Annotated in this window: 92 protein-coding genes and 1 pseudogene (2 of these 93 running past the window's edge); 63 read left to right on the top strand and 30 right to left on the bottom strand. The window is 63.8% G+C overall.

Features of this window, described 5'->3' with window-relative positions:
- Nucleotides 1–1,254, bottom strand: partial view of an N-acetylmuramoyl-L-alanine amidase gene (locus tag G3N59_RS04480; protein ID WP_205981343.1) — the 5' portion only. The gene continues 276 nt to the left of window position 1, outside the view; the window shows 1,254 of its 1,530 coding nt (coding positions 1–1,254); the start codon lies at nucleotides 1,252–1,254; its stop codon lies off the left edge, out of view.
- On the bottom strand, nucleotides 1,236–1,829 hold the full coding sequence (tsaE, locus tag G3N59_RS04475) for a tRNA (adenosine(37)-N6)-threonylcarbamoyltransferase complex ATPase subunit type 1 TsaE (RefSeq protein ID WP_205981342.1): 594 nt from the start codon (nucleotides 1,827–1,829) through the stop codon (nucleotides 1,236–1,238). Before tsaE ends, G3N59_RS04480 begins: the two co-directional genes overlap by 19 nt.
- Before the next feature lie 155 nt (nucleotides 1,830–1,984).
- On the opposite strand from tsaE, the pseudogene queG reads away from it, so the two are divergent.
- The 9 genes and pseudogenes from queG to G3N59_RS04425 all read left to right on the top strand — a co-directional run.
- Nucleotides 1,985–3,157 (top strand): annotated as a pseudogene (gene queG / locus G3N59_RS04470) (tRNA epoxyqueuosine(34) reductase QueG); the annotation flags it as partial.
- Between the two features lie 174 nt (nucleotides 3,158–3,331).
- A complete protein-coding gene (locus G3N59_RS04465) occupies nucleotides 3,332–3,817 on the top strand; it encodes a methylated-DNA--[protein]-cysteine S-methyltransferase (protein WP_346777851.1) in 486 nt (161 codons plus the stop codon).
- A 31-nt stretch (nucleotides 3,818–3,848) separates the two neighbouring features.
- Entirely contained in the window at nucleotides 3,849–4,898 is a 1,050-nt protein-coding gene (gene xerD / locus G3N59_RS04460; RefSeq protein WP_205981341.1) for a site-specific tyrosine recombinase XerD, read from the top strand.
- A 108-nt stretch (nucleotides 4,899–5,006) separates the two neighbouring features.
- Nucleotides 5,007–5,498: a Cys-tRNA(Pro) deacylase gene (gene ybaK, locus G3N59_RS04455; protein WP_205981340.1), complete on the top strand. Its 492-nt coding sequence runs from the start codon at nucleotides 5,007–5,009 to the stop codon at nucleotides 5,496–5,498.
- Nucleotides 5,499–5,662: 164 nt separating this feature from the next.
- Nucleotides 5,663–6,286, top strand: coding sequence for a glycerol-3-phosphate 1-O-acyltransferase PlsY (plsY, locus tag G3N59_RS04450; protein WP_205981339.1), 624 nt, complete (start codon nucleotides 5,663–5,665; stop codon nucleotides 6,284–6,286).
- Between the two features lie 300 nt (nucleotides 6,287–6,586).
- Nucleotides 6,587–8,386: a methyl-accepting chemotaxis protein gene (locus G3N59_RS04445; protein WP_205981338.1), complete on the top strand. Its 1,800-nt coding sequence runs from the start codon at nucleotides 6,587–6,589 to the stop codon at nucleotides 8,384–8,386.
- 454 nt (nucleotides 8,387–8,840) lie between these two features.
- Nucleotides 8,841–9,329 carry a DUF2442 domain-containing protein gene (locus G3N59_RS36895; RefSeq protein ID WP_241023180.1) on the top strand — a complete coding sequence of 163 codons (489 nt, stop codon included), beginning with the start codon at nucleotides 8,841–8,843 and terminating at the stop codon, nucleotides 9,327–9,329.
- Nucleotides 9,330–9,395: 66 nt separating this feature from the next.
- On the top strand, nucleotides 9,396–9,728 hold the full coding sequence (locus tag G3N59_RS04430; protein WP_205981335.1) for a helix-turn-helix domain-containing protein: 333 nt from the start codon (nucleotides 9,396–9,398) through the stop codon (nucleotides 9,726–9,728).
- Nucleotides 9,718–10,191, top strand: coding sequence for an SRPBCC family protein (locus G3N59_RS04425; protein ID WP_205981334.1), 474 nt, complete (start codon nucleotides 9,718–9,720; stop codon nucleotides 10,189–10,191). Before G3N59_RS04430 ends, G3N59_RS04425 begins: the two co-directional genes overlap by 11 nt.
- A 40-nt stretch (nucleotides 10,192–10,231) precedes the next feature.
- On the opposite strand, the gene G3N59_RS04420 is transcribed toward G3N59_RS04425, so the two are convergent.
- Entirely contained in the window at nucleotides 10,232–10,717 is a 486-nt protein-coding gene (locus G3N59_RS04420) for a YajQ family cyclic di-GMP-binding protein (protein ID WP_103702011.1), read from the bottom strand.
- 212 nt (nucleotides 10,718–10,929) lie between these two features.
- Here G3N59_RS04420 and murB point away from each other — a divergent pair, with 212 nt between their 5' ends.
- Nucleotides 10,930–11,985: a UDP-N-acetylmuramate dehydrogenase gene (gene murB / locus G3N59_RS04415; RefSeq protein WP_205981333.1), complete on the top strand. Its 1,056-nt coding sequence runs from the start codon at nucleotides 10,930–10,932 to the stop codon at nucleotides 11,983–11,985.
- An 80-nt stretch (nucleotides 11,986–12,065) separates the two neighbouring features.
- Here murB and G3N59_RS04410 read toward each other — a convergent pair whose 3' ends face one another.
- Nucleotides 12,066–12,893 carry an EAL domain-containing protein gene (locus tag G3N59_RS04410; protein ID WP_205981332.1) on the bottom strand — a complete coding sequence of 276 codons (828 nt, stop codon included), beginning with the start codon at nucleotides 12,891–12,893 and terminating at the stop codon, nucleotides 12,066–12,068.
- A gap of 392 nt (nucleotides 12,894–13,285) precedes the next feature.
- Here G3N59_RS04410 and hmgA point away from each other — a divergent pair, with 392 nt between their 5' ends.
- Nucleotides 13,286–14,587 carry a homogentisate 1,2-dioxygenase gene (hmgA, locus tag G3N59_RS04405; RefSeq protein ID WP_241023199.1) on the top strand — a complete coding sequence of 434 codons (1,302 nt, stop codon included), beginning with the start codon at nucleotides 13,286–13,288 and terminating at the stop codon, nucleotides 14,585–14,587.
- Nucleotides 14,584–15,891: a fumarylacetoacetase gene (fahA, locus tag G3N59_RS04400; protein WP_205981331.1), complete on the top strand. Its 1,308-nt coding sequence runs from the start codon at nucleotides 14,584–14,586 to the stop codon at nucleotides 15,889–15,891. The genes hmgA and fahA overlap by 4 nt, the downstream gene beginning before the upstream one ends.
- Before the next feature lie 69 nt (nucleotides 15,892–15,960).
- Here fahA and G3N59_RS04395 read toward each other — a convergent pair whose 3' ends face one another.
- From G3N59_RS04395 to G3N59_RS04385, 3 genes are all read right to left on the bottom strand, one after another.
- Nucleotides 15,961–17,112, bottom strand: coding sequence for an MFS transporter (locus tag G3N59_RS04395; protein ID WP_205981330.1), 1,152 nt, complete (start codon nucleotides 17,110–17,112; stop codon nucleotides 15,961–15,963).
- A 57-nt stretch (nucleotides 17,113–17,169) separates the two neighbouring features.
- A complete protein-coding gene (locus tag G3N59_RS04390) occupies nucleotides 17,170–18,354 on the bottom strand; it encodes an MFS transporter (RefSeq protein ID WP_205981329.1) in 1,185 nt (394 codons plus the stop codon).
- A gap of 263 nt (nucleotides 18,355–18,617) precedes the next feature.
- Nucleotides 18,618–19,457 carry a crotonase/enoyl-CoA hydratase family protein gene (locus tag G3N59_RS04385; RefSeq protein WP_205981328.1) on the bottom strand — a complete coding sequence of 280 codons (840 nt, stop codon included), beginning with the start codon at nucleotides 19,455–19,457 and terminating at the stop codon, nucleotides 18,618–18,620.
- 139 nt (nucleotides 19,458–19,596) lie between these two features.
- On the opposite strand from G3N59_RS04385, the gene G3N59_RS04380 reads away from it, so the two are divergent.
- Nucleotides 19,597–20,127 (top strand): hypothetical protein, encoded by a 531-nt coding sequence (locus G3N59_RS04380; protein ID WP_241023198.1) that lies wholly within the window; start codon nucleotides 19,597–19,599, stop codon nucleotides 20,125–20,127.
- 81 nt (nucleotides 20,128–20,208) lie between these two features.
- Here the strand turns inward: G3N59_RS04380 and G3N59_RS04375 are convergent, their stop codons facing one another.
- Nucleotides 20,209–21,243: a LysR family transcriptional regulator gene (locus G3N59_RS04375; RefSeq protein WP_205981326.1), complete on the bottom strand. Its 1,035-nt coding sequence runs from the start codon at nucleotides 21,241–21,243 to the stop codon at nucleotides 20,209–20,211.
- Between the two features lie 612 nt (nucleotides 21,244–21,855).
- On the opposite strand from G3N59_RS04375, the gene aspT (G3N59_RS04370) reads away from it, so the two are divergent.
- The 3 genes from aspT (G3N59_RS04370) to G3N59_RS04360 all read left to right on the top strand — a co-directional run bounded on the left by aspT (G3N59_RS04370) (nucleotide 21,856) and on the right by G3N59_RS04360 (nucleotide 27,136).
- Entirely contained in the window at nucleotides 21,856–23,538 is a 1,683-nt protein-coding gene (gene aspT, locus G3N59_RS04370) for an aspartate-alanine antiporter (RefSeq protein ID WP_205981325.1), read from the top strand.
- A gap of 72 nt (nucleotides 23,539–23,610) precedes the next feature.
- The gene (gene aspT, locus G3N59_RS04365; protein WP_205981324.1) at nucleotides 23,611–25,296 is read left to right on the top strand and encodes an aspartate-alanine antiporter; all 1,686 of its coding nucleotides are present in this window, start codon (nucleotides 23,611–23,613) and stop codon (nucleotides 25,294–25,296) included.
- A 175-nt stretch (nucleotides 25,297–25,471) separates the two neighbouring features.
- On the top strand, nucleotides 25,472–27,136 hold the full coding sequence (locus G3N59_RS04360) for a bifunctional aspartate transaminase/aspartate 4-decarboxylase (protein ID WP_205981323.1): 1,665 nt from the start codon (nucleotides 25,472–25,474) through the stop codon (nucleotides 27,134–27,136).
- A gap of 97 nt (nucleotides 27,137–27,233) precedes the next feature.
- Here G3N59_RS04360 and G3N59_RS04355 read toward each other — a convergent pair whose 3' ends face one another.
- The gene (locus G3N59_RS04355) at nucleotides 27,234–28,460 is read right to left on the bottom strand and encodes an MFS transporter (RefSeq protein WP_205981322.1); all 1,227 of its coding nucleotides are present in this window, start codon (nucleotides 28,458–28,460) and stop codon (nucleotides 27,234–27,236) included.
- 569 nt (nucleotides 28,461–29,029) lie between these two features.
- Here G3N59_RS04355 and xdhA point away from each other — a divergent pair.
- From xdhA to xdhC, 3 genes are read left to right on the top strand one after another with little or no spacing between them, the layout of a single operon-like run.
- Entirely contained in the window at nucleotides 29,030–30,583 is a 1,554-nt protein-coding gene (xdhA, locus tag G3N59_RS04350) for a xanthine dehydrogenase small subunit (RefSeq protein WP_205981321.1), read from the top strand.
- Nucleotides 30,584–30,620: 37 nt separating this feature from the next.
- Complete coding sequence (xdhB, locus tag G3N59_RS04345; RefSeq protein ID WP_205981320.1) at nucleotides 30,621–32,975, top strand: xanthine dehydrogenase molybdopterin binding subunit; 2,355 nt, start codon at nucleotides 30,621–30,623, stop codon at nucleotides 32,973–32,975.
- A 22-nt stretch (nucleotides 32,976–32,997) separates the two neighbouring features.
- The gene (xdhC, locus tag G3N59_RS04340; protein WP_205981319.1) at nucleotides 32,998–33,579 is read left to right on the top strand and encodes a xanthine dehydrogenase accessory protein XdhC; all 582 of its coding nucleotides are present in this window, start codon (nucleotides 32,998–33,000) and stop codon (nucleotides 33,577–33,579) included.
- Between the two features lie 86 nt (nucleotides 33,580–33,665).
- On the opposite strand, the gene G3N59_RS36890 is transcribed toward xdhC, so the two are convergent.
- A complete protein-coding gene (locus G3N59_RS36890) occupies nucleotides 33,666–34,337 on the bottom strand; it encodes a hypothetical protein (protein WP_241023179.1) in 672 nt (223 codons plus the stop codon).
- On the opposite strand from G3N59_RS36890, the gene G3N59_RS36885 reads away from it, so the two are divergent.
- Nucleotides 34,296–35,273 (top strand): Fic family protein, encoded by a 978-nt coding sequence (locus G3N59_RS36885; RefSeq protein WP_241023178.1) that lies wholly within the window; start codon nucleotides 34,296–34,298, stop codon nucleotides 35,271–35,273. The two genes, G3N59_RS36890 and G3N59_RS36885, sit on opposite strands and share 42 nt — an antisense overlap.
- Before the next feature lie 45 nt (nucleotides 35,274–35,318).
- Here G3N59_RS36885 and G3N59_RS04330 read toward each other — a convergent pair whose 3' ends face one another.
- The 3 genes from G3N59_RS04330 to G3N59_RS04320 form a co-directional block, all read right to left on the bottom strand.
- The gene (locus G3N59_RS04330; protein ID WP_205981317.1) at nucleotides 35,319–36,326 is read right to left on the bottom strand and encodes a LysR family transcriptional regulator; all 1,008 of its coding nucleotides are present in this window, start codon (nucleotides 36,324–36,326) and stop codon (nucleotides 35,319–35,321) included.
- Nucleotides 36,327–36,516: 190 nt separating this feature from the next.
- The gene (locus G3N59_RS04325; protein WP_205981316.1) at nucleotides 36,517–37,170 is read right to left on the bottom strand and encodes a 2-hydroxychromene-2-carboxylate isomerase; all 654 of its coding nucleotides are present in this window, start codon (nucleotides 37,168–37,170) and stop codon (nucleotides 36,517–36,519) included.
- Nucleotides 37,171–37,305: 135 nt separating this feature from the next.
- Nucleotides 37,306–38,760: a TAXI family TRAP transporter solute-binding subunit gene (locus tag G3N59_RS04320; RefSeq protein WP_205981315.1), complete on the bottom strand. Its 1,455-nt coding sequence runs from the start codon at nucleotides 38,758–38,760 to the stop codon at nucleotides 37,306–37,308.
- A 703-nt stretch (nucleotides 38,761–39,463) separates the two neighbouring features.
- Between G3N59_RS04320 and G3N59_RS04315 the strand changes: the two genes are divergently transcribed.
- Both G3N59_RS04315 and G3N59_RS04310 read left to right on the top strand, forming a co-directional pair.
- Nucleotides 39,464–39,817 (top strand): BON domain-containing protein, encoded by a 354-nt coding sequence (locus G3N59_RS04315; RefSeq protein ID WP_205981314.1) that lies wholly within the window; start codon nucleotides 39,464–39,466, stop codon nucleotides 39,815–39,817.
- Between the two features lie 213 nt (nucleotides 39,818–40,030).
- A complete protein-coding gene (locus tag G3N59_RS04310) occupies nucleotides 40,031–40,291 on the top strand; it encodes a hypothetical protein (protein ID WP_205981313.1) in 261 nt (86 codons plus the stop codon).
- A gap of 154 nt (nucleotides 40,292–40,445) precedes the next feature.
- Here the strand turns inward: G3N59_RS04310 and G3N59_RS04305 are convergent, their stop codons facing one another.
- Nucleotides 40,446–41,234, bottom strand: a complete 789-nt coding sequence (locus G3N59_RS04305) for a sulfite exporter TauE/SafE family protein (protein WP_205981312.1) — start codon at nucleotides 41,232–41,234, stop codon at nucleotides 40,446–40,448.
- Between the two features lie 291 nt (nucleotides 41,235–41,525).
- Between G3N59_RS04305 and rarD the strand changes: the two genes are divergently transcribed.
- Both rarD and G3N59_RS04295 read left to right on the top strand, forming a co-directional pair.
- A complete protein-coding gene (gene rarD / locus G3N59_RS04300; protein WP_205981311.1) occupies nucleotides 41,526–42,428 on the top strand; it encodes an EamA family transporter RarD in 903 nt (300 codons plus the stop codon).
- 140 nt (nucleotides 42,429–42,568) lie between these two features.
- Nucleotides 42,569–42,964: a DUF5594 family protein gene (locus G3N59_RS04295; RefSeq protein ID WP_205981310.1), complete on the top strand. Its 396-nt coding sequence runs from the start codon at nucleotides 42,569–42,571 to the stop codon at nucleotides 42,962–42,964.
- A gap of 4 nt (nucleotides 42,965–42,968) precedes the next feature.
- Here G3N59_RS04295 and G3N59_RS04290 read toward each other — a convergent pair whose 3' ends face one another.
- Genes G3N59_RS04290 through G3N59_RS04280 form a run of 3 tightly spaced genes read right to left on the bottom strand, consistent with a single transcriptional unit; the run spans nucleotide 42,969 to nucleotide 45,888 of the window.
- Nucleotides 42,969–43,814, bottom strand: a complete 846-nt coding sequence (locus G3N59_RS04290; RefSeq protein WP_205981309.1) for a sulfite exporter TauE/SafE family protein — start codon at nucleotides 43,812–43,814, stop codon at nucleotides 42,969–42,971.
- Between the two features lie 35 nt (nucleotides 43,815–43,849).
- A complete protein-coding gene (locus G3N59_RS04285) occupies nucleotides 43,850–45,475 on the bottom strand; it encodes a bifunctional protein tyrosine phosphatase family protein/NAD(P)/FAD-dependent oxidoreductase (protein WP_205981308.1) in 1,626 nt (541 codons plus the stop codon).
- A 59-nt stretch (nucleotides 45,476–45,534) separates the two neighbouring features.
- Entirely contained in the window at nucleotides 45,535–45,888 is a 354-nt protein-coding gene (locus G3N59_RS04280; RefSeq protein WP_205981307.1) for a metalloregulator ArsR/SmtB family transcription factor, read from the bottom strand.
- A 137-nt stretch (nucleotides 45,889–46,025) separates the two neighbouring features.
- Between G3N59_RS04280 and G3N59_RS04275 the strand changes: the two genes are divergently transcribed.
- The 3 genes from G3N59_RS04275 (at nucleotide 46,026) to G3N59_RS04265 (ending at nucleotide 48,221) form a co-directional block, all read left to right on the top strand.
- A complete protein-coding gene (locus tag G3N59_RS04275; protein ID WP_205981306.1) occupies nucleotides 46,026–46,916 on the top strand; it encodes an MBL fold metallo-hydrolase in 891 nt (296 codons plus the stop codon).
- A gap of 133 nt (nucleotides 46,917–47,049) precedes the next feature.
- The gene (locus tag G3N59_RS04270; protein ID WP_205981305.1) at nucleotides 47,050–48,018 is read left to right on the top strand and encodes a zinc-binding alcohol dehydrogenase family protein; all 969 of its coding nucleotides are present in this window, start codon (nucleotides 47,050–47,052) and stop codon (nucleotides 48,016–48,018) included.
- Nucleotides 48,019–48,044: 26 nt separating this feature from the next.
- Nucleotides 48,045–48,221, top strand: coding sequence for a DUF1427 family protein (locus G3N59_RS04265; protein WP_205981304.1), 177 nt, complete (start codon nucleotides 48,045–48,047; stop codon nucleotides 48,219–48,221).
- Nucleotides 48,222–48,228: 7 nt separating this feature from the next.
- On the opposite strand, the gene G3N59_RS04260 is transcribed toward G3N59_RS04265, so the two are convergent.
- The 3 genes from G3N59_RS04260 to G3N59_RS04250 form a co-directional block, all read right to left on the bottom strand.
- A complete protein-coding gene (locus tag G3N59_RS04260; RefSeq protein ID WP_205981303.1) occupies nucleotides 48,229–48,681 on the bottom strand; it encodes a host attachment protein in 453 nt (150 codons plus the stop codon).
- A gap of 241 nt (nucleotides 48,682–48,922) precedes the next feature.
- Nucleotides 48,923–49,057, bottom strand: coding sequence for an entericidin A/B family lipoprotein (locus G3N59_RS04255; RefSeq protein ID WP_027816744.1), 135 nt, complete (start codon nucleotides 49,055–49,057; stop codon nucleotides 48,923–48,925).
- A 146-nt stretch (nucleotides 49,058–49,203) separates the two neighbouring features.
- Nucleotides 49,204–50,319 (bottom strand): glycosyltransferase, encoded by a 1,116-nt coding sequence (locus G3N59_RS04250; protein WP_205981302.1) that lies wholly within the window; start codon nucleotides 50,317–50,319, stop codon nucleotides 49,204–49,206.
- A 253-nt stretch (nucleotides 50,320–50,572) separates the two neighbouring features.
- Between G3N59_RS04250 and G3N59_RS04245 the strand changes: the two genes are divergently transcribed.
- Nucleotides 50,573–51,601 carry a glycosyltransferase gene (locus tag G3N59_RS04245; protein ID WP_205981301.1) on the top strand — a complete coding sequence of 343 codons (1,029 nt, stop codon included), beginning with the start codon at nucleotides 50,573–50,575 and terminating at the stop codon, nucleotides 51,599–51,601.
- Between the two features lie 52 nt (nucleotides 51,602–51,653).
- Here the strand turns inward: G3N59_RS04245 and G3N59_RS04240 are convergent, their stop codons facing one another.
- On the bottom strand, nucleotides 51,654–52,859 hold the full coding sequence (locus G3N59_RS04240; RefSeq protein WP_205981300.1) for a calcium-binding protein: 1,206 nt from the start codon (nucleotides 52,857–52,859) through the stop codon (nucleotides 51,654–51,656).
- Between G3N59_RS04240 and G3N59_RS04235 the strand changes: the two genes are divergently transcribed.
- The 11 genes from G3N59_RS04235 to G3N59_RS04185 all read left to right on the top strand — a co-directional run bounded on the left by G3N59_RS04235 (nucleotide 52,840) and on the right by G3N59_RS04185 (nucleotide 66,907).
- A complete protein-coding gene (locus G3N59_RS04235) occupies nucleotides 52,840–53,022 on the top strand; it encodes a hypothetical protein (protein WP_205981299.1) in 183 nt (60 codons plus the stop codon). The genes G3N59_RS04240 and G3N59_RS04235 overlap by 20 nt on opposite strands.
- A 603-nt stretch (nucleotides 53,023–53,625) precedes the next feature.
- Complete coding sequence (locus G3N59_RS04230) at nucleotides 53,626–54,687, top strand: sugar transferase (RefSeq protein WP_346777850.1); 1,062 nt, start codon at nucleotides 53,626–53,628, stop codon at nucleotides 54,685–54,687.
- A gap of 160 nt (nucleotides 54,688–54,847) precedes the next feature.
- The gene (locus G3N59_RS04225; RefSeq protein WP_241023177.1) at nucleotides 54,848–56,065 is read left to right on the top strand and encodes a polysaccharide biosynthesis/export family protein; all 1,218 of its coding nucleotides are present in this window, start codon (nucleotides 54,848–54,850) and stop codon (nucleotides 56,063–56,065) included.
- 55 nt (nucleotides 56,066–56,120) lie between these two features.
- A complete protein-coding gene (locus tag G3N59_RS04220) occupies nucleotides 56,121–58,361 on the top strand; it encodes a GNVR domain-containing protein (RefSeq protein WP_205981296.1) in 2,241 nt (746 codons plus the stop codon).
- A 283-nt stretch (nucleotides 58,362–58,644) separates the two neighbouring features.
- Complete coding sequence (locus G3N59_RS04215; protein WP_205981295.1) at nucleotides 58,645–59,742, top strand: glycosyltransferase family 1 protein; 1,098 nt, start codon at nucleotides 58,645–58,647, stop codon at nucleotides 59,740–59,742.
- Nucleotides 59,730–60,947, top strand: a complete 1,218-nt coding sequence (locus G3N59_RS04210) for a glycosyltransferase family 4 protein (protein WP_205981294.1) — start codon at nucleotides 59,730–59,732, stop codon at nucleotides 60,945–60,947. Before G3N59_RS04215 ends, G3N59_RS04210 begins: the two co-directional genes overlap by 13 nt.
- A 105-nt stretch (nucleotides 60,948–61,052) precedes the next feature.
- On the top strand, nucleotides 61,053–62,447 hold the full coding sequence (locus tag G3N59_RS04205) for a hypothetical protein (protein WP_205981293.1): 1,395 nt from the start codon (nucleotides 61,053–61,055) through the stop codon (nucleotides 62,445–62,447).
- On the top strand, nucleotides 62,440–63,747 hold the full coding sequence (locus G3N59_RS04200; RefSeq protein WP_205981292.1) for an oligosaccharide flippase family protein: 1,308 nt from the start codon (nucleotides 62,440–62,442) through the stop codon (nucleotides 63,745–63,747). Before G3N59_RS04205 ends, G3N59_RS04200 begins: the two co-directional genes overlap by 8 nt.
- Before the next feature lie 236 nt (nucleotides 63,748–63,983).
- Nucleotides 63,984–64,931 carry a glycosyltransferase gene (locus G3N59_RS04195; RefSeq protein ID WP_241023176.1) on the top strand — a complete coding sequence of 316 codons (948 nt, stop codon included), beginning with the start codon at nucleotides 63,984–63,986 and terminating at the stop codon, nucleotides 64,929–64,931.
- A 78-nt stretch (nucleotides 64,932–65,009) separates the two neighbouring features.
- Nucleotides 65,010–65,795 (top strand): glycosyltransferase family 25 protein, encoded by a 786-nt coding sequence (locus G3N59_RS04190; RefSeq protein ID WP_205981290.1) that lies wholly within the window; start codon nucleotides 65,010–65,012, stop codon nucleotides 65,793–65,795.
- Nucleotides 65,796–65,809: 14 nt separating this feature from the next.
- Complete coding sequence (locus tag G3N59_RS04185) at nucleotides 65,810–66,907, top strand: glycosyltransferase family 1 protein (RefSeq protein WP_205981289.1); 1,098 nt, start codon at nucleotides 65,810–65,812, stop codon at nucleotides 66,905–66,907.
- Between the two features lie 87 nt (nucleotides 66,908–66,994).
- On the opposite strand, the gene G3N59_RS04180 is transcribed toward G3N59_RS04185, so the two are convergent.
- The 6 genes from G3N59_RS04180 to G3N59_RS04155 form a co-directional block, all read right to left on the bottom strand.
- Nucleotides 66,995–67,792 carry a cupin-like domain-containing protein gene (locus G3N59_RS04180; protein ID WP_205981288.1) on the bottom strand — a complete coding sequence of 266 codons (798 nt, stop codon included), beginning with the start codon at nucleotides 67,790–67,792 and terminating at the stop codon, nucleotides 66,995–66,997.
- A 210-nt stretch (nucleotides 67,793–68,002) separates the two neighbouring features.
- On the bottom strand, nucleotides 68,003–68,989 hold the full coding sequence (locus tag G3N59_RS04175; protein WP_205981286.1) for a cupin-like domain-containing protein: 987 nt from the start codon (nucleotides 68,987–68,989) through the stop codon (nucleotides 68,003–68,005).
- A 345-nt stretch (nucleotides 68,990–69,334) separates the two neighbouring features.
- Entirely contained in the window at nucleotides 69,335–70,495 is a 1,161-nt protein-coding gene (locus G3N59_RS04170; protein WP_205981285.1) for a GDSL-type esterase/lipase family protein, read from the bottom strand.
- A gap of 61 nt (nucleotides 70,496–70,556) precedes the next feature.
- Nucleotides 70,557–72,818, bottom strand: a complete 2,262-nt coding sequence (locus tag G3N59_RS04165) for a condensation domain-containing protein (protein ID WP_205981283.1) — start codon at nucleotides 72,816–72,818, stop codon at nucleotides 70,557–70,559.
- Between the two features lie 3 nt (nucleotides 72,819–72,821).
- Nucleotides 72,822–82,757, bottom strand: a complete 9,936-nt coding sequence (locus G3N59_RS04160; protein WP_205981281.1) for a non-ribosomal peptide synthetase/type I polyketide synthase — start codon at nucleotides 82,755–82,757, stop codon at nucleotides 72,822–72,824.
- 370 nt (nucleotides 82,758–83,127) lie between these two features.
- Nucleotides 83,128–83,865 carry a 4'-phosphopantetheinyl transferase superfamily protein gene (locus tag G3N59_RS04155; RefSeq protein ID WP_205981278.1) on the bottom strand — a complete coding sequence of 246 codons (738 nt, stop codon included), beginning with the start codon at nucleotides 83,863–83,865 and terminating at the stop codon, nucleotides 83,128–83,130.
- Nucleotides 83,866–84,655: 790 nt separating this feature from the next.
- Here G3N59_RS04155 and G3N59_RS04150 point away from each other — a divergent pair.
- The 4 genes from G3N59_RS04150 to groL all read left to right on the top strand — a co-directional run bounded on the left by G3N59_RS04150 (nucleotide 84,656) and on the right by groL (nucleotide 90,107).
- Nucleotides 84,656–85,594: a glycosyltransferase family 2 protein gene (locus G3N59_RS04150; RefSeq protein WP_205981277.1), complete on the top strand. Its 939-nt coding sequence runs from the start codon at nucleotides 84,656–84,658 to the stop codon at nucleotides 85,592–85,594.
- 311 nt (nucleotides 85,595–85,905) lie between these two features.
- Nucleotides 85,906–87,642 carry an HAD-IIIC family phosphatase gene (locus tag G3N59_RS04145; protein ID WP_205981276.1) on the top strand — a complete coding sequence of 579 codons (1,737 nt, stop codon included), beginning with the start codon at nucleotides 85,906–85,908 and terminating at the stop codon, nucleotides 87,640–87,642.
- A 489-nt stretch (nucleotides 87,643–88,131) separates the two neighbouring features.
- Nucleotides 88,132–88,422 carry a co-chaperone GroES gene (locus G3N59_RS04140; RefSeq protein WP_205981275.1) on the top strand — a complete coding sequence of 97 codons (291 nt, stop codon included), beginning with the start codon at nucleotides 88,132–88,134 and terminating at the stop codon, nucleotides 88,420–88,422.
- Nucleotides 88,423–88,466: 44 nt separating this feature from the next.
- Nucleotides 88,467–90,107 (top strand): chaperonin GroEL, encoded by a 1,641-nt coding sequence (groL, locus tag G3N59_RS04135; RefSeq protein ID WP_205981274.1) that lies wholly within the window; start codon nucleotides 88,467–88,469, stop codon nucleotides 90,105–90,107.
- Nucleotides 90,108–90,227: 120 nt separating this feature from the next.
- Here groL and G3N59_RS04130 read toward each other — a convergent pair whose 3' ends face one another.
- Together G3N59_RS04130 and G3N59_RS04125 are read right to left on the bottom strand one after the other, a co-directional pair.
- Nucleotides 90,228–91,181 carry a glycosyltransferase family 2 protein gene (locus tag G3N59_RS04130; RefSeq protein WP_205981273.1) on the bottom strand — a complete coding sequence of 318 codons (954 nt, stop codon included), beginning with the start codon at nucleotides 91,179–91,181 and terminating at the stop codon, nucleotides 90,228–90,230.
- Nucleotides 91,182–91,457: 276 nt separating this feature from the next.
- Entirely contained in the window at nucleotides 91,458–92,342 is an 885-nt protein-coding gene (locus tag G3N59_RS04125) for a hydroxymethylpyrimidine/phosphomethylpyrimidine kinase (RefSeq protein WP_205981272.1), read from the bottom strand.
- Between the two features lie 338 nt (nucleotides 92,343–92,680).
- On the opposite strand from G3N59_RS04125, the gene G3N59_RS04120 reads away from it, so the two are divergent.
- From G3N59_RS04120 to G3N59_RS04090, 7 genes are all read left to right on the top strand, one after another.
- Nucleotides 92,681–92,851: a rubredoxin gene (locus tag G3N59_RS04120; RefSeq protein WP_008342674.1), complete on the top strand. Its 171-nt coding sequence runs from the start codon at nucleotides 92,681–92,683 to the stop codon at nucleotides 92,849–92,851.
- A gap of 402 nt (nucleotides 92,852–93,253) precedes the next feature.
- On the top strand, nucleotides 93,254–94,786 hold the full coding sequence (locus tag G3N59_RS04115) for a hypothetical protein (RefSeq protein ID WP_241023175.1): 1,533 nt from the start codon (nucleotides 93,254–93,256) through the stop codon (nucleotides 94,784–94,786).
- A 194-nt stretch (nucleotides 94,787–94,980) separates the two neighbouring features.
- Nucleotides 94,981–95,559, top strand: a complete 579-nt coding sequence (locus G3N59_RS04110; protein WP_205981271.1) for a YqgE/AlgH family protein — start codon at nucleotides 94,981–94,983, stop codon at nucleotides 95,557–95,559.
- Between the two features lie 2 nt (nucleotides 95,560–95,561).
- Nucleotides 95,562–95,990 (top strand): Holliday junction resolvase RuvX, encoded by a 429-nt coding sequence (gene ruvX / locus G3N59_RS04105; RefSeq protein WP_205981490.1) that lies wholly within the window; start codon nucleotides 95,562–95,564, stop codon nucleotides 95,988–95,990.
- Nucleotides 95,991–96,083: 93 nt separating this feature from the next.
- Complete coding sequence (locus G3N59_RS04100) at nucleotides 96,084–97,115, top strand: aspartate carbamoyltransferase catalytic subunit (protein ID WP_205981270.1); 1,032 nt, start codon at nucleotides 96,084–96,086, stop codon at nucleotides 97,113–97,115.
- A 29-nt stretch (nucleotides 97,116–97,144) separates the two neighbouring features.
- Complete coding sequence (locus G3N59_RS04095; protein WP_205981269.1) at nucleotides 97,145–98,434, top strand: dihydroorotase; 1,290 nt, start codon at nucleotides 97,145–97,147, stop codon at nucleotides 98,432–98,434.
- A gap of 59 nt (nucleotides 98,435–98,493) precedes the next feature.
- Nucleotides 98,494–99,255, top strand: a complete 762-nt coding sequence (locus tag G3N59_RS04090; protein ID WP_205981268.1) for a lysophospholipid acyltransferase family protein — start codon at nucleotides 98,494–98,496, stop codon at nucleotides 99,253–99,255.
- Between the two features lie 27 nt (nucleotides 99,256–99,282).
- On the opposite strand, the gene G3N59_RS04085 is transcribed toward G3N59_RS04090, so the two are convergent.
- Complete coding sequence (locus G3N59_RS04085) at nucleotides 99,283–100,152, bottom strand: symmetrical bis(5'-nucleosyl)-tetraphosphatase (RefSeq protein ID WP_205981267.1); 870 nt, start codon at nucleotides 100,150–100,152, stop codon at nucleotides 99,283–99,285.
- A gap of 350 nt (nucleotides 100,153–100,502) precedes the next feature.
- Here G3N59_RS04085 and rfbB point away from each other — a divergent pair, with 350 nt between their 5' ends.
- From rfbB to G3N59_RS04020, 13 genes are all read left to right on the top strand, one after another.
- Nucleotides 100,503–101,564 (top strand): dTDP-glucose 4,6-dehydratase, encoded by a 1,062-nt coding sequence (rfbB, locus tag G3N59_RS04080; RefSeq protein ID WP_205981266.1) that lies wholly within the window; start codon nucleotides 100,503–100,505, stop codon nucleotides 101,562–101,564.
- Nucleotides 101,565–101,573: 9 nt separating this feature from the next.
- Nucleotides 101,574–102,455 carry a glucose-1-phosphate thymidylyltransferase RfbA gene (rfbA, locus tag G3N59_RS04075; protein ID WP_205981265.1) on the top strand — a complete coding sequence of 294 codons (882 nt, stop codon included), beginning with the start codon at nucleotides 101,574–101,576 and terminating at the stop codon, nucleotides 102,453–102,455.
- Nucleotides 102,452–103,003 carry a dTDP-4-dehydrorhamnose 3,5-epimerase gene (gene rfbC / locus G3N59_RS04070; protein WP_205981264.1) on the top strand — a complete coding sequence of 184 codons (552 nt, stop codon included), beginning with the start codon at nucleotides 102,452–102,454 and terminating at the stop codon, nucleotides 103,001–103,003. The genes rfbA and rfbC overlap by 4 nt, the downstream gene beginning before the upstream one ends.
- Entirely contained in the window at nucleotides 102,996–103,949 is a 954-nt protein-coding gene (gene rfbD, locus G3N59_RS04065; RefSeq protein ID WP_205981263.1) for a dTDP-4-dehydrorhamnose reductase, read from the top strand. Before rfbC ends, rfbD begins: the two co-directional genes overlap by 8 nt.
- Nucleotides 103,950–104,775: 826 nt before the next feature.
- The gene (locus tag G3N59_RS04060; RefSeq protein ID WP_205981262.1) at nucleotides 104,776–106,191 is read left to right on the top strand and encodes a mannose-1-phosphate guanylyltransferase/mannose-6-phosphate isomerase; all 1,416 of its coding nucleotides are present in this window, start codon (nucleotides 104,776–104,778) and stop codon (nucleotides 106,189–106,191) included.
- Nucleotides 106,191–107,012, top strand: a complete 822-nt coding sequence (locus tag G3N59_RS04055; RefSeq protein ID WP_205981261.1) for an ABC transporter permease — start codon at nucleotides 106,191–106,193, stop codon at nucleotides 107,010–107,012. Before G3N59_RS04060 ends, G3N59_RS04055 begins: the two co-directional genes overlap by 1 nt.
- A 4-nt stretch (nucleotides 107,013–107,016) precedes the next feature.
- Nucleotides 107,017–107,796 (top strand): ABC transporter ATP-binding protein, encoded by a 780-nt coding sequence (locus tag G3N59_RS04050; protein WP_205981489.1) that lies wholly within the window; start codon nucleotides 107,017–107,019, stop codon nucleotides 107,794–107,796.
- An 83-nt stretch (nucleotides 107,797–107,879) separates the two neighbouring features.
- Nucleotides 107,880–109,268, top strand: a complete 1,389-nt coding sequence (locus G3N59_RS04045) for a phenylacetate--CoA ligase family protein (RefSeq protein ID WP_205981260.1) — start codon at nucleotides 107,880–107,882, stop codon at nucleotides 109,266–109,268.
- Nucleotides 109,265–110,842 (top strand): polysaccharide deacetylase family protein, encoded by a 1,578-nt coding sequence (locus G3N59_RS04040; protein ID WP_205981259.1) that lies wholly within the window; start codon nucleotides 109,265–109,267, stop codon nucleotides 110,840–110,842. Before G3N59_RS04045 ends, G3N59_RS04040 begins: the two co-directional genes overlap by 4 nt.
- Nucleotides 110,839–111,954: a UDP-N-acetylglucosamine 2-epimerase (non-hydrolyzing) gene (wecB, locus tag G3N59_RS04035; protein WP_205981258.1), complete on the top strand. Its 1,116-nt coding sequence runs from the start codon at nucleotides 110,839–110,841 to the stop codon at nucleotides 111,952–111,954. The genes G3N59_RS04040 and wecB overlap by 4 nt, the downstream gene beginning before the upstream one ends.
- Complete coding sequence (locus tag G3N59_RS04030; protein WP_205981257.1) at nucleotides 111,951–113,171, top strand: glycosyltransferase; 1,221 nt, start codon at nucleotides 111,951–111,953, stop codon at nucleotides 113,169–113,171. The genes wecB and G3N59_RS04030 overlap by 4 nt, the downstream gene beginning before the upstream one ends.
- 54 nt (nucleotides 113,172–113,225) lie before the next feature.
- Nucleotides 113,226–114,980 carry a glycosyltransferase gene (locus tag G3N59_RS04025; protein ID WP_205981256.1) on the top strand — a complete coding sequence of 585 codons (1,755 nt, stop codon included), beginning with the start codon at nucleotides 113,226–113,228 and terminating at the stop codon, nucleotides 114,978–114,980.
- Nucleotides 114,964–115,343, top strand: partial view of a glycosyltransferase family 1 protein gene (locus G3N59_RS04020; RefSeq protein ID WP_205981255.1) — the beginning only. The gene runs 2,191 nt beyond the window's last position; 380 of the gene's 2,571 nt are visible here — the first part of the coding sequence; the start codon lies at nucleotides 114,964–114,966; its stop codon lies beyond the right edge, outside the window. The genes G3N59_RS04025 and G3N59_RS04020 overlap by 17 nt, the downstream gene beginning before the upstream one ends.

Below are 115,343 nucleotides of genomic sequence, written 5' to 3'. Positions count from 1 at the left end.
CTGCGCCGTGGTGGACATGTCGAAGAGGGCGCGATTCACGGCCGCATCGGACGTCTTCACGTTGATGCCGCCGATCTGGTCCGACGAGTTTTCCTTGTTCGCCATCCAGCGCGCGGCCGCGCTCGACGCGCCGTGCTCCGAGAGCGCGAACACCGACGAGCCACGCGCCGAAGGCGTAGTGAACGCATCGGCGTGAATCGACACGAACAGATCTGCGCCCACGCGGCGCGCCTTCTGCACGCGCACGTTCAGCGGCACGAAGAAGTCGGCGTCGCGCGTCATCATCGCGCGCATATTGGGCTGGGCGTCGATCTTCGCGCGCAGCTTCTTGGCGATATCGAGCGCCACGTGCTTTTCATACGTGCCGGCGCTGCCGATCGCGCCCGGGTCCTCGCCGCCGTGGCCGGGGTCGATCGCCACGGTCAAGAGACGCGTGGTGCCGCCCTTGTTCGACTTCGGCGTGGTGAAGCCGTAGTTGTCGTCGTCCTTGGCGTCGTCGTCGTTCTGGGCCACGACGGGCGGTTTGGGCGCGGGCTTCGGCTTCGCGATGACAGCGGGCGGCACCGGCGGCGTGGGCCGGGGCGCGGCGCTGCCGTCGTTCTGCGCGTAACGCTGGAAAAAGGCTTCGCTGTTGTCGTGCGCGGGCGGCGTGTTCGGACCGGCGAGCGTGGAGGGCGTCGAAGGCGCGCTGTCACGCAGCGCCTGATGCGCGTCGAGCTGCTGCTGCTTGCGCTCGGTCTGCGCGAGCAGATCCATGAGCGGATCGGGCGCGACCGCCGGATAGAGGTCGAACACCAGCCGGTACTTGTACGAGCCGACCGGCTGCAGCGTGAACACCTGCGGCTTCACCGAACCCTTGAGGTCGAACACCATGCGCACGACATGCGGCTGATATTGCCCGACGCGCACGGCCTGGATCTGCGGATCGTTCGGCGTGATCTTGGAGACGAGGTTCTTCAGCGCGTCGTCGAGATCGAGACCGGTCAGGTCGACCACGAGCCGGTCGGGATTTTGCAGCAGCGTTTGCGTGGTCGTGAGCGGCTGATCCGATTCGATGGTGACGCGCGTGTAATCGCGCGCGGGCCAGACCCGCACGCCCATCACCGAATTGGCCCACGCGAGGCGCGGAACGGCCAGGCCGAGCACCAGCGAGGACGCGCCCGCTTTCAGGATCTGCCGGCGCCGCCAGTTGTGCGTGGCGGTGGCGGCCGACTCGATCGAGCGGAACGGTTTGATTAACATCTTTCTAGACATGCCTTTCCTGATGCGCTGTATGCGTATGCGGTGAGCACGCGGCCTTCGCCAAGCGGGCCGGGTTCGAGCTGGAATACGAGGTCGGGCACGCCGAGCAGGCCACCCGCGCGTTGCGGCCATTCGACGAGACAGACCGCACCTTGCGCGAAATATTCGCGAAAGCCGGCGTCGGCCCATTCGGCCGGATCGCTGAATCGATACAGATCGAAGTGGTAAAGCTGGAGTTCCCCGCCGGCATCGTCGGGGCGCGCGACGGTGTAGGGCTCGACGAGCGTGTAGGTGGGGCTGCGCACGCGGCCGTTATGGCCGAGCGCGCGCAGCGCGGCGCGCACGAGCGAGGTTTTTCCCGCGCCGAGGTCGCCGAGCAACTGCACGTGCAGGCCGGAGAATGCAGGCGCGGCAGGCGCCGGCTGGCCGGCATCCTGCGTGCGCAGGGCGTCGAGCGCGTGCGCAAAGCGTGCGCCGAACGCATCGGTGGCGGCTTCGTCAGCGAGCTCGAAGCGGCGTTCGAGTTGAACGGGGGCAGCGGGCAAGCTCGCGTGGTCCTGGTCGGACTGATCGGGCGTGTCGGGCATTCTCGTAAAATGGCGTGATGAACCCCTTGCTTTCCCCCTCGAACGAGGCGCGCGCAGTGAACGCAGCAGCCACATCGAACGAATCGACAGAATCGAACGCGGCGTCGAACGTGATGCCAGGCATGGGCGCGGCGGCTCAGGAGCCGGCTGCTGTGCTCGACGAAGCGGCGCTGGCCGCACTCGCGACGCGTATCCGCGCATGGGGGCGCGAGCTGGGGTTCGGTGCGATCGGTATCAGCGACACCGACCTGTCTCATGCCGAGGCGGGCCTTGCCGCGTGGCTCGAAGCGGGCTGCCACGGCGAGATGGATTATATGGCCAAACATGGCATGAAACGCGCGAGGCCCGCCGAGCTTGTGGCCGGTACGCGACGCGTTATCACGGCCCGCATGGCCTATTTACCGGCTGCAACGCTCGATGCCGACGCCCTCGCGCAGGGATCGGGAAAGATGCCCGAAAGTGCTTCGCAAGACTGGCGCCATCGCGAGCACGCGCGCCTGGCCGACCCGCAGGCGGCGGTCGTGTCGATCTACGCGCGCGGCCGCGACTATCACAAGGTCATGCGCGCGCGCCTGCAGCAACTGGCCGAACGCATCGAAGCGGAAATCGGCGCGTTTGGGTTTCGTGTCTTCACGGATTCGGCGCCGGTGCTCGAAGTGGAACTCGCGCAGAAGGCCGGGATTGGCTGGCGCGGCAAGCACACGCTGCTGTTGCAGCGCGACGCGGGTTCGCTGTTCTTTCTCGGCGAGATTTATGTGGATGTGCCGCTGCCGCCCGACGCCGACGATCCCGAATCGGCCGCGCCCGAAACGCCGGGCTCGCACTGCGGCAGTTGCACGCGCTGCATCGCCGCATGCCCGACGGGCGCGATCACCGAGCCGTATCGCGTCGATGCGCGGCGCTGCATTTCCTATCTGACGATCGAACTCAAGGGCAGCATTCCGGTGGAGATGCGCGAGCTGATCGGCAATCGCGTTTATGGTTGCGACGATTGCCAGCTCGTGTGTCCGTGGAACAAGTTCGCGCAGGCGGCGCCCGTTGCCGATTTCGATGTGCGCCACGGGCTCGATCGCGCGAGTCTCGTCGAGTTGTTCGGCTGGAGCGCCGCGCAGTTCGACGAGCGCATGCAGGGCAGTGCGATCCGGCGCATCGGTTTCGAAAGCTGGTCGCGCAATATCGCGGTGGCGATGGGCAATGCGCTGCGCGCGGCGGGCGCGCACGATGCGCCGGCGTGGCGCGCGGCGATGGTCGCGGCGCTGCGGGCGCGCGAAAATGACGAATCGGCGATCGTGCGCGAACATGTGCAATGGGCGCTGGAAGCGGCCTGAAGCCGCTCGATCGGGCTTCAGGCAGGCGGTTCAAGGAGAGCGACGATGAAGGCATCGGCATCATATTCACTGTGGGACGACGCGCAAGACGCGGCGATGCGCGAAGCCGCGCAGGTTCCACCGGCAGCGCCCGCAGCGCCCGAACGCGCGCCCAGCCGCCAGGCGATCCGCAAGATCGCGCCGCGCGACTACCACGCGGTGATCGGCGCGCCGTTCGGCAAGGTGGGCATCGTCACGGGCGAGGACGGCGTGCGCGATATCGTCTATCTGCCGGGCGACACGCCGGATCTCGCGCCCACATCGGCACTGGCGGAACGCGCCGCCGCGCAGATCGAGCGCTATCTGCACGACGCGGCCGCGCCGTTCGATTTGCCGCTCGCGCCGCTCGGCACCGATTTCCAGCGCCGCGTGTGGGACGGCATCTGTTCGATCGGGCTCGGCACCGTGCTGACTTACGGCGAACTGGCCAAACGCGTCGGCACCATCAACGCGCGCGCGGTGGGGCAGGCGTGCGGTTCGAACTACTTTCCGATCGTGATTCCCTGCCATCGCGTGGTGGGGGCGAATGGCATCGGCGGCTTCTCGCATCATGGCGGCGACGGGTTTTTCCGCGATGTGAAGCGCTGGCTGCTCGCGCACGAAGGCGTCAAGATTCGCTGATGCGATGAACACGCCGCAAGCATTGAACGACATGAACGATCAGCACGACATTCACGAAGACGACGATCCCACGTCCGGCGAAGACTACGCCGACGATGCCGATGACGGTTTCATCGACGAAGACCCACTCCACGTGGAAGACGCGGACGAAGCCGAAGAAGGCGCACTCACGCCCGCTGCGGCGCAGTCGCTTGCTGCGAGCCAGCTCGCCATCGACACGTTCTGCGACGCCATGTGGCTCGAACACAATCTCTCGCGCAACACGCTCGACGCGTATCGCCGCGATCTGCGCCTGTTCGCCGACTGGCTCGCGCGGGCGCGCGAACACGGACTCGACGTCGTGCAGGAAGACGATCTGATCGCCTACAGCGCGCGCCGCAAGGACGATAAATCGACTTCCGCGAACCGGCGGCTGTCGGTGTTTCGGCGCTATTACGGCTGGGCGCTGCGCGAACAGCGTGTGAGCGCCGATCCGACCGTGCGTATCCGCTCGGCCAAACAGGCGCCGCGCTTTCCCACGACGCTCACCGAAGCGCAGGTCGAAGCGCTGCTCGGCGCGCCCGATGTGAGCACGCCGCTGGGGCTGCGCGATCGCACGATGCTCGAATTGATGTACGCGAGCGGCCTGCGCGTGACGGAGCTGGTCACGCTCAAGAGCGTCGAAGTGGGCCTGAACGAAGGCGTCGTGCGCGTGCTCGGCAAGGGCTCGAAGGAGCGGCTGATTCCGTTCGGCGAAGAGGCGTCCGCGTGGATTGAGCGTTATCTGCGCGAATCGCGCCCGGCGCTGCTGGGCGCACGCACGAGCGATGCGCTGTTCGTCACCGCGCGCGCCGAGGGCATGACGCGCCAGCAGTTCTGGCACATCATCAAGCGTCACGCGCTGCATGCGGGCGTGCACGCGCCGCTTTCACCGCACACGATGCGGCACGCGTTCGCCACGCACCTGCTCAATCACGGCGCGGATCTGCGCGTGGTGCAACTGCTGCTCGGCCATAGCGATATTTCGACCACGCAGATCTACACGCACGTCGCGCGCGAGCGTCTGCGTCTGCTGCATGCGAAGCATCATCCGCGCGGTTGAGGGCGTGCTCGATGCGGGCACCGAAGCGGCCGCCGAAGTGGCCGCCGAAGTCGACGCAGATGCGCGCGGCCGGCATACGCCGCGCCGTTGCGCATTAAAATGCGCGCCATGAGCAAATCGAAACACGTCTCCGAAACGCCCGCGACGCAGATGCTGCGCCGCGCGGGCGTCGCGTTCGGCGAGCATCCCTACGAGTACGTCGATCACGGCGGCACGGAAGAATCCGCGCGCCAGCTTGGCGTGGATGAGCATCGCGTCGTCAAGACGCTCGTGATGGAGGACGAACGCGCCAGGCCGCTGATCGTCCTCATGCACGGCGACCGCAAGGTGTCGACAAAGAATCTCGCGCGGCAGATCGGCGCGAAAAGCGTCGAGCCGTGCAAGCCGGAAGTGGCGAACCGCCATTCGGGCTATCTGGTGGGCGGCACGTCGCCGTTCGGCACGAAGAAGGCGATGCCGGTCTATGTCGAATCGACGATCCTCGAACTCGACCAGATCTGGCTCAACGGCGGCAAGCGCGGTTATCTCGTGAGCCTCGCGCCCGACGTGCTGACGACGCTGCTGGCCGCGAAACCCGTGCAGTGCGCATTGGCCGATTGACGCTGGCAGCGCGCGCTTCGACGCCAGGCTCGGTCCCTGGTTTCACCGGGTTTGCCCGGTATGGCCGGGATTGAGGGCGAAAGCTCGCGTCCGCTTAGGTAGAATGGGCGCCTTCGCGCGCGCTGCGCACCGTTTCGTTGTTTTCACTCCTTCGGGTTTCGTGCATGTACAACCTGTTAGTCGCCGTCGCCGCCTATCTGATCGGCTCGATTTCGTTTGCCGTGATCGTGAGCGCCGTCATGGGCCTCGACGATCCGCGTTCCTACGGCTCCGGCAATCCGGGCGCGACCAACGTGCTGCGCAGCGGCAACAAGAAGGCCGCGATCCTCACGCTGATCGGCGACGCCTTCAAGGGCTGGCTCGCCGTCTGGCTGGCACGGCACTTCGCGCCGCAATTCGGTCTCGATGAAACCGCCGTGGCGCTGGCCGCCATCGCCGTGTTTCTCGGCCATCTGTATCCGGTTTTCTTCCGCTTTCAGGGCGGCAAGGGCGTGGCAACGGCCGCAGGCGTGCTGCTCGCCGTGAACCCGGTGCTCGGCGCTCTGACGCTGCTGACCTGGCTGATCGTCGCGTTCTTCACGCGCTATTCGTCGCTGGCGGCGCTGGCCGCTGCAGTGTTCGCGCCGATTTTCGACGTCTTCATGTTCGGCGCGCATGTGATGGCGCTGGCGATTCTCGCCATGAGCGTGCTGCTGTTCTGGCGTCATCGCGCCAATATCGGCAAGCTGATGAACGGCACGGAAAGCCGTATCGGCGACAAGAAAAAGGCGGCGGCAGCGGCTAAATAAACGCCGCGCGGCATCGCGCCGGCAAGACCCGATTTTCCCCAGAACGGCCCGCCATTCGCGCGGGCCGTTTTGCATTGCTGCGCTCGATCGGCGCGCCATTTAATTGCCGCCAGATCAGCGACTTATCGGTCTCCGTGATTGCTTTCAGATGCCGGAATAATCGCGCGTTCATACCCCGATAAACCCTACTCAAGTCGCCTGCGCCGTGTGCCGTAATTGCGTCTGTCGTCCACTTTTGTGTCGTCCGTCTCTCTGTCCGGCAGTCTGATTCAAACTACTCCACACGGCGCTTTCCCCACCATGTTCTCCACCATTCGCGCGCGCATCGTCGCGCTATGCGTCGTTATCGTCGTCGTAGCGCTTGCGGCCAATACCGCGCTCGACTATTTCGTTGCGAACTCGCACAACAAGGATTCGATCGACGCGACGCTGACCGCCGTCGAGAACAGCCATGCGGAAGGCATCGGCGACTGGGTTGCCACGCATGCGCAGATGATCGAATCGCTGCAGGACGCCGTGCTGCAACCTGATCCGGTGCCGATGCTCAAGCAGATCGCCACGGCCGGCGGCTTTACCAACGTCTACGTCGGTTACGCCGATAAAACCGCGAAATTCTCGGATGCCACCGGCATTCCGCCCGATTACGACCCGACCGGCCGCCCCTGGTACAAGCAGGCCGTGGCGGCGGGCAAGGGCGTGGTGACGCCGCCTTATGTGGATGTCGGCACGGGCAAGCTGGTGGTGGCGTTCGCCACGCCCGTGATTCGCGACGGGCAGGTCAAGGGCGTGATTTCCGGCGACGTGGCGATGGACAGCGTGATCGCCAACGTGCGCTCGATCCATCCGACGCCCGCGAGCTTCGGCATGCTGGTGGACAGTAGCGGTGCGATCGTCGCGCACGACGACGCCAAGCTCACGCTCAAGCCCGTCACGGATGTCGCGCCGGATCTCTCGGGCGACAAACTCGCGGCGCTGTTCGCGGCGACCCGCCCGGTTCATATCGACGTGAACGGCGAAGCCAAGCTGATGCGCGCGCAGGCCATCGCGGGTACGGACTGGCGCGTGATCGTCGCGTTCGACCGCGCGGATGCGCTGGCGGGCATGCGCTCGCTGCTGACGGTGTCGCTGATCACGCTGGTGGTGATTTCGGTGATCGCGGCGCTGGTGGTGGGCGCGATGACGTCGGTGTCGTTCAAGCGCCTGTCCAGCGTGCGCGACGCGATGGACGCCATCAGCGCGGGCGAGGGCGATCTCACGCAGCGCCTGCCGGCCACCGGCAACGACGAAGTCGCGCAGATCGCGCGCTCGTTCAACGCCTTCATGGACAAGCTGCGCGACGTGATGCGCCATATCCGCGACGCCAGCCAGTCCGTGCGCACCGCGAGCGACGAAATCGCCGCGGGCAACGTCGATCTTTCGGGCCGCACCGAATCGGCGGCGGCCAGCCTCGAACAGACAGCGGCCTCGATGGAGGAAATCACGGCGACGGTCGCGCAATCGGCCAACGCCGCGCAGCAAGCCGATATCACGGCGAATTCGGCCTCGATGGTGGCTTCGCGCGGTGGCGCGGTGATCAGCGATGTGGTCGATACGATGGGCGCGATCGAGCACGCTTCGGTGAAGATCGCGGACATCATCGGCGTGATCGACGGGATCGCGTTCCAGACCAATATTCTGGCGCTCAACGCGGCGGTGGAAGCGGCGCGCGCGGGCGAGCAGGGGCGCGGTTTCGCGGTGGTCGCGGGCGAAGTGCGCAGCCTTGCGCAGCGCAGCGCGCAGGCGGCGCGCGAGATCAAGGCGCTGATCGAATCGACGGTGGCGAGCGTGAATTCGGGCTCGCAACTGGTGCGTCGCGCGGGCGAGACGATGGACGAGATCGTCGCGAATGTCTCGAACGTGACGACGATTATTTCGGAAGTGACGAATGCGGCCGGCGAACAGACGCGCGGTATTCAGGAAGTGAACCGCGCAGTGAGCCAACTCGACGAGATGGTGCAGCAGAATGCGGCGCTGGTCGAACAATCGACGGCTGCGGCGGCCGCGCTGCGCAGCCAGGCGATCAATCTCGCCGAGGCAGTGGGGCAGTTCAGGCTCGATTGATTCGGCTGGCGGGTTGCTGGGTCTAGCGAAACTGGAAAAACGGCGCTTCGGCGCCGTTTTTTTTCGCCTGCTGTCGGGCGCTGGATTACGCCATCTGGCCGAGGTTTCAGGCGATGGGCGAGCGCCTATGCTGGACGTCGATCGCGTTCGTCTTTGGCTTTGTTCCAGCGCAAGAAAGCGTTGTGGCCAGGCCGAAGTGCGGCGCTCCAGCAAGCTCACATTCGGTTATTTTCGGAAGCCCAATGCCGATCGTTCTTCGTGTTTTAGGCGCTCGCGTGCGAATCCATTCGAACGACCATGATCCTCCGCATATTCATGTCGAGACTTCGGACGGCGAGTGCGTGTTGAACCTCAATTGTCCGCACGGGCCGCCTGTGTTGCGTGATCGCACGCCGCTTACACAGCGCGTGGTCAGGCGTTTCTTGAAGGTGCTGGAGCCAGAGGTTGGGCAACTTTGCTGGCACTGGAAAAAAATCGAATTCAGGAGATCTCAAACATGGTCGTCTTCACCCGCGAAGAGTACGAAGCCGCCGGACGGGCGGGAGAAAAAGTTCCGGTCGCGGTTGCCGCGCACTACAACCGCTCGAATCGCAAACTCGAAATCTCGTACGCGCATGGTGTAGATATCGCGGTGCCCATCGTGCTGATTCAGGAGTTCCACTTCATGGCGAAGTGGCCAACGCCGTCGCAACTGGCGCTGATCGAAATCTGGGGCGCAGGATCGTCGATCTACTTTCCGCGGCTGGACGAAGCGGTGTGGGCGCCGGGGCTGCTTATCGGCGCGTATGGATCGAAGATCTGGATGGAGGAAGTGACGCGCGCCACCGCGCCGCTCCGGGCCCGAGCGAGGACGAAGATCATTCGCGCCAAGGGCCGCCAGACGGGGCGTTTGCGCCAGCGGTCCGCTGCGCCGCTGCTGATCGAGCTTGAACGCAGGGCCTAGAGGCGTTCCTGTTCGATGCGTCGTGTTCATCTTGACATGCAACCACAGGGTTGCATAATGAGCCCCATGAACGACGACGCCGTATTTCGCGCGCTCGCGGATGCGAGCCGCCGCGAGTTGCTGGACCGGCTGCACGAGAAAAACGGCCAGACGCTCACGCAGTTGTGCGACGGGCTGGCCATGTCGCGCCAGGCGGTGACCAAGCATCTGGGCGTACTCGAAGCGGCGAATCTGGTGGTGGCTCAACGCCACGGCCGCGAGAAGCTGCACTTCATCAATCCGGTGCCGATTGGCGAGATGGCCGCGCGCTGGATCGGCAAGTTCGAACGCAACCGCGTGGACGCGCTCGTCGATCTGCGACGCTCGCTCGAAGCGCAAGGAGACCGTCATGAGCCGTGATGTGCAGGCAAACGAATCGCTCTTCGTCTACGTCACCTACATCCGCACGACGCCCGCCGAACTCTGGACCGCGCTCACCGGCCGCGCGTTCACCGAGCGCTACTGGTACGGCATGCATCAGGAAAGCGACTTTCGCGCGGGTTCGCCGTGGCAGTTGCGTTTCGCCGATGGCCGCGTGGCGGATACGGGCGAAATCGTGGAAGCGGACCCGCCGCACCGGCTGGTGATTCGCTGGCGCAATGTGTTCAGGCCGGAACTGGCCGATGAGGGCGATTCCCTCTGCACGCTCGAGATCGAGGCGGTGGAGCAGGCGGTGAAGCTCACGGTCACGCATCGGGTGGCGCGCCCGGGCTCGAAGTTCATCGAAGCCGTGTCGGGCGGCTGGCCGCGTATCCTGTCGAATCTGAAGACACTGCTGGAAACGGGCGAGGTATTGATGCCGCTCGTCGCGACGGGCGCTTAAGTCCCGCCGCTATCGAACTACCGGGCGGCGCGCGACAAGATCAGTCGCGGAAGTTGTTGAAGTCGAGCGGCGTGTCGGTCACGTCCTTGCGCAGCATGGCGATCACGCTTTGCAGGTCGTCGCGCTTGGTGCCCGTCACGCGCACGGCGTCGCCCTGGATGCTCGCCTGGACCTTGATCTTGCTGTCTTTCACGAGGCGCACGATCTTCTTCGCGAGGTCGCCCGACACACCCTTCTTCACGGTGATGACCTGCTTGACCTTGTCGCCGCCGATCTTCTCGATCTTGCCGTAGTCGAGGAAGCGCACATCCACATTGCGCTTGGCCATTTTCGAAATCAGCACGTCCTTGACCTGACCGAGCTTGAAATCGTCGTCGGCGAACGCGGTCAGCTCGCGTTCTTTCTGCTCGACGCGCGCATCGGAACCCTTGAAGTCGAAGCGCGTGGAGATCTCCTTGTTGGATTGCTCGATCGCGTTCTTCACTTCGATCATGTTGGCTTCGCTGACGACGTCAAACGATGGCATTGCTTTCTCCCAAAGGTGCGAGCGCCGCGGAACCCGGCCGCCGTAGCGGTTACTGAGACGCGCCGCGCACTCGCTATAATCACGGACCGCGCCATTTTACCGGCGCGGCCGTGTTTGCCCAAGGCTGCACGGCGCGTGCCGCGTCCCGCCGTGGCACAACGGCGTTACTTTTCCTGTCTTTTTGCTGCTTTCTCTCCGTCCCGATTTTTCCGATGTCCGCCTCCTTCGCGTCTGCCGATCCGTCCCCCGTGTGGTTCACCGCCGGCTACCCGCTGCGCGCGCATAACACCTTCGGCTTCGACGTGCGCGCGCGTCTGGCCTGCCGCATCGAGCACGAAGCCGATCTGATGAAGGCGCTCGGCGACCCGCGCGCCGCCGGTCTGCCGACGCTCGTGCTGGGCGGCGGCAGCAACGTCGTGCTCACGCGCGACTTCGACGGTCTGGTGCTGATGATCGCGCTGGCGGGCAAGCGCGTCGTCCACGAAGACGATGATGCCTGGTACGTGGAAGCCGCTGCCGGCGAGAACTGGCACGATTTCGTCGCGTGGACGCTCGAAGCGGGCATGGGCGGTTTGGAAAACCTCGCGCTGATTCCGGGCACGGTGGGCGCCGCGCCGATCCAGAACATCGGCGCCTACGGGCTGGAAATGGCCGAGCGCTGCGCTCGCGTGCGCGCGATCGAACTGGAAACCGGCACGCCGTACGAATTCGATGCCGCCGATTGCGCCTTCGGTTATCGCGACAGTTTTTTCAAGCGCGAAGGGCGCGACCGCTTCGTGATCGTTTCGGTGACCTTCCGTTTGCCGAAGCAGTGGCGCGCCAACGCCGGTTACGCCGATCTCGCGCGTGAACTCGCGCAGCGCGGTCTCGATCAAGCGCGCCACGCACGCGACGTGTTCGATGCCGTCGTCGCCGTGCGCCGCGCCAAACTGCCCGATCCGCTGGTGCTGGGCAACGCGGGCAGCTTCTTCAAGAATCCGGTGATCGACGCCGAGCAGTTCGACGCGCTGGTGCTGCGCGAGCCGCAAGTCGTTTCCTACGCGCAGGCCGACGGCCGCGTGAAGCTCGCGGCGGGCTGGCTGATCGACCAGTGCGGCTGGAAGGGGCGCACGCTGGGCGCGGCGGCCGTGCATGAGCGTCAGGCGCTCGTGCTGGTGAATCGCGGCGGCGCGTGCGGCACCGATATCCTCGAACTCGCGAAAGCGATCCGCAACGACGTGCAGGCGCGTTTCGGCGTGGAGCTGGAGCAGGAACCGATCAGCCTTTAAGCGCTGTTTCACGCTCGAACAAAAAACGCCGCGCTGTCATGCGCGGCGTTTTTGCATTCAGACCCTGCGTTCAGGCGTTTTTACGCGGCGCTATTCTGCGCCGCAAACACGGGCCCTTGCACGAAACGCACGTCGTACTGCTGCAATTGTTCGAACTGCGACGAGTCCATCACGCGGTTGAAAATCAGCGGAATGCGCAGGCGCGCGGCGTAGCTCACCAGCGGCTTGACCATCGAATCGCGCAGCGCCGAACTCGCATCCATCTTCACGAAATCGAGCCGCGCCATGTCCGACACGGACAGGATCTGCCCGGCATTGGGCAGATTGCCCGCCACCTTGAATCCATAGCGCTGATAACTCTTCGTCAGATAGCCGACGAAGGTGCGATGCGCGACTGCCGCCGCCGGCAGCTCGATCACCACGCGCCCGGGATTGAGCCCGAACGACACCAGCACGTTCGAGAAATGGCGCCCATGATCGTATTTCACGCTCTTGAGCAGCCGCTCGTGCACGCGCAGAAACAGCAGGCCGTGCTGCTGCGAACCCAGAAAGTTGATCGTGTGCAGCGCGCGCACGCAGCGGTCGAGCGCGACCAGTTCCGGGTCGTCGAGCGTATCGGTGAACGGATCGAAGGGCGCGATCTTGCCGTTTTCGTCGCGCAACGTGACGGCCTGAAAGCCGAGTTCATCGCCGAAACGGGCCGCCGACGTGAGATCGGCCGTCAGCGACTGCACGCCGCCATGCACGCTGATGTCGTAGATCGGCTCGTAGGCGCTGAGCATTTCCACGCCGCGCCGCCGCGCGATGGCTTCGGCGTGATGCGCGCCGGTCCCCATCGCCAGATGCTCGCCGAGAAAAGGATGGCTGGCGGAGCGGGCAACAAGCTCGGGAATAGTCGGAGCGATCATGACGCGATGAAGAGGCGAGGCAAACGGAGTTGGAAAGGGAATACATGGAACAAGCGCGGCTACGGGGCCGCATGACTTGATGGTAGCAGCCCGCAGCGCCCTGGCATGCATTGATTGGTGATAACGATATCCACGCGCCAAGGCTTGCCAGGCTTGGCGCCGCCGCAAAAAAAGCCGCGCCCAGGGTTTACGTGCAATTTCACTAATCATAATCCGTTTTACTATTCGTAAATCGCGTGACGCAAGCGCCCGAGCAGAACGGCGCGCGTCGCGTAGCCGATCCGGTATAGAAACGTGGAGAGACAGTGATGAACGCACCGATGCCCGGCCAGGCGGGCGCTCAGGGCCTGCAGGGTCAAGAAGCGGGTGGTGAGCGCGGCGCAAGTGGTTACATGAGCGGCTTCGCCAACGAATTCGCCACCGAGGCGCTGCCCGGCGCCTTGCCCGCGGGCCAGAACTCGCCGCAGCGCTGCGCGTACGGCCTGTACGCCGAACAGTTGTCGGGCACGGCCTTCACCGCGCCGCGCTCGCATAACCGCAGAACGTGGCTGTACCGCATCCGCCCGGGCGCGGTGCATCAGCCGTTCACGCCGCTCGAATCGCAGACGAACGGGCAGGGCGCGCGTCTCGTCGCCGATTTCGGCGATGTGCCGCCCACACCGCCCAACCAGCTGCGCTGGGACGCGCTGTCCATGCCCGCCGCGCCGACCGATTTCATCGACGGCTGGGTGACGATGGCGGGCAACGGCTCGGCGGCCGCGATGAGCGGTTGCGCGATTCATCTGTACGCGGCCAACCGCTCGATGCAGGACCGCTTCTTCTACAACACCGACGGCGAACTGCTGATCGTGCCGCAGCAGGGGCGTCTGTCGATCGCCACGGAAATGGGCCGGCTCGACATCGAACCGTTCGAGATCGCCGTGATTCCGCGCGGCGTGCGCTTTACCGTCGATCTGCCCGATGGCGAAGCGCGCGGCTATATCTGCGAGAACTTCGGTGCGCTGCTGCGTCTGCCGGATCTGGGCGTGATCGGCTCGAATGGTTTGGCGAATCCGCGCGACTTCCTCACGCCGCACGCGGCCTACGAAGACCGCGAAGGCCAGTTCGAACTCGTCACCAAACTCAACGGCCAGCTGTGGCGCGCCGATATCGGCCATTCGCCGCTCGACGTGGTGGCCTGGCACGGCAACTACGCGCCGTACAAGTACGACCTGCGCCGCTACAACACGATCGGCTCGATCAGCTTCGATCATCCGGATCCGTCGATCTTCCTCGTGCTGCATTCGCCGACGGACACGCCGGGCGTCGATTCGATCGACTTCGTGATCTTCCCGCCGCGCTGGCTGGCCGCCGAGAACACCTTCCGTCCGCCCTGGTATCACCGCAACGTGGCGAGCGAATTCATGGGCCTCGTGCATGGCGTGTACGACGCCAAGGCCGAAGGCTTCGTGCCGGGCGGCGCGAGCCTGCACAACTGCATGTCGGGCCACGGCCCGGATGCCGACACCTTCGAGAAAGCCTCGAACGCCGACACCAGCAAACCGCACAAGGTCGGCGACACGATGGCCTTCATGTTCGAGACCCGCACGCTGATCCGCCCGACGCGCTACGCGCTCGAAACGAGCCAGTTGCAGGCGCATTACTACGAGTGCTGGCAAGGCCTCAAGAAACACTTCAATCCGGAGAAGGCATGAGCAATCCCATCAACCGCGAACTGCAGGCGACGCTGGACCCGCAGCGCAAGAGCTGGATCGACAGCGCGAACGACGCGGCCTGCGATTTCCCGATCCAGAACCTGCCGTTCGGCGTGTTCAGCACGGCGCAGCAAGCGCAGGCGCGCGTGGGCGTGGCGATCGGCGATCAGGTGGCCGATCTGGCGGCGCTGTTCGAAGCGGGGCTGCTGCGGGTGGGCGCGGAGTCGAACGTCTTCGCGCGGCCTGCGCTGAACGACTTCATCGCGCTGGGCCGCGATGCGTGGCGCAGTGTGCGCGTGCAGCTATCGGCGCTGCTGGCGAAAGAGACCTCGACGTTGCGCGACGATGCGGCGCTGCGTCAGCGTGTGTTCGTCAAGCTCGCCGATGCGAAGCTGCATATGCCGGTCGATATTCCGGGCTATACGGATTTTTATTCGTCGAAAGAGCATGCGACGAATGTTGGATCGATGTTTCGGGATCCGAAGAATGCGTTGCTGCCGAACTGGTCGGAAATGCCGATCGGCTATAACGGGCGGGCTTCGTCGGTGGTGGTGAGCGGCACGCCGGTGCGGCGTCCGAATGGCCAGTTGAAGCTGCCGGATCAGGAACGGCCGGTGTTTGGCGCGTGCCGCAAGCTGGACATCGAACTGGAGACGGGCTTTATTATCGGGCGCGGCAATGCGCTGGGCGAGCCGGTGGCGTGCGAGGATGCCGAGGCGCATATCTTCGGCATGGTGCTGCTCAATGACTGGAGCGCGCGCGATATCCAGCAGTGGGAATATGTGCCGCTGGGGCCGTTTAACGCGAAGGGCTTCGCGACGACGATCTCGCCGTGGATTGTGACGCTGGATGCGCTGGAGCCGTTCCGGGTGGCGCAGCCTGTGCAGGAGCCCAAGCCGCTCGAGTATCTGCGGCATGCGGGCGAGCATGCGTTCGATATCTCGCTGGAGGTGCTGTTGCGGCCTGAAGGCGCGTCGGAAGCGACGACGATTTCGCGCACCAACTTCCGGTATATGTACTGGTCGATGGCGCAGCAGCTTGCGCACCATACGGTTGCGGGCTGCAATATGCGCGTGGGCGATTTGCTGGGCTCGGGGACGATCTCGGGGCCGACGGCGGATTCGTTTGGGAGTCTGCTGGAGATTACCTGGAACGCTAAAAATCCGGTGGCGCTTAAAGATGGCGGCACGCGTGGCTTTATCGAGGATGGCGATGAGCTGACGCTTGCTGGATGGTGCCAGGGCGATGGGTATCGGGTAGGGTTTGGGACGTGTGTCGGGGTGGTGATGCCTGCGGTGAAGTAAGTTTTTGGGCTTTCCTGGGAGCACCGTTGGCATTTCCTTGAATTCGGGAAATGCCAGCACCCCACCACCCTAAGCCCGCTCAATCCCGCGAGCCCGCTCCCACCGCAACGCGCCAAGAAACACCAGCGCGCAAGCAAACAGCACCCAAAGCATGGAATCGCGCCCGACGTGCTCCATCAAGGCCCCCGTAACAATAGGCCCGCCAAAACTGGCAGCACTCCACGAAGCGCTCACTAAAGCGCTCGCAGAAACGAGCGCCACGCCTTCGAACCGCTCCCCGCAAGCCACAATCGCGAGCGTATAGATCGACCCGGCCGCGGCCCCCATCACAAACAGGAGCGGCCAGCGCAACCACGGCACATCGACGACAAAAGGCACCAGCGGCAACAGCACAGCGACGATCACGCCCATCAGCGCGTGCACGCGCTCGCGCCCCAGGCGATCGGCCAGCCAGCCGATAGGAAACTGCATCGTCGTATCGCCGAGCAGCACAACCGACGCAAACAGCACCGCCACCTCGCTATCGATCCCATGCCCGATAGCAAACAGCGGCAGCAAGGAAAGCGCGAGCGTATCGAACAGCGCGAAAAAACCGGTGACGATAATCAAAGCCGGCATCTTCGGCAGCACATGCCGCCAGCTTCCATGCTGCTCGTGGGATTCCGACGTGTGCGGAGAGGAGCGGATCGCCGCCAGCATCGGCAAGGCGATCAGAAAGATGGCGCCGCAAATCGCAAAGCGCCACGCCGTGTAGCCCGCGATCTGGCTCACCAGCACGGGCCCGGACATCTGGAAAAGCGTGAAGGTCGTCGCGTAGATGCCGACGACGCGGCCGCGATTGGAATCGTCGGCGAGTTCGTTGACCCACGCTTCGCCGATGGTGAAAAGCAGCATCAACGCCGCGCCGCAGATCATCCGCAGCGCGCCCCAGATCCAGAGATTGGCGCAACACTGCATCGACGCGGTGGCCACCGCAACCGCCAGCACCGACCCGACGATCACCTGCCGCGAGCCAATGCGCGCAGCAATCCAGGCCGTGAACGGCACGACCGCGAGGCCGCCGAGCGCCTGCGCGGCCGTCAACAGGCCGACGACGCCCGTGCCATAGCCGGCATCGGTGAGGGCAAGCGCAGTCAGCGGCAAGGTCGCGCCGGAGCCCAGGCCAACCACGGCCACGCTCAGGATCAGCGCGAGGAAATCGCGGGTGAGGACGGTTTTCATCGGGCGCAATCCTACACCGCCCCATTTACAACCGTAAGGAAAAAGCGCCCCGGCGGATCAGATCGCCGATGTCGGTCCGCTCACCGCCGTGCGGCGGCGCGCGCGCCGCTCGAGTTGCGCCGATACAAACGTCAGCCCCAACGCCGCAAGCGCCATCAGCAGGCCGACCCACGGCAGGGTGGTGAGCGCCGCGCCCGAGCCGATCGCCACGCCGCCAATCCACGCGCCGCCCGCATTGCCCAGGTTGAACGCGCCCTGATTGAGCGTCGACGCCAGGTTGGGCGCTTCGCTCGCCCGATTGACGATCAGCATCTGCAGCGGCGGCACGATCGCGAAGGCCAGAATGCCCCACACGAAGATGGTCGCGCTCGCCATGATCGGGTCGTGCATGGTCGCGGCGAACACCGCGAGCACCACGCCGATCATCGCGAGGAACACCAGCAGCGAGCGCATCAGTTTCCAGTCGGCCAGCTTGCCGCCGAGCGTGCTGCCCACCGTGAGGCCCAGGCCGAACAGCAGCAGCACGAAGGTCACTTCATGCGGCGAGAAACCGGAAACGTCTTCGAGAATCGGCGTGATGTAGGTGAACACCGAGAACAGGCTCGCCGATGCCAGCACGCTGATGCCCAGCACCATCAGCACCTGCGGGTTCTTGAGCACGCTGAATTCGTGCACGAGGCTCGCCTTCTGCATTTCGATGTGCTTCGGCAGGCAGATCTGCAGCGCCAGCGCGGCCAGCAGGCCGATGCCGGTCACCGCCCAGAAGGTCGTGCGCCAGCCGGCCAGTTGCCCGAGCGCGGTGCCCAGCGGCACGCCCAGCACGTTGGCGAGCGTGAGGCCGGTGAACATCAGCGCGATCGCCTGGGCGCGCCGGTTCGGCGCCACGAGTCCCGCCGCCACCACCGAGCCGATGCCGAAAAACGCGCCATGGCAGAACGCCGTGACGATGCGCGCGGCCATCAGGATCGAATAATTCGGCGCCAGCGCGCACAGCAGATTGCCGACGATAAAGATGCCGATCAGCCGCATCAGCGCCGCCTTGCGCGGCACGTTGGCGATCGCGATGGCGACGATGGGCGCGCCGATCGTCACACCCAGTGCGTAGGCCGAGACGAGCATGCCCGCGGCCGGAATCGACACGGACAGGTCGCGCGCGACGTCGGGCAGCAGGCCCATGATGACGAATTCGGTGGTACCGATACCAAACGCGGCAACGGCGAGGGCGAGCAGGGGCAGTGGCATGGCTGGCGTGATGGAGGTAAGGCGTGGGCCGTGGAATTGCGCGTGAACGCAGGCCTCGAATCGCCCGCGCAGACGTGCGCGGCACGAGTCAACCCGGGATTGTACTGAAATGCGCCGCGCCGCATGCGACACCCTTTTCTTGCGTTCTTCTTACGCAACACTGTCCGCCGGGCGCGTGTGCCGATGGTTGTGCCGGCGATTTCGTCGGGGTACGCGGGGGCGCTCGCCTCGCTTGCTCCTCTCGCTTCGTCGATCAGGCTTGATCAATCAAACGACTCGCCGTGACGGCCCGCACCGGCGGCGAAGCGCGCGGCCATTGCGAGACCTTCGTCCATCACCGCGCGATAGCCGCCGGCGCCTTCGCGGCGCAGCGCTTCGGCGAGGTCGTCGAGCGGGCTGTTTTCATACGCCGATTTGCGGTCGGCGAGCAGCGCGGCCTGCGGAAACGCCGCGAGTTGCGCGGCCAGTGTTTGTGCAACGTCGAGCGCGGTGCCGGGCGCGACCACGCGATTCGCCAGGCCCATCGACAAGGCTTCCTGCGCATCCACCGCGCGCCCCGTGAGAATCAGATCGAGCGCGCGCGAAAGGCCGATCAGTCGCGGCAGGCGCACCGTTGCGCCGTCGATCAGCGGCACGCCTACGCGGCGGCAGAACACGCCAAGCACGCTGTTCTGTTCGATGACGCGCAGATCGCAGAGCAGCGCGAGTTCCAGTCCTCCGGCGACGGCGTATCCTGAAATGGCAGCAATGACCGGCTTGTTCAGCAGCATGCGTGTCGGGCCGAGCGGGCCGTTGCCGCTGCCGTCGGCGTTCACGGTATTGCGACGCGTGTCGTCGTTCAGCGCGCCCAGATCGGCGCCCGCGCAGAAGGTGCCGCCCGCGCCGTAAAGCACCGCCGCGCGCCATTGCGGATTCGATTCGAAACGTGTGAACGCGGCCGCAAGCGCATCGGCGACGACGCGGTCGATCGCATTGCGCTGCGCCGGGCGATCGAGCACGATCGTCGCGACCTGCGCGCGCGCTTCGATGTGCACATGCGCGCCGAAGGTTTCGATACTCGTGTCGTCGCGATGCTGCGGGTGGGCTGCGTTGTCGGTGTCCATCGGCGTCTTCCCTGAAGGGCCCACACTGCGCGCATTCACGCCGCATAGGTCACACAATAGTCACGAATCCCTCGTAGCTTAGGTCGCTTTTCCTCCCTGCGAGAGGCGCACTAACTGCATGCCGAAGACGTCCATGTCCATGTCTGCCGAGATGCCTTCGATTCCTTCCCCGCCGCTGCAAGGCGGAAGCGGCCCGGTCTGGGTCGTGCCACTGCCTGCGCATCAGGCGTACGACCACGTGCGCCTCAAGCGCGTCTTCACGACCGATGGCACCCGCCACGAAGTGGTGGTGGTCGATCTCCACAAACTGCTGCTTTGCGCCGATCGCGACGATACCGATTACGTGCTCAAGCCCGTCGATGACTGGCATGTGGGCAAGGTGCGCGGCATCCGCGAGTTTCTCGATCCGGACAACGAACGCGTGCCGCAGATGCCCTACGTGACGATCACGAAGCGGCGCGGCATCGGCATTGCGGGCTGGCTGGGCCTCGCGCACGTGGGCGTGGTGGCGTTTCGCAACGGCCAGCATCGCGCGCGCTATCTCGCGTGGGCCGGTGCGATGTGGTTGCCGGTGGAAGTGCACGAGCGCGAGGCGCCGTTGCTGCGCGAGCTTTGCGGCGCGGCAGGCGAGGACGATGCGCAGCGCGACGCGGTGCAACAGGCCGTGTAGCAAAGATCTGGCAGCAGGCGGCGCACAGAAGCGAAGGGGCGCCCAGGCGCCCCTCGATGCGAGGTTGAATGTGCTGCTTCGCTACGCGCCGTTCATCGCGTGCCATGCAGAGCCCGCGCTGACGTTGCCGCTCATCGTGCGCAACGCGGCAACCTGAGGGGCGGGTTTCGCTGCGCTCGCCGACGCCGGATGCTCATCGCACGCCTGCGCGAAATGCTCGACGGTGTAATCGACGAAGCGCAAGGTCTTCGCGGGCAGATATTGCCGGCGCGGATAAACAATCGCCATATTCGCCTGCGCGTCTTCGATCTCGTACTCGGGGAGCAGACGCACCAGCGTGCCCGCCGCGATGTCGTCCGCCACGAGCGGTGCGGGCACGATCGCCACGCCCATGCCCGCAAGCGCGGCAAGCCGCACCATCAGCATGTTGTTGACCGCGTAGCCGGGCTGCAGCGTGACTTGCTGCGCCTGCTGCGTCTGTTGCAGCGGATCTGCGCGCCGCGCGAACAGCCAGCTGGCGCTGCGCTCTTCCGGCGGCAAGGTCACGGCAGCGTGCTGCTCCAGTTGTTCGGGTGTGCGCGGCTCGCCATGTTCCTCGATCCACACCGGCGACGCGCAAGGCACGAACGCGGTGCTGCCCAGCGCATGTTCGACGAACTCGCCGCCGCGTGTCGCCGACGCCGCGACGATGCCCACATCGAAGCCATCTTCGAGCAGTTCCGTCTGTTTCTCTGCGAGCGTGAGCCGCACATTCACACGCGGATAAAGCCTGCGAAACCCGTCGATCAGCGGTGTGAGCGTGGCGAACGAGAGCGAGCCCGCTGCCATCACGCGTAGGGTGCCGCTGGGTTCGCGCTCGGTATGCGCGAGCGAATCTTCGAGGTGATCGAGTTCTTCGAGCACGCTCTTGCAGCCTTCGAGATAACGCAGACCTGCTTCGGTGAGCGAAAGATTGCGCGTCGTGCGATTGATGAGGCGCGTGTGCAGATGCGCTTCGAGCATCGCGACCGAGCGGGTGACGAGCGCATTCGAGACATCGAGTTGCTGCGCGGCGCGGCGAAAGCTCTGCGACTCCGCAACCCTGACGAAGACGCGCATGGCGTGGATCTGATTCATCGAATTCGCCTCGTATGCTGGTGCATGTGCCGGTTGAATGGGCGTTACGCGGACATTCACGGCAAACGCCGGGTATCCAGAGTAACGCGGATTCCTTCTAAGCGAACAGCGATCGTGCACGAAAATAATATTGACAGTCGTTGAGAATTACAATATCTATCTCAAACGGTAGTGCTGTTTCTTTGCCTGTAAAAGATTGGCGGTAAAGCTGGCATGGGAATTGGATGAGGCGAGAAGCGACATTTTGCTGCACGTGCTAACTCGCCTTGATTCAAACGGAAAAAGCGCATTCAATCCGGCGCTCATGCCCGCGCAATAAGGCTTTGCGGCCGTCACTCGCTGCCCGCATTGTCTGTATTGCGCACTGTGGCGACAGCGTTTGCTTCAACCTGATATTTTCCGGACTTACATACGTTTGTTTTCAATGTAATGCCGCGAAGCATTGAAGAGCGGCATCACATTTTTAACATAAACGAAGACTAAAGGCGGTTCAGGCATTTATTGCATATGACGCAAATATGCGACGAGGCGCGTAAATAAAGGCCTGCATGCCCTATGCATGTTTTGTTAAGCGCTTTTGGTAAAACCAGAACGTAAATCGGCAGACCAGACATGATCGTCGAATTGCTGAAGTCGCAACCCGAGATTGCCCTGTTCGTCAGTCTTGCACTCGGTTATCTGATTGGCTCTATTCGTTTTGGGCCCATATCGTTGGGCGGTGTATGCGGCACCTTGATCGTCGCACTGGTGCTGGGTCAGACCGGCGCGCGCATCGCGCCCGACCTCAAGAACGTTGCGTTCGCGCTTTTCATCTTCGCGCTCGGTTTCACGGGCGGCCCGCAGTTCTTCGCGAACGTGGGGCGCGGCTGGCGCTATGGACTGCTGTCGATCGTCGAAATCGTCTCCGTCATGACGCTCGTAATGATTGCAGTCGTCCTGATGAAACTCGACGCGGGCACGGCGGCCGGTCTGCTGGCGGGCGCGGCCACGGAATCGGCGGTGATCGGCACGGCGTCGGAGGCCATCGCCAAACTGGGCCTGAGCGACACGCAGGTCAGCACGATGCAGGCGCACATCGTCACGGCCTATAGCGTGAGCTACCTCTTCGGCCTCATCACCATCGTGCTGTTCACGAGCCAGATCGCGCCCATCATCATGCGCGTGAATCTGCGCGATGAAGCCGCGCGCCTGTTTCGCAAGCTCGGCGGCGACGGCGTGCTCGACGACGGCCAGCGTCTCGCGCTGCCGCCGCTCGTGGGCCGCGCGTTCGATGTGGGGCAGGCCGCGGGCATGCAGGTGTCGGCGTTCGAGGCGCGCTTTGGCAACAACATCACGATCGAGCAGGTGCTGCGCGCGTCGCGCCAGATCGAGACGAACGCGCAGTTCGTGCTGCAGCCCGGCGATGTCGTGCTGATCGCGGGCCGGCGCGAAGCGATGGTCGATGCCTCGGCGCTGCTCGGCGGCGAAGTCTCCGGCGAAGGCTTTACGAAGCTGCTCGCGCATCGCGTGGACGTGATGCTCACGCGCCGCGACGCCAATGGCCTCACGCTCGCCCAGCTACGCGAACGCGCCGCGCCGGAAGACGCGCGCGGCATCTACGTGAGCGCAATCACGCGGCTCGATACGACGGTGCCCGCGCTGCCCGGCGCCGTCGTGCATCGCGGCGATGTGCTCACGCTCGTGGGCGCGCCCGCGGACGTGTCGCGCGGCGTCAAGCGCCTCGGCTACGTGATCCAGCAGACCCAGAAAACCGACTTCGTCTATCTGGGCCTGGGCGTGCTGGTCGGCATGATGATCGGGCGCTTCGGCGTGAATGTGGGCGGCGTGGCGCTGGTGCTCGGCACGGGCGGCGGCTGTCTGCTTTCGGGGCTGTTCTTCGGCTGGCTGCGCTCGCATTTTCCGGTGGTGGGCTCGCTGCCCTCGGCGGCCGCGCAGGTGCTCAAGGACTTCGGCCTCGCCACCTTCATCGCCGCCGTGGGGCTTTCCGCCGGCCCCGACGCCATCAAGCTCGTGCGCGAATACGGCCTTGCGCTGCCGCTCGCCGGCATCCTGATGGTGCTGATTCCGGGCCTCCTTTCTCTCTGGATCGGGCGGATGTTTCTCAAGCTCGAAGCGCCGATGCTGCTCGGCGCGATTGCAGGTCAGCAGTGCAGCACGCCGGCGATCAGTGCGCTCGTTGGCGTCACCGGCAATTCGACTCCGGTGATCGGCTACACGATCACTTACGCACTGTCGAATATCTTGTTGCCGCTTATGGGGCCCGTAGTGGTTGGGCTCGCAACGAAGTTCGGCTGATACGGCGCCAGTTCGCACTGCCGACTTTCCCTGGCGGCAGCAAGGCGTCACTCCTACCAATGCGAGGGCACGATGGAATGGCTACATGACATCTTTCACAAATCCCCGGAAATCGCCTTGTTTCTCTCGCTGGCCGTCGGTTACTGGGTCGGCCAGATCAACTTCGGCAAGTTTCAGCTAGGCGGCGTGGGCGGGTCGCTGCTCGCCGCGGTGGTGGTCAGTCAGGTGGGCGTGACGATCGATAACGGCGTGAAGTCGGTGATGTTCGCGGTGTTCATCTACGCCGTGGGCTACGACTCCGGGCCGGGCTTCTTCAACTCGCTCAATCGCAAGACGCTGCGCGAAATCGCCATGTCCGTGTTCATGGCGCTCGCCGGTCTCTTCACGGTGCTGGTGTGCGCGAAGCTGTTCCATCTGAACAAGGGGCTCGCGGCCGGTCTGGCGGCAGGCGGCATGACGCAGTCGGCGATTATCGGCACGGCGGGCGACGCGATCGCGCGTCTGGGTCTGCCGGCCGATCAGGTCAAGGCGATGCAGGCCGATGTCGCGATCGGCTATGCCGTGACCTATGTGTTCGGCTCGCTGGGCGCGATTATCGTCTGCGTGAACATCCTGCCGAAGTTCATGGGCCGCAGCCTCAAGGACGCCTCGCAGGACGCCGAGCGCGAAATGGCGGGCGGCGCGACCTCGAGCGGTCCTGGCCAGATCACCGCGCTGCCCGAACTGTTCGGCCGCGTGTTCCGCGTGGAGGCGGGCGCGGGCAAGAGCGTCAAGCAGCTCGAAGCGGCGGAGAGCGACCTCGTGGCGATCGAGAAGATCCGGCGCGCGGGCAAGGTGGTCGATTCGACGCCCGACTTCGTGCTGAGCCGCGACGATATCGTGCTGGTCGTGGGCCGTCGCGAGCAGATGGTCGAAGTGGGCGCGCTGATCGGGCCGGAGGTGCCGGATTCGGGCGGCATGAGCCTCGTGATGCAGACGCGTCAGCTCGTCTTCACGAAGAAGGGCATGAACCACACCACGATCGCCGAAGTCCGCAAGAACGTCGATCACGACATGCGCCACGGCGTCTACATCGAGAAGATCGAACGCGCGGGCCAGCCGGTGCCGGTGCTGCCGCAAACGCAGCTCGAACACGGCGACGTCATCACGGTCTACGGCACGGCCACCGACACCAAACGTGCCGTGCAGCAAGCCGGTTACGAGCTTGCCTACAGCAACAAGACCGACTTTATCTACATGGGCGTCGGCCTCGTGCTGGGCTTGCTGGTGGGCCTGATCGTGGTGAACGTGGCGGGCATTCCGCTCACGCTCGGCTCGGGCGGCGGCTGTCTGCTCGCGGGGCTGGTGTTCGGCTGGATGCGCGGCAAGCATCCGATGTATGGCGTGATGCCGCCGGCGGCTTCGCAACTGCTCAAGGACTTCGGTCTTGCCGCCTTCGTCGCGGTGGTGGGGCTGAATTCGGGCCTGCAGGCCGTGGTGACGGTCAAGCAAAGCGGTATCACGATCTTCCTGCTGGGCGTGGTCGTGACCATCGTGCCGCTGATCCTCACGATGCTGTTTGGCCGCTACGTGCTCAAGTACAACAACGCGGCGATTCTCGCGGGCGCGCTGTCCGGCTCGCGCAGTGCGAACCCGGCCTTCGGCGGCATTCTCGACAAGGCCGAGAGCGCCGTGCCGACGGTGCCGTTCGCCATCACCTACGCGATCGCCAACGTGCTGCTCACGCTGCTCGGGCCGCTCGTCGTGGGTCTTGCTTGAGATGAAGTCAAAGCGGGCCGCGCGCGAATACAAGGCGCGCAGGTCCGCCCGAATCTGTCGAAATGCGTGCACAGCGCGATGTGCGGTATCAAGCGGTAGCGAGCGATAGCGAGCGACATCGAAGCGCATCGCGCTGGAAGGGCGGCACGCTTAACGTCTTCCACTGGAGAGCACCATGGCAAAAGGTAAAGGCAACGGCAACGAATCGAAGGAAAAGGCTGGCATCGACGCTCTGAGCCCGTTCGAGCTCAAGGACGAACTGATCAAGGCCGCCGGCGGCGGCGCGACCGAGCGCCCCGCCAACCTCGCGATGCTCAACGCCGGCCGCGGCAATCCCAACTTCCTCGCGACGATTCCGCGCCACGGCTTCTGGCAACTGGGCCTGTTCGCGATGCGCGAATCGGAGCGCTCGTTCTCGTACATGCCCGAAGGCGTGGGCGGCTTCCCGCAGCGCGCGGGCATCGTCGAGCGCTTCGACCAGTTCCTGCACGAAAAGAAGGGCGAGCAGGGCATCGACTTCATCGGCGGCGCGGTGTCGTATGTGCGCGATCAGCTGGGTTTGTCGGCCGGCGATTTCCTCTACGAAATGTGCGAAGGCATCCTGGCCTGTAACTACCCGGTGCCGGACCGCATGCTCAAGCTCTCGGAAATCATCGTCGGGCAGTATCTGCGCCGCGAGATGATCGGCAAGCATCCGTTCGTGGGCGAGTTCGACGTGTTCGCGGTGGAAGGCGGCACGGCGGCCATGACGTACATCTTCAACACGATGCGCGAGAACTTCCTGATCAAGGCGGGCGACACCATCGCGCTAGGCATGCCGATCTTCACGCCCTACATCGAAATTCCCGAACTCAACGACTACCAGCTCAACGTCGTGCATCTGGATGCGACCGTCGAGAACAACTGGCAGTACTCGAAGAAGGAACTCGACAAGCTGCGCGATCCGAAGGTGAAGGCGTTCTTCCTCGTGAATCCGAGCAATCCGCCTTCGGTGAAGATCGACGACGAAAGCCTCGAATACATCGCCGAGATCATCAAGGAACGCCCGGACCTGATCCTGCTGACCGACGACGTCTACGGCACCTTCGCCGATAACTTCGTCTCGCTGTTCGCGCTGGCGCCGAAGAACACGATTCTCGTGTACTCCTATTCGAAGTACTTCGGCGCGACCGGCTGGCGTCTGGGTGCGATCGCCACGCATCGCGACAATGTGCTCGACGCCACGCTCGCGAAGCTGCCCAAGGAAGAGAAGAAGATCCTGCACAAGCGCTACGAGTCGATCACGACCGAGCCGGACAAGCTCAAGTTCATCGACCGTCTGGTGGCCGACAGCCGCACCGTCGCGCTCAATCACACGGCCGGTCTGTCGACGCCGCAGCAGGTGCAGATGGTGCTGTTCTCGCTGTTCTCGCTGATGGATACGCCGGACGCCTACAAGAACGCACTCAAGCGCCTGATCCGCAGCCGCAAGCGCGCGCTGTTCGAGGAAATGGGCATTGCCGTCGACGAAACCGATCCGAACCAGGTCGATTACTACACGATTCTCGATCTGGAGTATCTGGGCGAGAAGCGCTATGGCCGCGAGTTCGTCGACTGGCTGCTCAAGCAGGTCCAGCCGAACGAACTGCTGTTCCGTCTGGCGGCGGAAGCGCGCGTCGTGCTGCTGCCGGGCAAGGGCTTCGGCACGGCGCATCCGTCGGGACGCGTGTCGCTGGCGAACCTGAACGAATCGGATTACCGCAAGATCGGCCGCGCGATGAGCAAACTCAGCGCGGAATACGTGAAGCAATACAACGAGGAAACCGGCAAGAAGATCGATCCGGCTGCGGTGAAGAAGTAAGGGTAGGGATGTGAGCGGCGTGGCGGCTGTCTGAGCGCCACGCGGAACTGACGAACCGCATCGGGCGTGATGCCCGCTGCGGTTTTTTATTGCGGATTTACTGGGCTTCGGTGGCGACGGGCTGCGCGTTGGCTGCTTCGCGCACGCTCTTGCGATGCAGCGAGACCGACAGCGCCACGGCGGATGCCGCCGCAATCGCCGCGAACAGGAACACCGAACCGTAGCCGAACACATTCGCCACATAACCGGCCAGCGGGCCGGTGATGCCCAGCGACAGATCGAGGAACACGGAATACGCGGAAAGCGCCGCGCCGCGGCTGGCCGCCGGCACGAGACCGACCGCTTCCACGCCCAGCGCCGGGAACACCAGCGCGAAGCCGAAACCCGTGAGCGCCGCGCCCACCAGCGCGACGTGCGGCGTCGGCGAAATCCACAGCAGCAACAGACCCGCGCACTCGAACGAGAACGAGGCGATGGCCACGCGGAAGCCGCCGAACTTCTTGATGGTGTTCGCGAACAGCAGACGCGCGCCGATAAACATCAGACCGAACACCGTCAGCGTGAAGGCCGCGTTGGGCCAGTGGCGCGCCGCATAGAACAGCGTGATGAAGGTGGCGATCGAGCCAAAGCCCGCCGAGCCGAGCGCGAGGCCAATGCCGTGCGGCAGCACGCGCGTGAACACGCTGCGATACGACATGCGTTCGCCGTGCACGAGCGGCACCGGCGCGATCGGGCGCGCCATCCAGAAGCCGAGCGCGGCCAGCGCGATCACCGAAATGCCGAGCATCCAGTAACCGAGGTAATGCGCCATTTCCACGCCGAGCGGCGCGCCGATCGCGAGTGCCCCATACGTGGCGATGCCGTTCCACGAGATCACCTTGGCGTTGTGCGCGGTGCCTACGCGGCCGATGCCCCAGAGGATCGCGCCGGTGCCGCACAGGCTTTCGCCGCAGCCGAGCAACAGACGGCTGGCGATCAGCAGCGTGAGCGAGAGCCCCGGCCAGTGATCGACGAGCGTGGCGAGCAGCAGCATGACGCCGCTCGCGCCGCAGATCGTCAGGCCGATGCTGACGGTCCTCTTGGGCCCGAGCGTGTCGGCCGAGCGGCCGGCCAGCGCGCGCGAGCAAAGCGTGGCGATGTACTGCACGCTGATGGCGGCGCCCGCCACGACGGTGCTGAAGCCCAGATCGTTGTGGACGTAGCCCGGCAGCACGGCAAGCGGAATGCCGATCGTCAGGTAACAGAGGAAGGTGAAAAAGACGACCGGAATGATCTGCATGGTCGTCGACAACCCGGAGCGCGGGGGCGCTAAATCAGCGGACATGGGGAAAACGCGGATGGTAGACGGCGGGAAAGGCGTGATTGTCCCATGGAACCGGTTCTTATGCAGACGTTGAAAAAGCGCTCCGTTGGGCGAATCCGACGGTTTTTTCGCGGAGATCGTGTACAGATGGCACGTCGTTGACCTGCGGTTCGCTCGCGATTCGCTTATTGCCGATGCGTCAACAACGCGACATCCGCATGAGCGGAAATGGACGAAATTGGCCGCGGGTTCGTGGCAATTGAAGCGCGCGCCGCATGGACTACCCTGATTAATGGAATGGTTGCTGCTTGATGGTGCATGAAGCGGCGCGCGGTTTTGTCCGTTTTGCGACAAATTTTCAATAATTAGATCGATAAAGCCACCGACATATAAGCGCCGCACCACGACGAAGCGCCGATTTATCGCCGCGACGATATATCCCCCATGCACTTGCTGCTATGGGATCTCAATATTGGCGGTGATAGTTTTCGAATCGTCCACTGAAGAAATGTGCGGCCAGCACCGGGAACCCCCGCAATCACCTCCCCGCGCGCCGCTGAAACACGCAGAAACACGACGAGACAGACATCATGAGTCAGCCGATCCGCTTCTATCACCGCAACGCGATTCGCGAAGTCAGCGACGCGGGCGTCACCCGTTCCGTTCTCCAGTACCTGCGCGAAGACGCGCGCTGCACCGGCACCAAGGAGGGCTGTGCAGAAGGCGACTGCGGCGCCTGCACGGTCGTGGTCGGCGAGCGCAATGCCGAAGGCGGCGTGAGCTTCAAGGCGGTCAACGCCTGCATCCAGTTCCTGCCGACACTCGACGGCAAGGCGCTCTTCACTGTCGAAGACCTGCGCCAGCCCGACGGCTCGCTGCATCCCGTGCAACAGGCCATGGTCGATTGCCACGGCTCGCAGTGCGGTTTCTGCACGCCGGGCTTCGTGATGTCGATGTGGGCGCTGTATGAGAAACACGGGCACGAACATAGCGGCGCTCACTGTGCCCCGGGCGAGGCTGGCGGTTGCGCAGGCAAAAGCGCCTGCAGCACGCCTTCGCGCGACGAAATCGCCAATGCGCTGACCGGCAATCTGTGCCGCTGCACCGGCTATCGCCCGATCCTCGACGCCGCCGAGCAGATGTTCAAGCTCGACGGTCCGGCATCGCCCGTCGACGTGAAGGCGCTCGCGCAAACGCTCGCCTCGATCGAGCGCCGCGACACCTTCCACTACGAGAGCAAAGGCCAGCAATACGACGCGCCGCGCACCGTCGACGCACTCGCCGCCATCAAGGAAGCGCGCCCTGATACGCGCATTCTCGCGGGCAGCACCGATATCGGCCTGTGGGTCACCAAGCAGATGCGCGAACTCGGCGACATCGTGTATGTCGGCCAGGTCGATGCGATGCGCGAAATCGCGGAGCGCGACGGCTTTATCGAAATCGGCGCGGGCGTGACGGTCGAGCGCGCCTATGCCGAACTCGCGAAGCCGTACCCGGAACTGGAAGAAATGTGGCAGCGCTTTGCTTCGCTGCCGATCCGCAATGCCGGCACCATCGGCGGCAATGTGGCGAACGGCTCGCCGATCGGCGATTCGATGCCCGGCCTGATCGCGCTGGGCGCGCGCGTGGTGCTGCGCGGCGGGGCGATCGAGCGCGAAATGCCGCTCGAAGATCTCTACCTCGCGTATCAGAAGAAGGACATGGCCGAGCACGAATTCGTGCTGGCGCTGAAGGTGCCCACGCGCACCGGCGCGCGCGCGAATCTGCAATTCCGCACCTACAAGGTGTCGAAGCGCTTCGACTCGGATATTTCGGCGGTATGCGCCGCGTTCTCCTTTATCGCCGATGGCGATACGGTCCGCGAACCGCGCATCGCTTTCGGCGGCATGGCCGCCACGCCCAAGCGCGCAACCCTCACCGAAGCGGTGCTGGCCGGCGCGCAATGGCACGAAGCCACCGCGCAGGCCGCGATGATCGCGCTCGGCAACGACTACGCGCCGCTGTCGGACATGCGCGCGACCAGCGACTATCGACTCGAAGCCGCAAAGAACACGCTTTACCGTTTCTGGCTGGAGACGCGCCCGCATAACCCGCTCGCGGCTCAGGCGGTGAATGTGCGCGCAGTGGCGGCGGAAACCGCTTAAGTCATCAGGAAACGGAAGAGATACGGAGAAAGAAACCATGAACCAGCAAGCCGAACCGTTCCTGGAAGAAGCCAAGGCGCGCGAACCTTTCGCACAGGTGCACGTCTCGCGCCCGCATGAATCCGCGCATCTGCATGTAAGCGGACGCGCCACCTACACCGACGACATCCCGACCGTCGCGGGCACGCTGCACGCCGCGCTCGGCCTGTCGCAAAAGCCGCACGCGCGCATCGTCTCGTTGGACCTCGCCAAAGTGCGCGCGACGCCCGGCGTCGTGGCCGTGCTGACCGCCGAAGATATTCCCGGCGTGAACGACTGCGGCCCGATCATCCACGACGATCCCGTGCTGGCCGACGGCATCGTGCAATTCGTGGGTCAGCCGATGTTCATCGTCGTGGCGACTTCGCACGATATCGCGCGCCTTGCCGCGCGCCGCGCCGACGTGCAGTACGAAGAACTGCCGCCGATTCTCACGGCGCAGCAGGCGCGCGCCGCCAATCAATCGGTGTTGCCACCGATGAAGCTCGCGCGCGGCGAAGCCTCCACGCGCGCCGCGCGTGCCGCGCATCGCCATGAAGGCGAGATGCTGCTGGGCGGCCAGGAACAGTTCTATCTGGAAGGGCAGATCGCCTACGCGGTGCCGAAGGACGACGACGGCATGCACGTCTGGTGCTCGACGCAGCACCCGAGCGAAATGCAGCATCTGGTTGCGCACGTGCTGGGCGTGGCCTCGCACAACGTCCTGGTGGAATGCCGGCGCATGGGCGGCGGCTTCGGCGGCAAGGAATCGCAGTCGGGCATCTTCGCGTGCTGCGCGGCGCTGGCGGCGTGGAAGCTGCTGTGCCCGGTAAAGCTGCGCCCGGACCGCGACGACGACATGATGATCACCGGCAAGCGTCACGACTTCCACTACACGTATGAAGTGGGTTACGACGATCAGGGCACCATCGAAGGCGTGAGCGTCGATATGACCTCGCGCTGCGGCTTCTCGGCGGATCTTTCCGGCCCGGTGATGACGCGCGCCGTCTGCCACTTCGACAACGCCTACTGGTTGCCCGATGTCTCGATCTCGGGCTTCTGCGGCAAGACCAACACGCAGTCGAATACCGCGTTTCGCGGCTTCGGCGGCCCGCAGGGCGCGTTCGCGATCGAATACATCATGGACGACGTGGCGCGCTCGCTCGATCTCGATCCGCTCGATGTGCGCAAGCGCAATCTCTACGGCAAGACCGAAAACAACGAGACGCCCTACGGCCAGACCATCGAAGACAACGTGATTCACGAGTTGATGGACGAACTCGTGGAAACGAGCGGCTATCGCGCGCGACGCGCGGCGATCCGCGAATTCAACGCGAAGAACGAAGTGCTGAAGAAGGGCATCGCGATTACGCCGTGCAAGTTCGGCATCGCGTTCAACGTGACGCACTTCAACCAGGCCGGCGCGCTGGTGCACATCTATACCGATGGTTCGGTGCTTGTGAACCACGGCGGCACGGAGATGGGCCAGGGCCTGAACACCAAGGTCGCGCAGGTCGTCGCGCACGAACTGGGTATCGAATTCGGCCGCGTGCGCGTGACCGCGACCGATACCAGCAAGGTTGCGAATACTTCGGCGACGGCGGCATCGACGGGCAGCGACCTGAACGGCAAGGCCGCGCAGGACGCCGCGCGCCAGTTGCGCGAACGCCTGGCTTCGCTGGCCGCCAACCTGTGGGGCAAGGGCAAGGTCAACGCGGCGGATGTGCGTTTTGCCAACGACTGCGCGATTGTCGGCGACGAAGTCGTGCCGTTCGGCACGCTGGTGCAAAAGGCCTATCTGGCGCGCGTGCAGTTGTGGTCCGACGGTTTCTACGCCACGCCCAAGCTCTACTGGGATCAGGCGACGCTGCGCGGCCGGCCGTTCTACTACTACTCGTATGGCGCGGCGGTTTCAGAAGTCGTGATCGACACGCTCACGGGCGAAATGCGCGTGCTGCGCGCCGACGCACTGCACGACGTGGGCGCCTCGCTGAACCCGGCGCTCGACGTGGGGCAGGTGGAAGGCGGCTTCATCCAGGGTATGGGCTGGCTCACGACGGAAGAACTCTGGTGGAAGCCGGACGGCAAGCTGATGACGCACGCGCCGTCCACCTACAAGATCCCGACCGTGAACGACACGCCGCCGGAATTCACCGTGAAGCTCTTCAACAACCGCAACGCCGAAGACAGCATCCATCGCTCGAAGGCCGTGGGCGAGCCGCCGCTGCTGCTGCCGTTCTCGGTGTTCTTCGCGATCCGCGACGCGGTGGCGAGCGTGGCCGACTACCGCTTCAATCCGCCGATGAACGCGCCCGCGACCGCCGAGGAAATCCTCAAGGGCGTGCGTGCGGTGCGCACGATGGCGCGCGGTTGAACTGGCGGGAGAGGAGCGAAAAATGATGAGTCGTCCAAACCATTGCGTGAATCTCGATAGCAGCGGCCGTGTCGTGATCGGCCGGCGCAGCACGCCGGTGCCGCAGTATGGGCCGATGCACGTGGTGCTGTTCGGCGCGGGGCACGTGGGTCATGCGCTGGTGACGCTGCTCGGCATGCTGCCTTGCGTCGTGCAATGGGTGGACGAACGCGACGAACTGTTCCCCGACGAAGTGCCGGCCAACGTGCAGATCGAAGCAACCGACACGCCCGCGGCGATTGTGGATGAAGCGCCTGCGGGTGCGTACTTTATTGTGATGACGCATAACCACGCGCTCGATTTCGAGTTGTCGGAACGCATCATGCGGCGGCGCGATTTCGCGTGGTTCGGGCTGATTGGATCGAAGACCAAGCGCGTGAAGTTCGAGCGCCGCTTGATCGAGCGCGGCGTGGCAGCGGAGCGCATGGACGAGATCACGTGCCCGATCGGCGTGACGGGGATCGTCGATAAGGCGCCATCGTCTATCGCCGTGGCGGTGGCGGCGCAGTTGATGCAGATGCGGGTGATGTTGCCGATGAGCCGCGAGATTTTCGCCGGAGTTTGACGATTGCCTGCGCGGGTACGAACTTTCTGGAGAATCGACGCCCGTTTTTAACGTTTTTTTCGATCGATGCGCTATTCTTAACGAAATTATTCCTGAATTAACGAAATTTCGGGAGTGCATCGATGGAGCAGGATTGGGTTGGCTATCGCTGGCTCGCTGAACGCTACGGCGCTCCGGCTGTTCAGCCGCTTCCGGTCGAGAGCGAAATCGGCGCGAAGCGGCGTACTACGCATCACGGCGCCAGCGTCAAGGAAACCTACGCCGCCGTCATGCGGCCAGTCGACACGCTCGCGGCCCATTTCACGTTTGCGCTCAAGCACGAGGGTGTATTCCTCGAGCAATTGGCGCGTCTCTTTGATGTGATTCCGCAGGCCGAGATCCGCGATTGGGTCATGAGCGAGCGCACCGGGCAATATGCGCGTCGCGCGGGCTTTCTGTATGAATGGCTGACCGGAAACGAACTGGATGGGGTTCCCGCCGTGACGAACGGCGGTTACGTCGATGCGATCGATGGCGACGACTATGTCGCGAGCGCTGCGCCGGTCAACAATACGCGCTGGCGTGTGCGCGATAACCTGCCCGGTAATCGGGCATTCTGCCTGACTGTTCGCCGTACGCAGCGTGTCCGCCAGGCCGAAGCCTATGACTGCGCCGCACAACTCGATGCCTTGCAGGCCGAATACGGCGCTGACGTCTTGCGACGCAGCGCGGTCTGGTTGACGCTCAAGGAAAGCCGTGCCAGTTTTCAGATCGAGCACGAGCAAGATCAGAGTGATCGTATCAAGCGTTTTGCGGCCGTGATGGAAGCACGCATCGGCGCTTACGACGATCCGCTTTCGGTCGGCACTCTCGCAGCGTTGCAGCGGGAAATCATCGGTGAACGAACGACGCTGAAGCATTTCGGGTTGCGTCAGTCGCCCGTATTCGTCGGTGCGACCGATCATTTCCGCGATGTCATTCACTACATCGCGCCGCACTGGCAAGATCTCGACGCGATGCTGGTCGGGCTCGACCGGTTTGTGCAAAGCACGTCAGGTGCGCCGCCGATCCTGCGCGCGGCGGCAGTGGCCTTCGCGTTCGTTTATATCCATCCGCTGGCGGACGGCAACGGCCGCATCCATCGTTTCCTCATCAACGACATGCTCAGGCGCGACAACGCTGTGCCGCGTCCATTCGTCCTGCCTGTTTCCGCTGCCATCACCAGCAAGGCGCAATATCAGGCGGCGTACGATCAGGTGCTTGAAGTGCTGTCCAGACCGCTGATGCAACGTTACGGAGCGAATGCGAATTTTGCCGCGCATCACGAATTTGACGATGGCGTGAAGTCCAACTTCACCTTCGATGCGTGGAGCGACGCAGCATTGACGTGGCGTTTTCCCGATCTCACGCCGCATGTCGAGTATCTGGCCGACGTCATCGATCGGACGATCCGCACCGAGATGCGACAGGAAGCCGAACTGATGCGCAATTGGGATCGGGCAAGGCTATTGGTGAAGGACGTGCTCGATGGGCCGAATGCCGATATCGATCGGATCATCCGCTCTGTGCGCGACAATCACTGGAGCGTGTCGGGCAAACTGAGCAAGGAATTTCCGATTATCGACGAAGCGAAACTGGGCGATGCGATTGTGTATGCGGTTCGCGAAGCGTTTGATGCGCCGCCACCTGAGTCTCGCGCCGATGAAGGTCGTTGATGCGTTGCGCTCGGCCGCCGTCAGGGCATCAACGCGGCGAGTCGATTAATTCGCCTCTTCGCTTTGTACCGGAACGGCCTGTGTACGCGGCGCGGCACGCTTGCCAGTGCCACTCACCCGCTTCCCACCCCGCACCGTCAACGACTGCGACACCCCGTCGATCAACTCGCGCAGCCAGCCCACATCGCTTGGCCGGTCCGGGTGCGGATGCCACATCTGATAACAGCGAATTCGCGGAAACGCGAACGGCGGCTCGGCCACCGCGATCGGCAGCAGTCCCGCGTAATGCGTCGCAAAACGGCGCGTGGTCGTAAAGATCAGATCCGATTGCAGCAGCACCTGCGGCACCAGCCCGAAGTAAGGCAGCGTCGCCACGATGCGCCGGTCCGCGCGCGCCTTCGCAAAACCGATGTCGATCGGGCTCGCATTCGCGCCCGTATAGGGCGTAGGCGCGAGATGCGCGGCCGCCAGATAGGCCTCGCGCGTGAGCGGCGCGCGTGCGAGCGGATGATCGGCGCGCATCATGCAGACGATGCGGTCGGTGAACAGGTCGCTGCGCTCGAAACGCGCATCGGGCTTCGGCCAGTTGCCGATCACGATGTCGATCTCGCCGGCTTCCAGCGCGCGATGATGATCGAGCGTCGGCGACAGCGACAGGATCTCCAGCCGCGCCGCGGGCGCCGCCTCGCGAAAGCGGGCGATCAGCGTCGGCATGAAGAAGTCGTTGAGGTAATCGGGCGCGGCCACGCGGAAGGTGCGCTTGGAGCGCTCCGGGTCGAAGTCGCCGTGCGGCGTGGCGACGAAATCGACATCGCGCAGCACGCGCTGGGCGTGCGCGAGCAGCGACTCGCCGTATTCGGTCGGCACCATGCCGGCCTTGCCGCGCACGAGGATCGGGTCGCCGAGGATTTCGCGCAGCCGCCGCAGCGCCGTGCTGATGGCCGGCTGGGTCTGGTTCAGCCGCAGCGCGGCCTGCGTGACGCTGCGCTCGACCAGCAGCGTGCGCAGCACGCGCACGAGCCAGATGTCGAGGGAAAGGGCAGTGTCATCCATGGCAATGCAAAAGCGTGGGGGGCGCGCCGTGCTGTGCACGCACGGCTTCAGGCATAACCTTATGCCGCCGCGCGCCCGGCCGCCATAGGGCGCGCGGTATGGCCGGCATCAGTGCAGCGGCGCGGGCGTTTTCAATGCGCTTTTCCGCGCGGTCTTCGGTGCGGTCTTCAGCGCGATCGTCCGCGTGAGTTCACGCGGTTTCCGGCTTCGGCAGCCCCGAAGGCAGCGTGCTGATGCGCTTGACCTCGCGCGAATCGAGCCAGTTCGGCGTGCGCGCGCAGTAGAGCACCATCGGCAAGGCGTCTTCGCCCCAGAACAATTGCTTGTTCATCCAGAAAGTCGGCACGCCGAACACACCCATGGCGATGGCGTCGTTGGTGTAGCGGCGCAGTTGCGCGCGTACCGCTTCCTCTTCGATCAGCGCTTCGCCATGCGCGATGCCCACGCGTTCGCACAACTGTTCGAAGCCTTCTTCGCTCGACGGGTCGCGGCCTTCGCGCCAGATGAAGCGGAAGATCTCGCGCACGCAGGCAAATTCGCCGCCTGCGGCGATCGCCAGCAGCATCGGCTTGACCGAGTCGAACGGATGCGCGGGCGGCATCTTCAGCGGAATGCCGAGTTGTTCCGCGCGAAACAGCGCGTGGCGATAAGTGAAGATGCGCTTGGCGGGAATTGCGCCGCCGTATGGCGTTCCCCAATGGCGGTACAGGTCGCTGAGCAGCACCGGCGTCGGCACGAAGTCGAAGCCCGGCCACTTGTCGTACTGCTCCAGCAGCAGGTACGAGAACGGCGACACGAAGTCGTAGAACCAGGCCGGCTGGGTGGCGTCGATGCCGCGGATCATGCTGTTCCTCCGAAATGGGCTTCATGCGGACCGCACGAGCGGCCCGTCGTTCGAGTATTGATCGTATTCGATACTGCGTGCTGCCTTTTTGCCTGCGGACTTTCCATAGGCAGGGTGCTGATTTTCGTGCGCTTTTTACGTACGTTTCGCAGGTTCGTCGCCCGGCGACGCTGCACGGGTGTCGCTGCTGCCATCGCCATCGCCTTCTGCAGCGCGGGTGGCGTCGGCCTCCTCGCGCGTTGCGGCGAGCCGTTCACGCACCGCCGAAAGCCGCTCGCGCACGAAGCCGATGTGCTCGCGCAGCACGTAGAACTGCCCGGCATACGCCAGCGGCATCTTCATGCCGTTCACCGATTCCTCGATCTTGTCGAGTTGACGCACGAGCGAGCGGCGTTCCTCGGGCGAGTTATCGGCGAGCGCGGCGCGTTCCAGCGCGATCAGCGAACCATACCAGCGATAGATCCGCGATTTTACCCGCCAGGCGTAGAGCCCAGGCACGAGCCGCAAGCCCGGAATCAGCACGACGATGATCGGCACCAGCACGACCAGCAGCCGGTCGGCGAGGCTCGCGAGCCAGAACGGCAGCACGCGGTAGAGGAAGCTCTTGCCCGACTTGTAGTAGCGCGCGGCATCGTCGCTGATCGGGAAATCCTGGGCGCGCGGCGCCGGGAATTCGCCCGCGCGCTGCAGCAGGGTCGAGCGGCCGTGCACTTCCTTGGCGGCGTCGACGAGCAGATCGGAGAGCGCGGGGTGCAGCGAGTCGCGCGCGACCAGTTCGGCCGTCGGCGCGATGAAGTGCAGCGGCGCGGCGGGCAGGTTGCGGCCGAAGTCGAACGCGCCCATCGGAATCGTGATCGCCGTGAGGTAGGGAAAGCGGCGCGCGTAGGCGTCGGCCTGGGCGAAGTCGAAAAAGCGCACGCCGGGCATGCGCATCAACCGGCCCATGACCGGCGGCTGGGCGGAGTCGCCCGCCAGAAACGCCACGTCGATCTTGCCCGCCACGAGCGCGCGCGCGGCATCGTCGCCGGATAGCGGCAGCAATTGGGTCTTGCCGCCCGGTTCGATGCCGTTGGCCTTGAGCAGCGTGAGCGCGAGTTCGCGCGTGCCGCTGCCTTCCGCGCCGATGGCAAGGCGCTCGCCTTCGAACTGCGACAGCCGCGTGACGGGCGGACCGTGATAGAACACCGCGAGCGGCACATAGGCCACGCTGCCGAGCGACACGAGCCCCTCGGGCACTTTGCTGGAGAGGCCGTCCTGCACGAATGCGACATCGACATGCGAGGCCGGGTCGGACAGGCGCGCGAGATTCTGCGCCGAGCCTTCCGATTCGAGCACGGTCAGCGTGATGTTGTTGCGCGCGAGGATGGTCTTGTACTTCTGCGCCGCGTTCCAGTAGGTGCTGCCCTTGGGGCCCGCGCTCATCGTCAGCGTGCTGGGCGGCGCGGGCTGGATCAGCCGCACGGCCAGCCAGATGGCGGCCACGCTCACCAGCAGGATGGGGCCGAACGAGACGGCCAGATCGCGCCACGAGATCGCCACGAAGCGCGCAACGAGACGCGGAGGAGGTTTGCGGCCGGTGGGGGACTTCATCGGGGAATGGCGGGCCTCGGAGGTTCTGGTTCTGGTGCGGTGCTGCTGGGGTGATTGCCGGACCCGCTCGGGCGCAGGAGGTTGAAGCGGCTGAAGCGGTTAAAGCGGCGTTCGTGCGCCGCAGTGTCTCTGAGCGCCGATGTTACATGAGATTCATCGCCGTGACGGCATGGGGACCGGCGTGGCGTACACGCCGCGTTGTGCCCTAAATCCTTTGCGCTTGGGCTTGGCCCAGGCTAAATTGTGGATCGCTGCGGCGCGCCCAGGCGCGTGGCGGCGGAATTGGCCTGATGAATCGCCGGAACATCGAGCGGCATCGGCCATCAGATCGTCATCATTACAAGCTACAAGGCTATCGAAGCAGGCGCACCAGCACGACCGGCATTGCCGAAGTCCGTGCGGATCGCGCCGCCGATACCGGCGCGGCTTTTCGCGCGCTCAACCGAATCCTTGCCTCTCGCATCAGCGTGTCCCGACCATGGCAGTGCCGCGGTGTCTCGACGCGCTTGTGTCACTTTGTGACCGCTTGCGCCTGCTTGCTCCCGTTCGCCTGCCCGTGGGTGTCGTAACCGAAGCCGTCAGTCCGGGCGGAGCGCGTTCCCGCGTCCCGTCACCGGAAAAGGCGGTCCATTTTCGCCACGTGGCTCGGGCCATGAGCGAAGCAACGTGTGAAGCAACAACGCGATAGCAACAAGGAGAAAACATGAAATCGGTCGCTTTTCTGAAGACCCTGGCCGCTGCGGCTTGCATGACGGTCGCATTCGGCGCCTTTGCCCAGGACAATTCGGCTGCGAGCGGCGCGGCTGCTACGACGACGGCGGCACCGGCTCCGTCGGCCAAGAAGGTTGACCGCAAGCTCGGCTACACCGTGCGCAAGGCGCTGTCGAAGACGCAAGGTCTCGACGTGTCGAACATCACCGTGCGTTCGCGCTCGGGCGCCGTCACCCTGAGCGGCACGGTGCCGACGCAGGGCCAGATCGACCAGGCAGGCCAGGCCGCGCAAGGCGTGGCAGGCGTGAAGTCGGTCGCGAACAAGCTGACGGTCATGCAGCAGTAAGATCGGCATCGGCTGGATGGAGATCCGGCACGATTGACCGCGAAAACGGGCCCCGGCCATGCGCCGGGGCCCGTTTTTTTCGGACTATTTGCACACGGCATGGCGGATGCGCGCCGTAAATGTGGACTGACACACAGCTTTCGCGTGTTTAGGGGTATACCGTGGAGTATGCAGACCCCACGAGGCTCTTGTGGCTCCTTGCCGGACACTGTCATGACTATCCACACCTACACCGATTTGCCGCTCGTCGATCGCGCGGCGTTCGAGCTGGCCTGCGCACGGCATGGCTTCGCTCCGATCCACTTCGACGTGAGCGGGGAAGCCGATCCCGACGATCCCGAGCACAGCGAACTGCTGATCGTGCGGCGCGGCGCGTGGGCGCAGGCCTACCGCATCGACGCGCGCGGGCAGTGGCTGCGCCAGTTCGAAACCGATCTCAATGGCCGCTTTTTCAGCCGGGCGCCGTACGCCTGAGCGCGAGCGGGAGATAGGGCAGGACGGGGAAAGACGCGCGGGGAGAAGCCCGCGCGAGAGGGTTTTTTGCCGCTTTGATCGCGTCGATCGCGTTTTTCCGGCTATTGCCCGGCTCGGGCGGAACCCAAGCCGGATCAGACCCATTCAAACGGACTCAAGCCAGCACGAGCCGCGCGCCCACGAGCGTGAGCGTGGCGGCCAGCAGCATGCGCAGCAGCTTCTCGGGTGCGCGCGACGACAGCATGCTGCCGATGGCGATCCCCGGCAGCGATCCGCACAGCAGCGAAAGCAGCATCGACCAGTCGATCGATCCCAGCAGCCAATGCCCCGCGCCCGCGAGCAGCGTGAGCGGTACCGCATGGGCCACATCGGAGCCGACGATGCGCACCGTCGGCAGCGCCGGGTAAAGCAGCAGCAACACCGTCACGCCGATCGCGCCCGCACCCACCGAAGTCAGCGACACCAGCGCGCCCAGAATCGCTCCCGTGAGGATCGTGAAAAGCAGCGTGCGCGTTTCGCTCGGCCCATGCCGATGGCGCGCCGCGAAGGCCGCCAGTTGCGGGCGGAACAGCAGCGCCACGGCGGTGATCAGCAGCGCCGCGCCCAGTACGGCCTGGATCAGATGGCCGGCGCGCGGCGTGTCCATGCCGTATCGATGGAGCAGGATCAGCGTGATGGTGGCCGCCGGCACGCTGCCGGCCGCGAGGCGCAAGGTCACGCGCCAGTCCACCGATCCCTTGAGCCCGTGCACCAGCGTGCCCGCGGATTTGGTCGCGGCGGCGTAGAGCAGGTCGGTGCCCACGGCGGTGGCCGGATGGACGTTGAACAGCAGCACGAGGATGGGCGTCATCAGCGAGCCGCCACCCACGCCCGTCAGGCCGACCAGAAAACCGACCGCGAGGCCGGACAGCGAATACAGCGGTTCGATATGAGGTAGGGACATCGCGGCGGCGCGGATCGCGCACGGGGCGCGCTTCTCGCGTGTAATTAATGCGGTCTGGCTACATGCCTCGCGGATGACGCTGCTTCGCTGCGCGTGCCGGCAAGGAGAGGCGATCTCGATGCAATCGGGCGGCGCGACAGGCTGGACAGCGACAAAGGCTGGCGGCGAAAATCCGCTATTGTCGCAAAACCGGCGACCTGGCGCAGGGACAGGACGAAATCTTCCTGAAATTTTCTGTCCCCGGGGTTGTTCCGCCTGCCATTCACACGCGCCCACCTGACCAGAACGCCTATGAATTCCGGCATTGCCTACGCCCTGTCCGCTTTCGTGATCTGGGGCCTCTTCCCGATCTACTTCAAGACGCTCCATCAGATTCCCGCGCTCGAAATGCTGGCGCACCGCATGGCGTGGTCGCTCGCGTTCATCCTGATCGTGCTGCTGGTGCGGCATCACTGGAGCTGGCTGCGGCCCGCGCTGCGCGACCGGCGTCTCGTGGCGCGCTTCGCGGCGAGTGCCGTGCTGCTGTCGGCCAACTGGGGCATTTATATCTGGGCCGTGAACGCCGGGCATATCGTCGAGGCGAGTCTGGGCTACTTCATCAATCCGCTGATCAATGTGGTGTTCGGCTACGCGTTCCTGCGCGAGCGCATGCGCCCGCTGCAATGGTGCGCGGTGGCGCTCGCGGCGCTGGGCGTGGCCTGGCTGACCTGGCAGAACGGCACGCCGCCGTGGATCAGCCTCGCGCTGGCGGTGACCTTCGGCGGTTATGGACTGCTGCGCAAGACCGCGCAGCTTGGCGCGCTCGAAGGGCTGACGCTGGAAACCGTGCTGCTGTTCCCGGTCGCGCTGGTGTATCTGAGCGCCATTGGCCTCGCTGGGGCGAGTCATTTCGGGCACGCGTCGCTGGGCGTGCAGTTGCTGCTGGCGGCGGCCGGGCCGGTCACCGCCGTGCCGCTGTTGATGTTCGCGGCGGCGGCGCGGCGCATTCCGCTGTCGATGCTCGGGCTGATCCAGTACGTCACGCCCACGCTGCAACTGCTCACCGGCGTGCTGATTTACGGCGAGCCGTTCGGCGCCGTGCGGGCGGTGGGTTATGGCGCGATCTGGGTGGCGCTGGTGCTCTATTCGTTCGAAGGCTTGCGCGGGACGCTGGCGGCGGCGCGGGCTGCGCGTCTGGCGCGCACGGCGGGTTAAAGCGTCACACAGACGTCGGACGATAGCGGCAGGGCTGGTTAGCCTCGCGCGCCTATGCGACGATGGCCGACGATGCCGTGGCGCTGAACACGTCGCTGCATCGCCCATCGGCAAGACGTAAAAAACGGAGACACCCGCGCATGAGCAATGAAGCGCTGCATCGCTTCGAGGAGACGTTCGCGCCGCGCATCGCCGCGAAGCTCGCGAGCCAGTTCGGCCCCACGGTTCAGGTCGATGTCGTGCCCAGCGCGGGCCACGGCCGGCCGACGCGCGTGCGTCTGCGCGGCGAGCCCGCCGAAGCGCGCCATCCCTATGCGTATGCGCTGAATCTGTCGCTGACCTGGGATATCGACGAAATCGAGCGTCTCATGGAGCCCGGCGGCGAGGCGCGCTTCACGCATTATCTGGAAGCGACGGTGCGCAAGATGGCGTCGTGGGAAACGGCGCGTCCGGTCAATTTCGCCACGCGCACGCAGGGCGAGCCGGAGATCCTGATCGGCGGGCTGGATTTCGAGGGCGGACCTTCGGACTTTTAGACTTTCAAACGCCCGTGGCCATGAGCGCGTGAACGGCCTTCACCGCCATGCCCACCGCCACGCAGCCCGCGAACACTGCAAACGATTGTTGCAGGCGCACGCCGCTCACATGACTGGCGAAGCCGCGCCCCACCAGCATGCCCGCGAGTGCGCCCGCCGCGAACGGCAGCGCGTTGAGCCACAACATATGCCCGCTGGCCGCCGAAGCCACGACGCCCGCCGTCGATACCAGCGCGATCACGGCCAGCGAAGTCGCGACGATGCCCTGCATCGGAATATCGGATGCGCGCTTGAGCGCGGGCACGATCACAAAGCCGCCGCCCACGCCGAGCAGTCCCGACAAAAAACCCGCCATCGCCCCCGATAGCGCGAGCGCCCGCGCGCAGGGCGCGGTCCAGTCGAGCTTGCCGCGTTCGAGATTGAGGCGGCAGGGCAGATCGGAGGGACAGGGTTCGGCGCCGCCGTGAAGGTCGTGCCCGGCTTGCGCGGACGGCTGGCGGAACATGCGCCACGCTACTCGCGCGAGCACGAGGGCGAACAGCAGCATCAGCGGCGCATCCGGCACGCGATGCGCGACCCAGAGACCGGCCGGCGAGATCACTGCGCCCGCCGACGCCATCAGCGCGGCAGCCTTGTAGCGCACGCGGCCTTCGCGCAGCGCGAGCAGCGCGCCGATGCCCGCCGCCAGCGTGACCGCGAAAAGCCCGATCGGCGCGGCCTGCGCCACGCCTAAACCAAGCCCAAACACCAGCAAAGGCACCGCGACGATGGCCCCGCCCGCGCCCGTCAACGCGAGAATCAGCCCAACGACCGAGCCAAGCGCGGCGCTAACGAAGAGGGCGGTGTCCATGATGCGGCGTCTCCTTCAGGTGTTTAGCCTTGCGTTCAGCCTTGTGCGTCGCCGGGCTTCGCGCCCGTGAACCACTCGCGGCCCTTGAGCATGCCGCTCCAGTAGAAGCGCGGCAGCACGCTGGCCTTGAGGAACCACATCAGGCGGCGCGGACGCGTCGGGTCGAGCGGGAAGGTCGGCAGCAGCTTGCCGCCGTAGCCGAATTCGGCCAGCACGACCTTGCCTTTCTCGACCGTGAGCGGACACGAACCATAGCCGTCGTAGCGATAGTGCATTGCCGTGTTCGCGCGCGCGGCGAGCAGATTCTCCGCGACGATCACGGCCTGCTTGCGCGCCGCCGCGCCGGTCTTGGCATTGGGCGCGGAACACACGTCGCCGAGCGAAAACACATTGGGCCAGCGCGGATGCTGCAGCGTCGCGTGATCGACTTCGCACCAGCCGGCGGCATCGGCGAGATCGCTTTCGCGGATGAAGTCGGGTGCCACTTGCGGCGGCACCACGTGAATCATGTCAAAGCGCTTGTCGACGCGCGTGACGTTGCCATCGGCGTCCTTCACTTCGAAGGTGGCCTTGCGCGCCGGGCCGTCGATGGCCACGAGGTTCGAGCTGAATTCGAGCTGCGCGTTATAGCGCTTCACGTATTCCATGAGCGGTGGCACGAAAGTCGGCACACCGAACAACACCGCGCCGGCCAGATCGAATTCGACCTTCAGCTTCGAGAGCACGCCGCGCTTCATCCAGTGATCGCAGGCGAGATACATGGCTTTTTGCGGCGCGCCCGCGCACTTGATCGGCATGGCCGGTTGCGTGAACAGCGCCGTGCCGCTTTGCATCTGCTGCACGAGTTCCCACGTGTAAGGCGCGAGATCGTAGCGGTAATTCGAGGTCACGCCGTTCTGGCCGAGCGTTTCCTTGAGCCCTTCGATGCGCTCCCACGCGAGGCGCAGACCAGGCGTGACGATCAACTGTTTGTACGCGATGGTTTCGCCGTTGGTGAGCTGCACGCGGTTCTGCGCGGCTTCGACGCGCTGCGCGCCTGCGCGAATCCACGTCGCGCCTTGCGGCATCACGCTGGCCATCGTGCGGCGCGTTTTCTTCACGTCGAAAGCGCCGCCGCCTACCAGCGTCCATGCGGGCTGATAGTCGTGGTGATCGTTGGGCTCGACGATGGCGATGCGCAGATTGCGCTGACGCTTGAGCAGGCTGGACGTCACGCTGATACCCGCGAGCCCGCCGCCGATCACGACCACATCCCACGGCTCGCTCGCCCGCGCGCTGTTCGCCGCGGAGGCCGAAGCCTGCGGCGAGGTGAGCGGTGCGGCAACGGCGCTGGCCTGCGCGAATTGCCACAGATTGGTCGCGCGATTGCCGGTGCGGCAGTAAGCCAGCACGGGCGCGGGCAGATCGGCGAGCAGTTGCGCGAATTGCGCGACATCGTCGGGACCGATCTTGCCGGGCGTGACGGGCAGAAACGCGAAGCTCAGGCCGAGTTGCTGCGCGGCTTCGCGGATATCGCTCGACGCGGGCTGCGACGGACCGCCTTCGCCATCGGGCCGGTTGCAGATGATCGACCGGTAGCCGGCAGCGGCGATGGCCGCGAGATCGGCGGGCGTGATCTGGTCGGCGCTCGCGAAGCGCGCGTCGTGTTGCACGATTTGCATGGGCTCGAAGGCTCCTGGTAGGACTGAGTAGGGGGCGGCGCGGGCGTTTATCCTGGCGCTTATTCGGGGCGCGCGGGACGCGAAGGTTGCGCCTTCAGGCGGCCGCAATAGAGGCTGGAGAGCGTCTGCATCACCTGGATGACTTCGGTGCTCGCGAGGCGGTAGTAGATGTACTTGCCTTCGCGGCGCGTCTCGACGAGGCCTTCCTCGCGCAGCACGCCCAGGTGCTGCGACAGACTGGGCTGATGCACGCCGACGAGCGCTTCAAGCTCGCCGACATTGCGCTCGCCTTCGGTGAGCTGGCACAGCAGCAGGAGACGGTCTTCGTGCGCGAGCGCCTTGAGCAGCGCGCAGCACTTTTCGGCGGATTCGCGCAGCGCGGAAAGCGCCTCGGGCGTGATGGGAGAGTTCATAGGCGGAGTTCGATCCATGAAGCGATGGGGTAGATCACGCTAGATCAGATCAAGGGGAAGCCGACAGTTGGTTGACAAACATTATATCGATTCATAATATGTGTTTCAATAGAACATGAGCCGTATGGAGTTACCCGATGTCCGAACTTGTTGCCGCCGCGACTGAAACCCAGACACACGTCGATCCTTTCTTCGATCCGGTCACCGCCACGGTGACTTACGTCGTGCACTCGGGGCGCGGTTCGGCGTGCGCCATCGTCGATCCGGTGCTCGACTACGATCCGAAGTCGGGCCGCACGTCCACGGATTCGGCGCAGCGCGTGATTGCTTTCGTGCGCGAATACGGCCTCACGGTCGAGTGGCTGCTGGAAACCCACGCGCACGCCGATCATCTTTCGGCCGCACCGTTTCTCAAGCAGCAACTGGGCGGCAAGATCGCCATCGGCGAGCACATTCGCAGCGTGCAGGGCGTGTTCGGCAAGGTCTTCAACGTCAATGACACGCTGGCCGGCGATGGCAGCGAGTTCGATCATCTCTTCACCGACGATGAAACCTTCCACGTTGGCCCGCTCGAAGCGCACGCGATGCACGTGCCCGGCCACACGCCCGCCGATCTCGCTTACCGCATCGGCGACGCGGTGTTTGTCGGCGATACGATGTTCATGCCGGATGTGGGATCGGCGCGCTGCGATTTCCCGGGCGGCGACGCGCACACGCTCTACCGCTCGGTGCGCAAGCTGCTCGATCTGCCCGGCGACACGCGGCTTTTCATGTGTCACGACTATCCGCCTGCATCGCGCGGGCCGCGCTTCGAAACCACCGTCAGCGCGCAGCGCAGCGACAACATCCATCTGAACGATCGCGTGAGCGAAGACGACTTCGTGCAGATGCGCAGCGCGCGCGACCGCACGCTCGCCATGCCGAACCTCATCCTGCCGTCGATCCAGGTGAATATCCGCGCAGGCCGCTTGCCCGAACCGGAAGACAACGGCGTGCGTTATCTCAAGATTCCGCTCGACGCGCTCTGACCTGGATCATCGAAAGCGGCACTCGCCGCTTTGTCCGAAATTCGAAAGCATCTGTCCACTCGACTGTCTGGCGGCAATCTAGACTGGTTCCGTACTGAATCACAAGCCAATTACCGATTCTGCGGAGCCCAACATGAAAGCCATCCAGTTCAAGACCTTCGGCAAGCCTGATGTCCTCGCGCTCGTCGATCTCCCCACGCCCGCGCCCGCCGAAGGCCAGGCGCTCGTGCAGGTGAAGGCCGCCTCCGTGAACCCGAGCGACGTGAAAAACGTCTCGGGTCACTTCGATCACACCGTTCTGCCGCGCGTGCCGGGCCGCGATTTCAGCGGCGTGGTGGTGGCGGGGCCGCAGGAATGGATCGGCGCCGAAGTCTGGGGCACGGGCGGCGATATCGGCTTCACGCGCGACGGCACGCACGCCGAATTCATCCAGATTCCGGTCGCGGCGCTCGCGCGCAAGCCGAAGGCGCTCACGCATGCGCAGGCTGCGTCGATCGGCGTGAATTTCGTGGTGGGCTGGCTGGGCACGGTCGATTACGCGCAATTGAGCGCGGGCGAGACGATCGCGGTGATCGGCGTGTCGGGCGGCGTGGGCGGGGCGGTCACGCAGATCGCGAAGGCGCGCGGCGCGCGCGTGATCGGCATTGGCCGCGAAGCGCCGGACGCGGATTCGCCGGCTGCGCGCCTGATCGACGCCTTCGTGCCGATGGATGGCGATACCGCCGCGACCGTGCGCGAACTCACCGGCGGTGCAGGCGCCGATGTGGTCTACGACGCGGTTGGCGGCGTGGCGTTCGAACTGGCGCTCTCGCTGGTCAAGCGGCGCGGGCGCGTGGTCGAGATCAGCGCCACGGGCAAGCGCCGCGTGGAGTTCGATCTGATCGACTTCTATCACAACGAAACGCAGTTGCTGGGCGCGGATAGCGCGAAGCTCGGCGTGACGGATGCCGCGCCGATCATGCGCGCGCTGGCCGATGCCTTCGACGCCGGGCAGTTCGCCGCACCCGTGGTGGCCGAACGTTTCCCGCTCGAACGCGCGCAGGACGCCTATGCGGCCGTGGCGGCGGGCACGCGCGGGCGCGTCGTGATCGACATCGCCTGATTGCGGCGCACACCGAGGAGTCGGCCATGAAGGCTTATCTGGTTTCGTTCGCCGTGGGTGCGCTCGCGGGCCTGCTGTACAGCGTGCTCGACGTGAAGTCGCCCGCGCCGCCCACCATCGCGCTGATCGGCTTGCTGGGCATGCTCGCCGGGGAGCATGCCATCGGCTTCGTGCGCAGCTGCATCACGCATCTGGCGGGCTGAAATACGCTCAGATCTGCGCGCGCACGAGGCGTTCGGGAAAATGCGTGCGCAGCGTGCGGGCGTCGAGCAGCGCCAGATCCTTGTCGAGTTCCAGCGTGACGAGGCTTTTGGTCTGCGCGTCGAGCGCCTTGCGCAGCGCGCCCAGAAAGGCGGGCGGCGCGGCCAGCACGAGCGTGCCATAGCGGCCGTCGTTGCGCGCCTTGGAAAGCGTGCCCGCAACCTGTGCGGCGAACACCGTGGTTTCGTGCTCGTGATGGGCGGTGTCGGGGTCGCTCGCCTGGCGCCCGGCGGTGGCGCGCTCGGTGCGGCCGGAGCGGTCGCTCACCAGACTCTGCTGCTGCACGCGGCTTTCGGGATGGAGCAGCGTTTCGACTTCCTCGATGGCGCCCAGCGGACTATCGGTCACGAAAATGCGCGCGGTCACGCGATTGGCAACGACAACCCAGATCGATTTGGACATGCTTGCCTCCCTGCCGGAGCATCGGCCAGACGTCGACGAACGTGTAGCCGTTGCGATGAATGGATTCGCGCGGCGCGGCGCGAACATCAAGGGTAGCGCTTTCGCGCCGGTACAAGGTGTCAGCGTGCGCGATGTTCGTGCCCGGAGGGATCGCGTAAATAAGGGGCGGAAATGCAGCAGGGCCGCTCACGCGTGTCGCGCGAGCGGCCCTGTTTGCGTCAGGCAAGGCGTGTTGAAGAACTTACTTCGCCTTGTCCGCCGAATTGGTGATGGCGTTGCCGCCCTTGGAGATGTCTTCGCCCGCACCGGCAATGGTGTTGCACGCAGCGAGCGTGACGGCGAAGAGGGCAAGGGCAAACGCAAGATAACGCTTCATGTGGCTCATGTCGGCTCTCCTTTTGATGGAAATCCCAGCAACCCGCGATAAAAGAAGCGATGCGGCGCAACCCTACTGCAAGCCACTCCCTGACGACTGCGGTGCGCGCATCGAATCGATTGTACGCGCGAACCGGGGTCACATGCTCAGGGCTTTGCCTCGTTGCGGCGCTGCTTGCGCACCACCATCCATTTGGGCGAGCGAAAGCGCACGATGCTCACGTAGAGCCACACGTAAGTGAGCGCAAACACCACCACGAAGCAGAACAGATGCAGCGTGTGGCGCCAGAACAGCGTGGCCGGAATCACGGCCACGAGGCACAGCAGCCAGAGATACGGCGATGTCAGCGAATTGCGGCGCGTGAGTTCGCGCGCGGTGCGTGCGCCGACGGCCCAGCGCATCAGGCGCTTGTAGACGAGCATGTGCAGATGCACGCCATCGGGGATGCCCGGCGACATGCCGCGCACGAACTTCTTCCGGTAGATCGAAAAACAGGTCTCGAAGATCGGGTACATGAACAGCAGCACCGGATACCACGCCGAGACATCGCGATTGCGCATCACCAGCAGGATCGACAGTTCGGCCAGCATGAAGCCGATAAAATACGCGCCGCCGTCGCCGAGGAAAATCAGGCCGGCCGGGAAATTCCACATGAAGAAGCCCAGCACCGCGCCCATCATGATGAACGACGCCGAGAGCACGACCGGATCGTGCACCTGGAAGGCCACGTAGGCGAGCGAGGCGAACATCATGAACGCGACCATCGACGCGAGGCCGTTGAAGCCGTCGATGATATTGACCGCGTTGGCGAGCGCCGCGACCGCGAGCACGGTAATCACGCAGGAAATTGCCGCGTAGGACAGCAGGAAATCGAGCGGCGGCACGCTGATGCGTGTGACCGCGATGCCCAGCAGGAAATACGCGAGCGCGGCGGCGGCCATCGTGCAGACCAGACGCGCGAGCGGCGAGACCTTCTTGGTCAGATCTTCGACGAGACCCGAGGCGAACGCCGGCAGCCCGCACGCCACGATGCCCAGAATGCCGCCCGACACCGCCGGGTACGCGCCGTGCAACTGCGCCGCCGCGACGATCAGCCCGGCGAGAATGCCCGTACCGCCGATACGCGGCACCGGACGCGCGTGGAATTTCTGTACGCCCGCGAGGTCCGAATCGACGGAAAACCTTTCATGCAGATGCGCGTAACGCACGATCAGCAGTGTGACCAGCAGTGAGACGATGAAGCCAAGTGCGAAACTAAGCATGAAAGGTAAACGCAGGGCGCAAAAGGGGAATGCGGGATTATACAAAGGCGGCGAGGCACGTCTGGGACGTTGCTGCCGGCAATCCCGTAATGTTTAGACAGGACGAGGTAAGGGGCACCCGAAGCCCGCATGATAGTATGGCCGCCCGCGCCGTCGCGAGCATCCGCGATGCCTGCCTGCGCGGCGCTTCATCATGCATTAACCTTCGCGTTCCATGTGCTGCACAGAGCATGGGGCGCGCACCGCAGAGTCCATGATTCAGGATAACGAACACAGCGACCAGGTCGCACGCGAAGGACACGCCGGGCACGATGCTGCACGGCCGCTTGTTTCGATGCTGCTGATCACCTACAACCAGGCCGGCGTGGTCGCCGATGCCATTGCGGGCGCGCTGGCGCAGACCTATTCGCCGCTCGAAATCCTGATCTCCGACGACTGCTCGAGCGACGACACCTGGTCCGCCGTCGAAGCCGCCACGCGCGACTATCGCGGCCCGCACCGCCTCGTCCTGAACCGCAACGAACGCAATGCCGGCATCACCGGGCATCTTTCGCAACTGGCGGCGATGAGCAAGGGCGAGTTGCTGGTGGTCACGGCCGGCGACGATATTTCCACGCCCGATCGCTGCGCGCGTCTGGTCGAATGCTGGAACGGGCTTGAGCGGCGGGTGGATCTGATCGCTTCCGATCTGGTGGAGATCGACAGCGCATCGCCCGATGCGGGCCGTATCGCGCCGACCGATCTCGGCCAGTACCGCAACTTCGACGACTGGCTGCGCGAGCGTCCGTGGGTCGTGGGCGCTTCGCACGCGTGGTCGCGGCGCCTGTTCGAGCGTTTCGGGCCGATGCTGCCGGGCGCGATGGCCGAAGACCAGATCATGACGTTCCGTGCGGTGATGACGGGCGGCGCGTACAGCTTGCGCGAGCCGCTGGTGCGCTACCGGCGCGGCGGTTTGTCGGGCAAGAAACGCTATCGCAGCGTCGAGCAGTTCGTCGCGCGCGTGAAGCTCACGACGGCGTTTGGGCTGGCCGAATCGGCGCAATTCCAGCGCGATGCGGAAATCGCCGGTGTCGCCGATGAAATGCGCGCGTTGCTGGTGCCGAAACTCGCGCGCGAACACTATGCGCGCGATGTGTTCGCGGTGGCGGGGTTGGGGGCGAAGCTCGGTTTGTTGATGCGCACGAAGGGCGTCAAGCTGGGCTTCAAACTGCGCATGTTTCTCTATGCCGCGTGCCCGTGTGTGTATCGGCCGTTTTTTGCGCTCCGCAATCGTGTGAAGTGAGCGTGAGAAGCGAGCGCGTGAAGCGCTAGCCGTACCGCCCTGTCATCGGCGCTTAGGTGCCGGATTGATCGGCCGGTGCGATTTCGAGCAGTATCACGTGATCGGGGACGTCGACGGTGAGCGAGTGCTCGCCCGTATGACTCGCGACAGGCGATGCCGCGACGAGCGGATCGTACACGTCGACGCGCTGCGCCTGCGCACCGAATTCGAGTTCGACGCGGGCCGGCGCAGCGGTAAGCGGCTTGCCCGTCGCGCGGTCCCAGATCAGCGTTTCGTTCCAGAGCGCCAGCACAAAGCGGCCATCCTTTTTCTGCAGCAGCAGACTATTCGCCGATACCGGCATATCCCGCAGCGTATAGGCGAGCGTGTCGCCGGCCACGGCTTTGGCGCGCTGCGTCTTGCTGGCATTCAGAATCGTCGTGAGATTGCGGATCGCCTGGGCGGACGGCTTCGGGCTGTTGTCGTTGCGAAACAGGCCGTAGTGCATTTCGGCGTTCTTGTTTTGCGGGTCTGGCTTCTGGTCGAGCAATTCGTAGATGTAAAGCCGTTTGACGCCCGCCGCCGCTGCATCCATATAGCCGTTCAAAATGCCTTTGGCCTGCGTCGGTTCATCGACGCCGAGCATGTACCAGCCCGATTGCGGCATCGAAAAATAGCCGAACTCGGTGATCACGAGCGGCATCTGAAATTTCTCGCCGACATGAAGAGCCGCCGCCATCCAGTGGTCGCCGTTTGCGTTCCAACTCGGCTGCTCGCCGTTTTGCGGATAGAAGTGGGCGTTGGCGAAATCGGCGGAATCCGTGCGCGTTTCGACTGACTTCGGGTTGTAGCCCGTCACATCGTAGACCGGCACGCCCGCGAGTTGCGGCGTGGCGCGCACGCGCGCATAGAGTTCGCGCTGCGCGGCGAGCCCCGCGGCCGCACCCGTGAGGCCTTTATAGGTCACGGGGAAATTATCGATTTCATTGAAACCTTCGATGGCCGCGATGCTGCCAGGCACCGCGCTATTGAGTTTCACGGCGTTCGCGATCGACTCCTCGAAATTCGCGCCGGTGAGGAAATTGAATTTGATGCCGCGCTGCGCGAGATAGACATAACTCGAAAACGGCACCGCAGCGACCGGCGTGAAATCGCGCACGTGATGAATGCCCAGCCACGCCATATCGTCGGCGACGTTGTGCACGTTCGCGTAGGCGCCGTCGGTGTAATTGACGTGCGTGTCGACGGCCAGCGTCTGGATGAACGTGTCGACCGGCATCGCGCGAACGGCGCTTCCAGCGCTTCCTGCATTCACCGCCGATGCGCAGACGAAAGCGCAAAGCAATACAAACAGGCTTGCGGCGCTGCGCCTGCTTGGCCAGTTCAATGACTTGGGCCGCTTGATCTGCCGCGGGCGTTGCGAACCGTGCTGGCTGGCCTGAAGAGAAGACCGGAGGGGATGCATTGCGCGTTCCTTGCGTGCCGAGATAGCCGGTCGGCCTGCTGCGCCTGATGCCCGAATCTCGACGGTTCTGCCGCCGCAAATGCGGCAATTGCAGCGCATTGTGATCTCAAACCCGCGCGGATGTGTGTGCGAAGGCGAACAGATCGATAGCACGCGCAAGGATCAGTCTGTCAATCATTATGATCAATTTCAATTGATCATACGGATACCTAATTAAATATCGGAGCGATGTTTCTCTAGCGATGGGCGATCCGGTCTATGTGCGCGAGCGCACACACAGAAGAAGCCCAGGAGAAGGAAAACCCTGTGTTTCGAGGCGTGCCGATGCAGCGACGCAAAACGCAGTGACGAATGCAGACCATTGGTGGGATTGCGCACGGTTTGGCGATCGTTCGCACCTTAATGTGATGTCGTGGCCTGTCAGGGAGGGCCGTCTGAACGAGAGGTCCGCCTGAGAAACGGATCGTGCGGTCGCTCCCGGCAGACGATCTCGTCGGACCACAAAAGTCTGACGAACACGACACGCACTTGGGGCAGGGACATGTCAGATCTAACACAAGGGTTTCAGGCGGCACCGCGCATCCCGTTGACGCAGCGCGCGGTCGATGTCGTGCTGATCGTGCTGGGTGCTATTTGCGCCGTACACCTGAACCTGAATTTCGCGTTATTCGGAGCGGCGCATCACCCCGACCCGACGCTGGTGGCGTTTTGCGCAGCACTCGCATTGTCGGTATTTCCTGCGTGCGGAACCTATGGTTCGCGTGGCAGCCGTTCGATTTTCAGCGTCGCGGGCCGCACTGCGCTGGCGTGGCTCGCGGTACAGCTTTGCGGTCTCGTGCTGCTTTACGCGATTCATCGCGATCATCTGCTGCAGTTGCCGTGGTTCATCTACTGGACGCTGACCACGGGCATTTCGCTGATGGCTTCGCACACGCTGTTTCTCTCGGAATTCAGCGTATTGCGGATGACGCACGCGTGGTGGCATCGCGAGACGATCGCGCTCGAACCGCGTGGCGCAGTCCGCCCCGCAGTGGCCGGACGCCTGCTCAAGCGCGTGTTCGACATCGTGGCGGCCATCGCGGCGCTCATTCTGCTTTTGCCGCTGTTTGCGGTGTTGACGGTGATGGTCAAGCGCGATGGCGGACCGGCCTTCTTTGGACATACGCGCGTAGGCCGTCACGGCAGGAAGTTCCGTTGTTTCAAGTTCCGTTCGATGGTGGTGAATTCGGAACAGGTGCTGAAGGAGCTGCTCGCGAGCGACCCGCAGGCGCGCGCCGAATGGGAGCGCGAATTCAAGCTGAAGAACGATGTGCGCGTGACGACGATTGGCCGCTTTCTGCGCCGCTCGAGCCTCGACGAGTTGCCGCAGGTCTGGAATGTCCTGCGTGGCGAGATGAGTTTTGTCGGCCCGCGCCCGATCATCGATCAGGAACTGGCGCGCTACGGCGACGCGAGCAAGTACTACCTGATGGCGACGCCGGGTATTACGGGCTTGTGGCAAGTGAGCGGTCGCAACGATATCGATTACGCGACACGGGTTGCGCTCGACGTTTCCTATGTGGAGAACTGGACCTTCCGCAAGGACATCGGGATTCTTCTCAAGACGGTTGTCGTGGTGGTTCGCGGTAAAGGCGCCTATTGACTCGTGGACTCGCGGACTCGCGAGCAGCGAGCAGCGAGCGGTGCAGGTTAGCGGTGGGGAAGCGTGCAGGAAGTTCGCCAGGCATTTCGCGTATCCGGGCCACACGGTATGACCCGGAACGCGAGGAACGTGATTGGGGGTTGTGATGGAACTGAACGCGATGAATTCGATCGAGCTTGCGCCCGGACGTCTTGCGAAAGGCGCCGGTATGGCGCGTGCCCTGCGCTGCGGCGCCGTGCTTGCGGGCTGGCTGGCGCTAGCCGCGCTGAGCGGCTGTGCGCTCGCGCCGGGCATGTCATACGATTCGCCGAAGAACGGCGGAGCGCAGACGAACGCGACTGCGGGCACCGGCGTGCCGGACAGCGTGGTCGCGAAGGGCTTTGCGGGCGCGCCATCCGGCAAGCTCGTGGAAATCACGCGCGAACTCGTGGATAAAGAGGCTGCGGCGCGCCCCAAGGGCATTCCCCATGACGTGGAAAAGCTCTTTGCGAAGGCGGCGCCCTATGAAATTGGCCCGGGCGACATTCTGAGCATTGTTGTCTGGGATCACCCCGAGCTGAATCTGCCGACCGGTGGCGCCAGCGGCGACGGCCCGACGGGCGCGAGTTCGGTCGCGCCGGGCTACACGGTCGATACCAACGGATTTATTCAGTATGCCTACATTGGTCCGGTGAAAGCGGCTGGCCAGTCGGAGATGAGCTTGCGCGAAGTGCTCGCGCAGAAGCTCGCGAAATACGTGCGGCAGCCGCAGATCACGGTGCGTATCCAGACCTATCGCAGCAAGCGCGTCTATCTCGACGGCGAGGTCAAGACGCCAGGCGTGCAGGTGCTCAACGACCGGCCCATGACGCTGCCCGAGGCGATCAATCGCGCAGGCGGATTCACGAGCAATGCCGATCGCTCGCACGTGGCCGTGACGCGTGGCGACACCACCGTCGATGTCGATATGCCCGCGATGATACGCAAGGGTTTCAATCCCGACCGCATCATCCTCGGTGACGGCGACCTCGTGCGCATCTTCGCGCAAACCGACAGCAAGGTTTTCGTGGTCGGCGAAGTCGAGCGTCCCGGCGGCGTGACCTTCAACAACGGCCGCATGTCGCTCAACGAGGCGCTGGGCAATGCGGGCGGCATCAACCAGTCGTCGGGCGACGCCTCGCAGGTCTACGTCGTGCGTGGCCGCGATACCACCCAGCCGGTCGTGTTCCATCTCGACGCCAGCAGCGCGGCTTCGATGGCGACCGCCGATTCATTCGAACTCAAGCCCAACGATGTCGTGTTCGTCGATACGTCTTCCCTCGTGAAGTGGAGCCGTGTCATCAGCCTGATTTTGCCAACGACCCAGGCTGCGGCGGCAACGCGCGCGGTGGGCTACTGATGGCCGCATGAATGCGTATCGCGCCAGCCGGCGCGTTCGCTACGGAGAGGACAAGATGAAGCCGCGCGACTATATGCTGGACGGACCTGCCGAAGCGGCCATGCCGCTGCCACCCGACGGCGGGCACATGAGCAATCTGCTCGATACGCTGTATGCGGGCCGCAAGACGATCCTGATCGCCACGGCGGTCTGCACGCTCGCGGGCAGCCTCTATGCGTTGCTGGCGACGCCTGTCTATGAGTCGGACATGCTCATTCAGGTGGAAGAGAGCCCGAACGCCGCGAAATCCGCGCTGGCCGAACTGTCCTCGCAGTTCGCGATCAAGACGGGCGCCTCGGCGGAAATGGAAGTGTTGCGCTCGCGCATGGTGGTGTCGTCGGCGGTGAATGCGACGAAGCTCTATATTCAGGCCACGCCGCACTATTTCCCGGTTATCGGACGCTGGGCGGCCCGGCATCTGGTGCTGAGCAGCTGGTCGGGCTGGGGCGGCTACGCGTGGGGCGACGAAGCGATCGATGTCACGCAGTTCGACGTTCCGGCGCGTCTGCAGAACCGGCCCTTTGTGCTGACCTATCAGGGCGACGGCGCGTACACGCTCGAAAACGGCGGCATCAAACTCGAAGGGCGCGTGGGCGAAGTCCTGCATGCGCCGACCGTGGGCGGCTCGATCGACCTGGCCGTTGCGCGCATCGACGCGCAGCCGGGCACGATTTTCAACGTCAAGCGGCAGTCCGAACTGAGCGCGATCCAGAACCTGCAAACTGCGCTGGCGATTTCGGAGAAGGGCAAGGAGTCGGACGTCATTGGCGTGCAGCTCGACGGCGAAGATGCGGTGCTGACCAGCACGATTCTGAATGCGATCGGCAACGAATACGTTCGCCAGAACGCGCAGCGCACCCAGGAAGAAGCCGAAAAGCAGATTGCCTTCCTCGACAAGCAACTGCCTTTGCTCAAGATCCAGCTCGAAAAAGCCGAGAACGAATACAACTCGTTCCGCTCCGAGCATGGCGCCGTGAACCTTGGCGCCGAAGCCACGGCACTGCTGCAAAGTTCGGCGCTGGCGCAGCAGCGTATCGCCGATCTGCGCCAGCAACGCGCGCAGCTGATGGCCCGTTTCACCGACGACAACCCGGCACTCGCCGCCGTTGACGGTCAATTGGCCGAGGCCGTGAAATCGCTGCAACAACTGGCTGGGCAGACCCGTGCGCTGCCGCCGGTGGAGCAGCAACTCGTGCGCCTGCAGCGCGAGGTGACGGTCGATACGAACATCTACACGAACCTGCTGAATAGCCGCGAGCAACTGCGTCTGCTCAAGGCGGGCCGCGTTTCGAATGTCCGCATGATCGACGAAGCCGTGCCGGCCGAAGGGCCGATCCGTCCGAAGCGTGCGGTTCTCATGATCGCGGCGATGTTTACGGGGCTGTTCATCGGCGCGGCGATCGTGCTGATGCGTCATCGCCTCAATCGCGGCGTGTCGGTGGTCGACGAAATCGAAGTGGGCACCGGTCTGGCCGTGTATGCCGCCGTGCCGCGCAGCCGCATCCAGTATGGGATGTCGCGCCGTCTGCCGCATGGGCAGGCCGGTGCGAATACGGTGCTGGCCCACACGGCCATGTTCGATCCGGCGGTCGAAAGTCTGCGCAGTTTCCGCAGCGCGCTCGAACACTCGATGCAGACCGCCGCCAATCGCGTCGTGCTGCTGGCCGGGCCGACGCCGATGGTGGGCAAGTCGTTCGTGTCGATCAATCTTGCGGCGGTGTTCGGCGCGTCGGGCAAGCGCGTGCTGCTGGTCGACGCCGATCTGCGGCGCGGCTCGCTCAATCACCATATGTCGGTGCCGAGCATGCCGGGCGTGACCGACATCGTGGAGCTTCGCGACGGCTTCGAAGCGCTGGTGCACGACAACGTGATGCCGGGCGTCGACTTCGTCGCGACAGGCGGCTATGTCTCGAATGCCAGCGAACTGCTGCGCGACAGCTCGTTCCAGCATTTCGTCGATTGGGCCAATGCGGCCTATGACATCGTGCTGATCGACGCGCCGCCCGTTTTGCCGGTCGCGGATGCCGGGATCATCGGCAAGCTGGCGGGCACGGTATTCGTGATCGCGCGTCAGGGCGCGACGAGCGTGGCCGATCTGCGCGAATCGGTGCGCCGCTTCGAGCAGGTTGGCGTGCCGATTCGCGGCGTGATCTTCAACGATATGACGTCGCGGCCCGGGCGCTACGGCAACGAATACGCCGCATACGGCTATTCGAGCTACGGTTTCCCCAAGGACGCGAACGGAGCCGGACACTGAGCGTTCGCGGCAACGCCGCTCGGGATCGTCGTCACGCTTGATCGTCAGCGAGTCACCCAGCCCGCCCGGCACGCCGCGGCGGGCTTTGTTTTTTTGCGTCTGCGCGAACTCGCGAGTCATGAGCGACGGCGAACATTCGGTCAGACGAAGTTCGATCACACTGGGCTTTAAATGAATCGCACTGTGCAAATAGCGCGGTGTAGCTCGAAGAAACCGGCGCCGTGTCGCGATCGCTTCGCATGCGGATAAAGCCCGGTCACGAGCGACGCTTAGGACCAATTCGATGAAACCCGCTGCCAACCTGCTGATCAATGGCCGTTTTCTCGGCCGCCGCGCGACAGGCGTCGACCGCTTCGCGTTCGAAACGCTGCGCGCGCTCGATCAGATGATCGAGTTGGATGATCCGCTCGTTGGCGCTCTGCGCACCGAGATCGTCGTGCCCGAAGCGCTGGCCGGCATCGCGAATCCGTTCCGGCATATCGCGCTGCGCGCGAGCGGCAAAGGCAGCGGCGTGCGTTGGGAACAGCTTGGCTTGCCCACGGCCGCGCGCGGCCGGCTGCTGCTCAATCTCTGCAACTCGGGGCCGTTGCTGTACCGCCGGCAGATCACCGTGCTGCACGACGCAGCACCGACGCGTGTGCCCGAAAGCTACAGCCGCTCCTTTGTCGCCTGGTATCGGCTGATGGCGCCGAGTCTCGGCCGCGTGTCGCAGCGCGTGATTACCGTATCGGAATTTTCGCGCCGCGAGTTGTGCGAGGCGTACCGGATTCCGGTCGCCAAGATCGGCGTGGTGCCGGAGAGCGGCGAGCACATGTTGCGCGTGCAACCGGATGACAGCCCGGCGACCGCCGCATTGAACGAGCGTCCCTTCGTGCTCGCGGTGGGCAGCACGAACCGACACAAGAACTTCCAGCTCGTCGCCGATGCCGCGCGTCTGATCGGCGACGCCAGGTTCGACATCGTCGTGGTCGGCGGCGGCGATGCCCGCGTGTACGGAGCCGGGCCGGATGCGTTGCCCGCCTTCGTCAGGCATCTCGGTTACGTGAGCGATGGCGAACTCGCGGCGTTGTACCGGCGTGCAGCGTGCTTCGTCTATCCGTCGCGTTATGAAGGTTTCGGGCTGCCGCCGGTCGAAGCGCTGGCGCTCGGCTGTCCCGTGATCGCTTCGTGCCTGCCGTCGGTGCAGGAGGCTTGCGGCGACGCGGTGCTCTACACCTCGCCGGATGATCCCGTCGATCTGGCCAACCTGCTCACGCGCGTCACCGGCGACGCGGTGTTGCGCGCCAGGCTGCGCGAGCGGGGACGGACGCGCACCGCTGAACTGACCTGGCGCGCGACTGCAGTCAAACTGATCGAGGAGATTTCGCCGTGGCTAATGTAACGCTTGCGTCGAACCTCGCTAACGATCCGCGTCGTTTCGGCCGTGTCGCCCTCGTGCACGAGTGGCTGGTGACCTATGCCGGATCGGAAAAAGTCGTGGAGCAGATTCTCCAGCTCTTTCCTCAAGCCGATCTGTACAGCGTGGTCGATTTTTTCCCGGAATCGCAGCGTAGCGTGCTGGGCGGCCGGCGCGCCACGACCTCGTTCATTCAACATCTGCCGCGCGCGCGCAAATCGTTTCGCAGCTATCTGCCGTTGATGCCGCTGGCGATCGAGCAGTTCGATCTGTCGTCCTATGACCTCGTCATTTCGTCGAGCCATGCGGTGGCCAAGGGCATTCTGACCGGGCCGAATCAGGTGCATGTGAGCTACGTTCATTCGCCGATTCGCTACGCGTGGGATCTGCAGCATCAATACCTGAACGAGGCCGGTTTGCAACGCGGCGCGAAAAGCTGGATCGCGCGTGCGCTGCTGCATTACATGCGCATCTGGGACCAGCGCACCGCGCATGGCGTGGATGCGTATGTGGCCAATTCGGCGTTTATCGCGCGGCGTATTCGCAAGGCCTACGGTTGCGATGCGACCGTCATCTATCCGCCCGTCAACGTCGAGCGTTTCGAACTCGGCGAGCAGCACGAAGACTTTTATCTGATCGCCTCGCGCATGGTGCCGTACAAGCGCATTCCGCTGATTGTCGAAGCGTTTGCCGCGATGCCGTCACGGCGTCTCGTGGTGATCGGCGACGGTGTCGACTTCGAACGCGTCAAGGCACACGCCACGCCGAACGTGACGGTGCTCGGCTATCAGCCCGACGATGTGCTGGTGGATTACATGCAGCGTGCGCGCGCCTTTGTTGTCGCGGCGGAAGAGGACTTCGGCATTTCGGTGGTCGAAGCGCAGGCCTGCGGCGCGCCGGTCATCGCGCTGGGGCGGGGCGGCTCGCGCGAGATCGTGGTGGAGTCGCCCGATCCCGAACGCGCGACGGGGCTGTTCTTCGCCGAGCAGAGCGTGGCCGCGATCGTCGATGCGGTGGAGCGCTTCGAGCGCCAGGCGCCGCTCAAGCCGGAAGTCTGCCGCCGCAACGCGATGCGCTTCACGGAAGAGCGCTTCAAACAGGAATTTCTTGCGGTCGTCGAGCGGGCGATCGATGCGGAAAAAGGCATTGCGGAAGCGGCGCCGGTGGCTCGGCGCTGGCATTCGGCCTGAAATTCGGGCTGAAACTCGGCCTGAGATTCGGTCTGAAGCGGCACGAGCGGCACGACAACGACATCGTTCCCGCGCAATGCAGGGTGAACGGATTGGGGGTGAGGCATGACCATTGCAGGACTCATCGTGTTCGCCATCGGACTGGTGGCGCTCTACGCGTCGTATCGCTGCGCGATCTATTCGATGGCGGTGTTCGCGCTGTTCGGCGCGACGCTCGCGCTCGGCCTGGGCAGCATCGGTGTGTTGCCCGCCCAGCTATTTCTCGCGTTCTTCGTGATCCGCGCGTTCAATCTCGCCGGCGGCAAAGGGCTCGCCGACGCCGTGACGATCGACAGGCCGGGCTTCTGGCTGCTGTGCACCTGCGTGTGGGGCGTCGCGGGCGCCATCGTGTTGCCGCGCCTGCTGAGCGGCTCGACGCTGGTGTTTCCCGTCGATCGCAGCAGCCAGGAAATCCTGCTGCGTCCGCTCGGGCCCGTTTCCGGCAATCTCTCGCAGGCGGTCTATTGCGTGAGCGATGTGGTCGTCTATTGCGCGATGTACGCCTTCCTGCGATTTCGCGGTGTCTATCGCACGCTGGCCAACGCGATTTTTCTGCTCACCTTGCTCAACGTGTTCGCCGGTGTGATCGATATCGTGTCGCACGCCGCCGGGATCGATGCGCTATCGGTCCTGAAGACCGCGCAGTTTGCCGATTTGACCGGCGAGGAAATGGGCGGCCTGGTTCGCATCAGCGGCACGTTCCCGGAAACCTCGGCGTTTTCGGCGTTTACGCTGCCGCTATTTGTCTTTTGCCTGAATCTCTGGATTGTCGGCTATCGCGCGAAAGTGGCCGGCACGCTTGCGTTTGCGTCGGGAATGCTATTGCTGCTGTCGACTTCCGGCACGGCTTATGTCGGCCTCGGCGTGTATCAGGTCGTGCTGCTGATCAGCCGGCCCGGCGTCATTTCGCGTGTTGCCGCGGTGCGCAAGCAGCGCTTGTGGATCGTCGGGGCGTGCGTCGGCGTGCTGGTCGCGCTGTACGTCGTGCTGTTTCTGCCGCGAGTCGTCACGATACTCAGCGACTTCGTCAACGAAGCGGTCATGAACAAGGCCGGGAGTTCATCGGGCGTCGAACGCATGGGCTGGAACGCGCAGGGCGTCACCAACTTCCTCGATACCTATGGGATCGGCGTGGGTCTGGGCAGCATTCGCGCGTCGAGCTTTCTGGTGGTGGTGCTGGCCAATCTCGGGATGGTGGGCGTGGTGTGCTACGGCACGTTCCTCGCGCGGTCGATACTTTCGCCCGTGCCCAGGCACTATCCCTTTACCGAGCGTGCAGTCAGTTATGCGTCGCGGCACGCCATGATCGCGACGTTGATCGTGGCGTCGGCTTCGGCCGGCGTGTTCGAGTTGGGTTCGTGTTTCTATATATTTGCGGCCGCAGCGGGCGCACTGTCGGCGCGAGCGCCGCGGCGTGTGCCTGTGAGCGGACCTTGGGTTGTCAGGGGGGCTCATGAATAAGGTTCACGCGAAGTTGTCGAAGGTCGAATTGCTGGCGGTGTATTTTTCGTACGCAGTACGTTATCTCTATCCGCTCGTTCTGGTGCCTTACTACGGCCGCGTGCTGGGCGCGAGCGGCTATGGCATGGTGCTGGCCGGCATGTCGCTGTCGAGTTCCCTGTGGCTGCTGGTGAACTTTGGATTCTCCACGGTCGGCGCGCGCGATATCGTTCACACGGAGCAGCCCGGCGAGCGCGATACGATTTTTCGCGATCAATTTACGGCCCGGCTTTTGTTATGCATTCCCGGCATATTGATCGGCGCGATTGCGGTCTGGCGCTCGGAGGCGATTGCCAGCGTGCCCGGCGCGGGACTCTTTGTGGTGGCAGGCGGGATTCTGGCGGCCTTCAATATCGGCTGGTATTTCACCAGCACGGGACGCGCACGCACGAGTGTTTCGATCGAAGTGTTCGGGCTGCTGCTTTCGCTGGCCCTGCTGATTTCCTTTATTCATAAGCCCTCGGATATCGACCGGGTATTCCCGCTGACTTTCCTCTCAGGCCTGATCCAGACGATCGTTGCGTACTGGCTCGTGCGCAAGGAGTTCACGGGTTTCATCGCGCCGGTGCGCGCGGCGCTCAATCTGATCAAGCGATCGTCGGTGATCTTCATCTACAGCAGCACGGCCGTCCTGCTGCTGGCGGTTTCCACCTACATGCTGTCGTTGCTGGCTTCGCCCGCCGAGGTGAGCGCCTTTGGCGTCTCGGAGCGCCTGGTCGCCGCCGGCATGAGCATCATGGCGCCCGCCGCGCAGATTCTGGCGCCGAAGGTCATGTATCTGGTGACGCGCAACAAGGCGCAGGCCAATCTGATCGCGCGCAGGATTTTTGCGGTTTTCTTCGGCGGTGCGGTGCTGGGCGTGATCATCACGACGCTGTTCTCCGGGTGGCTGATTCCGCTCGTACTGGGCGCGGAATTCCGCCCGGCGGTTCAGGTGCTGAACATCATGGTGTTCGTCCTGCCGGTTGGCGTCTGCACGCGGGTCGTGGGCATCTATTTCCTGATTCCGCGCAAGCTCGAACGACTGCTGGCCTGGAGCGGCGTGATCGGCGCGCTCGTGAACGTGGCGGTGGCGATTCCGCTGGCCAGCTATTGGGGCGCTTCCGGGATGGCTTTGGCGCGACTGATCTCGGAGTGCTCGCTGCTGACGATCCTCGGGTTCGGCATCTGGCGCGCGGGACTCATGCGCGAGATCGTCGGTATCGAAAACGAAGTCTCACTGCCGACGCGCTTCAGCCGGCTGGGCCGCTGGCTCGGGTGAGGCTGTGATGCGGCTGCGTTGCGGCTGCAGTGCGGCTTTGGCGCGGCTGAAAGCGCGCGAGCGATGTGCATGCGTGCGCCAGGTAGCAGTGTGAACGCTGCCGTGTCCGTACCATGCCGTCGCATGGACAGGCTGGATGCCCGCGCGGTGAGATCGCCGCGAGAACGCGCTATCGAATGCGCGCCGGGCAATCCTCCGGCTTCGGGGAAAACTTGCAAAGGTCGACGAGGTAAGCGATGGATTCGAGCGTCAGTTCGCGGGCAGACGTGGGCGTTACGTTCAAGCCAATGGAGCCGCGTTGCGCCGGCGAGGCGCCCAAAGTCTGCGTGATCTTTCCGACGCGTGGCCGCGCGGAGATTCTCAAGCAGGTGGTCGCCTTCGTCGAATGGCAGACGGTGAAGCCGGACCTGATCATCGTCTCGTGCGTGAGCGACGACGATGTGGGCGATCTGGCGACCCATCGTGGCCTGATGGTCATCAAAGGGCGTCCCGGCAGTTCGGCGCAGCGCAATCACGCGTTCGATCATGTGCCCGCCGATATCGATGTCGTCGTGATTCTGGACGACGATTTCCTGATGCACCGCATGTGGATCGCCGAAGTGCTCAAGGCGTTCGAGAGCGATGCGTCGATTGCCTGCGTGACGGGCACGGTGATCGCGGACGGCATTCACGGCCCCGGTTTCTCCTACGAAGAAGCCCGCGCGATGGTGGGGCAGGTGGGCGAGCTGCCGCCAAGCTTCATCGTGGCGCCAACCGGCGGTCCTTACGGCTGCAACATGGCGTTTCGCGCCAGCAGCATTGCGGGCCTGCGTTTCGACGAGCGCCTCGTGCTCTACGGCTGGCAGGAGGATCGTGATTTCGGCGGCCAGATCTGGAATCAGGGCGATCGGGTCGTGCGCATCAATACGGCGCTCGGCGTGCATCTGGGCGTGAAGCGCGGGCGCGTGTCCGGGCGCAAGCTGGGCTACTCGCAGGTCATCAATCCGCTTTATCTGGTGCACAAAAGGACCATGCCCTGGCGCGATGCGGTGCGCCACGTGGCCCGCAATGTCGCCAGCAATGTGTTGCGCAGCTTCGCACCGGAGCCGTGGATCGACCGGCGCGGGCGTCTGAGCGGCAACGTGATCGGCATCTGGGATTTCATGCGGGGAAGGTTGACGCCGGAGCGCGCCGAGCGGCTGTGAGGGACGCGCCGTTTCATGCTGTTGGTACGACGCTTTGATTCGAATAACTTATATAAAAGGCTAGCCAGGGGGAATCCAGTGAAGATATTTGTCATCAACCTCGATAAATCCGTGGACCGGCTGCGTCATATGACTTGCCAGTTGGACCGGCTCGGTTTCGCATGGGAGCGATTCCCGGCTTTCGGACCGGCGCAGGTCGAAGACTCGGCGAAGGATCTGGCCTTGCCGCTGCTGCGCGGGGCGTGCACGACGCCGGAAAAGGGTGTGGCGCTCAGTCATTACGCGATCTGGACCATGATGCTCGACGAAGGCATCGAGCATGCGCTGGTGCTGGAAGACGACGTTCATTTTTGCCACGACGCGAAGAAACATCTCGAATCGATCAACGAGAAAATCACGCACGGATTGCGTTACGACATCATCAAGATCGAGACCTTTCTCGCAGGCATATTCGTCGATCGCGAAAGCGTTCCTCTGGCCGATCAGACCAGTTTGCACCGGCTGCGTAGCAATCACGGCGGCGCCGCCGCCTACATCATTTCGCGCGAAGGCTGCCGCAAGATGATCGCGCGCCTCGCGACCGCCGATCGTGCCATCGACCTGGTGATGTTCGATGGCGATCTGGAGGATATGCGGGTCTTCCAGCTGCATCCCGCGCTTTGCATTCAGGATTTTCTGCGCAAACAAGGCAAGACGGGCATGGTTTCCACCGTGGGACTGGAGCGCTCCGAAAGCGACGAGCGATCGGCCTGGCTGGATAAACTGAAATCGCCGTTTCGCGGCGGCTATTACTTTGCCCAGACCTTGCGCGTCTGGGGCGACGGCCAGATGAAAATCCGTTCGCGCTACAAAGACCAGATCTGAGATGCGGGTGTGCGATGAAAACCCTGGCGTTCAACGGTAAATTCTTCGGCGCGGCGCCCACCGGCGTGCATCGCGTCGCCGAGCAACTGGTGGCCGCTACCGATGCCTTGCTGGCGGAACAAAGCCGCCAGAGTGGCGATTGCGTGCTCGTTGTCAGAGATCGTGTCGATGTGCCGCTTTTCCACCATATCGCCTGTGTGCGCGAAAGCGCGTGGGCCCGCAAGATGCACAGGATTGCGTGGGAGCAGTGCTATCTGCCGTTTGCGCGACGAGACGATTTCATTCTCAACCTCTGCAATCTGGGGCCGGTTTTACATCGCAATTCCGCCACGCTGATTCACGACGCCCAGGTTTATTCCGCGCCCGATTCGTATTCGCTGCCGTTCCGCTTGTGGTATCGGCTGCAATTCTTTTTCATCGGCAAGCGGCACAAGCTTATTTTCACGGTATCGGAATTCTCGAAACGCGAACTCGTTCGCTATGGCATTGCCCGCGCCGACAAGATCGTCGTCGTCCACAACGGTTGCGATCACGTTCAGCAGATCCCGCCCGATGACCGCCAACTCGCGCTACTCGATCTGAAACCGCGGCGTTATGTGCTGGCGCTCGCGAATACCCAGAAGCACAAGAATGTCGGCGTGCTGCTCAAGGCGTTTGCGAGCGCCGCGCTGCAGGACATCGAACTCGTGCTGTTCGGCGGCGCGACGCAGGCGGAATTCGAAAGCCTCGGTCATGTCGTGCCGCCCAATGTGCGCTTTACCGGCCGCATCAGCGATGCGGAACTGGTCGGTCTGATGATCAACGCCGGTGTGCTGGCATTTCCTTCGCTGACCGAAGGATTCGGTCTGCCGCCGCTGGAGGCGATGACATTGGGCTGTCCGGTGGTCGCGGCGCCGTGCGGCGCGCTGCCGGAAGTGTGCGGCGATGCCGCGCTCTACGCCGATCCCTCCGATCCCGATGCGTGGCGCGAGCGCCTTCTAACCGTGCTCGATAACGCAGACGTGCGCGAGGCGCTGGTTGCGGCGGGGCGCCGCCAGGCTGGCGGTTTTACCTGGACACAGGCGGCGCGCAATCTATTCGATGCGGTGAACGCTGCGCGCCGGGCGGCTTAGGGTTTCGTTCAAAGGTCCTGGCCCTGGCGCAAAACCAGGGCGATGCGGCCCGGACGTTTTGCGTTCGGGCCGCGCATCCCCCCGCGTTTATCGCTTGATCAGCGACTTCACCTGGCGCAGACCGTCAATGGCGACAGCCTTGGACCGGTCGATCCATTCCGAACTTCCCGGTGGCCGGGGTTTCAGCCCCAGCTTGCGCATGTAGTGGTTGGCGCGATACGTATCGCCATATCGCCGCGGGAATTCCATATTCAGACTGAGCGAGATCGACACGTTGTCGTGGTTTTGCACCCAGTGCGCGCCATGCGTGGGGATATGCACGGCATCGCCGGGATGAAGCGTGAATTGCGTGGCGAGCTTTTCGGCGTGCGGCTTGTAGGTTCCGGCATTCATCGCGCCGGAATAATACTGTTCGAGTTCTTCTTCGGTGGTCACCGTGCGATCCGTCGGGTCGCATACCCAAAGATCTTTCGATCCCTGGATCTGCACCAGAAAATTCACTTCGGCGTCGAAGTGAAACGGCGTCTTGCGCCGCGGTGACGTGATGAACACCAGCATTTCGGCATTGCTCAACAGCGCCGATCCTTCCGGGCCAGCCACGTCGCGCACGAAGGCCTCGTACTCGTTGAGCAGCGCCTTATAGGCCGGATTGACTTCGACGTGTTTCATCACGAGCCACGCGCCGGCCGTTTCGATACGGTCGATGATCTCGGGGATCGTCATATTGGGCCGGGGCGTGCTGCCCCATTTGTCGGCCAGCGTGAGATCGCCCGCATCGACATAGACATCGCCCTTGCGTTTGCAGGCCTCCTCGGCCACTTTCGCGAGCGCGTCGATCGTGAAGAGCGGATGACCGGCAAGCGGGTGGTGTGCCGCGAATGCCATGTTGTGCAGCTCGCGCCGACATTGCGCAAGAGGAGCGACCGTGCGCCAGGCGGTGTGGGACCGGGCGGGAAAGTCTGTGAGCAACATGGATCTTTCTCCAGAAAGTAAAAGAATCGCAGCCTTAAAAACCCAACCTGCCGACAAGACCGAAGCTGCTGCGCCGGCGCTGAAATCGCAGTGCCGGCGCACTCGTTGCACGAGGCTACGCGCTCAGCGTTTGACGATCCGTCTCACTGCATTCAGCGGTGATTTGAACCGGTTCAGCGGTTCGTGAACGACTTCCGAAAAGGTCTGCGGATGCGGATGTTCCAGCGTCGACATGACCTTTCTTTTCACTCTGTCACGCAGCGGCGATACACCGGGCGATACGGGATGCAGCCCCATCTTGCGCAAAATATAGTTGGCCTGATAAACCCTTGCGCGGCGTTCGAGCGACTTCATGCAATAGCTGATGCTGATGCTCACCGAAATATTGTTGTCGTTCTTCACCCAATGCGGCGCCAATGACGGATGGTGAACGACTTCTCCCGGCGACAAGCGAAAGATCGTGCCGCGATCCTGCAACTGCTGACGATAATGCGCGGCTTCGAAGTTGCCGCCGTAATAGCGTTCTATTTCCTGATCCGGGACCAGCTCGCGATCGGTCGCCGGGAACAGGCAGACATCTTTCGAGCCTTGTATCTGGAAGAGAAAATTGGTTTCGTGATCGATATGGAAAGGCGTGGCAATCATGGGCGAGGCGATGATCAGCGTCATCGTTCGCCATGTCATGTCCCTGCGCAGCGGAAAATCGGCAAGGTCCTCGAGTTCGGCCGTCACCTGATCGAGCACCTGCGCATACTCCGGGTCGTAGTGTTGCGCTTGAGTGAGTTTGATCCATGTCGTGCTTTCGCCAACCAGGGAAAACGCCTCGTCCAGTTGATTGCTATGGGGCATCGCACTGAACTTGGTATCCAGCGAGCCGTGTTTGAAATTGATCGCGCAAAAGTTGCCGTTGCGATCCATCATCCGTTGCGCGACCTGCCTGATTCTGGGAATTTCGAATAAACCGCTTTGATGCAGGTTATGGTTGAATTTAAAAGAATGAAGATTGAATTTGCTTTTGAACTCATTCTTCGACGCTTTAAGAACATTATCGTCCGGGGAGCATTGGAGTAATTCTTCTGTCCACGCAGCATCATCGCCAGTTATCGACATGGCAGCCTCACAGGTTGGGGAAGACCTGTCTACAGGCTACTAGCGTGGTTATGCCGCTCATGTTCGTTGTCGAACACCAGCCTTCCGTTGCTTACCCGGAATTTCCCTGTCTATCACGCTTTATTAAACATCATCGGATTGAGTGTATTCAGTTCGTAAGCGCACATTTGGCAGATAGTCAGAATAGTAAACGGAATGCAAATAACGTTATGGACAATGTCGGAATTCGAAATTGAATGAATGTATTTTCAAATTCGTGTCGGGATTTTTCGGAGTAGAGAAAAACGAATACGGGCAGTCGCCGCTGGCGATCTGCCCGTACAGCGCGCGATGACTGCGCGTTTTTTATTGTTGCGGAAGCGCCTGGTTGTGCACGACGTCGGCGTTCGCGTAAGGATGCCGGGGCGCAAAGGCGGGCTTGAGAAACGCAATGACTTCGTCATCGCTGATGGGTTGGATCGTCATGCCGAAGGCGGTGTTCAGCGACGCGACGAGGTGCTGCGTCCACAGCGTATTCCACACGACGCCCGCGTGGCTGTCGCTCAGAACGGCATTGTGCGGATCGTTGCCGGACGTATTCGTGATGGCCCAACCAGGCGCGAGGCGCACGGTTTTGTAGGTCGGCAAGCCGTGTTCGTCGCGCTCGCCCCACAGGCCTCGGAACCACGCGCGATCGTCGAGAAAAAGAATATGCCGATCCGACGATGCGAGCTTGCGCAAGCCATTGTCGAAGCGATCGAGCCCAGCGTCGATATTGGCGATTGCCGCGCCGGATTGCCAACTGCCGAACTCCACCGACCAGTCCGCGTTGCTGAGTATGCCCACCAGCACGATATGGGTATCGGGGTGGCGTTTGCGGATCAGCGCGACCGCCTTGCCGATGGAACTCACGCAGGCGTCGATCATCGCCGTCGGGCGCGCCGCGTGCCGATCGTGCGCAAGTTCGTCCATGACATCATGGCCGCCGATGTCGTTGATGCCGATGCGGATCAGCACGACGCCGCCGCGCCAGGCGAGCGGTTCGGTGTCCATCAAGTCGACGAGACGCACCGCCTGGCGCTGCGTCAGCCCCAGCAACTGGTGGCAGGTCGCGCCGCTGACGGCGAAATCGTAGCGGTAATCGTCCTTGGGCGGCGTGCGGGCGGGCGCGCCCAGCGCCTCGTTGATGAACGCGCGATATTTGCCGGTTCCCCACGCGCCCCACGCGCCGAGATCGACCTGGTCCCCGCGCAGGCGCGCAAGCACCTCGGTCCATTGCCACGTGGTCGCGCGCCAGGGACCGCCGCGCATGTCCGGGCCGCCGAGCATCAGCGTGTCGTGATAGGACTGGCTATCGGAATCGCCGAGCACGGCGAAGCGCACGGGTGCCGTGGCGCGCGTCGCAACCGCCACGGCGGCCGGCGGTTTGCGAAAGAGGCCCGCCGTCGCACCGAGCTTCGCGCACAGCCCGGTCACGGCCAGCACGCCGCACAAGGCCACCATCAACGCTTTGCGAGAACGGGACATCAGTCATTTACCCCATCGCCCGGCAAGCGGGATGCCGGGTTGTCATGACTCGCCATGTCGATCACGCGCCCAGCCGCTCGCGCAGTTGCCCGCCGATCACCGCCGAGCCCGCCGTGCGAAACATCTGGTTATGCAGGCCAGGCACTTCGGTCACGACCAGCTTGCCGGTGATGACTTCGCCCCAACCCATGTCGTGCGAGAACAGCCGCCCCTTGAGCACCTGCGCGCTGCGGAAAATCTGCACATCGCCGTCATAAGGCGCCGGACGATAGCGCGCCTGCTGCTCGCGCAGATAGCCGATATTGCGGCCGTACCAGAGATTCTCGTCGATCATGTTGCTTGCGCCGTCTTTCTTCAGGAATCCGAATTTGACGGCAAGCTGGGTCAGACGCAACAAGCGCACGGTGCGGAATTGCTGGAGAAAGTGAATCATCGACATCTCGCCGCGACGCGCGAGGCGATAGTCGCGCGGAATGTCGTCCATGCGCACCTGCACCTTGCGCAACAGCCGGTCGTACCAGGGCATGCGTTCGCGATAGCCGGGGCACCACGAGTCGTTGAGAATGACGAGTTCCACCGTTTCGCCTTCGCGCCGCAACTGGTGAGCGGCCTCCAGCGCCATCGCGCCCAGCACGCAGTAACCCATGAGGATATAAGGCCCCGTGGGTTGAATCGTTTTGATGAGGCGCACGGCGTCGGCGGCGAGATCCTCGAAAGCGCGCGGCGGCATGTGCTGCGGCGTCTTCGGCACCATCGGCATATCGACGACAGGCCGCTGCGCGCCAAGCTGCTGCGCGAGTTCGTAGAACACGGCGATGTTGTTGAGCACGATGATGGGCGTCTGCGTCCCTTGCTCGTTGAATCGGACGATGTTGTGGGCTTTCGCTTCCAGCTCGGCGCGACTCATGAAGCCGCTCACGCCGACGTCGGCATGGGCTTGCGCGGGCTGGCCGTTCGCGTCGCGCGCCGCTGGCTGCTGCGCCGCAATCTGCACGGCCTCCAGCATCGCACGCCACTTCGCCAGATAGCCGTCGATGGTCTCTACGTCGTAGAGATCGAGATCGCCTTCGCACGAAATGCGCCAGCCTTCCGGCCTGCGCACCATGAAGAAGTTGAGGTCGTAGAGCGCGCCCGCGTTGAACGAAGGCGAAGTCGTCGCGGCGAAAGCGTCGCGACGCACCTCGTCGCCGATGCCGACGAAGCTCTGCTGCAAGGCGAAGTTGACCGGGCACAGCGGCGGGCGATCCGCACCGGAAGTTTCGCCCGCCATCTCGACCATCTCTTCGAACGGCACATGCAGATGTTCGATCGCATCGCTGAGCTTGGCGCCGCACTGCGCGATGACGCTGGCCAGTGTGCTGCCTGGCGCGATGTCGAGACGCAGGATCACCGTGTTGATGAGCGGCCCGATCACGCCTTCGAGTTCCTGCTGATCGCGCACCGACATCTGCGTGCCGATCGCAACACGTGTCCCGCCCGCCTGGCTTTGCAGCGCCATCGCCAGACTCGCGGCGGCCACGCTAAAAAGCGTGACGCCTTGCGCCTTGGCGGCGTCGATCAGATGCTCGCTGAGTTCGACCGGCAGCAGGACCGAGCGGATCGCACCCTGGAAGCGGCGCGCCTGCGGACGCGCACGGTCGCCCGGCACCTCGAAGCGGCTGAACGCGTGCAGTTCGCGACGCCAGTGCGCGCGTGCGCGATCCAGCGCGCCGCTGGCGAGAAACTCCTCTTTCCACAGCGCGTAGTCGCCGTGATGCAGTTCGACATCGGCGTAATCGACGGCTTTGCCTGCGTGCAGCGCGGCCAGGCCTTCCACCAGCTCGCGCACGAGAATGGCGAACGACCAGCCGTCCATCACGAGCGAGTGGAAGGTCAGCTGCAGCTCGCCTTGCGTGAGCGAACGCGGCAGCCACACGGCGCGGAAAAACGAGCGCGACGATAAATCGAACGGGGTGCGCGCCTGCTCGCCGCCCGTGCGTTCGGCCTCGGCTTGCGCGGCTTGCGCGTCGCGGCCGGTGAGGTCGATTACGTCCAGACACAGGGGCGTGTCGCTCCACACCTGCTGACGCAACCCGGCGGCCGTCATCAGAAAGCCGGTGCGCAGGATTTCGTGGCGCGCGACCAGCTCGCCGAGCACCTGTTCGAGGCTCGCGGCATCGAGCGGACCGGACAACTGCAGCCGGAACGCGATATTCAGCGCCGTGGCTTGCGGCGACGCCTTCTGCTCATGCCAGAACCGCACCTGGCAGGCGGTCGCCGGGAACAGCACGTAGCCGGTTTCCGCCGCCGGAGCCGGGGCGATTTTCAACGCTATCCCGTTCATCGCTCACATGCCTCCTGCGCTTCTACGCTTGAAGTTGAGGATCGAGGGCCGCGCCGCTGCAGCCACATCGGCGACTTCTTCCACTTGCGCGCCGTCGAGGCTGGCCGCCAGTTGCGCGATCGACACGTTCTTCATCAACTGGCGCGCATCCACGCCCAGACCGCGTTCGTTCATGCGCGCGACGATGCGGAACAGTTGCAGGCTATCCGCGCCGAGGCTGAAGAACGGCTGGTCGATGCCGATCTGCTGCAGGCCGAGCACGTCGCCCCAGATCGAGACCAGCGTGGCCTGGGTCGGCGTCAGCGCTGCGGGTTCGGCTGCAGCCACAGGCGCTTCGACCGGCGCGGCAACGTGCGGCACTTCCTTGAGCACCGGATGTGCAGCGCGCGCGGGCGTGGCCACGCTATCGGCGCCCGGCACCGGCAGCGCCTTGCGGTCGAGCTTGCCGTTTTGCGTTTGCGGCAGCGTGTCGAGGACCATCCACAGCGTCGGGACCATATAGCCCGGCAGCGCCGTCGCCACGTGCGCGGCCACTTCGCCCGTATCGGCCTTGCCTGCTGCCGTCGCGACGATGTAGCCGGTGAGGCGCGGGTGGCCAGCCACCTCATGCAGCGCGACCGCCGCTGCGGCTACGCCAGGCGCGTTGCGCAGGGCCGCTTCGATGTCGCCGATCTCGATACGGAAACCGCGCAGCTTGATCTGCTGGTCGCGGCGGCCGAGATGCTGGAGCGAGCCATCGGCGAGGCGCTTCGCGAGATCGCCGGTGCGATAGAGCCGTACCGGCGCGGCGCCTTCGATCGCCACCGTGCGGAAGGCCGCTTCGGTGAGGTCGGGGCGCTTGAAGTAGCCGGTGGCCAGTCCTTCGCCGCCGATCCACAGTTCGCCGCTGACGCCAAGCGGTGCGAGGCGCAGGTCGTCGGTGAGCACGTGCAGTTGCGTGTTCGCGAGCGGCGCGCCGATCACGACCGGGCCGGAAGCTTCGACGCGCGAAGCGGCGGACCAGATCGTCGTTTCGGTCGGGCCGTAGAGGTTCCAGACTTCGGCGCCGGTTGCCAGCAGCGCATCCGCGAGATCGCGCGGCAGCGGCTCGCCGCCGCACAGGATCTTGAAGCCTTGCGGCGCCTTGAAGCCCGCTTCGAGCAGCATGCGCCAGAGCGACGGCGTGGCCTGCAGCGCCGTGGATGCCTGCGTTTGCAGCCGTGCGACGAGTTCGAAGCCGGTGCGCACTTCCTCGTGTCCGGCGACGAACACCTGGCCGCCAGTCACGAGCGGCAGGAACAGTTCGAGGCCCGAAATATCGAACGAGAAGGTCGTCACCGCGACGATGCGGTCTTGCGCCGTGAAGCCCGGTTCCTGCGCCATCGAGAGCAGGAAGTTGCCCAGCGCGCGATGGGCGATTTCCACGCCCTTCGGCTGGCCTGTGGAGCCCGACGTGAAGATCACGTAGGCCGCATCGGCATCCTGCACGCGCGGCAGCGTCACGCTTGGGTCGTCGTGTTGCGCGAGCAGCGCGCCCAGTTCCAGCACGCGATTCGCGCCCGGTTCGAGCACCGCGCGGCCGCCTGCATCGGCCAGCACGGCGGCGATATCGGCGCCATCGAGAATCTGGCGCAGGCGGGCGGCCGGCATCGTCATGTCGAGCGGCACGTAGGCGCAGCCCGCGCGCCACACGCCGATCATGGCGGCCACGGTCAGCGCCGTGCGTTCCATCGCGATGGCGATGCGTGCGCGCGGCGCGATGCCTGCCGCGACGAGACGGCGCGCGATCTGGTTGGCGCGTGCATCGAGTTCGTCGTAGCTCAGGCTCGCCAGTTCGTCGCTGACGGCGTTTGCTGCGGGCGTCTTGCGTGCCTGCGCGGCGATCAGCGCCGGTGCCGTCTGCGTGAGATCGTAGGCGCGTTGCGACGCGTTCAGTTCGTCGCGCAGATGGCGGATCTCGGCGTCGCCGAGCAGCGGCAGGGCGGCGACCGGCGTGTCGGCGTCGCGGGCGATGGCGGCGAGCAGCGTTTCGTAGTGGCCGAGCCAGCGCTGGATCGTCGCTTCGTCGTAGACGTCGGTGTTGAAGTCGCAGTCAAGACGCAGACCTTGCGCCGATTCGATCACGTTGAGGAACAGATCGAAGTTGCAATAGGCCTTGGCGTTCGGCGCGAAGCGCGTGCTCACGCCCGCCATATCGAGCTGCGAATCGACCTTTTCGAGGTTGAATTGCAGATCGGTCAGCGGCAGGCGGCTGAAGTCGCGCTTGATGCCGAGGTCGCGCACCAGCGCGCCGTAGGTGTAGTTCTGGCGATCGCCGGCATCGTAGAGATGATCGCGCACGGCCTTCATATGCGTGGCGAACGGCAGCTCGCGGTCGAACTTCACGCGCAGCGGCAGGAAGTTCACGCAATGGCCGGCCAGCAGCGCTTCGCCGGCTTGCGACTGGCCCGCCATCGGCGCGGCAATCACCACGTCGTCGCGGCCCGCGAGGCGGCCGAACAGCACTTGCGCTGCGCCGAACAGCGCGGCGAACAGCGAGCAGCCCTGTTTCGACGCGGCGGTCTTGACCTGCTTGAGCAGGTCGGCGCCCAGCAGACGCGTCGTCGAGGTGCCGTTGAAGCTCTTCACTTCGGGGCGCACGCGGTCGCCCGGCAGATCGAGTTGCGGTGCGCTGTCGCGATGCAGATTCATCCAGAAGTCGCGCGTTTCCTTGTCCACGCCCGCCTGGTCCTGCGCGCTGGCGAAGGCGAGGAAGCTTTGCACGTCGTCGAGTTCGGCGGCCTGGCCCGAGACTTCTGCGGCGTAGAGCGCCTGCAGGTCGCGCAGGATGATGTTGATCGACCAGCCGTCGCAGATGATGTGATGCGCGGTGAACACGAAGGCCCACTTGCTGGCTTCGAGGCGCACGAGCGCCGCGCGTGCCAGCGGAGCACGCGTGAGATCGAAGACCTCGCGGGCCTCCGCGTCGACGAGCGCCGCGAGTTGCGCGTGCGCATCGGCTTCGGCGGACAGGTCGATCTGTTCGAGCGGCACGCGGGCAGCCGGGTCCGCGAACATCGTGTCGCCCACGCGCGAGAAGTGCGCGCGCAAGGCGTCGTGACGTGCGACCGTGGCCGCGAAGGCGCGCTCGAAAGCGGCTTCGTTCAGCGCGCCGCTCAATTCCAGCGTGAACGATTCGTTGAACGCCAGTGACGCTTCATGACTCTGCTGCGCCGACATCCAGATCTCTTTCTGTGGCTCGGTGAGCGGAGCCTGGGTGGGCGCGGGCGTGGCCGTGGCCGACGAAGCTGCGGCTGCGGCTGCGACGTCGGTCGGCTGTGCCGCGTTGCCAAGAATGCCCGCAGCTTGCAGCGCCGCGATACTGGCGACGAAAGCATCGCCGATCTTGCGGATGTCTTCGTCCGAATGGCTCGTGGTCAGGAAGCAGGGGAAGCCTTCCATGATGTGCACGCCGAGGTAGCGCATATACGCATAGAACAGGCTGCCCAGACGGTCTTCGCCCGCGAAGCTGATGTAGAACCAGCTCGAGAACGTCTCCGCACGCGTGGCGATGCCGACCTTCTCCAGATGCGTGTTGATCCGTTGCACGAGGCCGTCCATGCGCGTGCCGAGCGTTTCCTGAAGCGCCGGGCCGGCCGCCTTGAGATGCTGGAGCACCGCCTTCATCGCCGCGAGCACGACCGGATGGCGCACGAAGGTGCCGGCGAAGAACGTGGGCGGTACTTCGGGCACCGAAGCATCGCCGAATTGCCACTGACCGCCGTCGAGCGCGTCCATGTATTGCGCGCTGCCCGCGAGCACGCCGACCGGCAGACCGCCGCCGACCACCTTGCCGTAGGTCGCCATGTCGCCCTTGATGCCCCAGTAGCCTTGCATGCCGGCCGGGTGGACGCGGAAGCCGGTCACCACTTCATCGACGATCAGCGCCGATTCGTTGGCCGCCGTCACGTCGCGCAACTGCTGCACGAATTCCTTCGGCCGCAGGTTCGGATGGCGCGACTGCACCGGCTCGATCAGCACGGCGGCGATATCGTCGATATTGGCCTTGATCCATTCGAGGCTTTCGGTGCGTGCGTAGGGCAGCACGACCATGTTGCTCACCGAACTGCCCGGGATGCCCGGGGCGAGCGGGAAGGCGCGCGGCACGCCCGCTTCGCTGCCCGGCTTGACGAGCACTTCGTCGAACTGGCCGTGATAGTCGCCGTCGAAGCAGACCACCTTGTCCTTGCCCGTCACGGTGCGTGCGAGGCGCATCGCGGCCATCACGGCTTCCGATCCCGTGTTGCAGAAGGTGACGCGCTCGTGGCCGGTCATGTCGGCGAACATCTGCGCGACTTCCCCTGCGAGCGGCGATTGCGGCCCGATCGCGAAACCTTCGGCCATCTGCGCATTGACGGCGTCCACCACGAAGTCCGGCGTGTGGCCGAACGCGGTCTGGCCGTAGCCGTTCACGAGGTCGATGTATTCGTTGCCGTCCACGTCCCAGATCTTCGAGCCCTTCGAACGCTGCGCGACGATCGGGTAGACCAGTTCCTTCCATTCTTCGCGGAAGCCGCTGGCGGTGCGCGGGTCGGCGAGCACGGCGCGGTACGACTGCGTGCGCGACTTCGACGTCGCCGTTTTCGCCGAGTAACGCGTCGTGAGATCGGCGATGAAGGCGCTCTGCGCGTCGGTCATTTGCGCCGAGTTGGTCGCGCCGGGCTTATAGGCGGTGAAGCGCGTGGGGCGGTTTTCCTCGAACTTGATCTCGGGACCGTTGGCGCGTGCGGGTGCCGTGGCAGCCGTGGCGGCAACAGCGGCGGCGATCGGCGTTGCGACCGGTGCGGGCGCTGCTGCCGGTGCCGCAGTCGCGACAGTCGCGACGGGCTGTGCAAGCGCAGCGGGCACGCCTTGCAGCACTTCGAGCTGACGCGTCATCAGCGACTGCATGGCGGCGATCTGGTCGCGGATCACCGACTGCACGTCGCCCGTGACCGGCATCGCGATGGCGACGGGCGCAGCGCTGGCCGTGACGACGGCTGTGCTTGCAACCGGAGCCGGCGCTGCCACCGCAACCGCGGCTTCAACCGGAGCCGGTTCCGGCGCGGCTACGGGTTCCGGGTCGGGCGGCAACGCGCCGTCGAGGAACTCCGCGAGCGTGGGCAGCGTCGGGTAGTCGCTCATGATCTGGCGGAAGCTGATCGTCACGTCATAGCGACGGCGCAGCTGGCGGGAGACCTGACCCATGAACAGCGAGTCGTAACCGAGATCCCAGAACGTCACATCGGGATTCGACGTATCGGGCGCTTCGCCGGACATCTCGGCGAGCAGCGACACCAGTTCGGCGACAAGACGCGGTTTGCGGTCGATCTGAGCGGATTGAGCGGTTTGGGCCATGGCAGTCGGAGAAAGGTCGGTATTCGCGTTGGTGGGAGCCGGCGCGGCAGCGGCCGCCGCTTGTATCGTGGTGAGGCGGGATGCGGCTGTTGCAGGGGCGTCGATCCAGTGCCGCTCGGGTTCGAACGGGTAAGTGGGCAGTGCGATGCGGCGTGTGCCTTCGGGATGGAGCATCGTCCAGTCGGGCGTCACGCCGTTGAGCCAGAGCCGCCCGGTGGCTTCGGCGAGCACGCTGGCTTCGCGATCGCGCATAGCGAAGTCGGGCAGCGAAGCGATGGCGGCCTGATAGCGGTCCTTGGGCAGGCCCTGGGTGGCGAAAGTCGCGAGCGTGCGGCCGGGGCCGATTTCGAGCAGCAGCGGTTTGCCCTGCGCCGTCACGGTGGCGAGCGCGTCGCCAAAGCGCACCACGTCGCGGCAATGGCTCGCCCAGTAGCGTCCCGACACGGGCCGGTCGGACGCCGCCCACTGGCCCGTCACCGAAGACACATAGGGAATCTTCGGCGTGGCGAACGTCAGGCTGTCCGCCACCGTGGCGAGATCTTCGACGACGCCGGACATCATGCGCGAGTGGAACGCATGCGACGTATGCAGACGCCGATGTTCGATATCGCGCGCCTTGAGCGTGGCCTCGAAGGCCTCGACGGCCGCGAACGGGCCCGCCACGACGCACAGCGACGGCGCATTGACGGCGGCGAGATCGACGTCTTCGGGCAGCGCTGCGCGCAGTTCGGCTTCGGGCAGACGCACCACCAGCATCGCGCCGGGCTCGGCGGATTGCATGAGCGCGCCGCGCTGGGCGATCAGGCGCAGCGCATCTTCGAAACCGATCGCCTCGGCCACGCAGGCCGCGACCAGTTCGCCGACGCTGTGGCCGATCATCGCCACCGGTTTGACGCCACGCGACATCCACAACTGCGCCAGCGCGTATTCGGTGAGGAACAGCGCGGGCTGCGCGTAGATCGTCGAGCGGATCGGGTGCGGGGTATCGTCGCCGTCGGGCACTTCGCCCAGCAGCATCGTGCGGATGTCGAGGCCGAGATGCGGCGCGAGCGCCTGCGCGCCTTTGTCGATCCACTCGCGATAGACCGGCTCGCTGCGATAGAGCGCCGCGCCCATACCCGGATATTGCGCGCCCTGGCCGGGGAACATGAAGATCACGGCCGGTGCGGCTTGCGGCGCCTGAGCGTCGATCGCGCCTTTTTGCAGCTTCGCCAGCGCCTGGTCGAGGCTATCGGCGATCACGACCGAGCGGTGCGCGAAGGCGCGGCGGCCGGTTTGCAGCGTCGCGGCCACATCGCCTAGCGCGAGCTGCGGATGGGCGGCGAGATGGCTTGCGAGATTCGCTTTCGCGCGCTCGAGCGCCGCCGCGCTGCGTGCCGAGAGCGGCAGGATTTGCAGCGCGGGTTGTGAGCTTGCTTGCGCCGGTTCGCGCGCGGGCGCTTCTTCGAGCACCACGTGTACGTTCGTGCCGCCCACGCCGAATGAGCTCACGCCCGCGCGGCGCGGCGTTGCGCCCGCGTCCCACGCGCGCGCGGCGGCGTTGAAGTAGAACGGGCTGCGGGCCGCATCGATGCCGGGGTTGGGCGACTCGAAGTGCAGCAGCGGCGGCAGCGTGCGATCGCGCAGCGCCAGCGACGCCGCGATCAGACCGGTGACGCCCGCCGCCGCGTCGAGGTGCCCGACGTTCGCCTTCGCCGAACCGAGTGCGCAGAACTGGCCGCCTTCGACGCCGCCCAGACGGAACGCCTGCACCAGCCCGGCGAATTCGATCGGATCGCCCAGCGGCGTGGCGGTGCCATGCGCTTCGACATAACCGATCGTCGCCGGATCGATATCCGCTTCGGCGTGCGCGATGGCGATGGCGCGCGCCTGCGCATCGACGCTCGGCGCGGTGAAGCCGACCTTGTCGGCGCCGTCGTTGTTCATGCCCACGCCGCGAATCACGGCGCTGATCGGATCGCCATCGGCGATGGCATCTTCGAGGCGCTTGAGCAGGACCACGCCCGCGCCGCTGCCGAACACCGTGCCCTTCGCGTTGGCGTCGAACGGACGGCACACGCCGTCGGCGGCGCCCATGCCGCCTTCCTCGTAGTAGTAGCCGCGCTTTTGCGGGAAGGTGATCGAGACACCGCCGGCCAGCGCCATATCGCAGCGGCCCGCGCGCAGATTTTCGACCGCCAGACCGATCGCGGTGAGCGAAGTCGAGCAGGCGGTTTGCACCGAGATCGCCGGACCTTTGAGGCCGAGCTTGTAAGCCGTGCGCGTGGCGACGAAATCGCCCGCGCCCACCAGCTTTTGATATTCGCCGATCTGGAACTGGCTCGTGAATTCGTCGATCACGGCGCGATCGGAGAGCACGTGCTTGAGGAAGTACGTGTTCATCGAGGTGCCCGCGAACACGCCGACCGCGCCCGCGACGGCGGCGGGATCGTAGCCCGCATCCTCGAACGCTTCCCACGCGATTTCCAGGAACAGACGCTGTTGCGGATCGGTCAGCGCGGCTTCGCGCGCCAGCATGCCGAAGAAGCCCGCGTCGAATCGGTCGACGTCCGGCAGGATCGGCCGTGCTTTCACGTAGCGTTCTTCGCGGCGCGCGTCGTCGTCGAAACTGTCTTCGAGGTCGGCTACGTCGAAGTGCGTGATGCAGTCGCGTCCGGCGAGCAGATTGGCCCACAGTTCGCCGACATTGCGCGCGCCCGGAAAGCGCCCGGCCATGCCGATCACGGCGACTGCGCCGCTGCGTGCCGCGAGCCGGCGTTCGATCTTGCCGCCTTGCGCGGTGTCGAGTGTGGCGAGCGTAGCCAGGTGCGCGGCCAGTGCATCGACGTTCGGATGGCGGAACAGATCCACCAGCGCGAGATCCGGCGTGACGTCGCGCACGATGATCGCGTGGGCGCGCATCAGATCGAGCGAACGCAGGCCGAGGTCGAAGAAGTTCGCGTGGCGCTCGACGGTTTTGCCGAGCAGCGTGTCGAAGACGGCCGCAAGCCGGTCGGCGATAGCGTCGTTCTGGGTCTGCGCGCCGGATGCGGACGCGGCGGGCACGGCGATCTGCGCGAGCAGCGCCTTGCGATCGATCTTGCCGTTCGGCGTGAGCGGGAATTCAGGCAGCGCGCGCAATTCGGCGGGCACCATGTAGTCGGGCAGGGCCGTTTTCAGATGCGCGCGCAGCGAGTCGAGGAACGCCGATGCGGTCGTTGCGCTGATATCGGCCTTGACGAAGCCTGCGATGGCCTTGCCGTTGCGCGCTTCGAAGGCGGCCACGGCCGCGTCGGCGACGCCCGGTGCGGCGCGCAGCGCGTGTTCGATTTCGTCGAGTTCGATGCGCTTGCCCGCGATCTTGATCTGACGGTCGTTGCGGCCCAGAAAGTCGATGGCGCCGTCCGCGCGGCGGCGCACGAGGTCGCCGGTGCGGTAGAGCTTCGCGCCGTGCGTGAAGATATCGTCGACGAACTTCTCCGCCGTCAGGTCTTCGCGATTGAGATAGCCGAGCGCGACGCCGTCGCCGCCCACCACGAGTTCGCCGGTTTCGCCATCGGCGACCGGCGCGAGCTTATCGTCGACGATATAGGCTTGCGTGCCCGCGATGGCCTGGCCGATCGGGATGGCGTCGCCGTTGGCGAGCGCTGCGTCGCGCGCGATGCGATGGCAGCAGGAAAACGTGGTGTTTTCGGTGGGGCCGTAGCCGTTGATGACCTGCAGGCCCGCATGCGCTTCCATGACTTTGCGCACGTGCAGCGGCGAAAGCACGTCGCCGCCTGTGAGCACTTCCTGGAGCGGGGCGAACGCGTCGAGCCGGTAGTCGGCGAGCGCATTGAAGAGGCCCGCGGTGAACCACGCGCTGGTTGCGCCGAGCCGTGCAATTTCGGCGGCGATGGCGTCGAGCGATGGCTGGACTTCGTTGACGATGGCCGCGCAGCCGCCGTTGAGCAGCGGCCCCCAGATCTCCAGCGTGCTCGCATCGAAAGCGAGCGGCGCGAGATTGAGAAAGCGCGTCTGCGGCGTGAGCGACGTGAACGTCTGGCCGCTCACGAGACGCAGGATCGCGCGATGCGGGACGATCACGCCCTTGGGTTTGCCCGTCGAGCCTGACGTGTACATGATGTACGCGGGGTCGTTGCGTCCGCTTGCATGTGAAGCGGCGGGCGCAGCGCTGTGCGAGGCCGACACGACTCCCGCGAGATCGATCAGGACTCCGTGTGAATCGTCGGCGTGGTCGGCGATCACGAAGCGGGGCGCGCAATCCGCCACGATGAAATCGAGTTGCGCGCGCGGATAAGCCGGATCGAGCGGCACATAGACCGCGCCCACGCGCAGGATCGCGAGAATCAGAGCCAGCGTGTCGCGGCTGCGCGGGACCATGATCGCGCAGCGGTCGCCGGGCTGCAGGCCTCGATCCCGCAGGACGGTAGCGAGACGGGCCGATCGTTCGTTCAGATCGGCATAGCGCTCTTCGCCAATGGCGTCGATGGCGGCGAGACGATCGCCGAACCTCGCGCAGATGGCTTCGAAGTGCGCAATCACATGAAGTGCCTGGCCGGCGTCGTTTGCCTCGCCGCCTGAAATTCCGTCTCGATGCGACATTTGCCGGTCCCCCAATCGTTTTGATCGGCTATTGGAAATTGCTGGATCGTCGATTCGTCACCGTCGCTGTGGTGGCTGATTGCACCCCGGCGAGTTCACGACGTAAGGAAAGCCCCGTTACTGCGCTGCCTGCGCGCGCCCCTGCTCATACGGCGGGTGCGAAATTTTCTGTAAGTAAAATTTAAGTTTGAGTGCGCGGACTGTCCGTTCGCCGACGCACACACGAGCGTGGCGGCAACACGACACTGCGGATGACCCTTACGCGAGGCGCGAGAAGAGCGCCTTGGCGAGGCGATAAAGAGGCATCCTTGCGGGCTTCTGTGCGGTCCCGCACAGATCGGCATCGCGCGCCCAGGCGCGCGGCAGGCGTTCAGTTTTTGATGACGAGCGACCATGCTGCATGGCGGGCCGCGACTGCGCCGGCACAACCCGCAATTGTCGTTAGCGCGCGAACGCGCCAATGCGCAGCTTCGTTCGCATCGCCCGCGACATAGCGGGGCGTAGTGTCGCCGCGTAGCGAGAGATCGAATTCGAAATGATCGGGCGGCAGCACAAAGCCGGTGCCGAGTGCCTTCAGACAGGCTTCCTTGCGCGCCCAGGTTTCAAAGAAAATCGTCTGGCGCTGCGCATCGGATAGCGCGGCGAATTGCTCACGCTCGCGCTTCGCGAAAACTTCGACCGGCATGCTTTCGTCGAACGGGCGAATACGCTCGATATCGATACCGATCTCTAGCCCGTTCGAAATCGCGAGTGCTGCGGTGTTCTCGCTGTGGCTCAGGTTGAAATGGAGCGTCCAGCTAGCGGGACTATCGGGACCATTGGGACTATTGGGCTGGCTCGCGCAGAAAGGCTTGCCTTCCGGGCCATAGGCGAGCGTGAGCGCCTGTGGCGCGAGTTCGAGATAGCCGCCAAGCAAGCGGCGCAGTTGTCCACGTCCTGCAATGAAACGGCGACGGTGCCGCTCGAAGCAGAAATGGCCGGCGCGCTCCTGCTCCTCGCGCGATAGCATTGCCCGATACCGGTCGAGTTCGGCGTCGTCGACATCGAGATTCCACTGCCAGACATGCACTTCGTGCGCAGCGGGCGGTGCGAGAGTCGCGCAAGACATGGTGGGCCTGTGCAGAAGCAGCGAATTGAACGGTTGAAGCAATCGTGGCCCGATTCTATAAAGCGCAGCCTGGCATTCGATGTGCGCCTGCGCGCTGTTTTCGTACGATGAGCGATGATTGTTCCAGGCCTTTTGGTCATTGCACAAAACGCTTTGCACAAAACTCGTGCCGTATTGTTGGGCAGCCCACGGAAGGCGATATGGACCTCGTTATACGATGGCTCAGTTCGCTCGGTTGTCGGGTCACAAGCGTTTGCAACGGTGCCGATCGCTTCATTGCAGCTTGTGCCGGATTTGCACTGCGCAACTCAATCATCTGGCCGTCGTCGTTCGTCTGCCTCGCGTTTGCCTGGTATGCAGGCAACGTCCTTGTATTCGCTTCAATCCTGCTACGGCCGTAGAAATCAGCAATGCCGGAGAATCTTCGCGACGCCATACGAGGCGCCGCGAGCAAGTTTCGACTGCCTTTTTTCAAAGTTATCTGGTGTATGCGATTCCGAACGGCGCGAACGCGCGTGTTCTGGAAGAAATACGTCATGGGCCCGGACCCGCGAACCGGGCGGCGGTGCTCATTCGTGGGCGGAATGGAGTTTTCTCATGTACGACCATGAAAACGTATGCCGGCGTAATGAATTGTAATGAGTTGCGGTGAATAGTAATGCGCGGTGGGACGCTATATCGATCAACGGACGGATTCTCATTCAATTTTGATAGTTAGGAATGCAATGCAAATTGAATGATGTTGTCGTTCGTGTGAAGAATTCTTCGAAATCCAGATTCGAGGTGCGGAATGCGCGGCGATTTAGACGGCGCCTGTAACGTCAGTGTGGTGATTCCACACTACAACAGGCTTGATTTGCTGTGGGTCGCAATCGATTCCATAGCCAGCCAGACGGTGGTGCCCCGGGAAATTATTGTGGTTGATGATGCGTCTGCTTCCCAGTTCGAATTGCCGAGTCATTGTGGCGCAGACATCAAGCTGCGGTTGATCAGGGAGACACAGAATCGCGGGGCCGCATGGTGCAGGAACAAAGGTATCGAGGAAGCGACGGGCGATCTGATCGCCTTCCTGGACGCCGATGACCGCTGGCTTCCCGGCAAGCTCGAGCGGTGTATTGCGGAACTCGGTCCCAAACCGCCGGACCACGAAGCCAGAGTGCTGTTCAGCAACGTCATGTTGATCGACGGAAACCAGCGCATGCCGGGAAACGCGATCCCCTACGGCGGTCAATCGATGCTCGATTTCATCCTGCTGGATGGCGGCTATATTCAGACTTCGTCCATCATGATGTGGCGTCACCAGTATCCGCTAATCAGTTTCGATGGACTCTTGCGCAGACATCAGGATTGGGATTTTGCGATTCACGCCGACATACTCGGCTGCAAATTTATCTATGTGCACGATGCGCTTTCCGAGTATTCGCTCAATGGCGGCGGATTGAGGATTTCCGAAGTGCCGGGCTATGAACCCAGTCTGGTATTTTTTAATAAATATAGAAGAATAATGTCGAAGCGGCATGCCTCTTCATTTGTATTCGATGTGCTGATTTACAAGCGATTGAGTGTGATGTTGAGATTCGGCATTGTCAGCAAGATTGTGTTTGGCGAGATCAATATGCCCGACAAGGGCTGGCTGCCCTTGTTCGTGCGATTGATCGTGGGCCGGGAAGGGGTGCGTGTCATGAAGAAGCTGAGGCAAAAGATCCAGATTCGGGATTATTCCGCCTGAGTGCGATGGCGAGTCCCGGCCTGGACGTCGCGCGGGGAGTGTATGTCGGCGCACAGAGGATGGGCGGGCGCTCTGCTTTAATCGTTTTTGCATCGGCGCAAGGCAGGTTTTGCCCTGACGCCGCAAGCGATCATAAAAGTGGTGCGTGATGGGTACGTTCCGATTCTGGGGGTGAAATGCGTCAATTTGTCCGCGATCTGTTTTACGGCTCCGTTGCCGATAAACAGGTGAATTTGCCCCTGCCCCCGACGCCGCTGGCGAGCGGGCCGCTCAAGCTCAATATCCTGCTGCTTGGCACGTGTGCAGTCGACATGCTGGTCAAGCGCAGCGCCAATTCCGGGCACACCATCCGGCACGTGTTGATGGGTTCGAAGCGCCATACGCTCGTGCCCGCCGCCGCGCCGGAAGATGACGTGGCCGTGGTCGGACTCACCTTGCGGCATATCCTCAGTGAGGTGACGCAAACGCCGGAGCCCGAAGTCGATATGGTATTTGCCCGACTTCGCTCGGAGGACGAGGCGCGCGTGCTTCTGGAGCGCACGGAGGCATTCCTCTCGCAGCAGGTCACGGAGATCACCACGAAAATCCCGGCAATTCCGGTGCTTTTCCTGTCGTTTTTCGAGCCGAGTTTCAATTACATGGGCGACGTGATCGATCCATTCGATCCCACGTCGCCGGCGTATCTGGTTCGCGAAATCAACCGCCTGTTGTCACGCGCGGTGCGCAAGACCCATAACGGCTTCTTTCTCGATTCCAATGAGATTCTGAATTTTATTGGACGCCGTCATTTGCAGGATGATGTGCTGGCCAGTAGCACGCACGCTTCTTTCATCAACGATTGGGATTTCAAGCTTGACGCAAACCGGCTGAACGCACCGAAAGCGATCGGCAATATGCTCACCTATGAAGTCGCGGCGCGCGAATATACGCTTTTGCTGCTTTCGCGCATCGAAACGATCTACAAGGTGGCGAAGCAGCGCGATCCGGTCAAGCTGATTGTCGTCGACCTGGACGACACCCTGTGGCGCGGTGTTGCCGCGGAAGGCGAAAGCATGGGCGTGGACCAGCGCATCGAAGGCTGGCCCGTCGGGCTCGCCGAAGCCTTGCTGTTCTTCAAGAAGCGGGGCGGTCTGCTGGCCATTTGCAGCAAGAATGACGAAGCGCCCACCATTGAGCGGTTCAATGCAATCTGGCGCGGCGCGATCACATTGGATGATTTCGCCAGCGTGCGTATCAATTGGCAGCCGAAATCGCAAAACATCCGCGAGATACTCAAGGAAGTCAATTTGCTGCCGGCGAACTGCGTTTTTATCGACGACAACGATCGCGAATTGTCCGAGGTGAAAGCTGCTATTCCGGAGATGCGTTGCCTTGGCGGCAATCACTATGACTGGAGGCGCATCGTTCTGCGTTCGTCAGAAACGCAGGTGCCTTTCGTGAGCGAAGAGTCTTCGCGGCGGACCGAACTGGTGCGCGCCATCTCGCAGCGCGAGAGTCACGCGGATGCGCAGAGCAGTGTTTCGCGCGAAGAGTGGCTTGCCTCGCTCAAGCTGCGTCAGTCGTTTTTCCTGATCGAGAATCCGCGATCGAAGTATTTCGATCGTGCCTTCGAACTGATCAACAAGACGAATCAGTTCAATACGACGGGCAAGCGATGGGAGAAGTCGGAGTTCGAGGCTTTCCTGGGGCAGGGCGGGTATTGCGTCGTTTCGTCGTTGCGCGACAAATTGATCGACAACGGCATTATCTCGGTCTGTCTGATCAAAGGCAGCAGCATTGTTCAGGTGGTGTTGTCGTGCCGGGTATTCGGATTGGGCGCGGAACTGGTGGTGGGTGCGGTTGCGACGCGCCTGGCGCTCAAGTCGCGTGGCGAGGTGACCGCGGAACTCGTCGACACCGGCAGAAACGCGACCTGTCACGACTACTTCGAACGGATTGGCTTCGCGAAAACCCAGGATGGCTTGTACACGCGCACGGCGAATGAGCCGCCGCGCTACATCGAGATCGAAAACCTGGGGACGCCGGAGTTTCCGCCGGTCAAAATCTAGGAAACGTATTCGTTGTGGGTGACGGGGCGAGGGCGCGAGCGCTGCGGGCTCAAGCGCAGACGATCTGTTGGCCGTTCCGTGCACCTCCATCGATCGGGCCCTAATATCGATCGGCCCAGGAATTTCCCCAGGTTTTTTTCTTTCCGATGACGCGGCGACGGTGGTCGCGTCATCGCGCCAGCCTTGAAAGCCCGCCCCAATTTCCTCGCCTTCATCGCCGGGAATTCCGTACTTCCCTGTTTTTAAAAGACAAATTTAGAACGCGCGTGAATCTGGACGCGCGCCGCCCGCCGTCCGAAGCCCCATTCCGGGCATTCACATTTTCCTCGCACCCCCGTTCTTGAATTTGTCACTACCCGTCCATATAATTAGCACTCACCGCATGAGAGTGCTAACAACGCTCGGTGCACAAACATCTCTGGCTGGCAGCTTCGCCAACCAGGTTTTCTTGAGTCTCTTCAAGTCCCAATCAAGAGAGAGGATCTATCCATGAACCTTCGTCCTTTGCATGATCGCGTGATCGTTAAGCGCCTGGATCAAGAAACCAAGACCGCTTCGGGCATCGTGATCCCGGACGCAGCGGCAGAAAAGCCGGATCAAGGTGAAGTCCTGGCCACGGGCCCGGGCAAGCGTGACGACAAGGGCTCCCTGATCGCACTCGACGTCAAGGTCGGCGATCGCGTCCTGTTCGGCAAGTACGCTGGCCAGACCGTCAAGGTCGATGGCAGCGAACTGCTCGTGATGCGCGAAGAAGACATCATGGCCGTGGTGCAGAAGTAAGTTCAGCCCACCGCACATTCATCAAGAATTCAAGGAGTTAGAAGATGGCAGCTAAAGACGTCGTGTTCGGCGATTCCGCCCGTTCCAAGATGGTTGAAGGCGTGAACATTCTCGCCAACGCAGTGAAGGTCACGCTGGGTCCGAAGGGCCGCAACGTGGTCCTCGAGCGCTCGTTCGGCGGCCCGACGGTCACCAAGGACGGTGTCTCGGTCGCGAAGGAAATCGAGCTGAAAGACAAGCTCCAGAACATGGGCGCACAAATGGTCAAGGAAGTCGCTTCCAAGACCAGCGACAACGCAGGCGACGGCACGACGACGGCAACCGTCCTCGCGCAATCGATCGTTCGCGAAGGCATGAAGTACGTCGCATCGGGCATGAACCCGATGGACCTGAAGCGCGGCATCGACAAGGCAGTTGCTTCGGCAATCGAAGAACTGCGCAAGCTGAGCAAGCCCTGCACGACCAACAAGGAAATCGCGCAAGTCGGCTCGATCTCGGCGAACAGCGATTCGTCGATCGGCGACCGTATCGCTGAAGCGATGGACAAGGTCGGCAAGGAAGGCGTCATCACCGTTGAAGACGGCAAGTCGCTGCAAGACGAACTCGAAGTCGTCGAAGGTATGCAGTTCGACCGCGGCTACCTGTCGCCGTACTTCATCAACAACCCGGACAAGCAAGTCGCCGTTCTGGACAACCCGTTTGTCCTGCTGTTCGACAAGAAGATCTCGAACATCCGCGATCTGCTGCCGATCCTGGAACAAGTCGCGAAGGCTGGCCGTCCGCTGCTGATCATCGCTGAAGACGTCGAAGGCGAAGCCCTGGCTACGCTGGTCGTCAACAACATCCGTGGCATCCTGAAGACGGTTGCTGTCAAGGCTCCGGGCTTCGGCGACCGCCGCAAGGCCATGCTGGAAGACATCGCGATCCTGACCGGCGGTCAAGTCGTCGCGGAAGAAACCGGCCTGACGCTCGAAAAGGCAACGCTGAACGAACTCGGTCAAGCGAAGCGCATCGAAGTGGGCAAGGAAAACACGACGATCATCGACGGTGCAGGCGAAGCCGCAAGCATCGAAGCGCGCGTCAAGCAAATCCGCACGCAGATCGAAGAAGCGACGTCGGACTACGACCGTGAAAAGCTGCAAGAGCGCGTTGCCAAGCTGGCAGGCGGCGTTGCAGTGATCAAGGTTGGCGCTGCGACCGAAGTCGAAATGAAGGAAAAGAAGGCACGCGTGGAAGACGCGCTGCACGCAACCCGCGCTGCCGTTGAAGAAGGCATCGTCCCGGGCGGCGGCGTGGCACTGATCCGTGCTCGCGTTGCTGTGACGGGCCTGAAGGGCGCCAACGCAGACCAGGACGCAGGTATCAAGATCGTCCTGCGCGCAATGGAAGAGCCGCTGCGCCAGATCGTCACCAACGGTGGCGAAGAAGCGTCGGTGGTCGTGGCAGCAGTTGCTCAAGGTTCGGGCAACTACGGCTACAACGCAGCGACGGGCGAGTACGTCGACATGGTCGAAGCAGGCGTGGTCGACCCGACGAAGGTGACGCGCACGGCACTGCAAAACGCAGCTTCGGTCGCTGGCCTGCTCCTGACGACGGACGCAGCCGTGGTTGAAGTCGCGAAGGAAGATGCACCGATGCCCGGCGGCATGCCCGGCGGCATGGGCGGCATGGGCATGGACATGTAATTGCGGTTTTAATCGCGATTACGTGGAAGTGTCGGGGGATGCCGAAAGGCGTCCCTCAAGAAAAAACCCGCAGCGATGCGGGTTTTTTTATGCGCGCGTGAAAATGCGCGTCTGGGTTTGTCAGCTTTCTTCGCTGCTGTCGTTGCCGTAGCGCCGGCGAATCACATAGAGCGGTCTGCGCTTGGACTCCAGATAAATCCGGCCGATATATTCGCCGATCACGCCGATGCCGATCATCTGCACGCCGCTGAAAAACAGCAGCGAAACAAAGATCGACGCATAGCCCGGCACGTCGATTCCTCGCACCATCGTGCGGATCACGAGATAAGCCGCGTAGAGAAATGCGCTCACGGCCACCAGCAGGCCGAAATACGTCCACATGCGCAAGGGCACGGTGCTGAAGCTCGTGATGCCTTCGAGCGCAAAATTCCACAGCTTCCAGCCGGAAAATTTCGTCGTGCCGGCCACGCGCGCATGGCGCACGTAGGTCACTTCGGCGGTACGAAAACCGACCCACGCGAACAAGCCCTTCATGAATCGGCGCGATTCCGGCAGCGCGTTCAGCGTATCGACGACCTCGCGCGTCATCAGGCGGAAATCGCCGACATTCTCGGGAATCTTCACATCGGCCAGTTTGTTGTGCAGGCGATAGAAACCGCCGGCCGACTGGCGCTTCATGTAGCTATCCGAGCTGCGGTCAGCGCGTTTCGCGAGCACGACGTCGAAACCTTCGCGCCATTTGCTCACCAGCTGGGCGATGACTTCGGGTGGGTCTTGCAGATCGGCGTCGAAGGGCACGACGATATCGCCGCGCGCTTCGACGAGACCGGCCGACAGCGCGGCTTCCTTGCCAAAGTTGCGCGAGAGATCGATCGCACGCACGCGCGCATCGATTTGAGTGGCGTTCACGAGCAGCGGCAGCGTGCGGTCCTTGCTGCCGTCGTTGACGCAGACGATTTCGAAGTCGACCGTGTCGATGGCCTCGAGCGCGGGAATGACCTGCGCGAAGAAGACCGGGATCGAGTCTTCCTCGTTGTAGAACGGTACGACCAGCGACAGAAGTGTGCGGGACATGGGGTAGCGGTGTATTGGGGTGCGCCCGTGGCCGCGAGTGGCCCTTGCGTGCTACCGCGCGGTATCGCGGATTATCGCAATCTATCGCGCGGGTCTGGCGCGAGTGTGGCTTTGGCGTGGCGCGGGCGGCGTTATGTTTATCTGGAGGGCGGGAGTATAGCGCCAGTAATTCTTTGTAATGATCCGCGCTGCCCCCGCGCAACATGTCAGGCGTGGGCTTGACGCCCGCGCCTCGTCCGCTCAGTGCCGCGTTCCGTGCGGTATCCCGTGCCGCATTCAGTGTCGCGCTTCGCCGCCTGGCGGGGTTTTGCCTGCGTCGCCAGCATCGTCGCCGGAGGCGTCGTCCGCATCTTCGTCGTCGTTGCTGCGTGCCCAGAAGAAGCGGTCCGGCATCCACGCGCCCATGCCGGGGCGGAACGCGCTCTGCACGGCCTGATAGAGATATTCCTGCGCCTCGCGCACCGCTTCGGGCGGTTCCTGACCGTTCGCGAGCAGCGCGGCGATTGCGGAGCCGAGCGTGTCGGTGACGCCGAGCATCGGCTGGCTGGTGCGGTCCCAGAGATCCTGACGCACCTGGCCTTCCTCGCTGTAGAGCGTGTTCACCAGACGATGCGAACCGGTCTCCAGCGCCAGAATGTATTCGCAGCCGCTCGCGAGCAGCTGCGAGATCGCGGCGTCGATGCCCGGCGGCTCAGAGTCGCCGTCGGGTTGCGCGAGCGCGAGCAGCACAGAGACATCGGCGACCAGCAGGGTGGTTTGCGGCACCAGCAGATCGGTGACGGTTTCGCGCAGTTCGTCGGCGGCCAGCACGTGTTCGTCGTCGAGCGTGAAGTCGGGCGCGAGCACGAGCGGCACTTCGTCGTAATCGGCGACGACTTCGGCGATCGCGCTGACCACTTCCGCGCGCGCGCCGGCGCCGACCTTGAAGGCCGCCACGGGCATGTCTTCGAGCAGCATGCGCGCCTGGCTGGCGACGGTCTCGGGATCGAGGCCGGTGACTTCGTCACAGCCTGCCGAGTCGCGCACGGTGTAGCCCGTGAGCACGCTGACGCCGTGGCAGCCCATGCTCGCGAGCGTGAGCAGGTCGGCTTGCAGGCCGCTGCCGCCGGTCGGATCGGAAAGGCCGAAGGTAAGGACGATGGGAGGAGTGTCGCCGGGCATGGACGTGGACGGGAAAAGAAGGGTTGGCTCGTTGCGGCTGCGTGTCTGTTGCTATGGCGTTGCTATCGCTTCGATTATGCCGTCTGCCGCGCGTAGCGGGGGACGGATGACCGGCAGGATGAGGGATTTTTCGCTTGATCCGGCGCCAGGGAAGCGCGTTGACCCTGGCAAGCTTGCTAGGCATAAAAACGGCAACACGGTACCATCATGGCTCTTATTACCTGGCCGGTGCGGAATCATCGTCTGGCCGGTATCTGGCAATTTTCCCGACCGTCTGCGTCCGCTCCATTCCGGGGCCGGGGCGCGCGGTTTTTTGGACTTTTCGACGCGGCATAAGAATGGAATATAGAAGCTGGATGTGCCTGATCTGCGGCTGGATCTACGATGAAGAAGCCGGTTTGCCAGACGAAGGCATTGCGCCCGGCACGCGCTGGGAGGATGTGCCCATCAATTGGACCTGCCCCGAGTGCGGTGCGCGCAAGGAAGACTTCGAGATGGTCCAGATCTGAGGCTAGCCTCGATCCTGCCGCAGCGGCGCGAGGCGTAAGCCCGTTCGCCGCCGCTTCGGCATCGCTTTCGACGATCGCGAACGTGTCGCGATCGTTTTGTTGTTGCTGCGTTTTTGTTGCGGATCAGGCGGCAAGATTCCCGCGACTTTGCGCAGCCGCCGCTGCCGGCGAGGCGCGCGAATTGCTACTCGTCGACCTGCCGGTGGCTCTGGCGCGCAAGTCAGGCGCGCAAGCCGAAGGTGTCATGGCGCTTTGCGCCACCGCTGCCGGCCGGCTGCGCGGCTCGACGATGCGAAATCTGTCATTGTCGGACGTTGATGCCCGTTATCGCGCAGGTCCGCCTGCAGCCGTTCGCAACTGTTCGCAATCGTTCGCAACCGTCCCCGGCGCTGCCTTAGCATCATGACCCCTCATTCAACGTCAGACGCCCGTTTCGAAGCGCTGCCCAACCCGCGTGGCGGCCACGTGCCGTTCGCGCATGCTGCGCTCGCCAATGCCGGCCAGGCGCTCGACGAGCAGCGCGATGTCGCCAGACCGCTGCGTCAGGCGGCGCGCACGCTGCGCGACGCGGGCTGGCTGGCCGCCGCGCGCTTCGCCGACACGTTGTTGCTCGCCTCGCCGCTGGCGCTTGCGGCATACGTGCCTACGCCGCCGCCGCCCGGCATGCCGCCGCGGCCTGCGCAGGACCACGATTCGCCGGACGAAGGCGCAATCCGCGAGGCGTTTCGCGATGCCTTGAGCGAACTTTCCGCCGCGCTCGAACGCCATAATCTGCGCGAGCTGGCCTGTTCGCCGACGCTCTACGCGCGCCAGCGCACGCTCGTCGATGCCATCGCCGAACATGCGCCGGGCGTCTCGCTCGCCTATGAGGATGTGGCGCTGCACGGCCGTCCGATCGCCGTCGCCACGCTGGCGGCACAGCCGGCCCAGCGTCTCGCGCAGGCGCGGGCGCGCTTCGAATCGGCGCTGCTGCCCGCGCTCAAAACGCGCCAGACCAACGGCAACCGCGCCGCCGATGCGCTGGCGCAAGCCGCCTTCGGCGAGATGGACGCCTGTTTCGCCGATCTGGCCAGCGACGATCCCTACGACTTCTGGCGTCTGGCCGCAGCCTGCGGGCGGGTGCTGCGCAATGGCGTCACGTATTGGGGCGACGAAGATGTGCGGCGGTTTTATGCGCGCTGCAATCTGCTGATCGGCGAGCAAGTGCGCGGTTTGCGCGTCGTGCCGCAATCGTTCGTGCGCAGCGCGCTCGCGCTGTTGTGGCGCGATTACGCGTTGTTCGGCGCGGCTGCGGAAGATACCGCCGATGTCGAGCTGTTGAACGATTACGGCCTGACCGTCGATTGGCATGTGGCGGGCACGCAGGCGTCGGAAGCGCTCTGGGAAGAGGGCGCGGCCCGTGCCGATGCGCTGGCCACGCGCGTCGCACCCATGCGGGATCTGGGCGCGCTGGTCGTCAATGGCAATGCCTACGAGGATTTTTTGCAGACCGCCGATGCCGCGATGCTCGCGCTCGGCACCCAGACGCGTGCGCTGTCGCTGCGCCCGGCTGGCGCACCCGCCGATCCGGCCGCCGCGCTGGTGGCGGCGGAAGCCGCGTACCGGATCGGTGCGGCGGCGTGGGCCTTGGGTCTCGGGCACGTCGGGCTGCTGGCGGATGCACTCGGCCTTGCGTGGCGGCGCACTGCGCACGCAGCGGTCGCGGCCGGCAACCAGAACGGTTCGTATGGCGCCACGCCGCTGGCGATCCCGGATACGGACGCCGTCGAGCACGCCAACGAAGCCTTGCGCGCCATGCTGCACAAGGTCGCGGCGGGCGTCGCGCAGCCCGATTCCGGCGCCGCGGTGCGTGCACTCGGTGCGGCGATCGTCGGTGCGGCAAATGGGGCAGCGGGCGGTGTACCTGCAGCCGCAACGCCGCTCGCGTCGCGCTAGCCCAACAGCGACGGCGAGTTCGTCGTGCACGGCGAGTGGCGCACGGCTAGTGCCGCACCAAAACCCCACGTTACAGGCGTGCCGCGCCAGCATGTTAGAGTGAGCCATTCCCCGCGCTACGGGGCGCCCGCGGTGCAGCCGCAGGGCCTGGCAGGCCGCCGCCAATCCGTATCGTCTTTGCTAGAATTCAAACCATGTCCAAAAGTAACGATCGCATCAATCTGACCAACCAGTTCCTGATCGCCATGCCCAACATGGCGGACCCCACGTTTTCAGGAACGGTGGTCTACCTTTGCGATCATTCCGAGCGCGGTGCGCTCGGTCTCGTGATCAATCGTCCTACCGATATCGATCTGGAAGCGCTGTTTTCCCGCATCGACCTCAAGCTCGAAATCGAACCGCTGCTGCATGTGCCCGTCTATTTCGGCGGCCCGGTGCAGACCGAGCGCGGCTTCGTGCTGCACGCGCCCAAAACCGGCATTAACTACACCTCGTCGATGTCGGTGCCCGGCGGTCTGGAAATGACCACCTCGAAGGACGTGCTCGAAGCGGTCGCCAGCGGTACTGGCCCCGATCAGTTCCTGCTCACGCTCGGCCATGCCGGCTGGGGCGCGGGTCAGCTCGAAGACGAAATCTCGAAAAACGGCTGGCTGACGGTCGAAGCCGATCCGAAGATCGTGTTCGACGTGCCCGCCGAAGAACGTTTCGAAGCGGCGCTCGCGCTGCTCGGCATTTCCTCGACGATGCTTTCGGGCGAAGCGGGTCACGCATGAGCGTGGCAGGGCGAGGCGCCGCCGAGGCGACCCTGCTGGCCTTCGATTACGGCGAAAAGCGCATTGGCGTGGCGCTGGGCAACGCGCTCACGCGCAGCGCCCGCGCGCTCACCGTGATCCAGAACCGCAGCATCGATTCCCGTTTTGAAGCCGTTGCCGCGCTGCTGCGCGAATGGCAGCCCGACCGTCTCGTGGTGGGCTTGCCGACCCATCCCGACGGCACGCCGCACGTCATGACGAAGCAGGCGAAGCGCTTCGGCAATCAGCTCAACGGACGCTTCAATCTGCCTGTGGAATGGGTGGACGAGCGCTATTCGTCGGTGGATGCCGAATCGCGTCTGCGCGAGCGCGGCGAACGCGTCGAGCATATCGACGCCGAAGCAGCCTGCGTGATCCTGCAGCAATACCTCGACGAACTCCCTCCCGCCTGACCTTGCCCGCGTGATGTGTCCATCCAGCCTGGCCCGCCACGCGGCACACCTTTTGAATTTCTCCCAGCAAGCCATTCGCGCAGGACTCAAGCGATGAATACACAGCCCACGCCCGCATCGGCCGACAATGCCGCCGACAAGCGCTTTCGCTACGGCTTTCTGAAAGGCAATCCGCAGCTCACGAAGAACGGCGAACTCAAGCATCTGCTGTCGATCGAGGGCTTGCCGCGCGCGATCATCAATCAGGTGCTCGACACCGCCACGCAGTTTGTGAGCGTCTCGGACCGCGATGTGAAGAATGTGCCGCTGTTGCGCGGCAAATCGGTGTTCAACCTGTTCTTCGAGAACTCGACGCGCACGCGCACGACCTTCGAAATTGCCGCCAAGCGTCTTTCGGCGGATGTGCTGAACCTGAACATCAACGCGTCGTCCACGAGCAAGGGCGAATCGCTGCTCGACACCATCGGCAACCTGTCGGCGATGCATGCCGATATGTTCGTCGTGCGTCACGCGTCGAGCGGCGCGCCGTATCTGATCGCCGAGCATTGCGCGCCGCACGTGCACGTGATCAACGCCGGCGACGGGCGCCACGCGCACCCGACGCAAGGCTTGCTCGACATGTACACGATCCGCCACTACAAGAAGGATTTCACCAATCTGCGCGTGGCGATCGTCGGCGACATCCTGCATTCGCGGGTTGCGCGCTCGGATATTCATGCGCTCACGACGCTGGGCGTGCCGGAAGTGCGCGCGATCGGTCCGCGCACGCTGCTGCCGGGCGGTCTCGAACAGATGGGCGTGCGCGTGTTCCACAACCTCGACGAAGGGTTGAAGGGCGTGGACGTGATCATCATGCTGCGCCTGCAGAACGAGCGCATGAGCGGCGCGCTGCTGCCGTCGGCGCAGGAGTATTTCAAGAGCTGGGGCCTCACGCCCGAGCGTCTCGCGCTGGCCGCGCCCGATGCGATCGTGATGCATCCGGGGCCGATGAACCGAGGCGTCGAGATCGACTCGCAGGTCGCGGACGGCCCGCAGTCGGTGATCCTCGATCAGGTGAGCTTCGGCATCGCGGTGCGCATGGCGGTGATGGGCATCGTCGCCGGCAAGAACGCAGACATCGACTAACGACTGGACAAGAGCAGAGAAGGCAGCGCATGAAGATTCATATTCAAGGCGGCACGCTGATCGATCCGGTCGCGGGCACCGAACAGCAGCAGGACATCTATATCGACGACGGCAAGATCGCCGCCATCGGCACGGCGCCGGCGGGTTTTCAGGCCGAACGCACGATCGATGCGCGCGGGCTGATGGTCGCGCCCGGTTTCGTCGATCTGAGCGCGCGTCTGCGCGAGCCGGGCTACGAACATAAGGCGACGCTCGATTCCGAGATGAACGCGGCGCTCGCGGGCGGCGTGACGAGCCTCGTGTGCCCGCCCGACACCGATCCGGTGCTCGACGAAGCGGGTCTGGTCGAAATGCTCAAGTACCGCGCGGGCAAGCTCGAACGCGCCCATGTGCATCCGCTCGGCGCGCTCACGGTGGGCCTGAAGGGCGCTGTGATCACGGAAATGGTGTCGCTGACCGAAGCCGGCTGTATCGGCTTCACGCAGGCCGATTCGCCGATCGCCGATACCCAGGTGCTGATGCGCGCGCTGCAGTACGCGAGCACGTATGGCTACCCGGTGTGGCTGCGTCCGCAGGACCCGTTTCTGTCGAAGGGCGGCGTGGCGGCGAGCGGCGCGCTGGCGTCGCGTCTCGGGTTGTCGGGCGTGCCGGTCAGCGCGGAAACCATCGCGCTGTTCACGCTGTTCGAACTGATGCGCGTGACGGGCGCGCGCGTGCACGTGCAGCATCTGTCGTCGGCGGCGGGCGTGGCGCTGGTGCGCGAGGCGAAGGCCGAAGGCCTGCCCGTGACCTGCGACGTCACCGCCAATCATCTGCATCTGACCGATACCGATATCGGCTATTTCGACGCGCAGTTCCGCCTTGATCCGCCGCTGCGTCAGCAACGCGATCGCGATGCGCTGCGCGCGGGCGTGGCCGATGGCACCATCGACGCGATCTGCTCGCAGCACACGCCCGTGGACGACGACGAAAAGCTGCTGCCGTTCGCCGAAGCCACGCCCGGCGCGACGGGGCTCGAACTGCTCCTGTCGCTGACCGTGAAGTGGGCCGAAGAGGCGGATCTGCCGCTGGCGAAGGCGCTGGCGCGGATTTCGTCGGCGCCGGCTACGGTGATCGGCAAGGATGTTGGGCGCCTCGCGGTGGGTGCGAGCGCCGATCTCTGCGTATTCGATGCGCACGCGCGCTGGCAGGTCGAACCGCGCGCGCTCAGGAGCCAGGGGCACAATACGCCGTTCCTCGGCTACGACTTGCCCGCCGTGGTGCGCGCGACGCTGGTGGCAGGACGCATCGGCTTCGAACGCAATGTAGAGCGCCACTGATCTGGCCACAGCGCTGGCCACTGAGATACCCGTAAGCCGACTTCGACACTGACCCAGCCATGAGTCTCTTCTTTCGCAAAGCCCGTTTGCTTGGCCACCTGCTGCGCGGCGCCTGGACCGTCGGCGTGCGTTTTCCGCGCGCGACGCCCGAGCAACGTCACGCGCTGAACCGTGCGTGGTCGCTCAAGATGCTCGCCCTGTGCGGCATGAAGCTCGTTGTCCATAACGATTCGGCGCGTCTGGATGCGGGCGCGCTGGTCGTCAGCAACCATATTTCGTGGATCGACATCTACGTGATCAACGCGTGGCGGCCGACGCCGTTCGTCTCGAAGGCGGAGGTGCGTAGCTGGCCGCTGATCGGCTGGTTCGCGGCGAATCTCGATACGGTGTTTATCGAGCGCGAAAAGCGCAGCGAGGCGCGGCGCATCATGCACGAACTGGCTTCGCGGCTGGAGCGCGGCGAGTTGATGTGCGTGTTTCCGGAAGGCACGACCACGGATGGGCTCGCGCTCAAGCCGTTTCACTCGAATATGTTCCAGGCGCCGGTTTCGGCGGGGCGGCCGGTGCAGCCGGTCTGCATCATGTACGAGGATGCGCAGGGCAGGCAGTCGATCGCGCCGGCGTATATCGACGATCTGTCGCTGAAGGATTCGCTCGACGCGATGCTCAAGAGCGGGCCGATCACGGCGCATGTGTATGTGTGCGACGCGATCGAGCCGGGCGACGATAGGCGCAAGCTGGCGGCGAGCGCGCAGGAGGCGGTGGGGGCGGCGCTGGAGGTGATGCGTGGCGCCACGGAGCGTGTGGCGCAAGCGGGCTGAGCGCCGGCTGGCGGCGGGTGATCCGGCTTAGTTGCCGCCGCCGCTTCCCGATACGGCCCGGCAGCTTTCGCACGGCACCTGCGTGAGTACGCGTTGATACGGGTCGGCTTCGAGGCGCACGGCAGACAGCTTCTCGCCCCACACGCAACCCGAATCGAGCCCGATCACGTTCTTGCGCAGCGTGAGGCCCAGCGCGGCCCAGTGGCCGAACACGACGGTGACGTCGCTGGTGCGGCGTCCCGGCACATCGAACCACGGCATGCAGCCTTCGGGCGCCGAATCCAGGCCGCCGCTGACCGTGAAATCCATCTCGCCTCTGGCGTCGCAAAAGCGCATGCGCGTCAGCGCATTGCAGGTGACGCGCAGGCGATCGATGCCCGTGAGATCTTTGCTCCAGCGGGCTGGCGCATTGCCGTACAAACCCGCGAGCGTGGTCTTCCAGTCGTCGCGGCGTAATGCTTTCTGAAGTTCTTCAGCCGCTTCCATCGCGAGCGCGGCGTCCCATTGCGGCAGCACGCCCGCATGCACCATCAGCATTCCCTGATCCCAATGCGCGAGCGGGCGATGACGCACCCAATGCAGCAGATCGGCCGCGTCCGGCGCGCTCAGGATCGTGTTGATCGTGTCATCCTTCTTCGCCTTGCGAATGCCCGCCGAGACCGACAGCAGATGGAGATCGTGATTGCCGAGCACTGCCACCGCGCGCTCGCCGAGCGCCATCAGTTCGCGCAAGGTCTCCAGCGACTGCGGCCCGCGATTGACGAGGTCGCCCGCAAACCAGAGCGGCGTGTCGGGCGAAGGATTCGCCTTGGCCAGCAGTGCGCGGAACGGGGTGAGGCAGCCTTGAAGATCACCAAAAGCGAGGGGAGCGACGACGCGAGAAGGAGGGTTGGTCATTGGGGCACGATGGAAAACGGAGTTGCTGCGCGAGGGTTGCTGCGCGATTGCTACGCTGCAAAATAGCAGAATATGCGCGCCTTTTGCAGCACCGCGGCAGGAGAGCGGCAGGCGAGCGGCAACAAAGCGTCGCTGGCGTCTGTCATGACGTGAAGGCCGTTGCCGCAGCGGCCGCTTTGACGTGGATCGAATCGTATTTATGCGATGCTGGGCGGCAAGTCCGTGCCAGTATAATTGGCGGGCTAATCACGTGCCGCCCGTATCGCCTCTATCGCGCTACGCGCGGCGCATCGCGCGGCGGCAGACTGCGCCGCACATTTTCTATTCACCACAGATCGTCAGGCAATTTCATGATCCTGGTTACGGGCGGCGCGGGGTTCATCGGCGCCAATTTCGTGCTCGACTGGCTTGGTCAATCCGGCGAGGCCATTCTCAACGTCGATAAGCTCACCTATGCGGGCAATGCCAGTACGCTCGCGTCGCTGCGCGACCACCCAGGCCATGTGTTCGCCCGGGTCGATATCTGCGATCGGGCGGCGCTTGACGAGCTGTTCGCGCAACATCGCCCTCGCGCGGTGGTCCATTTCGCGGCCGAAAGCCACGTAGACCGCTCGATCCACGGTCCGGCCGATTTCATTCAGACGAATCTGGTCGGCACCTTTACGCTGCTCGAGGCCGCGCGCCAGCACTGGAACACCCTCGATGCCGACGAGCGCGCCGCATTCCGCTTCCTGCACGTCTCGACCGACGAAGTTTTCGGCTCGCTAGGCGACAGCGACGCCCCGTTCACCGAAACGACGCCTTACACGCCCAACAGCCCGTATTCGGCGAGCAAGGCGGGTTCGGACCATCTCGTGCGCGCCTGGCATCACACCTACGGGCTGCCCACGCTCATCACCAACTGCTCGAACAACTACGGTCCGAACCAGTTCCCGGAAAAGCTGATCCCGCTGATGATCGCCAATGCGCTGGCGGGCAAGGCGCTGCCGGTTTACGGCGATGGCCGCAACGTGCGCGACTGGCTGTATGTCGGCGATCACTGCAGCGCGATCCGCGAAGTGCTCGCGCGCGGCACGCCGGGCGAAACGTATAACGTTGGTGGCTGGAACGAGAAGACCAATCTCGAAGTGGTCGGCGAATTGTGTCGCCTGCTTGACGAGATGAAGCCGAAGCAGGCGGGTTCGTATCGCGATCAGGTCACCTATGTAGCCGATCGTCCCGGTCACGACCGCCGTTACGCGATCGACGCGCGCAAGATCGAGCGCGAACTTGGCTGGCGTCCCGTGGAAACCTTCGAAAGCGGTCTTGCGAAAACGGTGCGCTGGTATCTGGATCACCAGGAGTGGGTCGACGAGGTTGCCTCGGGCGCTTACCGCAACTGGATCGAAACCAACTACGCGCAGCGCGACTAAGGGGGCGGCATGGCTCGCAAAGGCATTATCCTGGCCGGTGGTTCGGGCACACGGCTTTATCCGATCACTCACGCCGTCTCCAAACAACTGTTGCCGGTTTATGACAAGCCGATGATCTACTATCCGCTGTCCACGCTGATGATCGCGGGGATACGCGAGGTGCTGATCATTTCCACGCCGCAGGACACGCCGCGTTTTCAGGCGATGCTCGGCGACGGCAGTCAATGGGGCATGCAGCTCGAATACGCGGTGCAGCCTTCGCCGGATGGTCTGGCGCAGGCCTTCGTGATTGGCCGCTCGTTCGTCGGCAATGACCCGTCGGCGCTGATCCTTGGCGACAATATCTTCTACGGCCACGATCTCGCAGCCCAGCTCGAACACGCGAACGCGCAGACTTCGGGCGCGACGGTGTTCGCGTATCACGTGCAGGACCCGGAACGCTATGGCGTGGTCGAATTCGATGCCGATTTCCGCGCCCTGTCGATCGAAGAAAAGCCTGTCAAGCCGCGCTCGAACTACGCGGTGACCGGGCTGTATTTTTATGACAATCGCGTGTGCGATATCGCGGCGCAGATCAAGCCGTCCGCGCGCGGCGAACTCGAAATCACCGACGTCAATCTGCACTATCTGCGCGAAAACGCGCTCGACGTGGAGATCATGGGGCGGGGTTTCGCGTGGCTCGATACTGGCACGCACGATTCGCTGATCGAAGCGGCCACCTTCATTGCGACCTTGCAAAAGCGCCAGGGCCTGATGGTTGCCTGTCCCGAGGAAATCGCCTTCCGCCGCAACTGGATCGGCGCTGAGCAGTTGCAGCAGCTTGCCGCGCCGCTCGCGAAGAATAGCTACGGCAAATATTTGATGAATCTTCTTTCGTCGCAGGTCATATGAGCATCACGGTTATTCCTACCGCGCTGAGCGAAGTCAAAATCATCGAGCCGCGCGTGTTCGGCGACGCCCGCGGTTTCTTCTTCGAGAGCTTCAATGGCCGCGCTTTCGCCGAGCAGGTGCAGGCCGGCGTCGAGTTCGTTCAGGACAATCATTCGCGCTCGAGCAAGGGCGTGCTGCGCGGCCTGCACTATCAGATCGAACATGCGCAGGGCAAGCTCGTGCGTGTCATCGCCGGCGAAGTGTTCGACGTGGCGGTCGACGTCCGGCGCTCTTCGCCCACCTTCGGCCAATGGGTCGGCGTGACCTTGTCTGCGGAGAATCGTCGGCAATTGTGGGTGCCGCCTGGCTTCGCACATGGTTTCGTCGCGATGTCGGACGTCGCGGAAATGCTCTACAAGACCACCGACTACTGGTATCCCGAACACGAGCGCAGCTTGCTGTGGAGCGATCCGGCGATCGGCATCGAATGGCCGCTCGACGGCGCGCCTACGCTCGCTGCAAAGGATGCGCAGGGCTTGCCGCTCGCGCAGGCGCAGACTTATGAGTGATGCGATGGCTGGCGGGATTCGCGATGGCAAGACAGGTGCAAGACGGCCGACGATCGTCGTCACAGGAACGGGCGGGCAGGTCGGCGGCGAGTCGCTGCGTGCCTTGCAGGGCCTAGGAGACATTGTGGCGCTCGACCGTGCGCGCCTCGATCTCGCCGATCTCGATCGCGTGCGCGAGGTCATGCGCGAACTGCGCCCCGATCTGATCGTCAACGCCGCCGCTTATACGGCCGTCGATCGCGCGGAAAGCGACGTGGAAGCGGCGCGCCGCATCAATACCGATCTGCCGCGCGTACTCGCCGAGGAAGCGAGCCGTTCGAACGGGCTGCTGCTGCACTATTCGACCGACTATGTGTTCGACGGGGCGCTCGAGCGTCCGTACGTCGAAACCGATGCCACCAATCCGCTCAACGTCTACGGCGAAACCAAGCTGGCCGGCGAGCGCGCGATCGAGGCGGTCGGCGGCAAACATCTGATCTTTCGCACGAGCTGGGTGTACGGTGCAACCGGGCGCAACTTTCTGCTGACGATGCTGCGGCTCGCGCGGGAAGGGCGCACCGAACTTTCCGTTGTCGACGATCAGATCGGCGCGCCTACGTGGAGCGCGACCATCGCGGCGATGAGTGCGCATGTGGCGGCATTGCATTGCGACGGCGCGCATGACGACGCGTGGTGGGCGCAGCGCTCGGGCGTCTATCACCTGACTTCGGGCGGGCAGACGTCGTGGGCGGGTTTCGCACGGGCGGTTTTCGCGGCTGCGGGTCTGGATGGCGTGATCGTGAAGCCGATCGGCAGCGATCAATACCCGACGCCGGCGCGCCGTCCGCTCAATTCGCGTTTGTCATGCGAAAAGCTCGCGCAGCAGTTCGGGCTTCAGGTGCCGGACTGGCAAGCGGCGCTCGGGTTGTGTTTTCAGTTGCAGATTCGCCACAGTTCGATCGCATGAGCGGGGTGGCGTAGCGCGGTCGACGACCGCCGCTACGCCACATTCCTCCGATGTTTCGAGTCCTCGATACTCTGCGAAGGACAGGCAGGTTCCGCGCGCACAATTCGGTTTGCTCCGAAAGGTTTCGCGCCGCCCTCACAGCGCAAACTTGCAATCGGATTGCAACACGCCGCGAGTCACTCATGAAGCCCGGCATCGTCCGGGCATTTTTTTTGCGCAGACGTGCGACAAGTCGTCCTTGCTGTCGGGTCCGCGTATCTGTCAGTCAGCGAACATTCTCGCTAACCTTCTTTTGCAGTGCGGAATTTACTGGCAGTGGACTGAACGCGGTTATCGCCGTTTCAGTTACAAAACTTACGCACTCATTGAAACGGGAATTGAACGGTCGCACTTTTCTATGCAGATAGTGGTAGAAGTCGCTTATCGATAAGCGCCCTTTTTATTGCGCTTCTTTCAAATCTTATGCGTAACAGGTCTGCGAGGTTCCGAATTGTTACGTATTGCTGTCTGGTATGTAAGCGTTGATTGATCAGCACCTATATGGAAAAGCGCGTATCACACCGCGGCAGCCGTGCAAAATCTTCATAATTGTTATCGCAATAATGCGGTGCTGGACTTGCAATTTGTAGCAATTACAGATCGCTGGCTTGCTGAACAGCAGATAGAATGTAACTATGGAGTGCCTGAACGGCCCATATCGGCGGGGTGTCCGAGGGCTGGCACGATCAGCGCTGTCTTAGTGAAGCGGCCACGAGCCGCGCCCCATGGGTGACAACATCGTCATCCGAAAAATACATCAACAGCGCAGCGTATCAGAGAGGAATTTGTGAGTCTGATCCCTATTATTCTGTGCGGCGGAGCCGGCTCCCGACTATGGCCGGTGTCACGCGAGTCGCATCCGAAACCCTTCATTCGTCTTGCCGACGGTCAAAGCTTGCTGCAGAAGGCATTTTTGCGCGCGGCCTCGCTGGACGGTGTGAATCAAATTCTCACGGTGACAAACCGCGATCTGTTCTTCAAGACGGAAGACGATTATCGCGAAGTCAACGAGCGTGGCGTGGCCACCTCGTATATCTGTGAACCGTTCGGCCGCAATACGGCTGCAGCGGTTGCCGCCGCCGCCCTGCATATCGCCCGCACGAGCGGTCCGAAGACCACCATGCTGGTGCTGGCCGCCGACCATCTGATCGCTGACGAAGCTGCTTTCGCAGCCGCCGTCGCCAAGGCGCAGGCGCTCGCGGCCGAAGGTCGTATCGTCACGTTCGGCATCATGCCGGAGTCGCCGGAAACGGGTTACGGCTACATCGAGGCAGACGGCAACACGGTGCTGCGCTTCGTTGAAAAGCCGTCGCTCGACAAGGCCCGCGAATATCTGGAATCGGGTCGATACCTCTGGAATTCGGGCATTTTCTGCTTTACGGCAGAAGCGATGCTGCGCGAACTGAAGCAGCACTGCCCGGAAATTCTCGAAAGCACGGAAGCGTGCCTGAGCGACTCCCGCACGTCGGAAGGCGAGGGCTGGACGCAGGTGCAACTGTCGCCTGGCAGCTTCAACATGGTGCCGGATAACTCCATCGACTATGCGGTCATGGAGAAGTGCACCCAGGCAGCCGTTGTGCCGTGCTCGATCGGCTGGAGCGACATTGGTTCGTGGACCGCGGTGAGCGAGCTGTGCGAGGCCGACAACCACGGCAATCGCGTCGAAGGCGAAGCGCTGCTGCACGATGTCGACAACTGCTATTTCCAGAGCCGCGATCGTCTGATCGGCGCGGTGGGTGTCGATAACCTGATCGTGATCGACACGCCGGATGCGCTGCTGATCGCCAACCGCGATCGTGCGCAGGACGTCAAGCATATCTACGCGGCCCTGAAGGCGCGCGGCCATGAGGCGCACAAGCTGCATCGCACGGTGCATCGCCCGTGGGGCACGTACACCATCCTAGAAGATGGTCCGCGCTTCAAGATCAAACGCATCGAAGTCAAGCCGGGCGCAAGCCTGAGCCTGCAGATGCATCACCACCGCAGCGAACACTGGATCGTGGTGAGCGGCATGGCAAAGGTCGTCAATGGCGACAAAGAGTTCCTCGTGTCGACCAACGAATCCACGTACATCCCCGCTGGCCACAAGCATCGGCTGGAAAATCCCGGCGTTGTGGGCCTCGTGATGATCGAGGTGCAAAGCGGTGAATATCTCGGCGAAGACGACATCGTTCGCTTCGAGGACGTGTACGGGCGGGCCTGATGAGTAGCGCAATCATCGATCGAGGTAAGACGGATCTGGCCAGCCACGATGGCCGCGACGACCTGATGGCCGGCCTGCGGGCCGTCCGCGTCTGGGGCACGCTTGGCTGGCACGACATCCGGCAGCGTTATCGCCGCTCGGTTCTCGGGCCTTTCTGGTTCACGCTGAGCACGGCCATCATGGTGGTCGTGCTCGGTGCGTTGTACTCCGAACTATTGCATCAGGATATCCACGAATATCTGCCCTATCTCGCGATCGGGCTGGTGGTGTGGGGCTTTCTGTCGACTGTCGCGAACGAAGGGTGTAATGCCTTCATCGGCTCGGCATATCTCATCAAACAGATACGCATACCGTTGACCGTGCACGTCTGTCGTATCGTCTGGCGTAACTTCGTCATTCTGCTGCACAGCCTGCCGGTCGTCGTGGTGTTGCTCGTCGTGCTCAAGCGGCCGATGGGCTTCGAGATGTTGCTGGTGCCGGTCGCGCTGTTCCTGCTGTTCCTGCAGGGCGTCTGGCTGAGCGTGGTGCTCGGCGTGCTGTGCACGCGCTTTCGCGATATTCAACCGATTGTTTCGAACCTGATTCAGGTCGCTTTCTTCTTCACGCCGGTGATGTGGTCGCCGGAAGTGCTGAAGTCGCGTGCATGGGTCGCGAGCTACAACCCGCTTTATCACCTGATCGAACTCGTGCGTGCGCCGCTGATGGGGCGTCCGCTGCTCTGGGAGTCGTGGGCGTGGTCATTGGGCATGCTGATCGTCGGCTTTGCGTTCGCGCACTTGCTGATGCGTCGCACCCGCAACCGGGTTCCGTACTGGCTTTGACATCATCATGAGTTCGACCATTGCAGCTGAAGGGATCGTAGTCGAGTTCCCTATTTACGAAAATTCGCATCGCTCGCTCAAGAAGGCGATGCTGAATCTGACGACGGGCGGCCGGATCGGCCAGGACGCCGGCCGTCACACGATCGTGCGTGCGATCGACGAACTGAGCTTCACGTTTTCGGACGGCGAGCGTATCGGTCTCGTCGGTCACAACGGTTCGGGCAAGACCACGCTGCTGCGCACGCTCACTGGCGTCTACGAGCCGGTGCGCGGCAAACTGAAGGTGCGTGGCCGGATCGCCTCGCTGCTCGACGTGTCGATGGGTCTCGATCCGGACGCAACCGGTTTCGAGAACATCTATCTGCGCGGCATTCTGGATGGCCTGTCGCCGGCGCGTGTTCGCAGCAAGATCGACGAAATCGCCGATTTTTCCGATCTTGGCGACTATCTGAATCTGCCGGTTCGCACGTATTCGAGCGGCATGATGCTGCGCCTCGCATTCTCGATGTCCACCAGCATCGAAGCCGACATCCTGATCATGGACGAATGGCTGAGCGTGGGCGACGCGGACTTCAAGGCGAAAGCCGCGCAGCGCCTCGAAACGCTGGTTGGCAACGCGTCGATCGTCGTCGTGGCGAGCCACGAACCGGCGCTGGTGGAGCGCGTCTGCACGCGCAAGATCAGTCTCGAACACGGCAAGATCGTTGCCGACGAACCGGTCCTCAAGGCCGATGTCGCGCCAGCGTCCCAGCCGGCGTCCGCAGACACGCGTTCTGCCGCGTGACAGCTTCGGCTGTTGCGCCGCAGCAAAAAGCCGTTCATTTCCCCCAAGCTCGCCATCTGAGGCTCGAATAAGGCATGTATTCCATGCGCGCTGATCATCCTTTCGTCCGTTACGGCGAGTCGCTGTTCCTGCATCAACCCTTCCGGCTGTTGAAGGGGATGCTGGGCGCCTATGTCGCCTATCCGATCGCCGAGAGCCGCGAGCAGCGCAATGTGCGCCCGAAAGTGGCGGAACTGCGCAGCTGGTATCGCCAGCCGTTCGCACAGCGTCGCGCCATTGCGCAGACGCGTCTGGGCGACATCCTGCAATTCGCTGGCGAACACGTGCCGTATTACCGCGACCTGTTCCGCGAAAAGCAGTTCGATCCGCTCAAGGCAGCCAGGGACCCGCGTTATCTCGAAGAACTGCCGTTCCTGACCAAGGACATCATTCGCGAGCAGGGCGCGCGGCTCTTTTCGCGTCCGCTCGAAGAAGTGCGCCATCACGCCTGCAAGACCGGCGGCTCGACGGGCCTGTCCTGCACGATCTTCTACGATCAGGAAGCGGCCGATTATTCGTCGGCGGTGACCTTCTATGCACGCCAGCGCATCGGCAAGCATGGCTATCGTTCCGAGCTGCATTTCGCCTGCCGTTTCCCCGATGCGGTCGTGCCGCAGTGGCCGTCGCGCGAAGACTTCAAATGCTTTGCGATGAACCGCAGCAACATCTTCTTCGACCGTATCGACGATGCGGGGCTCGAGGAAATGTGGCGCACGCTCAAGCGGCGCAAGCCCTGGCTCGCGCACGGCCATCCGTCGACGATGTACGCGCTGGCCTGCTACATCGAGCGTAAATACGGCAGCGACAAGGCCTTCGCCGTATTCGAGTCGAGCGGCGAAATGCTGGAGCCGCATCAACGCGAAGTCATCGAGCGCGCGCTGCGTTGCCGCGTCATCGACCGTTATGGTCTCGCCGAACTCGGCGTGCTCGCGTATGAAGTCGATGGGCACGACAACGGCTTCCAGATTCTCGATTCCGAAGGCTGGCCGGAGAGCCGTCCGGCCGGCGCGGGCGATCGCGCCGATGGCGCGCACGAACTGGTGCTGACCGGTTATCGCAACCGCCTCATGCCGCTGATCCGATACGCGACCGGCGATCTCGCCCGTGTCGAAGAACGTGCCAATGGTTTCTTCCTGACCAATGTGGTCGGGCGCATTCACGACGTCGTGCCGATCAACGGCGTCGCGCACCCGACGCACCACATTCAGGACATGCTCGACCATCGCGTCGGCGGGATTCAGGAGTTCCAGATCGATCTGCGGACTTCGCCGCCGACCTTGCGCATCGTGCTCGAACCGCACGCGACCGAGGAAGACACCACGCGCAAGCTGCGCCACTACTGGCAGGACGCGTTCACGATCGAATACGTCGGCCACGATGCCTTCGTTCGCGTCGGCCGCCGCGCGAAATTCCGTCATGTGGTGACCGCATGATCGGCGTCTTCTATCCCGCACCGGCGGCGCAGGCTGGCAATATCGTGCTTGCCGCCGTGCGGCGCTCGGTGACGCGCACGCAGGCCAATGCGCTTTCACGCGCGGCGCTGGGCGCAAGCGGCGCACCGGCGCTGGCGTTTGCCGTCGATGCACCCGACGCCTGGGGCGATGCGCTGGTCGCGTGGCTGGAAACACGCGCATCCAAGCTCGTCGTGTTCGGCCGCCTGCCGCACGCGCTCGCACAGAAGCTCGGTTGCGCCGCGCGCACGTGGCCCGAGCAATTCGATAACTCCGCTCGTAGTGCGTCTGCCGCGTCGCGGCAATACGCGCAGAGCGCGGCGAGCGTCGTCTATACCGCGCAGGCTGCTGCGCTCGGTGGCCGCGCGTGGCGCCGTCCGTTCGAGCGTTTCGACTTCACCGACGAATGGAACAACCTCGGCTACGGCGCATTGCGCGCGGACGGCTCGATCTGGTCCGTGCGCGAGCCTGTCGACGTGCCCGAAGCCGCACGTCTGGCCTCGGTCGAAATCGGCGGCGAGCGCTGTTTCTCCTACGCCGCGCTGTTCGATCTGCCGAACGCGAGCGTGCTTTGGTTCAATCGCGATGTCGGGCCGTGCGACTCGTTCGAATGGCGTCTCGTCGAGAACTTCCTGTCGGGGCATCGCGCTGAAGCGCTACCGTGCCAGCCCGTGGTGAGCGAGATTCCCGCTGGCTACGATGCGGCGATCACGTCGCGCCTCGATTGCGACGAGGATATCGAATCGGCGCGCCCGCTGTGGCAGACGTACCAGCGCCTGAACGTGCCGTTCTCGCTGGCGATCCACACCTCGAATCTGCACGACGATACGCATTACGCGATGCTGCGCGAATTCGCTGCGGCATCCGGCACGGCGTTGCTGTCGCACACCGCCACGCATGCGCCCAACTGGGGCGGCAGTTACGAAGCTGCGCTCAACGAAGGCGCGGAATCGATGCAGCGCATCGCGGACGTGTCGGGCGAGCGTGTGCGCTACGCCGTTTCGCCGTTTCATCAAAGCCCCGATTACGCCCTGCAGGCACTCGCCGATGTCGGCTATGCAGGCTGTGTGGGCGGCATCATCCGCAACGATCCGGAGTTCCTGATCGCGCGCGGCGGCGCGCTCGCGAACATGCCCGCAGGTTTTATCGGCCATAGCCAGCAGACCATGCTGCATGGCGATTGCATGCTCGCCGAAGGCGATCCGCTCGCGGTGTTCAAGGAAGCGTTCGATCTCGCGTTCGAAACGAATACGCTGTTCGGCTATCTCGATCATCCGTTTTCGCCGCGCTATCAGTACGGCTGGCGCACCGAAGAAGAGCGCATCGGCGCCCACGAGCAGTTGATTGCCTGGATTCGCGCGCGCGCGCTCCGGCCGCTGTTCCTCGACGAAAACGCCGCGCTCGATTTTCTGGTGACGAAGAGCGCGTGCCAGATCGTCGACGATGGCGCGCAGTTCCGTTTCGTCGCACCAGAAGCGGCGGCCAGCACGCTGCCGTTCGCGCTCGACTATCGCGGCGAACGTATCGCTGCAGGCACGGAGGGGTTCGCACGATGAGGATCATGGTCGTACTCGGCACGCGCCCGGAAGTCATCAAGCTCGCGCCCGTGATTCGCGCGCTGCAGCCGGTTGCTCAGACGATCGTGTGCGCAAGCGGCCAGCATCGCGAAATGCTGAACCAGGCGCTGGGATCGTTCGGCATTACGCCCGACGTGACCGTCGATACGATGAGTCCCGGCCGTTCGCTGAACATTCTCGCGTCGCGGCTTCTCGAAGAGATGGACGCCGTGCTCGAGCGCGAGCGTCCCGATTGGGTCGTCGTGCAAGGCGACACCACGACTGCGTACTGCGCGGGTCTTGCCGCGTTTCATCGCGGCATTGCGGTGGCGCACGTGGAAGCCGGGCTGCGTACCGGCGATCTCGCCAATCCGTTTCCCGAGGAAGCCAACCGCCGTCTGCTCGCGCAGATCGTCACGCGGCACTTCGCGCCGACGGCGCTCTCGCGCGAAAACCTGCTGCGCGAAGGTATCGACGACGCGCGCATCATCGTGACGGGCAATACGGTCGTCGATGCGATCGAACTGGCGCGCCGCAACTGGGCTTCGGCGCCGCCGGCGCTCGCGCAATCGGACTGGGCCGCCGACGGCACGCCCCAGGTGCTCGTCACCTGCCATCGCCGCGAAAATTTCGGCGATACCTTGCGCGGCATCTGCCAGATGCTCAAGGACCTGTGCGGGCAGTATTCGGGCCATCGCTGGGTATTTCCCGTGCACCTGAATCCGGCGGTGCGCGAGCCGGTGATGCGTGAGCTAGGCGAAGTCGCCAATCTGCGTCTGATGGACCCCGTCGATTACGAGTCGAGCCTCTATCTCATCAGCAAGAGCGAGCTCGTGCTCAGCGACTCGGGCGGCATTCAGGAAGAAGCGCCAACGTTTGGCGTGCCGGTCGTCGTGATGCGCAGCCACACCGAGCGGCGCGAAGGCGTCGATGCCGGTTTCGCGACGCTGGCGGGGCAGACCCCGGCGCGTATCGAAGCCGCCGCGCGCGCGTGGCTCGACGATCCCGCGCGGCGCGAGGCGCTGCGTAATCGTGCGAATCCGTATGGCGACGGACACGCCGCGCAACGTATCGTCGCCGGTCTGCTCGACGCGGCGGAGGCGCGCGGGTGAGCGGGCAGGATCGGCATGACAGTGCGCCGCGAGACTGTATTCTGTTTTCCACTGCGGATTGGGACGAGCCTTACTGGACCAACAAGCAGCACACGGCGCAGGCGCTCGCGCGTCGCGGCTGGCGTGTGCTGTATGTAGAAAGTCCCGGCCTGCGCGCGCCGAAAATCGCGAGCGGCAAGGACTGGAAGCGCATCGCGCGGCGTTTGTGGAGCGGCCTCGTTTCGAACTTTCTCGCGCCGCCGCAGCGCGATCCGAACATCTGGGTGCTCTCGCCGCTGATGTTGCCAGCGGCACATCATCGGCCGATGATCCGCCGTCTGAATCAATGGCTGTTGCGGCGCGGCATCGAGCGATTTGCGAAGCAGCGGCGGTTCAACGATCCGGTCGTGTGGACCTACCATCCGTTCATGCTCGATGCGGTGCAGCATCTGCAACGCGGTGCGATGGTCTATCACTGTGTAGACGATCTGGCCGCGATTCCGGGCGTGGACGTCGAGGCTTTCGACGCCGAGCAGCAACAACTGCTGACGCGTTGCGATGCGGTGTTCACGACGGCGGGCGCGCTGCGCGACAAATGCGCGCCTTTTAACGCGAATACGCATTTCTTCGCGAACGTTGTGGATACCGAACATTTCGGCCGCGCGATGGATGCGAACCGGCCGGTGCCCGCGCAGATTGCCGCGCTGGGCACGCCGCGCCTCGTGTATCACGGCGTATTGTCGGACTTCAAGGTCGACTTTGCGCTGATCGATGCGGCCGCGCGTTTGCGCCCGCAGTGGCAGTGGATCTTTATCGGCGAGGAACGGGAAGGGCAGCGCAGCGAATGGGTCGGCCGCCTGAAGGCGCTGCCCAACGTGCATTTTCTGGGCTACCGGCGCTATGAGGACTTGCCGGACTGCCTGCGCGGCGCGGACGTGGGCTTGCTGCCGACGCTGCTGAACGGCTACACCCGTTCAATGTTTCCGATGAAGTTCTTTGAATATCTGGCGGCTGGATTGCCGGTGGTCTCGACGCCGCTCGATTTCACGAGCGGCAACTTCGAGGGGCTCGAAGTGGGCGAGACGCCAGAGGCTTTCGTGGCCGCCATTGAAAAGCAGCTGGGCCGAGGCCGCCTGAGCGCGGGCGAGGCACGTGCGTTCGTGGGTGATAATACCTGGGATGCGCGCATCGACCGGATGCTGGAGCACATCGATTTGGGCACCATCGCTGGACGATGAGTAGTATTTAATAATCAGCTGATAAATAGACCTGTCAAACAGCACGAATTCCCCATGAAAGTATTATTCAACACCTACCCGATGGCTTTTCACACTCCTGGTGGTGGGGAAGTGCAGCTTATGCAATACCACCGGCATCTGCCGGAACACAGCGTGGATGTCACGCTGCTCGACATGTGGGCGCCGAAATTCAAGGACCACGGTCTCGTGCATTTTTTTTCGTGCATGAGCGGGTCGCTGCATTTCTGCAACTTCATCAAGCGCATTGGCATGCCGCTGGTGGTGTCGCCCAATCTGTGGATCACGCAAGAGACGAAGGACAACTATCCGTACGACGAGATCCGCCTGATTTTCGTTCTGGCCGACCGGGTCGTATGCAATTCGAATGCGGAATGCGATCTGCTGGCGACTGTTTTCAATATCGAGCGGGAAAAGTTCGCCACGGTCTACAACGGCATCGACCGTCAATTTCTCGTGCGAACCGATGCGGAAATCTTTCGCACAAAATTTGAGATATCTGAGGATTTCGTCTTAAACGTCGCCAACATCGAGCCGCGGAAAAACCAGCTCAATCTGATCCGCGCGATGAAGCAGCATCCGGAATTGAAGCTGGTGCTGGCCGGGCATATTCGCGATACCGAATACGCCGAGCAGTGCTTCGCCGAAGGCGGCGACCAGCTCAAGTATCTGGGGCCGATCCCGCACGATGCGGACGAGCTGCGCTCGGCCTATGCGGCCTGTTCGGTCTTCGCACTGCCCAGCACGCTCGAAACGCCTGGCCTCGCCGCGCTGGAAGCGTTCGCATGCGGTGCGCCGATCGTGGTGACGAACGAAGGCTGCACGTACGAATACTTCGGTGACGGCGCGCAATACGTGAGCTGGGACGATATCGACGGCATCAGCGAGGCAATCTCTCAAGGCTGCGCGCAAGGCCGCAAGCACGCCGCGCTCGCCAATATCGTCGCGGGCGCCAATTACACATGGAACAACGTGGTCGGCGATCTGGTCCGTGTCTATGAAGAACTGCTGGAAAGCCCGGCCAGTGCGCCCGTGGCAGGCGGCTTCCGGACGATGGAGCGCGACGGAGCTTCGGCATTTGCATGGACCCGTGGATTTGCGCATTTCGATAGCGAGCCCGGTATCATCAGTGGTCTATGGCGGATGGAAGCAGGCGGTACGGCAGACATCAGTGTCAACGGCGAGCTGATTGCCCGCCAGGTCGAGATCGCGCAACACTGGAAGCCGTTCCAGATCGTGGTTCCGAAGTCAGGGGACGACGCGCTCAGTCGCGTGACAATCGACAACATTCGGCGCACGGACGGCAGCGTGATCGACGATCGCGGCCTGGCGTTGCGCGACGTGTCGTTCGAGGATTCCCACGCGGCGAATTTTGAAGAAGCGGTCGTTCTGTCGCGACTGATGGCTCGGAGCGAGGGTTTCTTTTCCATAGAATCGGACCCCTTCCGCTATTTCGTGTGGACCGGCACGCAATGCAGTTTCCGCATGAAGCCGGGTCAATTGCACTTTTTGTGGCACGCGCTGAGCGCGGCTACGGTCGATATCGACATGAATGGCGCGCCATGGAAGACCGGGATACAGGTCGGCGCGGATTGGAGCGGATTTGAGCTGGACGCAGTAGCGGCAGCAGGCGAGGACGATGTCGAAGTCACCCTTCGCGTCACGCTGCCGGAAAACACCATGCAAAACGGGGAACGGCTGCTGGGTGTGGCCATTGGTGCGTGCACGTTTACTGCACGACAGACAGAGGTTGAATACCGGGAGAAACGCGAAGATGCGAATAGTAATTGACCTCCAATCAGCTCAATGTGAAAGCCGGTTTCGTGGTATCGGTCGGTATTCTTTGTCGCTTGCGCGCGCGATGCTGCGCGAAGGGCAACGTCGCGGCCATGAACTGTACGTCGTCCTGAACGGTAAGTTTCCGGAGACGGTGCCCGTTCTGCGTAATGCCCTTGCGGAAATGCTGACGCAGGACCGCATCCTGGTCTACGCGTGTCCGCCCAATACGGCTGCGATGAGCGCGGGCGGCGAATGGCGCGAGCAGGCCGCGCAACTGGCGCGCGAGGAGGTGCTGGCGGCGCTGCAGCCCGACGTCGTCCATCTGTCCAGCCTGTTCGAGGGCTGGGGAGACGAGGCCAACACAGGCGTCGCGTC

It is taken from the genome of Paraburkholderia sp. Ac-20340 (assembly GCF_017104965.1).
Lineage (GTDB): Bacteria > Pseudomonadota > Gammaproteobacteria > Burkholderiales > Burkholderiaceae > Paraburkholderia.
Note: the sequence above shows the minus strand (reverse complement) of the source record. Positions and strands in the feature narration are given on the sequence as shown.

Coding starts and splice junctions, on each gene's coding strand:
- G3N59_RS04205 (WP_205981293.1), top strand. CDS start 61,053: ATGACCATTGCAGGACTCATCGTGTTCGCCATCGGACTGGTGGCGCTC.
- G3N59_RS04315 (WP_205981314.1), top strand. CDS start 39,464: ATGAAATCGGTCGCTTTTCTGAAGACCCTGGCCGCTGCGGCTTGCATG.
- plsY (WP_205981339.1), top strand. CDS start 5,663: ATGTACAACCTGTTAGTCGCCGTCGCCGCCTATCTGATCGGCTCGATT.
- rfbB (WP_205981266.1), top strand. CDS start 100,503: ATGATCCTGGTTACGGGCGGCGCGGGGTTCATCGGCGCCAATTTCGTG.
- G3N59_RS04195 (WP_241023176.1), top strand. CDS start 63,984: ATGGATTCGAGCGTCAGTTCGCGGGCAGACGTGGGCGTTACGTTCAAG.
- G3N59_RS04265 (WP_205981304.1), top strand. CDS start 48,045: ATGAAGGCTTATCTGGTTTCGTTCGCCGTGGGTGCGCTCGCGGGCCTG.
- G3N59_RS04375 (WP_205981326.1), bottom strand. CDS start 21,243: ATGAATCAGATCCACGCCATGCGCGTCTTCGTCAGGGTTGCGGAGTCG.
- xdhC (WP_205981319.1), top strand. CDS start 32,998: ATGATGAGTCGTCCAAACCATTGCGTGAATCTCGATAGCAGCGGCCGT.
- G3N59_RS04200 (WP_205981292.1), top strand. CDS start 62,440: ATGAATAAGGTTCACGCGAAGTTGTCGAAGGTCGAATTGCTGGCGGTG.
- G3N59_RS04090 (WP_205981268.1), top strand. CDS start 98,494: ATGAGTCTCTTCTTTCGCAAAGCCCGTTTGCTTGGCCACCTGCTGCGC.
- G3N59_RS04355 (WP_205981322.1), bottom strand. CDS start 28,460: ATGTCCGCTGATTTAGCGCCCCCGCGCTCCGGGTTGTCGACGACCATG.
- G3N59_RS04385 (WP_205981328.1), bottom strand. CDS start 19,457: ATGGACACCGACAACGCAGCCCACCCGCAGCATCGCGACGACACGAGT.
- G3N59_RS04180 (WP_205981288.1), bottom strand. CDS start 67,792: ATGGCATTCGCGGCACACCACCCGCTTGCCGGTCATCCGCTCTTCACG.
- G3N59_RS04040 (WP_205981259.1), top strand. CDS start 109,265: ATGATCGGCGTCTTCTATCCCGCACCGGCGGCGCAGGCTGGCAATATC.
- G3N59_RS04295 (WP_205981310.1), top strand. CDS start 42,569: ATGAGCAATGAAGCGCTGCATCGCTTCGAGGAGACGTTCGCGCCGCGC.
- G3N59_RS04235 (WP_205981299.1), top strand. CDS start 52,840: ATGAACGTGTCGACCGGCATCGCGCGAACGGCGCTTCCAGCGCTTCCT.
- G3N59_RS04270 (WP_205981305.1), top strand. CDS start 47,050: ATGAAAGCCATCCAGTTCAAGACCTTCGGCAAGCCTGATGTCCTCGCG.
- G3N59_RS04360 (WP_205981323.1), top strand. CDS start 25,472: ATGGCAAAAGGTAAAGGCAACGGCAACGAATCGAAGGAAAAGGCTGGC.
- G3N59_RS04055 (WP_205981261.1), top strand. CDS start 106,191: ATGAGTAGCGCAATCATCGATCGAGGTAAGACGGATCTGGCCAGCCAC.
- G3N59_RS04250 (WP_205981302.1), bottom strand. CDS start 50,319: ATGCTTAGTTTCGCACTTGGCTTCATCGTCTCACTGCTGGTCACACTG.
- G3N59_RS04290 (WP_205981309.1), bottom strand. CDS start 43,814: ATGGACACCGCCCTCTTCGTTAGCGCCGCGCTTGGCTCGGTCGTTGGG.
- xerD (WP_205981341.1), top strand. CDS start 3,849: ATGAACGATCAGCACGACATTCACGAAGACGACGATCCCACGTCCGGC.
- xdhA (WP_205981321.1), top strand. CDS start 29,030: ATGAGTCAGCCGATCCGCTTCTATCACCGCAACGCGATTCGCGAAGTC.
- wecB (WP_205981258.1), top strand. CDS start 110,839: ATGAGGATCATGGTCGTACTCGGCACGCGCCCGGAAGTCATCAAGCTC.
- G3N59_RS04330 (WP_205981317.1), bottom strand. CDS start 36,326: ATGGATGACACTGCCCTTTCCCTCGACATCTGGCTCGTGCGCGTGCTG.
- rfbC (WP_205981264.1), top strand. CDS start 102,452: ATGAGCATCACGGTTATTCCTACCGCGCTGAGCGAAGTCAAAATCATC.
- xdhB (WP_205981320.1), top strand. CDS start 30,621: ATGAACCAGCAAGCCGAACCGTTCCTGGAAGAAGCCAAGGCGCGCGAA.
- tsaE (WP_205981342.1), bottom strand. CDS start 1,829: ATGCCCGACACGCCCGATCAGTCCGACCAGGACCACGCGAGCTTGCCC.
- G3N59_RS04410 (WP_205981332.1), bottom strand. CDS start 12,893: ATGATCGCTCCGACTATTCCCGAGCTTGTTGCCCGCTCCGCCAGCCAT.
- G3N59_RS04045 (WP_205981260.1), top strand. CDS start 107,880: ATGCGCGCTGATCATCCTTTCGTCCGTTACGGCGAGTCGCTGTTCCTG.
- G3N59_RS04155 (WP_205981278.1), bottom strand. CDS start 83,865: ATGTCTTGCGCGACTCTCGCACCGCCCGCTGCGCACGAAGTGCATGTC.
- G3N59_RS04085 (WP_205981267.1), bottom strand. CDS start 100,152: ATGACCAACCCTCCTTCTCGCGTCGTCGCTCCCCTCGCTTTTGGTGAT.
- G3N59_RS04305 (WP_205981312.1), bottom strand. CDS start 41,234: ATGTCCCTACCTCATATCGAACCGCTGTATTCGCTGTCCGGCCTCGCG.
- G3N59_RS04320 (WP_205981315.1), bottom strand. CDS start 38,760: ATGAAGTCCCCCACCGGCCGCAAACCTCCTCCGCGTCTCGTTGCGCGC.
- G3N59_RS04165 (WP_205981283.1), bottom strand. CDS start 72,818: ATGAACGGGATAGCGTTGAAAATCGCCCCGGCTCCGGCGGCGGAAACC.
- G3N59_RS04225 (WP_241023177.1), top strand. CDS start 54,848: ATGAATTCGATCGAGCTTGCGCCCGGACGTCTTGCGAAAGGCGCCGGT.
- ybaK (WP_205981340.1), top strand. CDS start 5,007: ATGAGCAAATCGAAACACGTCTCCGAAACGCCCGCGACGCAGATGCTG.
- G3N59_RS04025 (WP_205981256.1), top strand. CDS start 113,226: ATGAAAGTATTATTCAACACCTACCCGATGGCTTTTCACACTCCTGGT.
- G3N59_RS04185 (WP_205981289.1), top strand. CDS start 65,810: ATGAAAACCCTGGCGTTCAACGGTAAATTCTTCGGCGCGGCGCCCACC.
- G3N59_RS04115 (WP_241023175.1), top strand. CDS start 93,254: ATGACCCCTCATTCAACGTCAGACGCCCGTTTCGAAGCGCTGCCCAAC.
- fahA (WP_205981331.1), top strand. CDS start 14,584: ATGAGCAATCCCATCAACCGCGAACTGCAGGCGACGCTGGACCCGCAG.
- G3N59_RS04100 (WP_205981270.1), top strand. CDS start 96,084: ATGAATACACAGCCCACGCCCGCATCGGCCGACAATGCCGCCGACAAG.
- G3N59_RS04175 (WP_205981286.1), bottom strand. CDS start 68,989: ATGTCGATAACTGGCGATGATGCTGCGTGGACAGAAGAATTACTCCAA.
- G3N59_RS04170 (WP_205981285.1), bottom strand. CDS start 70,495: ATGTCCCGTTCTCGCAAAGCGTTGATGGTGGCCTTGTGCGGCGTGCTG.
- G3N59_RS04390 (WP_205981329.1), bottom strand. CDS start 18,354: ATGCCACTGCCCCTGCTCGCCCTCGCCGTTGCCGCGTTTGGTATCGGT.
- rfbA (WP_205981265.1), top strand. CDS start 101,574: ATGGCTCGCAAAGGCATTATCCTGGCCGGTGGTTCGGGCACACGGCTT.
- rarD (WP_205981311.1), top strand. CDS start 41,526: ATGAATTCCGGCATTGCCTACGCCCTGTCCGCTTTCGTGATCTGGGGC.
- G3N59_RS04260 (WP_205981303.1), bottom strand. CDS start 48,681: ATGTCCAAATCGATCTGGGTTGTCGTTGCCAATCGCGTGACCGCGCGC.
- aspT (WP_205981325.1), top strand. CDS start 21,856: ATGATCGTCGAATTGCTGAAGTCGCAACCCGAGATTGCCCTGTTCGTC.
- aspT (WP_205981324.1), top strand. CDS start 23,611: ATGGAATGGCTACATGACATCTTTCACAAATCCCCGGAAATCGCCTTG.
- G3N59_RS04215 (WP_205981295.1), top strand. CDS start 58,645: ATGAAACCCGCTGCCAACCTGCTGATCAATGGCCGTTTTCTCGGCCGC.
- G3N59_RS04120 (WP_008342674.1), top strand. CDS start 92,681: ATGGAATATAGAAGCTGGATGTGCCTGATCTGCGGCTGGATCTACGAT.
- G3N59_RS04130 (WP_205981273.1), bottom strand. CDS start 91,181: ATGTCCCGCACACTTCTGTCGCTGGTCGTACCGTTCTACAACGAGGAA.
- G3N59_RS04160 (WP_205981281.1), bottom strand. CDS start 82,757: ATGTCGCATCGAGACGGAATTTCAGGCGGCGAGGCAAACGACGCCGGC.
- G3N59_RS04125 (WP_205981272.1), bottom strand. CDS start 92,342: ATGCCCGGCGACACTCCTCCCATCGTCCTTACCTTCGGCCTTTCCGAT.
- G3N59_RS04240 (WP_205981300.1), bottom strand. CDS start 52,859: ATGCCGGTCGACACGTTCATCCAGACGCTGGCCGTCGACACGCACGTC.
- groL (WP_205981274.1), top strand. CDS start 88,467: ATGGCAGCTAAAGACGTCGTGTTCGGCGATTCCGCCCGTTCCAAGATG.
- G3N59_RS04245 (WP_205981301.1), top strand. CDS start 50,573: ATGATTCAGGATAACGAACACAGCGACCAGGTCGCACGCGAAGGACAC.
- G3N59_RS04380 (WP_241023198.1), top strand. CDS start 19,597: ATGTCTGCCGAGATGCCTTCGATTCCTTCCCCGCCGCTGCAAGGCGGA.
- murB (WP_205981333.1), top strand. CDS start 10,930: ATGTCCGCCTCCTTCGCGTCTGCCGATCCGTCCCCCGTGTGGTTCACC.
- rfbD (WP_205981263.1), top strand. CDS start 102,996: ATGAGTGATGCGATGGCTGGCGGGATTCGCGATGGCAAGACAGGTGCA.
- hmgA (WP_241023199.1), top strand. CDS start 13,286: ATGAGCGGCTTCGCCAACGAATTCGCCACCGAGGCGCTGCCCGGCGCC.
- G3N59_RS04285 (WP_205981308.1), bottom strand. CDS start 45,475: ATGCAAATCGTGCAACACGACGCGCGCTTCGCGAGCGCCGACCAGATC.
- G3N59_RS04425 (WP_205981334.1), top strand. CDS start 9,718: ATGAGCCGTGATGTGCAGGCAAACGAATCGCTCTTCGTCTACGTCACC.
- G3N59_RS04150 (WP_205981277.1), top strand. CDS start 84,656: ATGCGCGGCGATTTAGACGGCGCCTGTAACGTCAGTGTGGTGATTCCA.
- G3N59_RS04310 (WP_205981313.1), top strand. CDS start 40,031: ATGACTATCCACACCTACACCGATTTGCCGCTCGTCGATCGCGCGGCG.
- G3N59_RS04110 (WP_205981271.1), top strand. CDS start 94,981: ATGTCCAAAAGTAACGATCGCATCAATCTGACCAACCAGTTCCTGATC.
- G3N59_RS04420 (WP_103702011.1), bottom strand. CDS start 10,717: ATGCCATCGTTTGACGTCGTCAGCGAAGCCAACATGATCGAAGTGAAG.
- G3N59_RS04395 (WP_205981330.1), bottom strand. CDS start 17,112: ATGAAAACCGTCCTCACCCGCGATTTCCTCGCGCTGATCCTGAGCGTG.
- G3N59_RS04095 (WP_205981269.1), top strand. CDS start 97,145: ATGAAGATTCATATTCAAGGCGGCACGCTGATCGATCCGGTCGCGGGC.
- G3N59_RS04220 (WP_205981296.1), top strand. CDS start 56,121: ATGAAGCCGCGCGACTATATGCTGGACGGACCTGCCGAAGCGGCCATG.
- G3N59_RS04445 (WP_205981338.1), top strand. CDS start 6,587: ATGTTCTCCACCATTCGCGCGCGCATCGTCGCGCTATGCGTCGTTATC.
- G3N59_RS04325 (WP_205981316.1), bottom strand. CDS start 37,170: ATGATCCGCGGCATCGACGCCACCCAGCCGGCCTGGTTCTACGACTTC.
- G3N59_RS04145 (WP_205981276.1), top strand. CDS start 85,906: ATGCTGGTCAAGCGCAGCGCCAATTCCGGGCACACCATCCGGCACGTG.
- G3N59_RS04430 (WP_205981335.1), top strand. CDS start 9,396: ATGAACGACGACGCCGTATTTCGCGCGCTCGCGGATGCGAGCCGCCGC.
- G3N59_RS04140 (WP_205981275.1), top strand. CDS start 88,132: ATGAACCTTCGTCCTTTGCATGATCGCGTGATCGTTAAGCGCCTGGAT.
- G3N59_RS04275 (WP_205981306.1), top strand. CDS start 46,026: ATGTCCGAACTTGTTGCCGCCGCGACTGAAACCCAGACACACGTCGAT.
- G3N59_RS04255 (WP_027816744.1), bottom strand. CDS start 49,057: ATGAAGCGTTATCTTGCGTTTGCCCTTGCCCTCTTCGCCGTCACGCTC.
- G3N59_RS04280 (WP_205981307.1), bottom strand. CDS start 45,888: ATGAACTCTCCCATCACGCCCGAGGCGCTTTCCGCGCTGCGCGAATCC.